103 protein-coding genes (2 of these 103 cut by a window edge) are annotated in these 114,061 nt (G+C 73.3%); 44 read left to right on the top strand and 59 right to left on the bottom strand.

What is annotated here, in order from left to right; translation table 11 throughout:
- Together NOCA_RS24135 and NOCA_RS24140 are read left to right on the top strand one after the other, a co-directional pair.
- Window positions 1-591, top strand: the 3' end of a protein-coding gene (locus NOCA_RS24135) for an MFS transporter (protein ID WP_011757904.1). Its footprint begins 606 nt before the window's first position; 591 of the gene's 1,197 nt are visible here — the last part of the coding sequence; the start codon falls outside the window, past its left edge; its stop codon occupies window positions 589-591.
- A 1-nt stretch (window position 592) separates the two neighbouring features.
- The gene (locus tag NOCA_RS24140) at window positions 593-1,621 is read left to right on the top strand and encodes a LacI family DNA-binding transcriptional regulator (RefSeq protein WP_011757905.1); all 1,029 of its coding nucleotides are present in this window, start codon (window positions 593-595) and stop codon (window positions 1,619-1,621) included.
- 121 nt (window positions 1,622-1,742) lie between these two features.
- Here NOCA_RS24140 and NOCA_RS24145 read toward each other — a convergent pair whose 3' ends face one another.
- Window positions 1,743-2,972, bottom strand: coding sequence for a fatty acid desaturase family protein (locus NOCA_RS24145; protein ID WP_011757906.1), 1,230 nt, complete (start codon window positions 2,970-2,972; stop codon window positions 1,743-1,745).
- 21 nt (window positions 2,973-2,993) lie between these two features.
- Window positions 2,994-4,112: a ferredoxin reductase gene (locus tag NOCA_RS24150; protein WP_041546910.1), complete on the bottom strand. Its 1,119-nt coding sequence runs from the start codon at window positions 4,110-4,112 to the stop codon at window positions 2,994-2,996.
- A 105-nt stretch (window positions 4,113-4,217) separates the two neighbouring features.
- Between NOCA_RS24150 and NOCA_RS24155 the strand changes: the two genes are divergently transcribed.
- Entirely contained in the window at window positions 4,218-5,387 is a 1,170-nt protein-coding gene (locus NOCA_RS24155) for a PucR family transcriptional regulator (RefSeq protein ID WP_011757908.1), read from the top strand.
- A gap of 69 nt (window positions 5,388-5,456) precedes the next feature.
- Here the strand turns inward: NOCA_RS24155 and NOCA_RS24160 are convergent, their stop codons facing one another.
- The 7 genes from NOCA_RS24160 to NOCA_RS24190 form a co-directional block, all read right to left on the bottom strand.
- A complete protein-coding gene (locus NOCA_RS24160; RefSeq protein ID WP_011757909.1) occupies window positions 5,457-6,242 on the bottom strand; it encodes a glucosamine-6-phosphate deaminase in 786 nt (261 codons plus the stop codon).
- Window positions 6,242-7,195 carry an N-acetylglucosamine-6-phosphate deacetylase gene (locus NOCA_RS24165; RefSeq protein WP_140404134.1) on the bottom strand — a complete coding sequence of 318 codons (954 nt, stop codon included), beginning with the start codon at window positions 7,193-7,195 and terminating at the stop codon, window positions 6,242-6,244. Before NOCA_RS24165 ends, NOCA_RS24160 begins: the two co-directional genes overlap by 1 nt.
- A complete protein-coding gene (locus NOCA_RS24170; protein ID WP_011757911.1) occupies window positions 7,195-8,112 on the bottom strand; it encodes an ROK family protein in 918 nt (305 codons plus the stop codon). Before NOCA_RS24170 ends, NOCA_RS24165 begins: the two co-directional genes overlap by 1 nt.
- The gene (locus tag NOCA_RS24175; protein ID WP_011757912.1) at window positions 8,109-9,515 is read right to left on the bottom strand and encodes a glycoside hydrolase family 3 N-terminal domain-containing protein; all 1,407 of its coding nucleotides are present in this window, start codon (window positions 9,513-9,515) and stop codon (window positions 8,109-8,111) included. The genes NOCA_RS24170 and NOCA_RS24175 overlap by 4 nt, the downstream gene beginning before the upstream one ends.
- Window positions 9,512-9,706: a hypothetical protein gene (locus NOCA_RS24180; protein WP_041546912.1), complete on the bottom strand. Its 195-nt coding sequence runs from the start codon at window positions 9,704-9,706 to the stop codon at window positions 9,512-9,514. Before NOCA_RS24180 ends, NOCA_RS24175 begins: the two co-directional genes overlap by 4 nt.
- Window positions 9,707-9,900: 194 nt before the next feature.
- Window positions 9,901-11,025, bottom strand: a complete 1,125-nt coding sequence (locus NOCA_RS24185) for an ROK family transcriptional regulator (protein WP_011757914.1) — start codon at window positions 11,023-11,025, stop codon at window positions 9,901-9,903.
- A 183-nt stretch (window positions 11,026-11,208) separates the two neighbouring features.
- Window positions 11,209-12,165 (bottom strand): cation diffusion facilitator family transporter, encoded by a 957-nt coding sequence (locus NOCA_RS24190; RefSeq protein WP_041546914.1) that lies wholly within the window; start codon window positions 12,163-12,165, stop codon window positions 11,209-11,211.
- A 36-nt stretch (window positions 12,166-12,201) separates the two neighbouring features.
- Here NOCA_RS24190 and NOCA_RS24195 point away from each other — a divergent pair, with 36 nt between their 5' ends.
- Entirely contained in the window at window positions 12,202-13,101 is a 900-nt protein-coding gene (locus NOCA_RS24195; protein ID WP_011757916.1) for an SGNH/GDSL hydrolase family protein, read from the top strand.
- Here NOCA_RS24195 and NOCA_RS24200 read toward each other — a convergent pair.
- The 3 genes from NOCA_RS24200 to paaN all read right to left on the bottom strand — a co-directional run bounded on the left by NOCA_RS24200 (window position 13,084) and on the right by paaN (window position 17,937).
- Window positions 13,084-14,610: an amidohydrolase gene (locus NOCA_RS24200; protein WP_011757917.1), complete on the bottom strand. Its 1,527-nt coding sequence runs from the start codon at window positions 14,608-14,610 to the stop codon at window positions 13,084-13,086. The genes NOCA_RS24195 and NOCA_RS24200 overlap by 18 nt on opposite strands.
- Before the next feature lie 99 nt (window positions 14,611-14,709).
- Window positions 14,710-16,173: a DHA2 family efflux MFS transporter permease subunit gene (locus tag NOCA_RS24205; protein ID WP_011757918.1), complete on the bottom strand. Its 1,464-nt coding sequence runs from the start codon at window positions 16,171-16,173 to the stop codon at window positions 14,710-14,712.
- Window positions 16,174-16,263: 90 nt separating this feature from the next.
- Entirely contained in the window at window positions 16,264-17,937 is a 1,674-nt protein-coding gene (gene paaN, locus NOCA_RS24210; RefSeq protein WP_011757919.1) for a phenylacetic acid degradation protein PaaN, read from the bottom strand.
- 137 nt (window positions 17,938-18,074) lie between these two features.
- Here paaN and NOCA_RS24215 point away from each other — a divergent pair, with 137 nt between their 5' ends.
- Both NOCA_RS24215 and NOCA_RS24220 read left to right on the top strand, forming a co-directional pair.
- Window positions 18,075-18,719, top strand: a complete 645-nt coding sequence (locus NOCA_RS24215; protein ID WP_011757920.1) for a hypothetical protein — start codon at window positions 18,075-18,077, stop codon at window positions 18,717-18,719.
- Window positions 18,720-18,761: 42 nt separating this feature from the next.
- Window positions 18,762-19,334: a TerD family protein gene (locus NOCA_RS24220; RefSeq protein ID WP_011757921.1), complete on the top strand. Its 573-nt coding sequence runs from the start codon at window positions 18,762-18,764 to the stop codon at window positions 19,332-19,334.
- A 124-nt stretch (window positions 19,335-19,458) separates the two neighbouring features.
- On the opposite strand, the gene NOCA_RS24225 is transcribed toward NOCA_RS24220, so the two are convergent.
- Window positions 19,459-20,931 (bottom strand): serine/threonine-protein kinase, encoded by a 1,473-nt coding sequence (locus NOCA_RS24225; RefSeq protein ID WP_041546918.1) that lies wholly within the window; start codon window positions 20,929-20,931, stop codon window positions 19,459-19,461.
- Window positions 20,932-21,048: 117 nt separating this feature from the next.
- On the opposite strand from NOCA_RS24225, the gene NOCA_RS24230 reads away from it, so the two are divergent.
- From NOCA_RS24230 to NOCA_RS24265, 8 genes are all read left to right on the top strand, one after another.
- A complete protein-coding gene (locus tag NOCA_RS24230; protein WP_041546920.1) occupies window positions 21,049-21,957 on the top strand; it encodes an ABC transporter ATP-binding protein in 909 nt (302 codons plus the stop codon).
- Window positions 21,954-22,772 carry an ABC transporter permease gene (locus tag NOCA_RS24235; RefSeq protein ID WP_011757924.1) on the top strand — a complete coding sequence of 273 codons (819 nt, stop codon included), beginning with the start codon at window positions 21,954-21,956 and terminating at the stop codon, window positions 22,770-22,772. Before NOCA_RS24230 ends, NOCA_RS24235 begins: the two co-directional genes overlap by 4 nt.
- A 61-nt stretch (window positions 22,773-22,833) precedes the next feature.
- On the top strand, window positions 22,834-23,400 hold the full coding sequence (locus NOCA_RS24240; protein WP_011757925.1) for an RNA polymerase sigma factor: 567 nt from the start codon (window positions 22,834-22,836) through the stop codon (window positions 23,398-23,400).
- Window positions 23,401-23,492: 92 nt separating this feature from the next.
- Window positions 23,493-24,989 carry a M1 family metallopeptidase gene (locus NOCA_RS24245; RefSeq protein WP_140404133.1) on the top strand — a complete coding sequence of 499 codons (1,497 nt, stop codon included), beginning with the start codon at window positions 23,493-23,495 and terminating at the stop codon, window positions 24,987-24,989.
- 59 nt (window positions 24,990-25,048) lie between these two features.
- The gene (locus NOCA_RS24250; protein ID WP_011757927.1) at window positions 25,049-26,041 is read left to right on the top strand and encodes an NAD-dependent epimerase/dehydratase family protein; all 993 of its coding nucleotides are present in this window, start codon (window positions 25,049-25,051) and stop codon (window positions 26,039-26,041) included.
- A gap of 90 nt (window positions 26,042-26,131) precedes the next feature.
- Entirely contained in the window at window positions 26,132-27,625 is a 1,494-nt protein-coding gene (locus tag NOCA_RS24255) for a carboxyl transferase domain-containing protein (protein WP_011757928.1), read from the top strand.
- Between the two features lie 127 nt (window positions 27,626-27,752).
- Entirely contained in the window at window positions 27,753-28,571 is an 819-nt protein-coding gene (locus NOCA_RS24260) for an SDR family oxidoreductase (protein WP_041546922.1), read from the top strand.
- 21 nt (window positions 28,572-28,592) lie between these two features.
- Window positions 28,593-29,480 carry a patatin-like phospholipase family protein gene (locus NOCA_RS24265; RefSeq protein WP_041546925.1) on the top strand — a complete coding sequence of 296 codons (888 nt, stop codon included), beginning with the start codon at window positions 28,593-28,595 and terminating at the stop codon, window positions 29,478-29,480.
- A gap of 21 nt (window positions 29,481-29,501) precedes the next feature.
- On the opposite strand, the gene NOCA_RS24270 is transcribed toward NOCA_RS24265, so the two are convergent.
- Window positions 29,502-30,473: a DUF2804 domain-containing protein gene (locus NOCA_RS24270; RefSeq protein ID WP_011757931.1), complete on the bottom strand. Its 972-nt coding sequence runs from the start codon at window positions 30,471-30,473 to the stop codon at window positions 29,502-29,504.
- Window positions 30,474-30,506: 33 nt separating this feature from the next.
- On the opposite strand from NOCA_RS24270, the gene NOCA_RS24275 reads away from it, so the two are divergent.
- Entirely contained in the window at window positions 30,507-31,775 is a 1,269-nt protein-coding gene (locus NOCA_RS24275) for an ArgE/DapE family deacylase (protein WP_041546927.1), read from the top strand.
- 55 nt (window positions 31,776-31,830) lie between these two features.
- On the opposite strand, the gene NOCA_RS24280 is transcribed toward NOCA_RS24275, so the two are convergent.
- From NOCA_RS24280 to NOCA_RS24295, 4 genes are all read right to left on the bottom strand, one after another.
- Window positions 31,831-33,255, bottom strand: a complete 1,425-nt coding sequence (locus NOCA_RS24280; RefSeq protein ID WP_011757933.1) for a dihydrolipoamide acetyltransferase family protein — start codon at window positions 33,253-33,255, stop codon at window positions 31,831-31,833.
- A gap of 11 nt (window positions 33,256-33,266) precedes the next feature.
- A complete protein-coding gene (locus NOCA_RS24285) occupies window positions 33,267-34,247 on the bottom strand; it encodes an alpha-ketoacid dehydrogenase subunit beta (RefSeq protein WP_011757934.1) in 981 nt (326 codons plus the stop codon).
- Window position 34,248: 1 nt separating this feature from the next.
- Entirely contained in the window at window positions 34,249-35,445 is a 1,197-nt protein-coding gene (pdhA, locus tag NOCA_RS24290) for a pyruvate dehydrogenase (acetyl-transferring) E1 component subunit alpha (RefSeq protein WP_011757935.1), read from the bottom strand.
- 181 nt (window positions 35,446-35,626) lie between these two features.
- Window positions 35,627-36,541 (bottom strand): cation diffusion facilitator family transporter, encoded by a 915-nt coding sequence (locus NOCA_RS24295; RefSeq protein WP_049774480.1) that lies wholly within the window; start codon window positions 36,539-36,541, stop codon window positions 35,627-35,629.
- 97 nt (window positions 36,542-36,638) lie between these two features.
- Between NOCA_RS24295 and NOCA_RS24300 the strand changes: the two genes are divergently transcribed.
- Complete coding sequence (locus tag NOCA_RS24300; protein ID WP_011757937.1) at window positions 36,639-37,664, top strand: glycoside hydrolase family 43 protein; 1,026 nt, start codon at window positions 36,639-36,641, stop codon at window positions 37,662-37,664.
- A gap of 112 nt (window positions 37,665-37,776) precedes the next feature.
- Here the strand turns inward: NOCA_RS24300 and NOCA_RS24305 are convergent, their stop codons facing one another.
- The 4 genes from NOCA_RS24305 to NOCA_RS24320 are packed head-to-tail and all read right to left on the bottom strand — an operon-like array spanning window position 37,777 to window position 41,649.
- The gene (locus tag NOCA_RS24305; protein WP_011757938.1) at window positions 37,777-38,751 is read right to left on the bottom strand and encodes a glutathione S-transferase family protein; all 975 of its coding nucleotides are present in this window, start codon (window positions 38,749-38,751) and stop codon (window positions 37,777-37,779) included.
- 50 nt (window positions 38,752-38,801) lie between these two features.
- The gene (locus tag NOCA_RS24310) at window positions 38,802-39,968 is read right to left on the bottom strand and encodes a glycoside hydrolase family 3 N-terminal domain-containing protein (RefSeq protein WP_011757939.1); all 1,167 of its coding nucleotides are present in this window, start codon (window positions 39,966-39,968) and stop codon (window positions 38,802-38,804) included.
- Window positions 39,969-39,987: 19 nt separating this feature from the next.
- Entirely contained in the window at window positions 39,988-41,058 is a 1,071-nt protein-coding gene (hisC, locus tag NOCA_RS24315) for a histidinol-phosphate transaminase (protein ID WP_011757940.1), read from the bottom strand.
- Between the two features lie 9 nt (window positions 41,059-41,067).
- A complete protein-coding gene (locus NOCA_RS24320; protein ID WP_041546931.1) occupies window positions 41,068-41,649 on the bottom strand; it encodes a VanZ family protein in 582 nt (193 codons plus the stop codon).
- 163 nt (window positions 41,650-41,812) lie between these two features.
- On the opposite strand from NOCA_RS24320, the gene NOCA_RS24325 reads away from it, so the two are divergent.
- From NOCA_RS24325 to rocD, 8 genes are all read left to right on the top strand, one after another.
- Window positions 41,813-42,220 (top strand): phage holin family protein, encoded by a 408-nt coding sequence (locus tag NOCA_RS24325; protein WP_011757942.1) that lies wholly within the window; start codon window positions 41,813-41,815, stop codon window positions 42,218-42,220.
- A 3-nt stretch (window positions 42,221-42,223) separates the two neighbouring features.
- A complete protein-coding gene (locus NOCA_RS24330; RefSeq protein WP_011757943.1) occupies window positions 42,224-42,814 on the top strand; it encodes a low molecular weight protein-tyrosine-phosphatase in 591 nt (196 codons plus the stop codon).
- Window positions 42,811-43,689, top strand: coding sequence for a fructosamine kinase family protein (locus NOCA_RS24335; RefSeq protein WP_011757944.1), 879 nt, complete (start codon window positions 42,811-42,813; stop codon window positions 43,687-43,689). The genes NOCA_RS24330 and NOCA_RS24335 overlap by 4 nt, the downstream gene beginning before the upstream one ends.
- 76 nt (window positions 43,690-43,765) lie before the next feature.
- Window positions 43,766-44,470, top strand: a complete 705-nt coding sequence (locus tag NOCA_RS24340) for a response regulator transcription factor (protein ID WP_011757945.1) — start codon at window positions 43,766-43,768, stop codon at window positions 44,468-44,470.
- On the top strand, window positions 44,467-45,882 hold the full coding sequence (locus NOCA_RS24345) for a sensor histidine kinase (RefSeq protein WP_011757946.1): 1,416 nt from the start codon (window positions 44,467-44,469) through the stop codon (window positions 45,880-45,882). The genes NOCA_RS24340 and NOCA_RS24345 overlap by 4 nt, the downstream gene beginning before the upstream one ends.
- Entirely contained in the window at window positions 45,879-46,442 is a 564-nt protein-coding gene (locus NOCA_RS24350) for a DUF3558 domain-containing protein (protein WP_140404132.1), read from the top strand. Before NOCA_RS24345 ends, NOCA_RS24350 begins: the two co-directional genes overlap by 4 nt.
- An 18-nt stretch (window positions 46,443-46,460) precedes the next feature.
- Window positions 46,461-47,315: an acyl-CoA thioesterase domain-containing protein gene (locus NOCA_RS24355; protein ID WP_011757948.1), complete on the top strand. Its 855-nt coding sequence runs from the start codon at window positions 46,461-46,463 to the stop codon at window positions 47,313-47,315.
- Window positions 47,316-47,337: 22 nt separating this feature from the next.
- On the top strand, window positions 47,338-48,579 hold the full coding sequence (rocD, locus tag NOCA_RS24360) for an ornithine--oxo-acid transaminase (RefSeq protein WP_011757949.1): 1,242 nt from the start codon (window positions 47,338-47,340) through the stop codon (window positions 48,577-48,579).
- A gap of 63 nt (window positions 48,580-48,642) precedes the next feature.
- On the opposite strand, the gene NOCA_RS24365 is transcribed toward rocD, so the two are convergent.
- From NOCA_RS24365 to NOCA_RS24405, 9 genes are all read right to left on the bottom strand, one after another.
- Window positions 48,643-50,496: a sialidase family protein gene (locus NOCA_RS24365; protein WP_011757950.1), complete on the bottom strand. Its 1,854-nt coding sequence runs from the start codon at window positions 50,494-50,496 to the stop codon at window positions 48,643-48,645.
- 477 nt (window positions 50,497-50,973) lie between these two features.
- Window positions 50,974-52,203, bottom strand: coding sequence for an IS110 family transposase (locus NOCA_RS24370; protein ID WP_011755180.1), 1,230 nt, complete (start codon window positions 52,201-52,203; stop codon window positions 50,974-50,976).
- A gap of 134 nt (window positions 52,204-52,337) precedes the next feature.
- A complete protein-coding gene (gene zwf / locus NOCA_RS24375; protein ID WP_011757951.1) occupies window positions 52,338-53,786 on the bottom strand; it encodes a glucose-6-phosphate dehydrogenase in 1,449 nt (482 codons plus the stop codon).
- A 31-nt stretch (window positions 53,787-53,817) separates the two neighbouring features.
- On the bottom strand, window positions 53,818-55,131 hold the full coding sequence (locus NOCA_RS24380) for an anthranilate synthase component I family protein (protein ID WP_011757952.1): 1,314 nt from the start codon (window positions 55,129-55,131) through the stop codon (window positions 53,818-53,820).
- Window positions 55,128-55,691 carry an anthranilate synthase component II gene (locus tag NOCA_RS24385; RefSeq protein ID WP_011757953.1) on the bottom strand — a complete coding sequence of 188 codons (564 nt, stop codon included), beginning with the start codon at window positions 55,689-55,691 and terminating at the stop codon, window positions 55,128-55,130. The genes NOCA_RS24380 and NOCA_RS24385 overlap by 4 nt, the downstream gene beginning before the upstream one ends.
- 99 nt (window positions 55,692-55,790) lie before the next feature.
- The gene (locus tag NOCA_RS24390; protein ID WP_011757954.1) at window positions 55,791-57,791 is read right to left on the bottom strand and encodes a phenazine-specific anthranilate synthase component I; all 2,001 of its coding nucleotides are present in this window, start codon (window positions 57,789-57,791) and stop codon (window positions 55,791-55,793) included.
- 223 nt (window positions 57,792-58,014) lie between these two features.
- Window positions 58,015-58,467, bottom strand: a complete 453-nt coding sequence (locus NOCA_RS24395; protein ID WP_011757955.1) for a hypothetical protein — start codon at window positions 58,465-58,467, stop codon at window positions 58,015-58,017.
- A 121-nt stretch (window positions 58,468-58,588) separates the two neighbouring features.
- Window positions 58,589-60,769: a HelD family protein gene (locus tag NOCA_RS24400; protein WP_011757956.1), complete on the bottom strand. Its 2,181-nt coding sequence runs from the start codon at window positions 60,767-60,769 to the stop codon at window positions 58,589-58,591.
- A 238-nt stretch (window positions 60,770-61,007) separates the two neighbouring features.
- Entirely contained in the window at window positions 61,008-61,766 is a 759-nt protein-coding gene (locus NOCA_RS24405; RefSeq protein ID WP_140404215.1) for an enoyl-CoA hydratase-related protein, read from the bottom strand.
- Between the two features lie 62 nt (window positions 61,767-61,828).
- Here NOCA_RS24405 and NOCA_RS24410 point away from each other — a divergent pair, with 62 nt between their 5' ends.
- The 7 genes from NOCA_RS24410 to NOCA_RS24440 all read left to right on the top strand — a co-directional run bounded on the left by NOCA_RS24410 (window position 61,829) and on the right by NOCA_RS24440 (window position 69,605).
- Window positions 61,829-63,355, top strand: coding sequence for a molybdopterin-dependent oxidoreductase (locus NOCA_RS24410; protein ID WP_011757958.1), 1,527 nt, complete (start codon window positions 61,829-61,831; stop codon window positions 63,353-63,355).
- Window positions 63,356-63,537: 182 nt separating this feature from the next.
- On the top strand, window positions 63,538-64,191 hold the full coding sequence (locus NOCA_RS24415; RefSeq protein WP_011757959.1) for a fasciclin domain-containing protein: 654 nt from the start codon (window positions 63,538-63,540) through the stop codon (window positions 64,189-64,191).
- A gap of 39 nt (window positions 64,192-64,230) precedes the next feature.
- Window positions 64,231-64,833 (top strand): sigma-70 family RNA polymerase sigma factor, encoded by a 603-nt coding sequence (locus NOCA_RS24420; protein WP_011757960.1) that lies wholly within the window; start codon window positions 64,231-64,233, stop codon window positions 64,831-64,833.
- Window positions 64,830-65,582, top strand: a complete 753-nt coding sequence (locus NOCA_RS24425; RefSeq protein ID WP_011757961.1) for an anti-sigma factor — start codon at window positions 64,830-64,832, stop codon at window positions 65,580-65,582. Before NOCA_RS24420 ends, NOCA_RS24425 begins: the two co-directional genes overlap by 4 nt.
- The gene (locus NOCA_RS24430) at window positions 65,579-67,582 is read left to right on the top strand and encodes an FAD-dependent oxidoreductase (RefSeq protein WP_011757962.1); all 2,004 of its coding nucleotides are present in this window, start codon (window positions 65,579-65,581) and stop codon (window positions 67,580-67,582) included. The genes NOCA_RS24425 and NOCA_RS24430 overlap by 4 nt, the downstream gene beginning before the upstream one ends.
- Window positions 67,579-68,826, top strand: coding sequence for an SAM-dependent methyltransferase (locus tag NOCA_RS24435; RefSeq protein WP_011757963.1), 1,248 nt, complete (start codon window positions 67,579-67,581; stop codon window positions 68,824-68,826). Before NOCA_RS24430 ends, NOCA_RS24435 begins: the two co-directional genes overlap by 4 nt.
- Window positions 68,823-69,605 (top strand): DUF1295 domain-containing protein, encoded by a 783-nt coding sequence (locus tag NOCA_RS24440; RefSeq protein WP_011757964.1) that lies wholly within the window; start codon window positions 68,823-68,825, stop codon window positions 69,603-69,605. Before NOCA_RS24435 ends, NOCA_RS24440 begins: the two co-directional genes overlap by 4 nt.
- 3 nt (window positions 69,606-69,608) lie before the next feature.
- Here NOCA_RS24440 and NOCA_RS24445 read toward each other — a convergent pair whose 3' ends face one another.
- The gene (locus NOCA_RS24445) at window positions 69,609-69,989 is read right to left on the bottom strand and encodes a PLD nuclease N-terminal domain-containing protein (RefSeq protein ID WP_041548301.1); all 381 of its coding nucleotides are present in this window, start codon (window positions 69,987-69,989) and stop codon (window positions 69,609-69,611) included.
- A 74-nt stretch (window positions 69,990-70,063) separates the two neighbouring features.
- Between NOCA_RS24445 and NOCA_RS24450 the strand changes: the two genes are divergently transcribed.
- From NOCA_RS24450 to NOCA_RS24460, 3 genes are all read left to right on the top strand, one after another.
- Window positions 70,064-70,630: a protein-L-isoaspartate O-methyltransferase family protein gene (locus NOCA_RS24450; protein ID WP_011757966.1), complete on the top strand. Its 567-nt coding sequence runs from the start codon at window positions 70,064-70,066 to the stop codon at window positions 70,628-70,630.
- Between the two features lie 43 nt (window positions 70,631-70,673).
- On the top strand, window positions 70,674-71,441 hold the full coding sequence (locus NOCA_RS24455; RefSeq protein WP_158305698.1) for a tyrosine-protein phosphatase: 768 nt from the start codon (window positions 70,674-70,676) through the stop codon (window positions 71,439-71,441).
- A 146-nt stretch (window positions 71,442-71,587) separates the two neighbouring features.
- Window positions 71,588-71,998: a DUF3054 domain-containing protein gene (locus NOCA_RS24460; RefSeq protein WP_011757968.1), complete on the top strand. Its 411-nt coding sequence runs from the start codon at window positions 71,588-71,590 to the stop codon at window positions 71,996-71,998.
- Here the strand turns inward: NOCA_RS24460 and NOCA_RS24465 are convergent.
- The gene (locus NOCA_RS24465) at window positions 71,955-73,022 is read right to left on the bottom strand and encodes an NADH:flavin oxidoreductase (protein ID WP_011757969.1); all 1,068 of its coding nucleotides are present in this window, start codon (window positions 73,020-73,022) and stop codon (window positions 71,955-71,957) included. The genes NOCA_RS24460 and NOCA_RS24465 overlap by 44 nt on opposite strands.
- Before the next feature lie 176 nt (window positions 73,023-73,198).
- Window positions 73,199-73,759 carry a GNAT family N-acetyltransferase gene (locus NOCA_RS24470; RefSeq protein ID WP_041548307.1) on the bottom strand — a complete coding sequence of 187 codons (561 nt, stop codon included), beginning with the start codon at window positions 73,757-73,759 and terminating at the stop codon, window positions 73,199-73,201.
- 95 nt (window positions 73,760-73,854) lie between these two features.
- Between NOCA_RS24470 and NOCA_RS24475 the strand changes: the two genes are divergently transcribed.
- Window positions 73,855-75,471, top strand: a complete 1,617-nt coding sequence (locus tag NOCA_RS24475) for a hypothetical protein (RefSeq protein WP_011757971.1) — start codon at window positions 73,855-73,857, stop codon at window positions 75,469-75,471.
- Between the two features lie 11 nt (window positions 75,472-75,482).
- Here NOCA_RS24475 and NOCA_RS24480 read toward each other — a convergent pair whose 3' ends face one another.
- The 11 genes from NOCA_RS24480 to NOCA_RS24530 form a co-directional block, all read right to left on the bottom strand.
- Window positions 75,483-76,211: a class I SAM-dependent DNA methyltransferase gene (locus NOCA_RS24480; RefSeq protein ID WP_041546936.1), complete on the bottom strand. Its 729-nt coding sequence runs from the start codon at window positions 76,209-76,211 to the stop codon at window positions 75,483-75,485.
- Window positions 76,212-76,263: 52 nt separating this feature from the next.
- A complete protein-coding gene (locus tag NOCA_RS24485) occupies window positions 76,264-77,313 on the bottom strand; it encodes a YihY/virulence factor BrkB family protein (protein ID WP_011757973.1) in 1,050 nt (349 codons plus the stop codon).
- Between the two features lie 4 nt (window positions 77,314-77,317).
- Entirely contained in the window at window positions 77,318-78,559 is a 1,242-nt protein-coding gene (dinB, locus tag NOCA_RS24490) for a DNA polymerase IV (RefSeq protein ID WP_238383394.1), read from the bottom strand.
- A gap of 139 nt (window positions 78,560-78,698) precedes the next feature.
- Entirely contained in the window at window positions 78,699-79,859 is a 1,161-nt protein-coding gene (locus tag NOCA_RS24495) for an acyl-CoA dehydrogenase family protein (RefSeq protein WP_011757975.1), read from the bottom strand.
- Complete coding sequence (locus NOCA_RS24500; RefSeq protein ID WP_011757976.1) at window positions 79,856-81,757, bottom strand: ATP-binding protein; 1,902 nt, start codon at window positions 81,755-81,757, stop codon at window positions 79,856-79,858. Before NOCA_RS24500 ends, NOCA_RS24495 begins: the two co-directional genes overlap by 4 nt.
- Before the next feature lie 172 nt (window positions 81,758-81,929).
- The gene (locus NOCA_RS24505; protein ID WP_049774627.1) at window positions 81,930-83,513 is read right to left on the bottom strand and encodes an acyl-CoA carboxylase subunit beta; all 1,584 of its coding nucleotides are present in this window, start codon (window positions 83,511-83,513) and stop codon (window positions 81,930-81,932) included.
- A 17-nt stretch (window positions 83,514-83,530) separates the two neighbouring features.
- Window positions 83,531-83,983 (bottom strand): SRPBCC family protein, encoded by a 453-nt coding sequence (locus NOCA_RS24510; RefSeq protein WP_041546938.1) that lies wholly within the window; start codon window positions 83,981-83,983, stop codon window positions 83,531-83,533.
- Window positions 83,984-84,012: 29 nt separating this feature from the next.
- Window positions 84,013-85,173 carry an acyl-CoA dehydrogenase family protein gene (locus NOCA_RS24515; RefSeq protein ID WP_011757979.1) on the bottom strand — a complete coding sequence of 387 codons (1,161 nt, stop codon included), beginning with the start codon at window positions 85,171-85,173 and terminating at the stop codon, window positions 84,013-84,015.
- Window positions 85,170-86,924 carry an acyclic terpene utilization AtuA family protein gene (locus tag NOCA_RS24520; protein ID WP_011757980.1) on the bottom strand — a complete coding sequence of 585 codons (1,755 nt, stop codon included), beginning with the start codon at window positions 86,922-86,924 and terminating at the stop codon, window positions 85,170-85,172. The genes NOCA_RS24515 and NOCA_RS24520 overlap by 4 nt, the downstream gene beginning before the upstream one ends.
- Complete coding sequence (locus NOCA_RS24525) at window positions 86,917-87,717, bottom strand: TIGR03084 family metal-binding protein (RefSeq protein ID WP_011757981.1); 801 nt, start codon at window positions 87,715-87,717, stop codon at window positions 86,917-86,919. Before NOCA_RS24525 ends, NOCA_RS24520 begins: the two co-directional genes overlap by 8 nt.
- Window positions 87,714-88,337 carry a TetR/AcrR family transcriptional regulator gene (locus NOCA_RS24530; protein ID WP_238383395.1) on the bottom strand — a complete coding sequence of 208 codons (624 nt, stop codon included), beginning with the start codon at window positions 88,335-88,337 and terminating at the stop codon, window positions 87,714-87,716. Before NOCA_RS24530 ends, NOCA_RS24525 begins: the two co-directional genes overlap by 4 nt.
- Window positions 88,338-88,490: 153 nt before the next feature.
- Between NOCA_RS24530 and NOCA_RS28535 the strand changes: the two genes are divergently transcribed.
- Both NOCA_RS28535 and NOCA_RS24540 read left to right on the top strand, forming a co-directional pair.
- Window positions 88,491-89,309: an RDD family protein gene (locus tag NOCA_RS28535; RefSeq protein WP_011757983.1), complete on the top strand. Its 819-nt coding sequence runs from the start codon at window positions 88,491-88,493 to the stop codon at window positions 89,307-89,309.
- Between the two features lie 6 nt (window positions 89,310-89,315).
- On the top strand, window positions 89,316-90,581 hold the full coding sequence (locus NOCA_RS24540) for an alpha/beta fold hydrolase (protein WP_011757984.1): 1,266 nt from the start codon (window positions 89,316-89,318) through the stop codon (window positions 90,579-90,581).
- 242 nt (window positions 90,582-90,823) lie between these two features.
- Here NOCA_RS24540 and NOCA_RS24545 read toward each other — a convergent pair whose 3' ends face one another.
- The 4 genes from NOCA_RS24545 to NOCA_RS24560 all read right to left on the bottom strand — a co-directional run bounded on the left by NOCA_RS24545 (window position 90,824) and on the right by NOCA_RS24560 (window position 97,026).
- Entirely contained in the window at window positions 90,824-91,495 is a 672-nt protein-coding gene (locus NOCA_RS24545) for a histidine phosphatase family protein (RefSeq protein ID WP_011757985.1), read from the bottom strand.
- Between the two features lie 83 nt (window positions 91,496-91,578).
- A complete protein-coding gene (locus tag NOCA_RS24550; protein WP_011757986.1) occupies window positions 91,579-93,258 on the bottom strand; it encodes a formate--tetrahydrofolate ligase in 1,680 nt (559 codons plus the stop codon).
- A gap of 247 nt (window positions 93,259-93,505) precedes the next feature.
- Complete coding sequence (locus NOCA_RS24555) at window positions 93,506-95,716, bottom strand: 3-hydroxyacyl-CoA dehydrogenase NAD-binding domain-containing protein (RefSeq protein WP_011757987.1); 2,211 nt, start codon at window positions 95,714-95,716, stop codon at window positions 93,506-93,508.
- A gap of 98 nt (window positions 95,717-95,814) precedes the next feature.
- Window positions 95,815-97,026 carry an acetyl-CoA C-acetyltransferase gene (locus NOCA_RS24560; RefSeq protein ID WP_011757988.1) on the bottom strand — a complete coding sequence of 404 codons (1,212 nt, stop codon included), beginning with the start codon at window positions 97,024-97,026 and terminating at the stop codon, window positions 95,815-95,817.
- Window positions 97,027-97,080: 54 nt separating this feature from the next.
- Here NOCA_RS24560 and NOCA_RS24565 point away from each other — a divergent pair, with 54 nt between their 5' ends.
- Together NOCA_RS24565 and NOCA_RS24570 are read left to right on the top strand one after the other, a co-directional pair.
- Window positions 97,081-97,839 carry a MerR family transcriptional regulator gene (locus tag NOCA_RS24565; protein WP_041546940.1) on the top strand — a complete coding sequence of 253 codons (759 nt, stop codon included), beginning with the start codon at window positions 97,081-97,083 and terminating at the stop codon, window positions 97,837-97,839.
- 28 nt (window positions 97,840-97,867) lie between these two features.
- Window positions 97,868-98,764 (top strand): NAD(P)H-binding protein, encoded by an 897-nt coding sequence (locus NOCA_RS24570; protein WP_011757989.1) that lies wholly within the window; start codon window positions 97,868-97,870, stop codon window positions 98,762-98,764.
- Window positions 98,765-98,909: 145 nt separating this feature from the next.
- Here NOCA_RS24570 and NOCA_RS24575 read toward each other — a convergent pair whose 3' ends face one another.
- The 6 genes from NOCA_RS24575 to NOCA_RS24600 form a co-directional block, all read right to left on the bottom strand.
- Window positions 98,910-99,623: a CPBP family glutamic-type intramembrane protease gene (locus NOCA_RS24575; protein WP_041546942.1), complete on the bottom strand. Its 714-nt coding sequence runs from the start codon at window positions 99,621-99,623 to the stop codon at window positions 98,910-98,912.
- Window positions 99,624-99,684: 61 nt separating this feature from the next.
- On the bottom strand, window positions 99,685-101,208 hold the full coding sequence (locus NOCA_RS24580) for a DEAD/DEAH box helicase (protein WP_011757991.1): 1,524 nt from the start codon (window positions 101,206-101,208) through the stop codon (window positions 99,685-99,687).
- Between the two features lie 183 nt (window positions 101,209-101,391).
- A complete protein-coding gene (locus NOCA_RS24585; protein ID WP_011757992.1) occupies window positions 101,392-101,586 on the bottom strand; it encodes a CsbD family protein in 195 nt (64 codons plus the stop codon).
- A 57-nt stretch (window positions 101,587-101,643) separates the two neighbouring features.
- Window positions 101,644-103,083, bottom strand: a complete 1,440-nt coding sequence (locus NOCA_RS24590; protein WP_011757993.1) for a flavin-containing monooxygenase — start codon at window positions 103,081-103,083, stop codon at window positions 101,644-101,646.
- 38 nt (window positions 103,084-103,121) lie between these two features.
- Window positions 103,122-103,853 carry a glutamine amidotransferase gene (locus NOCA_RS24595; protein WP_011757994.1) on the bottom strand — a complete coding sequence of 244 codons (732 nt, stop codon included), beginning with the start codon at window positions 103,851-103,853 and terminating at the stop codon, window positions 103,122-103,124.
- An 8-nt stretch (window positions 103,854-103,861) separates the two neighbouring features.
- Window positions 103,862-105,019 carry a CaiB/BaiF CoA transferase family protein gene (locus tag NOCA_RS24600; protein WP_011757995.1) on the bottom strand — a complete coding sequence of 386 codons (1,158 nt, stop codon included), beginning with the start codon at window positions 105,017-105,019 and terminating at the stop codon, window positions 103,862-103,864.
- Between the two features lie 103 nt (window positions 105,020-105,122).
- Here NOCA_RS24600 and NOCA_RS24605 point away from each other — a divergent pair, with 103 nt between their 5' ends.
- Window positions 105,123-106,112, top strand: coding sequence for a hypothetical protein (locus tag NOCA_RS24605; RefSeq protein ID WP_197687656.1), 990 nt, complete (start codon window positions 105,123-105,125; stop codon window positions 106,110-106,112).
- 98 nt (window positions 106,113-106,210) lie between these two features.
- Here the strand turns inward: NOCA_RS24605 and NOCA_RS24610 are convergent, their stop codons facing one another.
- From NOCA_RS24610 to NOCA_RS24620, 3 genes are read right to left on the bottom strand one after another with little or no spacing between them, the layout of a single operon-like run.
- Window positions 106,211-106,948 carry an amino acid ABC transporter ATP-binding protein gene (locus NOCA_RS24610; RefSeq protein ID WP_011757996.1) on the bottom strand — a complete coding sequence of 246 codons (738 nt, stop codon included), beginning with the start codon at window positions 106,946-106,948 and terminating at the stop codon, window positions 106,211-106,213.
- Window positions 106,945-107,796: an amino acid ABC transporter permease gene (locus NOCA_RS24615; RefSeq protein ID WP_041546944.1), complete on the bottom strand. Its 852-nt coding sequence runs from the start codon at window positions 107,794-107,796 to the stop codon at window positions 106,945-106,947. The genes NOCA_RS24610 and NOCA_RS24615 overlap by 4 nt, the downstream gene beginning before the upstream one ends.
- Entirely contained in the window at window positions 107,793-108,686 is an 894-nt protein-coding gene (locus NOCA_RS24620; RefSeq protein WP_011757998.1) for an ABC transporter substrate-binding protein, read from the bottom strand. Before NOCA_RS24620 ends, NOCA_RS24615 begins: the two co-directional genes overlap by 4 nt.
- Before the next feature lie 124 nt (window positions 108,687-108,810).
- On the opposite strand from NOCA_RS24620, the gene NOCA_RS24625 reads away from it, so the two are divergent.
- From NOCA_RS24625 to NOCA_RS24640, 4 genes are all read left to right on the top strand, one after another.
- The gene (locus tag NOCA_RS24625; protein ID WP_011757999.1) at window positions 108,811-109,356 is read left to right on the top strand and encodes a PadR family transcriptional regulator; all 546 of its coding nucleotides are present in this window, start codon (window positions 108,811-108,813) and stop codon (window positions 109,354-109,356) included.
- On the top strand, window positions 109,353-111,359 hold the full coding sequence (locus tag NOCA_RS24630) for an NADPH-dependent 2,4-dienoyl-CoA reductase (RefSeq protein ID WP_011758000.1): 2,007 nt from the start codon (window positions 109,353-109,355) through the stop codon (window positions 111,357-111,359). Before NOCA_RS24625 ends, NOCA_RS24630 begins: the two co-directional genes overlap by 4 nt.
- Before the next feature lie 23 nt (window positions 111,360-111,382).
- Window positions 111,383-112,531 (top strand): MalY/PatB family protein, encoded by a 1,149-nt coding sequence (locus NOCA_RS24635; protein WP_041546946.1) that lies wholly within the window; start codon window positions 111,383-111,385, stop codon window positions 112,529-112,531.
- A gap of 92 nt (window positions 112,532-112,623) precedes the next feature.
- The gene (locus tag NOCA_RS24640; protein WP_011758002.1) at window positions 112,624-113,946 is read left to right on the top strand and encodes a UDP-glucose dehydrogenase family protein; all 1,323 of its coding nucleotides are present in this window, start codon (window positions 112,624-112,626) and stop codon (window positions 113,944-113,946) included.
- Between the two features lie 110 nt (window positions 113,947-114,056).
- Here NOCA_RS24640 and NOCA_RS26185 read toward each other — a convergent pair whose 3' ends face one another.
- Window positions 114,057-114,061 carry the 3' portion of a hypothetical protein gene (locus tag NOCA_RS26185; RefSeq protein WP_011758003.1) on the bottom strand. 1,285 nt of this gene lie beyond the right edge of the window, so only the last 5 of its 1,290 coding nucleotides appear in the window; its start codon lies off the right edge, out of view; the stop codon is at window positions 114,057-114,059.

The raw sequence follows: 114,061 nt of genomic DNA on the forward strand, positions 1-114,061 counted from the left end.
GACGGGCTGCGCGCGATCAGCGGCGCGCCGATCGCGCTGCTGATGCTGGTGTTCGCGTTCACCGAGGGCGCGGTGCTGCTGGGCGCCCTCACGCTGCTGCCGCCCGCGGTCGAGAACGCCGGCGCCACCGCGGCGCTCGCCGGTGCGGTGACCGCGATCTACGGGGTCTCGGTGTTCGCCAGCTCGCAGCTGGTCGGGCGGCTCGCCGCGACCTGGCACCCGTCGCGGCTGATCGCGATGGGCGCAACCGCCGCCGCCGCCGGCTGCGGGCTGCTCGCGGTCTCCCAGGAGCCGGCCGTCGCAGTGGTGGTCGCCCTGCTCGTCGGCCTGGCCTGGACCTCGATGCACTCCTCGCTGCAGACGTGGGCGACCGAGGTGCTGCCGGGCGCGCGGGCGACCGTGGTCTCGTTCTTCGCCGGGTCGCTGTTCGTCGGGAGCGCGCTGGCCGCGGTGCTGGTCGCCGGCCTCGCGGACGCCGGCCGCTACACGGCGATCTACGCCGTGTACGCCGCGCTCGCGGTGCCGCTCGGCCTCGCGGCCGGTCTGGCGCGGCGGCGCTGGGTGCGCCCGGCCGCGGAGCGGGGAACCTAGGATGCGGGGTGTGACTCCCACGCTCCGCGACGTCGCCGACGCCGCGGGTGTGCATCCCGCGACCGCCTCCCGCGCGCTGAACCCCGCCACCCGCGGGCTGGTCAACGCCGACACCGCGCGTCGGGTGATCAAGGTCGCCGAGTCCTTGGGCTACCGGCCGAACCCGATCGCGCGGGGGCTGAAGACCGCGAAGTCCGGCACCGTCGGCCTGGTCATCCCCGACCTCACCAACCCGCTGTTCCCCCCGATCGTGCGCGGCATCGAGGACGTGCTCGAGCCGGCCGGGTACAGCGGCCTGATCGTCAACACCGACAACGACCCGAGCCGCGAGCGGGCCCAGTTCGAGTCGCTGCGCTCGCGCCAGGTCGAGGGCTTCATCGTGGCCACGGCGCTGCTGGACCACCCGCTGCTCGACCAGCTGCGCCGCGAGGGCGTGCTGATGGTGATGGTCAACCGCCGGCCCGACGGCCTGGACGTCCCCTCGATCACCCCCGACGACGCTGCCGGCGTGGAGCTCGCCGTACGCCACCTGGCGGAGCTGGGGCACCGCCGGGTCGCGCACCTGGCCGGCCCGTCGAACACCTCGACCGGCGTGGTGCGGGCGCGGTCGTTCCGCAACACGGTGCGCGACCTCGGCCTCGACGAGGACCCGGCGCTGACCGTGACCTGCCCGTACTGGAGCGAGACCGCCGGCGCCGAGGCGCTGCGCTCGCTGCTCGACTCCGGCGCGGAGTTCACCGCCGTCGTCGCCGGCAACGACCTGATCGCGCTGGGCTGCTACGACGTGTTCGCCGAGCGCTCGATCGAGTGCCCGCGCGACGTCAGCGTGGTCGGCTTCAACGACATGCCGTTCCTGGACAAGCTGCGCCCGCCGCTGACGACGGTCGCCGTGCCCCACCAGCAGATCGGCGCCGAGGCCGCACGGATGCTGCTGGACGCGATCCGGGACCCGTCCCGCCCGGCCCGGTCGGTGCTGCTGCCGCTCTCGCTCGTGGTGCGCGGCTCGACCGCGCCGCCGTACTCCGGCTGATCGGGGCGGGCGCACGCCGGGGTTGGTTTCCCCGGTTCACCGGGGAAACCGGAACTGTTGGGCCGAAACTTCAGCCCAGAAGTTCCAACATCCCCGGTGAACCGGGGAAACCGCTCGGGCCTCAGCCGGCGGCCCCGGCCTTCCGGGCCTGCTGGGTGAGCCGGGCCTGGGCGGCGCGGCGGACCTTCGGGCCGCCGGTGGCCATCTTGTAGAGCAGCGCCAGCTGCTGCGGCGCGTTCTTGACGTTGGTCGTCGCCAGCCAGCCGTTGGGCAGCGAGAGCCGGACCACCTTGTGCCAGGCGGAGTACACCTGCTTGGGCAGCGGCGCCGCGTGGTAGTTGAGGTCGTACTTCTCGAACAGAGCCTGCACCCGCGGGGCGATCTCGGCGTACCGGTTCGAGGGCAGGTCCGGGAACAGGTGGTGCTCGATCTGGTGGGACAGGTTGCCGGACATGATGTGCACCGCCTTCGACCCCGAGATGTTCGCCGAGCCGAGCATCTGGCGCAGGTACCACTCGCCGCGGGTCTCGCCGTCGATCGAGCGCTTCTCGAAGGTCTCGACGCCCTCGGGGAAGTGGCCGCACATGATCACCGAGTGGCTCCACAGGTTGCGCACCACGTTGGCGGTGAAGTTCGCGGCCAGGGTCGCCAGGAACGAGCCGGTCGGGATCGAGAGCGCCGGGTGCACCAGGTAGTCCTTGGTGGCCTGGCGGCGAACCTTGGTGAGCACCGCCTTCAGGCGGCGCTGGAACCCCGGGTCCTTGGTCTGCTTCCTCTTCACCGTGGCCCCGAGCTCGAGGTCGTACGCGGCGATGCCGTACTCGAAGAAGCAGGCGTTGATGAAGTTCCACAACGGCTGGACCAGGAAGAACGGGTGCCAGGGCTGGTCCTCGTCGACGCGCATGATGCCGTAGCCGAGGTCGTTGTCCTTGCCGATCACGTTCGTGTAGGTGTGGTGCAGCTCGTTGTGGGAGTGCTGCCACTGCGCGGCCGGGGTGGCCATGTCCCACTCCCAGGTCGTGGAGTGGATCTTCGGGTCCCGCATCCAGTCCCACTGGCCGTGCAGGATGTTGTGGCCGATCTCCATGTTCTCGAGGATCTTGGCGACGCTGAGGCCCGCCGTACCGACGATCCAGGCCGGCGGGAAGGACGAGAACAGCAGGACGGCGCGGCTGCCCAGCTCGAGGCGGCGCTGCACGTCGATGACACGGTGGATGTAGCGGGCGTCGCGCTCGCCGCGGCTGTCGAGGACGTCTTGGCGGATGGCGTCGAGCTCGATGCCGATCTGCTCGACATCCTCGGGGGTCAGGTGGGCGACGGGGCTGACGGGCTTCTTCTGGATCGCGGTCACGTGGGTCTCCTCGGATCGTGGTCAGGCGTGGTCGAGGTGGCACTCGCCGGCGACGGCGTTGATGCAGGTCTGGATGATCACGCCGTCCCCGGGGGCGGCGGTGGTGAGCTGGCCGTTGCGCAGGTCGCGGACCGCGCCCTCGCGCAGCGGCAGGACGCAGCCGAAGCAGACGCCCATCCGGCAGCCGCTCGGCATCAGCACGCCGGCGGACTCGGCGGCGTCCAGGATCGGCGTCGCCCCGTCGGCCGCGACGGCGACGCCGGAGGTAAAGGTCAGGGTGCCGCCTTCTCCGGTGGCGACCATCGGCGCGCGGAACCGCTCGACGTTGAGCTCGAGGCCGCGCGCGTCGTAGTGCTCCTGCAGCGCGTCGAGCAGGCCCGCGGGCCCGCAGGCGTACGCCGTCCGCTCGGCCAGGTCGGGGACGATCCGGTCCAAGCCGGCTTCGGGGTCGCCGACCTGGAGCAGCCCGTGGGTGTCGGTGTGCAGCTCGACCAGGCGCAGCCAGCCGGCCGCGCCGTACCGGCGCAGCTCCTCGCCGAAGATCACCTCCGAGCGCGACAGCGCCGAGTGCAGCAGCACGATGTCGGTGGTGGGCCGCACCGCGCGGGAGAACAGGTTGCGCAGCATCCCGATCACCGGCGTGATGCCGGAGCCGGCGGTGACCAGCAGCAGCTTGTCGGGGATCGGTTGGGTCAGCACGAACTCGCCCTCGGCCTGGCCGATCTGGATCATCTGGCCGGGGCGGATCCGGTGCACCAGGTGGTTGGAGACGACGCCTCCGGGGATCGCCTTGACCGTGATGCTGATGCACCGGTCGGCCCGGGGCCCGTGGGTCAGCGAGTAGGTGCGCCACAGGCGCACGCCGTCGACGTCGACGCCCACGCGGAGGTACTGCCCCGGCACGTGTCCGGTCCAGTCGCGCCCCGGCTTGATCACCACCGTGGCGGAGGCCGCGGTCTCGGGCCGGACCTCGACGATCCGGCCGCGCAGGTCGGTGCCGCGCCGCAGCGGGTGGAAGTGGTCGAGGACGTCGTCGAGGTCGCGCGGGGTCACGGCCGCCTGGGCGACCTGGCGCAGCGTGCTGCGCAGGGACCATCCCGACCCGGACCGGGACGCAGCCGAGGGGATGGCGACGCTCATGCCTTCGAGTGTGCTGGCTCTCGGGCGTAAGATCATGACTCCGGGACGTGAAGATCTGCGTCCGATTTGTTATCTGTGCACAATTTCGTTCACCTTGGAGGCGCCATGGTCCGTCGCCCGGTTCGCCACACCGCCGACCACGGGCTGCGTCTCGACTCCGGTGCGGTCACCGAGATGCGCACCGAGCTCCCCCGGGTCGCCGAGCACGTGGTGGCCGCGATCATCGACGAGGTGCCCAGCTACACCGACGCATTCAGCGGGCCGATGGGCGAGACGATCCGCAACGCCGTCCAGCTCGCGCTCGGCGGCTTCCTCTCGCTGGCCAGCGGCAGCCGCGGCGCCGACCGGTCCACCCCGGCCGCACCCGCGGTCGAGGGTGCCTACCAGCTCGGCCGCGGCGAGGCGCGCAGCGGCCGGACGACCGACGCGCTGCTGGCGGCGTACCGGATCGGTGCGCGGGTCTCGTGGCGGGAGATGTCCACAGTGGCGGTGCGCAACGGCGTCGCGGGCGAGACGCTGGTGGCGTTCGCCGAGCTGGTCTTCGCCTACATCGACGAGCTGTCCGCTGCCAGCGTGGCCGGCCACACCGACGAGCTGGACACCAGCGGACGGGTGCGGCAGCGGCTGCTCGAGCGGGTGGCCCACCACCTGCTGACCGGGTCGCCGGTCGACCAGGTCGCCGCCGCGGCGGAGCGCGCCGGCTGGGACCCGCCGCGGACGCTGACCGCGGTGATCGTGCCGGAGGCGCAGGTGCGTCCGGTGCTGGCGGCGCTCTCCCCGGCGACGCTGCAGGTCACCGACCCGCCGGGGCTCGACGACGGTGCGCTGCTGCTGGTCCCCGACGCGCACGAGCACCGCCGCCGGGCGCTGCTCCGGGTGCTCGCCGACCGCGGCGCGCTCGCGGGTCCGGCACGGCCGTGGCTGGAAGCGCGCGCGTCGTACGACCGCGCGTTGCGCGCCCGCGCCGCCGGGGTGGAGCTCGACACCGAGGCACACCTGGTCGGGCTGGTGCTCGAGGCCGACGCGACGGCCCGCGCGGACCTGCGCGCGCAGGCGCTGGCGCCACTCGCCGGCCTGCGCCCGGCCACCGCCGAGAAGCTCACCGACACGCTGCGCTCGTGGCTGCTGCACCAGGGCCGGCGCGAGCAGGTGGCCGCCGAGCTGTTCGTGCACCCGCAGACCGTGCGCTACCGGATGGGCCAGCTGCGCGAGCTGTACGGCGAGCGCCTCGACGACCCGGACACGGTGCTCGCCCTGGTGGTGGCGCTGGGGTGACGGCTCCGGGTCGTGTGCCTGAGAACGCGCCATAGCGCGTCGTGGGACACACGACCCGTCAGCGGCGACTCACGGACGCTGCCAGTCCGGCTTGTCGTCGAAGACCTCGCGGTAGTACGCGGTACGGGTCAGCTGCGCCGCGGCGGCCTCGTCGAGCAGGACCGTGACGTGTGGGTGCAGCTGGAGCACGGACGCGGGGCAGGATGCGGAGACCGGGCCCTCGACGGCCGCGGCGATCGCGGCCGCCTTGCCGGCCCCGGTGGCGACCAGCAGCAGGCGGCCGGCCCGCAGGATCGTCCCGAGACCCTGGGTGAGCACGTGCCGGGGCACCTGGTCGACGGAGTCGAAGAACCGGGCGTTGTCGGCGCGGGTCTCCCCGGTGAGCGTCTTGAGCCGGGTCAGCGACCCGAGCGAGGAGCCGGGCTCGTTGAACGCGAGGTGGCCGTCGGCGCCGATGCCGAGCACCTGCAGGTCCACCCCGCCGGCCGCGCGGATCGCGTCCTCGTAGCGCTCGCCTGCCGTGGACAGCAGGTCCGGGGTCGGGTCCGGGCTCGCGACCCGGTCCCGGTCGATGTCGAGCGCGTCGGTGAGCTCGCGGAAGATCGTCTCCCGGTAGGACTGCGGATGGCCGGGCGGCAGCCCGACGTACTCGTCGAGCAGGAAGGCCCGGACGCCGGCGTATGACGGACCGCTGCCGGCGCGCCGCCGGCGGATCAGCTCCTGGTACGCCGGCAGCGGGCTCGAACCGGTGGCCAGACCGAGCACGGACTCGGGGTGCGCGCGGACCAGGGCCTCGATCGCGTCCGCGGCGAGCCCGGCGACCTCGGGCTCGGTGGCGAGCGGGACGATCTCCATCAGTGCACCTCCAGGCGCAGGTCGTCGGTGAGCCGGATCCGCTCCTCGCGGGGCGGCAGGCCGAGCAGCCGCAGCGGCGTCGAGGTGGCCGTGGCCACGGCCTCCTCGAGGGTGCAACCGGTCTGCGCGAGGAGGATACGCAAGCAGTCCAGGAGCGAGGCGGCGGAGCCGGCCAGGGTGCCGTCGGCCAGCCGCACGGTGCCGTCGGCGACGACGACGTCCTGGTCGCCCAGGCGCGCGGGGCCGTCCGGGAGGCCGAGGCCGGCGGTGGTGTCGGAGACCGACAGGAACCGGTCTGGCCCGAGGGCGCGCCAGGCGGCCCGCACGAACAGCGGGTCGAGGTGGTGGCCGTCCACGATCAGGCCGGCGACGGGTCCGGTGCCAGGATCGCTCCCGAACGCCGCGCCGACCGGCCCGGGCTCGCGGGCCTGCAGCGGCGGCATCGCGTTGCCGAGGTGGGTGAGGCAGCGGGCGCCGGCTTCCAGAGCGGCGGCGACCTCGGCGGCCGATGCGGCGGTGTGACCGACCGACACCACGACACCTCGAGCCGCGAGCCGCTCGATCACCTCGAGCGCGCCCGGGAGCTCCGGAGCGATCGTGGCGATCACGACACCGGACTCGCGCGACCAGCCGTCGACCAGGTCCAGCGAGGGCGGCCGCAGCCAGCGCTCCGGATGGGCGCCCTTGCGGGTCGGGGCGATCATCGGGCCCTCGAAGTGCAGCCCGAGCGGTTCGGCGCCCGACCACCCCGGGGGTGGCCCGGCGGCGAGGGTGGCGAGCGCCTGCCCGCGCGCGGCCGGGTCGGAGGTGATCACGGTCGGGACGAACGCGACGACGCCGTACGCCGGCAGGGCGGCCGCCACCTCCCACAGCCGGTGCGGCTCCGTGGTGAGGTCGATGCCGGCGGCGCCGTTGACCTGGGCGTCGACGAGGCCGGGGACGACGATGCTCATCACGACCGCCCGAGCAGGGCGGCCCCGACCGCGGCCACGGGGTAGTGCGCGGGCACGACCCGGAGCCGGCCGGCCAGGTCGAGGGAGGCCAGGAACGGCGAGGTCCGGGCCTGCTCGCGCAGGGCGTCGGCCACGGCCGCGCGCAGCGGCTCGCCGAGCTGGGCGACGCCGCCGCCGAGCACGACGGTGCGCGGGTCGACGGCCAGGCCGAGCACCCGGACGGCGCTGGCGACACCCGCGGCGAACCGGTCCCGCGCCGCGATGGCGTCGGGGTCACTGGCGTGCGCCGCGGCGAACAGCGCCTGGGCCGGGGGGACGTCCTCCGAGGGCCAGGCCGCGGCCAGCGCCGACCCCGAGGCGATGGTCTCCAGGCAGCCGCGCTGGCCGCACTGGCACAGCGCTCCGGCCGGATCCACGGGCACGTGCCCGATCTCGCCCGCCGCGCCGTGGTCGCCGCGCCGCAGCCGGCCCGCGAGCACGAGTCCGGCGGCCAGGCCGGTGCCGATGCTGAGGTAGACGAGGTCGTCCTCGCCGCTCATCGCGACCGCGCCGAGGCTGGCGACGTTGACGTCGTTCTCGACCACGACAGGTGTCCCGAGCCGGTCACCGAGCAGGTCGCCGAGTGGCAGCCAGTCCCCGTTCACGCCGAGGTTGACCGCGTGCTTGACCGCGCCGCGCTCGACGTCGACCAGGCCGGGCATGCCGACCCCGACGGTGCCCGCGAGCCGCTCGCCGGTCGCGGCGCGGAGCGCCTCAACCACCCGGGCGGCCGTCCGTACGACGCCCTCGGCACCCGGCTCGGTCGCCTCCCGCACGGTCGCGCGGATGCCGCCGTCCTCGTCGACGACCAGACCGAGGGTCTTGGTCGCGCCGATGTCCAGGCCCACGCTCAACCCGTTGCTCGGCCCGGTGCTCACCGGTCCCACCCCGCCTTCCTCAACAGCTCGGTGACCGCGACGGCTCCCGGACGGGAGTAGCCGCGCGTGCAGATCCGGGGCGTCCCCCCGGCGTACGGACCCGGCCAGCCCCACTCGACCACGACCGCGGCCCCCTCGACCAGCACCTCGGGCCGCCGGTGCGCGTCGCGCACCTGGAGCACGACCGGCCGGTCGCCGGTGACGGGCTCGCCCGGTTGGAGGAAGCGGTCCGGCGGCAGGCCCCACGGGACCTCACCGATCGCGATGTTCGCGGGGGTCGCGACGCTGACGACCTCGGCGCCGCGCAGGTCTGGCAGCTCGCCCTCGACCGTCACGGCACGGCGGGCGCCGGCGAGCTGGCGGGCGGCGTCGACGGGAGCGGCGCTGCCGGCCCCGCGCGGCAGCCGCGCGATCCGGTCCACCGCCTCGACCAGGCGCTCCTCGGCCAGTCGCCCGGAGCGGACCGCTGCGACGATCGCCGCCTGGACCTGCCGGACCAGCGCGATGTCCTTGTCGGCACCGAGGCACAGCAGGTCGGCGCCGGCGGCGAGCGACAGCACTGCGGCCTCGGGGATCCCGCGACCGGCCGAGGCGCCGGCCATGTCGAGGGCGTCGGTGACCAGGACGCCGCCGTACCCGAGGTGGTCGCGCAGCAGCCCGAGCACCGGACGGCTCAGCGTCGCGGGCAGGGCCGGGTCGACGGCGGGGACCAGGATGTGCGAGGTCATCACCGACGCGACGCCGGCCTCGACGGCCGCAGCGAACGGCGCCAGCTCGCGGCCGAGCAGCGTCGGCAGGTCGACGTCGACCATGGGCAGCGCGAGGTGGCTGTCCTGGGCGGTGTCGCCGTGGCCCGGGAAGTGCTTGGCGCAGGCCGCGACGCCCGCCCCCTGGAGCCCGGCCACCCACGCGGCGGTGTGCGCGGCGGCCGCCGCGGCGTCGGTGCCGAAGCTGCGGGTGCCGATCACCGGGTTGTCCGGGTCGGAGTTCACGTCGGCGACCGGCCCGAGGTCGAGGTCGATGCCGGCCGCGGCCAGCTCGGTGCCGATCGCCGCGCCGGTCTCCCGGGTCAGCGCGAGGTCGCCGGCCGCGCCGAGGGCGGCCGGCCCCAGCACGGGGCTCCTATCGAGCGCGTGCAGCCGGGTGACGTCGCCGCCCTCCTCGTCGACCGCGACGACGGCGTACGGCGCGGCCGCGTGGATCGCGCTGGTGAGCTCGGCGACCGCGGCGGGCCCGTCGGCGGTGTTGCTGCCGAACAGGCAGACCCCGCCGAGCCCCTCGGCGAACAGGCCGGCCACGTCCCGGGCCAGCGTCGTGCCGGGGAAGGCGGGCAGCAGCACCCGGAGCGCGAGCTGCTCGAGGCTCTGCCCGTTCTCGGGCCGGCTCCTGGTCAGGTCGCTCACCCCTTCACCGCCCCCGAGGTGAGGCCGGCGACCATCCGGCCCTGGACGACGAGGAAGAAGATCACGACCGGGATCGCGATCAGCGTGGAGCCGGCCATGATGCCGCCCCAGTCGGTGCCGCGGTTGAGGTCGGTGAAGATGCTCAGCCACAGCGGCAGCGTCTTCTTGTCGCCCTGCGACATCACGACCACGGCGAGGGTGAACTCGTCAGCGCGGTCAGGGCCAAGGTGGCCAAGGCTGCGCGGGCCAGTTTCTTCTTGATGCGCACCGCAGTGTTCCTCTCTTGCGATCTACCCGTTGTGGTGACTGGCCCAGGTGCGGCGCAGAGCCGGGTCCTGGATGTCGACGGGCCCCGGTGGCCCGCCGTACGAGATCGAGGACGTCTTCACGACACGCCCAGCTGTCCCGAGAGGACGAGGACCGCGGCGCCGATCAACACCACGTCCGCGCCGAGCGTGGAGGTGCGGACCGTCAGGCCCGCGGAGCTGACCGGCATGGTCCGCTCGCGCACGACCCGGTCGGCCGCCGCACGCAGCGGGCCGTCCAGCAGCTCGGTCGGGCCGCTCAGCACCAGCTCGTGGATGTTGAGGGTGCCGACGACCGGCGCCAGGGTGACGCCGAGCCGCTCACCCACCTCGGTGAGCACGGCGTCCCGGTCCGCACCGGGCTCGGCGAGCCGGCGCCGCAGGCGGGGCGCGGCCAGGATCGTCTCCAGGCAGCCGCGGCGTCCGCAGGCGCACACGTCGCCGTCGGGGTCGACGGTGACGTGGCCGATCTCGCCGGCGGCGCCGAGGTGGCCGTGGAGGAGCGAACCCCCGAGCACCAGCCCGGCGCCGACGCCGATGCCGACCCGGAGCACCATCAGGCCGCCGTCGCCGGTCTGGCCGAAGGTGTGCTCCCCGAGGACCGCGGTGTTGGCATCGTTGGCCACGAAGACCGGTACGCCGAGCGCGGCGGCCAGGGTGGTGGACAGCGGGGTGTCGGTCCACGCGAAGTTGGGGGCGTCGATGACGGTGCCGGCGGCGTCGACCACGCCGGGGCTGCCCACGCCGACGCCGAGCACCGGCCGGTCGGTCATCGCGATCAGCTCGGCCGCGAGGCGGTGCACGAGCCGGACCGCCGCTTCGCCCTGCGCGTCGCCGATCTCGATCTCGTGACGGGCCTGAACCTGGCCGAGGAGGTTCACCACGGCGCCGGTCATCCGGTCGTCGGCCGAGAGGTCCAGCCCGATGATGTGACTCGCGTCCGGCGCCAGCCCGACCAGCGTTGGCGGCTTGCCGACCCGCGCCTCGGCCGGCGCACCGAGCTCCTCGACCAGGCCCTCGCCCACCAGCTCGCCCACCAGGTCGGAAACCGTGACCCGGGTCAGGCGGGTGGTCCGGGCCAGGTCCGCGCGGCTGGCCGGCCCCTCGCGGAACAGCTGCTGGAGCAGCAACGAGCGGTGGTGCCTCCGGGCGTCCTCCTGGAGGAGCTTGCCGCGGGGCCGGAGCGGTCGTCCGACCGGGGACATCGTGGTCACATTTGTTAGTCCAGCGCACTTACATATTCGTGGTCAAGATCCCCGCTGAAGTCGTCTGGTCCGCGTCGGCCCGGCGGTTTCCCCGGTTCACCGGGGATGTTGGAACTTCTGGCCCGAAGTTTCGGCCCAACAGTTCCGGTTTCCCCGGTTCACCGGGGAAACCGGCCCCGGGACCTAGGGCATGAGGGCGGGCTCGTCGGGTGGGGCGAGGGTGAGGACCGCGTCCTCGATCAGCGGGTTGCGCTCGATCTCGGCCTCCACGTCTCGCAGGCGTACGGCGAGGTGCCCCTCCCGGTCGTCGCCGGTCAGGTCGACGGCGGCGACCACGAACAGCCGCTGCGGGCCGACGTACTCCACGTGCAGGTAGGTGATCCGGTCGATCTGCGGGTGCTCGAGGAGCTGCGCGATCACCCGCGAGCGGAGCTCGGGGGTGAGCCCCTCCCCCAGGAGGTAGTCCATGTTGCGGCGCATGAGGAAGACGGCCACGAAGCCCAGCAGGATGCCGACCGCGATCGAGCCGAGGGCGTCGAAGACCGCCTCACCGGTGACCTGGTGCAGCGCGATGCCCGCGCCGGCGAGCAGGATTCCGGCCAGCGCGGCGGAGTCCTCGAAGAACACCGCCCGCAGCGTCGGGTTGGAGGTGCGGGAGACGAACCGGAGCGGGTGCAGCCCGAAGCGGCGGGCCGCGCCGTGCACCTGCCGCGTGGCCTGCGCGAAGGACACCCCCTCGAGCACGAACGCGACGCCGAGCACGATGTAGTTCACCGCGTAGCTGGGCGCCGCCTCCTCGCCGGTGAGCTCGGTGATGCCGTGCCAGAGCGAGACGACGGCGCCGGCCGAGAACAGGCCGAACGCCGCGACCAGCGACCAGATGTACGTCGAGCGCCCGTAGCCGCGCGGATGCTCCTCGTCCCGCGGCCGGCTGCCCTTCCGCTCAGCCACCAGCAGGAACACCTCGTTGCCGGTGTCGGCCCAGGAGTGCGCCGCCTCGGCGACCATCGACGCCGAGCCCGTCACCGCGGCCGCGACCGACTTCGCGATCGCCAGCAGGCCGTTCGCGACGAGCGCCACGAGCACGGTCAGCAGGGACTCGCCGCCGCTGCTCTCCGACGGGAGGGTGGGGGTCGCCATCCCCGGGCGGTACCCGATCGACGTACGGTCGAGTCCATGCTCCGCCCGATCGTCCCCGCGCTCGCCGTTGCCCTCGCCGCGGCGCTGGGCCTGTCCGGGTGCGCGGGCTCGGACGAGCCGGTCGCGGCGCCGGCCCGGTCGACGGGGTCGCCGACCGCGGCGCCGACGGCGTACGACCAGTACGTCGCCCTCGGCGACTCCTACACGGCGGCCCCCCTCGTCCCACCCACCGACGGCAGCTCGATCTGCCTGCGGTCGGGCGTGAACTACCCGGCGCTGGTCGCGCAGGCGATGCCCGGCACGGAGCTCACCGACGTCAGCTGCAGCGGCGCCCGCACCGCCAACGTGACCAGCCCCCAGACCGGGCAGCGCGGCGGGCGGGTCCCGCCCCAGCTGACCGCGGTGCGCCCCGGCACCGACCTCGTCACGATCAGCCTCGGCGGCAACGACGACCACCTCTTCGGCGGCACCCTCGGGCAGTGCGTCCAGCTGGCGCCCACCGACCCGGCCGGGGCACCGTGCCGGGCCGCGGTCGACGCGTCGTCGCTCACCCGGACCTTCGAGCACATCCGCGCCAACCTGTCCGGCGTCGTCGACGCGGTCCGCGGCCGGTCACCGCACGCGCGCATCCTCCTCGTCGGCTACCCGCAGATCGTGCCCGCGTCCGGCACCTGCGACCTGCTGCCGCTGGCCGACGGGGACTACGCCTTCGCCCGGTCGGTGACCGAGGACCTCAACCGCACCGTGCAGGCCGCCGCCGACGACACCGGCGTGGAGTACGTCGACCTGTGGGGGCCGAGCGCGGGTCACGACATCTGCGCCGACGACCCGTGGGTCAACGGCCGGGTGACCTCCGCCGAGACCGCGCTCGCCTACCACCCGCTGGCCGCCGGGCAGCGCGCGGCCGCCGAGGCCGTGCTAGCCGAGCTCCGCTGATCGGTGCACCGGCACCCCGGCCACGACGGTGAGCGCGGAGCCGAGCGACCGCAGCGCCGTCCCGAGCCCGGCGGTGTCCCCGGCATCGAGGTCGGGCAGCAGCGGGTCGCGGTCGAGCAGCACCAGGTCGCCGGGCGAGCCCACGCCCACGGTCGGCTGGCCGTCGACCGACGCCGCCAGCGCCTCCCGGACGGTCAGGGCCTGCTCGGCGCGCCACGGGTCCCGGTCGTCGGCGCTGCGGTGCACCGCCGCGGCCATCGCCAGCCAGGGGTCGAGCGGGGAGACCGGCGCGTCGGAGCCGAAGGCGAGCCGCACACCGTCCTCGAGCATCCACCGGAACGCGAAGCAGCGCTCGGCCCGTTCACCCCAGATCCGCTCGGTCAGGTCGCGGTCGTCGAGCAGGTGTGCCGGCTGCACGCTGGCCCGCAGGCCGAGCCGGGCCAGGGTGCGCAGGTCCTCGCGGCGCGCCATCTGGACGTGCTCGATGGACCCGCGGGCACCGGTCTCGGCGTACGACGCCAGCGCCTCCGCCACGGCCGCGTCGCCGATCGCGTGCGTGGCGACCTCGAGGCCGCCGGCGTGCGCGCGGGCGAGCAGGCCGCGCAGCTCGGCGCCGTCCAGGTTGGGCTGGCCGGCGGGGTACTCCAGCCGGTGGGCATCGCCGTACGGCTCGCAGCACCAGGCGGTCCGGGTGTTCAGCGACCCGTCGCTGATGATCTTCAGCGGCCCCATCGTCGCGCGGTCGTCGCAGCCGGGCAGCGGGTCGCCGGTGCGCAGCCCGGCGGCGATCACCTCGTCGAGGGTGTCGGCGTAGGTCGCCCACCGGATCCGCAGCCGGTCGCACCCCAGTGCCCAGCGCTCGGCCCACTCCTCGCGGCTGGCGCCGAACTCGAAGTCGACCACGCCGACCACGCCCTGCGCCGCCGCCGCGTCGAGGGTGCGGCGGTAGGCCTCGGGGGAGGTCCCGTCGCTGCCGACCAGGGTCACCAGCCGCGGGTAGGCCGCGAACCACTCGGTCTCGCGGACCACCGAGTCGCGCACCGGTATCGCGAGGTGCATCAGCGCGGTGGTGTTGAGCCAGGCGTGGTGGGCGTCGCCGCTGATCAGCACCACCGGGGTGTCTCCGGAGACCGCGTCCAGCTCCGACACGGTGACCTCGCGGTGCCAGCCGGCGGAGCGGTGCCCCCAGCCGATGACCGGCAGGCCCGGGTACGCCGCGATCCACTCCGCGACCGCCCGGGTCGCGTCCTCGGGCGAGCGGGCGCGGGCCAGGTCGAGGCGCTGCGAGGTGAGCGTCCACTGACCCAGGTGCACGTGCTGGTCCCACAGCCCGGGGATCAGCCAGCGCCCGGCCGCGTCGACGTCCTCGGCCCCTGCGGGCCGCTCCGCACCCGGCCCGACCGCCGTGACCACGCCGTCCACGACGGCCACGTCCACCGGCTGGTCGGGGACCTCGGCGCCCGGGCCGATCGGCACCAGCCGGGCGTTGCGGATCAGGATGCTGCTCACCCGCGGAACGGTAGGCCATCGTCGGGCCGACGCCGCGAGCGGTAGTCCCTGACGTTTGCGCGGTGTGGGAGCGCTCCCAGACCCCGTGATCGTCAGGGACTATCCGAGGCTCGCGTCGAGGGTGGGCTCGTCGGCGATCGCGACCGCGTCGAGCTCCGCGCCGCCCATCGGCTTGGGGCGGAGGAGCAGGCCGCCGATGACGGCCGCCGCGAGGGCGGCGAGCGCGCCGGTGGCGAAGGCGAACTGGAAGCCGCCGTTGAGGGCCTCGAGGCGGTCGGCTCCGTCGGCGGCGAGCGACTCGGTGCGCCAGGTGGAGAGGCTGACCAGCACCGCCAGGCCGAGCGCGCCGCCCATCATGAACGAGGTGTTGACGACGCCGGAGGCGAGGCCGGACTCGTGCGGCTCGACGTCGCCCATCGCGGCGAGCAGCACCGGGTTGAACGCGATGCCCGCGCCGGCGCCGAGCAGCAGCATCGAGGGCAGTACGTCGGTCCCGAAGCTGCCGTCCACCGGGGCCCGCGAGAACAGCGCCAGGCTGGCGGCGGCGAGCGCGAGCCCGGCCATCAGCGGCCGGCGGATGCCGAAGCGCATGACCAGCCGGTCGGAGACCCGCAGCGAGCAGAACGCCATCACCACGCTGGTCGGGACGAACGCGAGGCCGACCTCGAGGGCGTCGTACCCCAGCACCTGCTGAAGGTAGAGCGCGGCCAGGAAGAACCACGCGAACATCGCGGCCGCCCACAGCATCCCCACCACCTGCGACACGGAGACGTTGCGCAGCGCGAACAGGCGCAGCGGGACCAGCGGGCTGGCGGCGCGCGCCTCGCGGAGCACGAACGCCGCGAGCAGCACCGCGCTGGCGCCGAGCAGACCGAGCGTGCGCCCGGAGGTCCACCCCGCCTCGTTGCCGCCGACGATCCCGTACACGCTCAGCATCAGCGCGGCGGTCACCAGCACCGCCCCGGGGACATCGAGTCGCCCCGCGCCCGGCACGACCTCGTCGGCGGGCAGCACCCGGCGCGCGGCCAGCCAGACCCCGACGCCGATGGGCACGTTCACCAGGAAGATCCAGTGCCACGAGAACAGCCCGGTCAGGACGCCGCCGAGCAGCACCCCGACGGCGCCGCCCCCGGACATCACGAAGCCGAAGAAGCCCATCGCCCGGGCCCGCTCGGCCGGGTCGGAGAACAGCCCCATGATCAGCGAGAGCGCGACCGCGGAGACCGCGGCGCCGCCCAGGCCCTGCACGGCGCGGCCCACGACGAGCAGCCCGGAGGACGGCGCGAGGCCGCACGCGACCGACGCGACGGTGAAGGACACCACGCCGCCGAGGAAGACCCGCTTGTTGCCCAGCAGGTCGCCCAGGCGCCCGGAGAGCAGCAGGAAGCCGCCGAAGGTCAGCAGGTACGCATTGACCACCCAGGCCAGCGCCGACCGGGTGAACCCCAGGTCGGCCTGGATCGACGGCAGCGCGACGTTCACGATGCTGGAGTCCAGCACGATCATCAGGTCGCCCAGGCACAGCACGTACAGCGCGAGCCAGCGGCTCTTCAGGTCGGTCATCTCGGTCTCCTCGGTGGAAGGGGGTCACCCTCTCCACGAACGGGGCACTACGAGATCGACAGACCGGGCGGGAACGTTGTTCTCATCGCATCAGACGTGGCGGCGGGACTGCACGACGCGGAACCGCGAGGCGACGTAGGCGCCGTCGGTGTACGCCGCGTTCGCGGCGGGGTTGGCGCCGGTGCCGTGGAAGTCGGAGTACGCCGCGGACTGGTTGACGAACACCCCGCCCAGGAGGTTCTCCGACAGGGCGACCCCCGCCTCGAGGGCGGCCTCGCGCACCTGCTCGACGACCTCGGGAGAGGTGGAGTACACCGCGGCGGTCATCGCGCCGTGGGCCAGCACGGTGTGCCGGAACAGGTCGATCGACTGGTCGGTGCCCTCGGTCTCGATCAGGTAGGCGACCGGCCCGAAGCACTCGGACTCGTACACGTCGGAGTCCTCCGCGGTGAGCCCGACGAGCATGGGGGTGCGGACGGTCGCGTCGGCGTACGCCGGGTGCGCGACCTCGCGGGACGGCACGAGGACGTGGCCGCGGCCGGCCTTCTCCAGGCGGGCCAGCACCCCGTCGTTGACGATGCCGCCGAGCAGCTCGACCGCGCGCGCGTCGTCCCCGAGCAGCCCCTGGAGGGCCGCGCCGATCCCGGCGCCCACCTCGGCGGGCGAGCGCACGCCGTCCTCGGTCGCGATCCCGGCGGCCGGCACGTAGACGTTCTGCGGGGCGGTGCACATCTGGCCGGAGTAGAGCGCGAACGAGAACGCAAGGTTCTGGCACATCGCCGCGAAGTCGGAGGTCGAGTCGACGACCACCGTGTTGACGCCGGCCTTCTCGGTGAAGACGACGGCCTGGCCCGCGTTGGCCTCGAGCCAGTCGCCGAAGGCGTTCCCGCCGGTGAAGTCGATCAGCCGCACCTCGGGGCGGACCGCGAGCGTCGCGGCCAGGCGGTCCTCGGGCTCCTCGGCGGCGAGGAGGACGAGGTCGGGGTCGAAGCCGGCCTCGGCCAGCACCTCGCGGCACACCTGGACGCTGATCGCGAGCGGCAGCACGGCCGCCGGGTGTGGCTTGACCACGACCGGGTTGCCGGTGACCAGCGACGCGAACAGCCCCGGCCAGGAGTTCCAGGTGGGGAAGGTGTTGCAGCCGATCACCAGCGCGACCCCGCGGGGCACCACGGTGAACGTCTTCTCCATCCGCAGCGGCCCACCGCGGCCGGGCTTCTCCCAGATGGCGGTGGCCGGGGTGCGGGTCATCTCGGTCCACGCATAGGCGATCGCCTCCAGGGCGCGGTCGAGCGCGTGCGCCCCGCCGGCCTGGAACGCCATCACGAACGCCTGCCCGCTGGTGTGCTGCACCGCGTTGGCGAGCTCGAAGATGCGCGCGTGCAGCCGGGCCAGGATCTCCAGGCACACCCCGGTCCGTCCGTCCGGGCCCGCGTCGCGCCACCCCTTCATGCCGGCCCGCGCCGCCGAGAGCAGCGCGTCGACGTCGACCGCTCGCGGGTAGGAGACGCCGAGGTCCACGCCGTACGGCGAGCGCTCGGTCGCGACGCTGCCCTGGGCACCCGGGGTCGGGAGCGGGAACGGCGAGCCGAGCCAGGCCTCGAACGCGGCCTTGCCCTCGGCGGCCGCGGTCTCGCCGTACACGCGCGGCGACGGCGACTCGTCGAACGCCGAGTAGTACTCCCGGCTCGCGCAGGCGGCGACGGCGGCGTCCAGCCGGGCCCGGTGCCGGTCGAAGAGGGCTCCCGCGGTCGTCTCGGTCATGCGGCGCTCCTGGATCTCTGGGGTGGCGGTGGCCGCCGGTGGGTGGCGGCGGCCGGGCCGGGCGTGATCTGTGACACGCCGCGGCCACTGTCGCACAGATCTGTCACAACTCCGAGGGGCGGCTACCCTCGTGCGCCATGAGGGTGCGGTGGGCCGGGCTGGTGCTCGCCCTCATCCTGGCGGGCGCCGCCGCGGGGTACGGGCTGGGGTCGCTGGACCACCACGAGCCGGCCGCGATCGACCACCCCGAGCCGGTCCCGGCGCGGTCGCCGTCGATCCCGGTCGACCCGACCCCGACGTTCGCGCCGGACGTCGACTACCCGGCGCTGGCGACCGACCTGCGCTACCGGACCCGACGGATCGGGGACCCGCCGTTCTTCCAGTGGGAGTACGACGCTCCCCGCGGCTGGGTGCGCACGACGACCGACCAGCCCGATGAGTTCCGCTGGCGCCCCGCGGACGAGCCGCCCGTCGGCGGGTACAGCCTGCGGGTCAAGATCGTCACCCAGCGGCTCACCCCGGAGCAGATGGTCGAGCAGAAGATCGCGGCGGTCGAGTCGATCTACGACGACGTCGAGATCGTCGACCAGGACGAGGACGAGGTCTACTTCACCTACCGCGACGGCCTCGACCACCAGCGGCACAACCTGTTCTGGTGGTTCCCGGCCCCCGGCCAGACGGCTGCCAGCTTCGAGATGAGCGTCGCCGGGCGGGGCGTCGACCTGCCCGGGCTCGAGGCGCTCGAGACCCGGGTCGCCGCCAGCGTGCGCAAGGTGCCCTGACGCCACCCGCCGCCCGCGGGCCCGGCGAGTAGGTTCGGAACCGTGATCGAACTCCACCCGGGCGACGAGCTCGACCTGGCCGCGGCCGACGGCACTCCCCTCACCGAGCTCCGGATGGGCGTGGGCTGGGACAAGGAGCGCACCGCCGGCTTCATCGGCACCGGCGCCCCCGACATCGACCTGGACGCCTCCGCCGTGCAGTTCGCCGGTGGCCAGCTCTTCGACCTCGCGTTCTACAACAACCTCGCCACCCGCGACGGCTCCGTCGTGCACCTCGGGGACAACAAGACCGGCAGCGGGGCGGGCGACGACGAGACCATCGCCGTCGACCTCGCCAAGGTGTACGGCGCGGTGGACACGGTCGTGTTCCTGGTCAGCAGCTACCAGGGCCACACGCTGGAGTGGATCAACAACGCCTACTGCCGCCTGGTCGCCGGGGACCCCGATGGCACCGAGCTGGCCCGGCTCACGCTGACCGCCGGCGTACCCGAGACCGGCGTGGCGCTCGCCAAGCTCTACCGCTCCGGCGACGGCTGGCGGCTGCGCGCGATCGGCCAGGGCATCAGGCTCACCGTCCCCACCCAGGGCCTGGACGTGCTGCGCCCGTTCCTCTAGGCGGCCGTCCGCCCGGTCGGTTTCCCCGGGTACCCGGGGAAGTTGGAACTTCTGGCCCGAAGTTTCGGGTCAACAGTTCCGGTTTCCCCGGTTCACCGGGGAAACCGACCCCGGCCCGGACCGCCTAGTACCCGTGGGCCTCGACGTCGTCGAGGACGGCGGTGGCGGTGGCCCGGTCGGCGCTGCGGACCTGCACCCACAGCAACCGGTTCGAGGCGAGCTGGACGACCCGCTCGACGGTGACCCCTCCGGGGCAGCGCGTGTAGACGACGGTGCGGGTGGGGTTGTCGTCGATGGTGTCGTCGACCGGGTCGTCGGCGGTGCCACACTCCGGGTGCTGCGGCACCTGCTCGGGCAGCTCGTCGCCGGGCAGGATGCCGAGGAAGACCCCCTGGGCGGTGCTCCCGGCATCGGTCCAGTCGGCGGAGCTGCCCACCGAGAGCGCAGGGAACTCCCCGCCGCCGCCAGGGGCCTGCCACATCCGGGTGGACCGGGCCCGGTCCCAGTCGCTCGGCACGATGACCGAGAGCGTGCCGGTGCGGTCGGTGAGGCTGACCTCGGCGTCGCCGTGCTGCTCGACCGCGTAGCCGACCCCCGCCCCCGCCGCGAGCGCCACCAGGCCCACGATCGCGGCGAGCACCCGGCGGCCGGTCCGCCGCGGCGGCACCGGGTCGGCCAGCGGGCGCGACGGCGGCAGCGGGCTCGGGCGCGCACCGGGCCGGGTCAGGTCGGGGTCGAGCGGCAGCCACGGCCCGCTGGGGTCGGCGTCCGCGTCGGCGCCGAGGGCGGCCGCGAGCGCCTCGACGTACGCCGCCACGTCCGGCCACCGGTCCTCGCGATCGGCCGCGAGGCCGCGGCGCACGACCGCCTCGACCGCGTCCGGGAACGGCCGCTCCGGGGTCGACAGCGCCGGCGGCGCGCAGGGCGCCGCGGCGGCCGCCAGCGAGGCGTGGGAGTACGGCGCCCGGCCGCAGAGCATCAGGTAGGTCAGCGCGGCCAGGGAGTACTGGTCGGCGCGCGCGTCCAGCGGCTCCCCCTGCGCCTGCTCGGGCGCGACGAACGACGGCGTGCCCGCGATCATCGTCAGCCGCGAGGACATGTCCAGCGCCTTGCCGAGCCCGAGGTCGGCCACCATCGCGCGGACCTCGCTGCGGCCGCCCTCCTCGACGGTCCGGAACAGCACGTTCGCGGGCTTGACGTCGCGGTGCAGCACACCGCGCACGTGCAGCGCCTGGAGCCCGGCCCCGACCTGGCGGACCACCTCCAGCGCCTGCCCCGGGGTCAGCCCGAGCACCTCGAGCCGGTCGGCCAGGGTGCCCTGGTCGGCGTACGACATCACCAGGTAGGGCCGCCCGTCCTCGAGCTCGCCCGCGTCGTAGACGCTGACGACGTACGGCGACTCCACCTTGCGCAGGAACCGGCCCTCCTCGAGGAAGCGCTGCCGGACCGCCTGGTCCTCGGTCCAGTTGTCGGCGAGCACCTTGATCGCGACCGGGGAGTCGAGCTGCTCGTCGTAGGCCAACCAGACGGTCGCGAAGCCACCCGATCCGATCCGCCGGCGCACGGCGTACCGGCCGAGACGGGAGGGCATGGGCATCCCCGCATCATGTCAAAGCCCGGGGTCGGACCCTGAGACCTTTTCGGGGTCGGCTCAGGGGCGCGGGGTGCCGCTTCCCCGATGTCGGGCCCGGCCCGCGGCCAGCAGGCTGGAGCCATGATCACAGTCGAGTCCCTGACCAAGACGTACGGCGGCTTCACCGCCGTGGACGACGTCACCTTCACGGCGCGCTCCGGGCGCGTCACCGGCTTCCTCGGCCCGAACGGCGCCGGCAAGTCCACCACCATGCGGATCATGGTCGGGCTGACCCCCGCCACGTCCGGCACGGCGCAGGTCAGCGGCCGCCGGTTCGCCGACCTGCCGAACCCGGGCCTCGAGGTCGGCGTCCTCCTCGACGCCTCCGCGCAGCACGCCGGCCGGACCGGCCGGGAGATCCTCACCATCGCCCAGCGCACCATGGGGCTGCCGGCCCGCCGGGTCGACGAGCTGCTCGACCTGGTCAGCCTGACCCCGGACGAGGCCGGCCGCCGGGTGCGCAACTACTCCCTCGGCATGCGCCAGCGGCTCGGCATCGCCACCGCCCTGCTCGGCGACCCCGAGGTGCTGATCCTCGACGAGCCCGCCAACGGTCTCGACCCGGCCGGCATCCGGTGGATGCGCGACCTGCTGCGCGGCTACGCCGACCAGGGCGGCACCGTGCTGCTCTCCTCGCACCTGCTCCACGAGATCGAGGTGATCGCCGACGACCTGGTCGTGATCGGCCAGGGCCGGATCGTGGCCCAGGGCACCAAGGCCGAGCTGCTCGCAGCAGCCGGCACGCTGGTGCGCACCCCCGACCTGCCGACGCTCGCCCGGGCGCTCGTGTCCGCCGACGTCGAGTTCACCCGGACCGCCGACGCGCTGCGCGTCGAGGCCGACCCCGACCTCGTCGGCCGGCTCGCGCTGGCCGCCGGCGTCCCCCTGACCGAGCTGCGCGCCGGCGACGGCGCCGGGCTGGAGGAGATGTTCCTCGAGCTCACCGCAGACACCCAGCGCGACGAGATCTCCGAAGGAGCAGCAGCATGACCACCCTGACCCTCGAGCACGAGCACGAGCACGCTCCCGTGCGCGTCGAGCGCGCGGTCCCGGCCCCGATCCCGATGTCGCGGCTGATCGCGGTGGAGGCACGCAAGTCCTTCGACACCCGGTCCGGGTTCTGGATGCTGGCCAGCGTCGGCATCCTCGCCACGCTCGCGACCGCCGCCACGATCCTGTTCGCGCCGGACAGCGAGATCACCTACATGACCTTCGGCACCGCGATCGGCGTGCCGATGGCCATCATCCTGCCGATGATCGCGGTCCTCTCCGTCACCAGCGAGTGGAGCCAGCGCACCGGCCTCACGTCGTTCACGCTCGTCCCCCACCGCGGCCGGGTGGTCAACGCGAAGCTCACCGTCGCGGTGACCGTCGGTGTCGTCTCGATGCTGCTCGCCCTGGGCATCGGGGCGCTCGGCAACCTGCTGGGCGCCGCCGTCGTCGGCATCGACCCGGTCTGGGACGTCCCGGCCGCCGACCTCGTCGGCCTGCTCCTCTTCCAGATCGTCAACATGCTGATCGGCTTCATGCTCGGCGTGCTGTTCCGCAACTCGGCGGGCGCGATCGTCGGCTACTTCGTGTACTCCTTCGTGCTCGGCACGATCACCCAGGTGCTCTCGGCCAGCCAGGACTGGTTCGAGCGGATCCAGCCGTGGATCGACTTCAACTACACGCAAGGGTCGCTGACCGAGATGTCCGGCATGACCGCGGAGAACTGGGCACAGTTCGGCGTCACCGGCCTGGTCTGGCTGGTCCTGCCGCTCGCGATCGGGCTCCGGGCGGTCCTCCGGTCCGAGGTGAAGTAACGCGATCGATCACCCTTCCCCGTCCTGACTATCGTGCAGGCGACGGGGAAGGGTGATCTGCGTGACGAGCGAGGCACTGACGCCGGACGAGATCGACGAGCTCGCCCGGCGCGCCCAGGCGGGCGAGCGGGACGCGCTCGAGGCGCTGCTGGCCGCGGTCCGGCCGCGCGCCCTCAACGTGTGCCGGGGCGTGCTCCCGCACCTGCCCGACGCCGAGGACGCCTGCCAGGAGGCGCTGATCAACATCGCCGGCAAGATCGGCTCGTGGGGCGGGCGCGGCCGGTTCACCACCTGGATGCACGTGGTCGCAGTCAACTCCGCGCGCTCGACGTACCGCCGCCTGAAGAACCAGGCCACCGCCGCCGACCCGCTCGACCACGGCCCGCTGGACCGGCCGGACCCGCGGACCACCAGCGTCATCGCCGGCACCCGCCTCGACCTGCTCGAGGCGATGGAGATTCTCGAGAAGGACCACCCCCAGTTCGTCGAGCCGCTGCTGCTGCGCGACGTCTACGGCCTGTCCTACGAGGAGATCGCCCAGCAGGTCGGCGCCCCCCTGGGCACCGTCAAGGCGCAGATCCACCACGGCCGCCGGCTGGCGCGGCCCCTGCTGCGGAGCAGCGAATGAGCACTGCTGCGGGGCAGCGTATGAGGGGAGCTGCGAAGCAGCGAATGAGGAGAGCTGCGGGGCAGCGTATGAGGGGAGCTGCGAAGCAGCGAATGAGGAGAGCTGCGGAGCAGCGAAGGAGGAGGACGGCCACCCTGCTCGCGTCGGGGCTGCTGGCCGCGGCGCTCGTGGCCGGCTGCACGTCGGAGGACGACCAGCCGCCCACCCCCTCGGCGCAGGCCTCGCCCGCGCCGACCTCGTCGACCTCCTCCGATCCCGCCGAGGGCGGGCGCGACGCGGCCCAGGGCTACAGCACCCCCGTCGAGGACCGGGTCTACCCCGACGTCGGGGACCCCGGGGTCGACGCACTGCACTACGACCTGCGCCTGACGTGGGACCCGGACCGCCGCACCCTGGACGGGACGGAGACCGTCGAGCTGCGGGCCACGACGGACGCCGACCACCTCCAGCTCGACCTCGCCGGGCCGCTCGAGGTCACCGGGCTCATGCTCGACGGCGCGGACGCGGCGTACCGGCACCGCGGCAAGGACCTGGTCGTCGACGCGCCGGTCACCCGGGACAGCCGGCACACGCTGGTGATCGAGTACACCGGCCGGCCGGGGCCGGTGCCGGCGCCGGTGCAGCGCAAGGACTTCAGCGAGACCGGCTGGACGGTCACCGACGACGGCGGGGCGTGGACCATGCAGGAGCCGTACGGCGCCTACTCGTGGTACGCCGTCAACGACCAGCCGTCGGACAAGGCCCTCTACGACTTCACGCTGCGCGTGCCGGCCCCGTTCGTCGGCGTCGCGAACGGCGAGCTGCTCTCCCGCGAGCGGGCCCGCGGCGACACGGTGACCCGGTGGCGGCTGGACGCCCCGGCCTCGTCGTACCTCGTCACGGTCGCGTTCGGCGACCTCACCGAGACGACCGACGAGTCGCAGTCGGGGGTCCCGATCAGCTACTGGACGCCGGCGGACCGGCCCGACCTCCTGCAGCGGGTCCGGCGGGCCCCGGAGGCGCTCGCCTGGCTCGAGGACCGGCTCGGGCCCTACCCGTTCGACACCCTCGGGATCCTGGTCGTCGACTCGAAGAGCGGCATGGAGACGCAGACCATGATCACGCTCGGCGACACCACCTACGCCACGTCGCCGGAGGTCCTGGTCCACGAGATCGCCCACCAGTGGTACGGCGACCTGGTCACGCCGGTCGACTGGCGCGACGTGTGGATGAGCGAGGGCATGGCGACCTATCTCCAGGGCGCGTGGATGGCCGAGGACCAGGGCGTCACGGTCACCGACGTGATCGACTACTGGGCCACGTTCGAGGACGACGAGCGGGCCAAGGCCGGGCCGCCCGCCGACTACGACCCGGCGTTCTTCGGCTCCTCGAACGTCTACTACGGCCCGGCGCTGATGTGGGACGAGCTGCGCCAGCGGCTCGGCGACGAGGAGTTCTGGGCGCTGGTGCGCGCGTGGCCGGGCGAGCACGCGGACGGCAACGCCGACTACGCCGACATCACGTCCTGGTGGTCCGCGCAGTCCGGCGTGGACCTGTCCGGGTTCTTCGACGACTGGCTGCTCGGCGCGACCACCCCGGACCGCGGCTGACCTCTGCCCTGGGCAGAACCGCCTTGCCGCAGACGCCGGGGGCCGCCACGGTGGCGTCCGTGAAGCTCCTCGTGCTGGGTGGGTCGGTGTTCCTCTCCCGGGCGGTCGCCGCCGAGGCGGTCGCCCGCGGCCACGACGTGACGTGCGCCAACCGGGGCACGTCGGGGCGGGTGCCCGACGGCGCGGCGCTCGCCGTGTGGGACCGCAGCGAGCCGGTGCCGGCCGGGCTCGCGGGGACGGCGTACGACGTGGCGGTGGACGTGGCGCGGCGCCCGTCGTGGGTCCGGGCGGCCGTGGCCGCCTGGCCGGACGCCCACCACGTGTTCGTGTCCACGGTGAGCGTGTACGCCGACGAGTCGACGCCGGGCGGGCGGCCCGGCACGCTGCCGCTGCGCGAGCCGATCCACGAGGACGTCGACCCGGGCGCGGACCCGGACGCCTACGGGCCGATGAAGGTCGCCTGCGAGGAGGCCGTGCGGGCCGGCGCCCGCTCGTGGCTGGTCGTGCGGCCGGGCCTGATCGTCGGTCCGGGCGACCCGACCGGACGGTTCGGCTACTGGCCGGAGCGGCTGGGTGACGCCGGGCCCGGCGAGGAGGTGCTCGCGCCCGGAGCGGCCGGCGACCGGACCCAGGTGATCGACGTGCGCGACCTCGCGCGGTGGATCGTCGCGGCGGCGCAGGCGCGGACCACCGGCGACTACGACGGGGTCGGCGAGGTGCTGGCGATGGGAGACGTGCTGGGGCGCGTGGCGGCGGGGTGCGGGGCCGACGTGCGGCTGACCTGGGTGCCGCAGGAGGTCCTCACCGAGCAAGGCGTGCAGCCGTGGGCGGGGCCGGACGCCTTGCCGCTGTGGCTGCCGCGGCCCGAGTACGACGGGATGTGCGCCCACGACCCGGCCCCGTCGTACGCCGCCGGGCTGGTGCTGCGCCCGCTCGAGGACACCGCTCGGGACACGCTCGCCTGGCTGCGGTCGGCGCCGGACGCGGCCCGCACCGGGATCAGCCGCGCCCGGGAGGCCGAGGTGCTCGCCGCCTGGCACGCGCGCGGGTGATCGGCGAGCCGCAGCTCCTGCCAAGCCGGGACGCCAGGAACGGCAAGAGATGACGTCCGCGCGCGCGCAGCCGCGCACTAGCCTCGGAGGATGACGACCGCGCCGCGCCCCGCTCGCCTCTCGGCCGCCGAGCTGATCGACCTGGTCCTCGACGAGGGGTCCTGGGTGTCCTGGGACACCCCGCCGGACCGCACCGGCGTCTCCCCGGAGTACGCCGCCGCCCTGGACGCGGCGTTCGACAAGAGCGGCGCCGACGAGTCGGTCCTGACCGGCGAGGGCCGGATGCGCGGGCGCCGGGTGGCCGTGCTGATGGGCGAGTTCGCCTTCCTCGCCGGCTCGATCGGGCGCGCGGCGGCGGACCGGCTGGTCGGCTCGATCGAGCGCGCGACCCGGGAGGGACTGCCGCTGCTCGCGGGCCCGGTCAGCGGCGGGACCCGGATGCAGGAAGGCACCCCGGCGTTCGTGCAGATGGTGCGGATCACCGAGGCGGTCGCGGCGCACAAGGCGGCCGGCCTGCCCTACCTCGTCTACCTGCGCCACCCCACGACCGGTGGCGTGATGGCCTCCTGGGGCTCGCTCGGGCACGTGACGGTCGCCGAGCCCGGTGCGCTCGTCGGGTTCCTCGGGCCGCGGGTCTACGAGGCGCTGTACGGCAAGCCGTTCCCGCCCGGCATCCAGACCTCGGAGAACCTGTACGCCCACGGCATCATCGACGCCGTCGTACCGCCCGAGGAGATCGCTGGGATCCTGGACCGGGCGCTGGAGATCCTGCTCGCACCGCGGCACGGCATCCAGCCGGTGCCGGCGCCGGTGCCGCTCACCCCGCTGCCGGAGGTGGAGACCTGGGACGCGGTCACCCGCTCCCGGCGCCCGGACCGGCCGGGCGTGCGGCGGCTGCTCAAGTACGCCGCCAGCGACGTGATCCCGCTCAACGGCACCGGTCAGGGCGAGCAGGACCCGGGGCTGCTGATCGCGCTGGTGCGGTTCGGGCAGGCGCCGTGCGTGTTCCTCGGGCAGGACCGGCGCGGCCAGACCGCCGAGCACCCGATGGGGCCCGAGGCGCTCCGCGAGGCGCAGCGCGGGATGCGGCTGGCCTCGGACCTGGGCCTGCCGCTGCTCACGGTCATCGACACCCGGGGGGCGGCGCTCTCCGCGGAGGCCGAGAACGGCGGCATGGCCGGCGAGATCGCGCGCTGCCTCAACGAGCTGATCACGGTCACCGCGCCGACGCTGTGCCTGATGCTCGGCGAGGGCAACGGCGGCGGCGCGCTGGCGTTCCTGCCGGCCGACCGGGTGATCGCCGCGCAGCACGCCTGGCTCTCGCCGCTCCCGCCGGAGGGCGCCAGCGCGATCGTCCACCGCGACCTCGACCACGCCCCCGAGATGGCGCGCAGCCAGCAGGTCCGCGCCCTCGACCTGCGCCGGCTCGGCATCGTCGACCGGATCGTCGCCGAGCTCCCCGACGCCGCCGACGAGCCCGAGGCGTTCTGCCGCCGGGTCGGCGCCGTCCTCGAGCACGAGCTGGCCGCCCTCCTCGACGCCGGCCCGGGCACCCCCGCGGAGCGGGCCCGTCGCTACGCCTGACCCGCCCCACCCAGCTGTAACGCCCGTTTACCCTTTCTTCCCCCTGTGCTGCAACACCCCGGGAACAAGAGGTAAACGGGCGTTACAGCGAACGCGGCGGTCGGTAGAACGCGTTACAGTCCGGGTCGTGAGGACGTACGCCGTGAGCGGGGCCGCATCGGGGATCGGGGCGGCCACGGCCGGGATGCTGCGCGAGCAGGGGCACCGGGTGATCGGGGTGGACCGGGTCGCGGCGGACGGCGTGGACGTGACCGCGGACGTGTCGACCCCGGCCGGGCGGGCCGAGGCGGTCGCCGGGGTGCGGGCGCTGACCGACCGGGTGCACGGGCTGGTGCCGGCCGCGGGGATCGCCGGGCGCACCGGCGTCGACTCGCAGCTCGTGGTGTCGGTGAACTTCTTCGGCGCGATCGCACTGGTGACCGGGCTGCACACCGAGCTCACCGCCGGCGCGCGGGACGGCGGGGCGGGCGTGGTGCTGCTGGCCTCGAACTCGATCACCGGCATGCCCGGCTGGAACGCGCCGGTCGCCCAGGCCTGCCTGCGCGACGACGAGCCGACCGCCCGCGAGGAGGCCGGCCGGGTCGACTCGGTGCTGGTCTACCCCGCCACCAAGGCGGCGCTGGCCTGGTGGGCCCGCCGCGAGGGCGTCAAGCCGGAGTGGGCCGGCGCGGGGATCCGGCTCAACTCCGTGGCCCCCGGAGCCACCGAGACCCCGATGGTCGACCAGATGCGGTCCGACCCGCTGCTCGGGTCGGCGGTCGACGCCTACCCCACCGCGATCGGCCGGACCGGTCGGCCCGAGGAGGTGGCCGCGGCGATCTGCTTCCTGCTCTCCGAGGGAGCCGCCAACATCGTCGGCGCGGTGCTGTTCGTCGACGGCGGCACCGATGCGATGCTGCACCCCGTCTCCCCGTCCGGCTGGGAGGTCGGCCCGATCGAGCCGTAGCAGGGCCGTACCCTCGGAGTCATGCGTGTGGCCCTCGCCCTCGGCTCCGGCGGGGCCCGTGGCTACGCCCACATCGGCGCGATCGAGGAGATCCGCGCCCGCGGGCACGAGATCGTCGCGATCGCCGGCTCGTCCATGGGGGCCCTGGTCGGTGGCCTGGCCGCCGCCGACCGGCTCGAGCCGTACGCCGAGTGGGCGCGGTCGCTGACCCAGCGCGACCTGCTCCGGCTCCTCGACCCGAAGTGGTCGGCGCCCGGCGCCATCGCCGCCGGCCGGTTCTTCGCCGAGGTCGAGCGGCTGCTCGGAGAGCAGCAGATCGAGGCCCTGCCGATCCCGTTCACCGCGGTGGCGACCGACCTGCACGCCCGCCGCGAGGTGTGGTTCCAACGCGGTCCGCTGGTGTCCGCGATCCGCGCCTCGACCGCGATCCCGGGGGTGATCACGCCGGTGGAGATGAACGGTCGCCTGCTGGCCGACGGTGGGCTGATGAACCCGGTCCCGATCGAGCCCACCGCGGTCTCGGTGGCCGAGCTGACGATCGCGATCTCGCTCCAGGGCGCCCGGACCGCGCACGAGCGGGCCACCCCGGCGCGCGAGCCCGCGGCACCGACCTGGCGCGAGGAGCTCGTCGAGCGGGTACGCCGTACCGTCGGCCGGAGCGCGGAGCCGGAGCCGGAGCCGGAGCCGCCCACGCTGCTGGAGCAGGTCCGGCTCTCCGACGTCGTCGGACTGTCGATGGATGCGATGCAGGGCCTGATCACCCGCTACCGGATGGCCGGACTCCCCCCGGACGTGCTGGTCACGGTGCCGGTCGGCGCGGCCCGGTCGCTGGAGTTCCACCGCGCGGCGGAGATGATCGAGCTCGGCCGGACCCTCACCGCCGAGGCGCTGGACGCGGCCGGGCGCTGAGCACCCCGGACCGACCTCGGGTCACCAGCGGTTGCGCGCCTCCTCGGCCCACCCGACCAGCCCGTCGAGCGACACCCGCTCACCCCCGTCGGTGCTCGCCCATCCCGACCAGTGGCCGAAGCACTGGTGGGTCTGGTTGGCGACGACTCCGAGGTTGGTCCGGTCGACCCGCTCGTGGAACGGCTCGAGCGTCGCGTCGACCCGCGGCCCGTGGATCCGCCAGGGCCGCCGCCAGTCCGAGCGGTCGTACTCCCAGGTCAGCTGCTCGCCGATCTTGTGCGCGCGGCCGTCGACGAACAGTGCGTTCTCGGTCGACCCGGTGCCGTCGGTCCACTGGCCACCGAGCGTGATGCCGACCCGCTCCGAGGAGCCGGCCGCCCAGTTCCAGGTGATCGCGTAGGGCCACTTGCCGCGGCCGTGGTCGAGGACCGCCCACCCCGCGTGCACGTCGTACGGCGTCCCTTCGAGCACGACCCGGCCGGTGACGGGCCGGGCGACGTCCTTGACGGTGTACTGGAAGCGGCGCGCGCTCCACGGCACCACCACGCCGACGCACTCGCCGCCGGCCCCGACGACCAGGTCGACCTCGATCCCCGGCGCGCTCGCCCGCACCACGGTCCCCGAGGCACCGCCCGGGGCGTCGGCCAGCTCGATCCGCAGCCGCCCGGCCTCGACCAGGGTGCGGCCGCCGACGCCCGGGGGCAGGGACACGCCGCGGGCCAGCGGCGGCACCTCGTCGCGCGACCAGGTCCGCCCGGTCGCGCGGTCGAGCACCCACACCGAGCAGACCCCGGCGTAGTCGAGCGAGGAGGCGACCACCCCGAGGCAGAGCCGCGGCGTGACGATCCCCCAGTACTCCCAGCGCTTCGCGCGGCCCCAGCCACGCAGGTTCGCCCGGTGCAGGGGCCGGCGCGACCAGCCGACCGCGTCCGGGTTCAGTCGCCCGCCGGGCAGGCAGAGGTCGACCGGGGCCGTGATCTCGCGTTCTGCCACAGGGGAGGTCTACCAGTGATTACCGTTCCGCCCATGCCCTATCGCGATCTCAACGACCGTGAGCTGCGCGCGCTCGCCTTCGTCGACGAGCGCGAGCTGGTCCGCGACCTCGTGGAGCTCGTCTCGGTCCCCAGCATCAGCGGCAGCGACGCCGAGTGCGACATCCAGCACCGGCTCGCCAAGCAGCTGGGCGGGCTCGGCCTCGACGTCGACCTGTGGCAGCTCGACCTGGACCGGCTCACCGCCGACCCGGCCTTCCCTGGCTGGGAGGCGCCGCGCACCGAGAGCTGGGGACTGGTGGCCGCCAGCGGCCCCGGCGAGCCCGAGCTCGTCCTCCAGGGCCACGTCGACGTGGTGCCGCCGGGCGACCTCGGCGCGTGGGGCGCGGACCCGTTCGGCGGGACCGTCACCGGCCGTCGGGTGCACGGCCGCGGCACCTGCGACATGAAGGCCGGCGTGGTCGCCAACGTCGCCGCCGTCCGCGCGGTGCGCGCCGCCGGGATCGAGCTGACCAAGCCGTACGCCGTGCAGCTGGTGGTCGGCGAGGAGGACGGCGGGCTCGGCGCCTTCGCCACCCTCGAGCGTGGCCACCGGGGCCGGGCCTGCATCATCACCGAGCCCACCAGCGGCACGATCACCACCGCGAACGCCGGCGCCCTGACCTTCGAGCTCCGGGTCCCGGGGGCCGCCACCCACGCGAGCACGTCGTATGCCGGCGTCAGCGCCCTGGAGAAGTTCTGGCCGCTGCACGCGGCGCTCGGCGAGCTCGAGGCGCGCCGCAACCGCGACGCCCACCCGCTGATGGCGGAGTACCCGCTCGCCTACCCGCTCTCGATCGGCAAGGTCGCCTGCGGCGACTGGGCCAGCACCGTCCCGGACCTGCTGGTCGCCGAGGGCCGGCTGGGCGTGGCGCTGGGCGAGGACCCCGACGACGCGCGGGCCGAGCTCGAGGAGGCGATCGCCGAGGCCGCGTGCGCGGACCTGTGGCTGCGCGACCACGCGCCCACGATCGCGTGGACCGGAGGCCAGTTCGCCAGCGGCCAGTACGCCGAGGGGAGCGGTGCGCTGCTCGACCTGGTCGCCACCGCGCACGCCGACGTCACCCGGGGGCCGCGGCCACGCGAGCGCGGGGCGCCGTACGGCAGCGACCTGCGGCTGTACGCTGCCGCCGGCGTCCCCACGCTCCACTACGGTCCCGGCGACGTCCGGCTCGCCCACGGCCCGCACGAGGCGGTGGACGTGGACGAGCTGGTCGCCGTCACCGAGAGCCTGGTGCTCGCCCTGGTGCGCGCCTGCGCCTAGCCCGGACGGGTCGTGTGCCTGAGCACGCGCCATGGCGCGTGCTCAGGCACACGACTCAATACAGCAGCGCGGTGGCGGGATCGGCCATGATCTCGGCGACGTCGGCGAGGAACCGCGAGCCCTTCTCCCCATCGATGTGGCGGTGGTCGAAGGCCAGCGCCAGCGTGCAGATCTGGCGCGGCACGATGGTGTCCTGGCCGTCGGTCTCGACCACCCAGGGCTGCTTGCGCACCGCGCCGAACGCCAGGATCGCGGACTCGCCGGGGTTGATGATCGGCGTGCCGGAGTCGACGCCGAAGACGCCGACGTTCGTGATCGTGAAGGTGCCGCCGCTCATCTCCGCGGGCTGGGTCTTGCCCTCCCGGGCGGTCGCGGTCACCGCGTTGATCGCCTGGGCGAGCTCGAGGAGGGTCATCGACTCGGCGTCCTTGACGTTCGGCACGACCAGCCCGCGCGGGGTGGCCGCGGCGATGCCGAGGTTCACGTACCGCTTGTAGACGACCTCGTGCGCCGCGTCGTCCCACCACGAGTTGATCTCCGGTGTGCGCCGCATCGCCAGCATCACCGCGCGGGCAAGCACCAGCAGCGGTGAGACCCGGACCTCGCGGAACTCCCGGCGCGTCTTCAGCCGCTCGACGAGCTCCATCGTCGCGGTGACGTCGACGGTGACCCACTCGGTCACGTGCGGCAGCGTGAACGCCGACTGGACCATCGCCTGGCCCATCATCTTGCGCACGCCCTTGATCGGCTCGCGCCACTCCCGCTCAGCGGGTCTCGACTCGCCGCCTCGTTCGCCGGCGGCTACCCGACCGCCGAGAACGGCATCGCCGCCGGCCGCGGCCTCGACGTCCTCGCGCGACACGGTCCCGTTCGGCCCGCTCGGGGTGAGCGTGGTGAGGTCGACGCCGAGGTCCTTGGCGAGCTTGCGCACCGGCGGCTTGGCCAGGGTGCGCACCGCCGCCGGAGCGTCCAGCGGGGCCGCGGCGGTGGCCGGCACCGGCTCCTCGTCGGCCTCCACCATCGGCGCGCCGCCGGTCTCGAACGCGGCCTGCGCCTGCATGTGCGCGGCCATCGCCCCGGAGGTGACCTTGCGGGCCCGGCGGACCGGGCCCCGGTCGGCCTTGTTGCGCCCGACCAGGCTCTCGCCCTCGCCGCCACCGGACGCGGCGGGGTTGGACAGGTCGATCTCCACCGGCGCCGCGGCGCGCGCCTCGGGAGCGGCACCGGCCGCCGGCTCGGCGGCCACGTCGTCGCCGATCGCGATGATCGGCGTACCGACCGGGACCAGCTCGCCCTCGGCGACCAGGATCGCGCTCACCTCACCGGCGTACGGCGAGGGCAGCTCGACGATCGACTTCGCGGTCTCGATCTCGACGACGACCTGGTTGATCTCGACGACGTCGCCGACGGCGACGTGCCACTTGACGATCTCGGCCTCGGTCAGGCCCTCGCCCGGGTCGGGCAGCTTGTACTCAGGCACGCAGGCCTCCTTCAGAACTCGAGCGAGCGGTCGACGGCGTCCAGGACCCGGTCCAGGTCGGGGAGGTAGTCCTCCTCGATCCGGGACGCCGGGTACGGCGTGTCGAAGGCTCCGACCCGCAGCACCGGTGCCTCCAGGGAGTAGAAGCACTGCTCGGTGATCCGGGCCGCGAGCTCCGCCCCGAGGCCGAGGTTGACGTGCGCCTCGTGGGTCACGACCACGCGGCCGGTGCGGCGTACGGACTCGTAGACCGGCGTCATGTCCAGCGGCGAGAGCGTGCGCAGGTCGATCACCTCGAGCGAGCGGCCCTCGGTGGCGGCGGCCTCGGCTGCGGCCATCGCGGTCTTCACCGTCGGGCCGTAGGCGAGCACCGTGATGTCGGTGCCGCGCCGCACCACCCGGGAGCTGAACAGCGGGTCGGGGGTGGCGGTCTCCTCGAGGTCGGCCTTGTCGGCGTGGTACTGCCGCTTGGGCTCGAGGAAGATCACCGGGTCGTCGCAGGCGATCGCCTGCTGGATCATCCAGTAGCCGTCGACGGGGTTGGAACAGGCGACCACCTTGAGCCCCGGCGTGTGCGCGAATTGCGCCTCCGGGCTCTCGCTGTGGTGCTCGACCGCGCCGATGCCGCCGCCGAACGGGATCCGGATCACCATCGGCATCCGGGACTTGCCCTGGCTGCGGAAGGTCATCTTCGCGACCTGGCAGACGATCTGGTCGTACGCCGGGTAGACGAACCCGTCGAACTGGATCTCGACGACGGGCCGGTAGCCGCGCAGCGCCAGCCCGACGGCGGTGCCGACGATGCCGGACTCGGCCAGCGGGCTGTCGATCACCCGGTCCTCGCCGAAGTCCTTCTGCAGTCCGTCGGTGATCCGGAAGACGCCGCCGAGCTTGCCGACGTCCTCGCCCATGAGCAGGACCTTGGGGTCGTCCTCCATCGCCTTGCGCAGCCCCATGTTGAGGCCCTTGGCCAACGTGATCTTCTGCGTCATGTCAGTGCGCCCCCTCGAAGTCCGCGCCATCGAAGCTGGCAAGGTAGGCGGCGAACGCCTCCCGCTGCTGCTCGAGCTCCTCGGTGAGCTCTGTGTAGACGTGGTCGAAGATGCTCAGCGGCGAGGGGTCGGGCAGCGCCCGGCAGCCCTCGCGCAGTCGGACGCCGAGGTCGGCGGCCTCCTCCTGGACGCCGGCGAAGAACGCGTCGTCGGCGATGCCGTTGCGGCGCAGGTAGGCCTCGACGCGGGCGATCGGGTCCTTGAGCTTCCAGCGCTCCAGGTCGTCGGAGAGCCGGTAGCGGGTCGGGTCGTCGGTCGTGGTGTGCGCGCCCATCCGGTAGGTGTACGCCTCCACGAACGTCGGGCCCTGGCCGTCGCGGGCCCGGTCGAGCGCCGCCTGGGTGACGGCGTACGTCGCGAGCACGTCGTTGCCGTCGACGCGCACGCCGGGGAAGCCGAAGCCGAGCGCCCGCTGGTAGAGCGGGATCCGACTCTGCCGCTCGAACGGCTCGGAGATCGCCCACTGGTTGTTCTGGCAGAAGAACACCACCGGCGCGTTGTAGGAGGCGGCGAAGACGAACGACTCGTTGACGTCGCCCTGCGAGGACGCGCCGTCGCCGAAGTGCGCGATCACCGCGGCGTCGCGGTCGGGGTCGCCGGTGCCGACGACGCCGTCGCGCTGCATGCCCATGGCGTAGCCGGTGGCGTGCAGGGTCTGGGCGCCGATCACGATCGTGTAAAGGCCGAAGTTCTTGTCCTTCGGGTCCCACGAGCCCTGGTCGACGCCGCGGAACAGGCCGAGCAGATCCAGCGGGTCGATGCCGCGGCACCAGGCGACGCCGTGCTCGCGGTAGGTCGGGAACACGAAGTCCTGCGGGCGCAGCGCGCGGCCGGCGCCGATCTGCGCGGCCTCCTGGCCGAGCAGCTGGGCCCAGATGCCGAGCTCGCCGTGCCGCTGCAGCGCGGTCGCCTCGGTGTCGATGCGCCGGGTCAGCACCATGTCGCGGTAGAAGCCGAGGATGGTGTCGTCGCCGAGATCGAAGGAGAAGTCGGGGTGCTCGACCCGCTCTCCCTCGGGGGTGAGCAGCTGGACCAGCTCGGGTCCGCCGTCCTGCTGGGCGGGCCCGAAGACCTCGGCGAGGTCGGGGCCGAAGCCAGCCGTGTGTGCGGGGTTGCCTCCCGCTGCCTGCTGGGTCACGTGCGCTCCTTCGAGTCGTCGGCGGTACGGGGTCTCCGCGTGCCGATGTCAGCCGGTCCGGACGCGGGGCGCGGGGGTGGTGCGCCCTGTGACCCGGAACACAATCGTGCACGTTCAACCTACCGGTGCCATCGTCGGCGCCGCCAATCAACCGGGGTAATCGTCGGGCGCCCGCCCGTCGTCAGTGGACCTCGCCGAGGTCCTCGTGCTCGCGATGGGTGACCGGCTCGACCTGGAAGGTCGAGTGCCGCACGTCGAAGTGCTCGGCCGTGCACTCGGAGAGCCGGTCCAGGACGCCGCCGACGCCGAGCTCGGCGAGCGCCTCCTCGGTGACGGTCACGTGGGCCGACAGGCTGGGCATCCCGCTGGTGATGGTCCAGGCGTGCAGGTCGTGGACGTCGAGCACGCCGGGCATCGCGAGCAGGTGGCGGCGTACGTCGTCCAGGTCGAGGCCGCGCGGCGCGACCTCGAGCAGGATGGCGGCCGACTCGCGGAGCAGCACCAGCGAGCGCGGCAGGATCAGCGCCGCGATGACCAGGGACGCGATCGGGTCCGCCCGGTCAAGACCCCACACCCAGATCACCGCGCCGGCGAGCACCGCGAGGACCGAGCCGACCAGGTCGGCGAACACCTCGTTGGCCGCGCCGCGCAGGTTGAGCGACCCGGTCTCGGAGCGGTTGAGGATCACCAGCGACACCGCGTTCGCGACCAGGCCGACCGCCGCGAACGCGACCATCGGCCCGGCGTCCACCGACACCGGGTCGGCGAGCCGGGAGATGCCGGCCCAGGCGAGGTAGCCGCAGACCACCAGGAGCGCGAGCGCGTTCACCAGCGCGGCCAGGATCTCGGCGCGGTGCAGGCCGAACGTGGACCGCGGCCCACCGCCCCGGGACGCGACGTACGACGCCCCCAGCGCGAGCACCACGGCCGCGGCGTCGGTGGCCATGTGCCCGGCGTCCGCGAGCAGCGCGAGCGAGCCGGTGAGCAGCGCGCCCACCACCTCGACCGCCATCACGACGACGGTGACCGCGAGCACCACGCGCAGCCGGCCGCGGTCCTCCGCACGCCCGGCCGCGTGGTCGTCGTCGTGCCCCATGGCCGCATTGTGCCAACTCCGCAGATTCTCGTGCGCGGCGCCGATGCCCAGGTGATCCTGTCGCGGCACGGCAGGCACGAGACGTTTGGTGGGACGCATGGGGTGGGGAAGACGGGCGGCTGCGGCCGCCCTGACGATGGTGCTGGCCGCGCTGCTGACGACGGCGCTGACGGTCGAGCTGATGCCGGACGCGTCGGCGGTGCGGCTCCGGCCGCCGGCGCAGCGGGTGACGCCGGTGCTGCACCGGGAGGGGTTCGCGGACCCATCGGTGGTCTCGATCGCGGGCGGCTACCTGGCGATCTCGACCGGGTTCCGGGCGCCGCGGGCGGTGTCCAGCTCGCCGCGCGGTCCGTGGCACCCGGTGAGCCGGGCGCTGCCGAAGAAGCTGCCGCACTGGGTGCGCTCACCGCAGATCTGGGCCTCCGAGCTGGTTCGCTCGCGCACCGGCTGGCTGCTCTACTACTCGGCCGTCGCGCACGGCAAGACCCGCCGCTGCATCGGGGTCGCGACCGCGCGGCACCCCCTCGATGCGTTCCGACCGGTCGGCCGCCGGCCCCTGGTGTGCCCCCAGCGCGGGGCCATCGACCCGTCCGGGTTCGTGCGCAGCAACGGCGGTCGCTACCTGCTGTTCAAGACCCAGGGCAACCCGACGTCGATCCGGCTGCTCCGACTCACCCGCGACGGCCGACACCGCGGCCACCGCGCCCACTCGCGGGTGCTGCTGCGCAGCCAGCACACCATCGAGAACCCGGTCCTGGTCCGGCGCAAGCGGCACCTGGTGCTGTTCACCTCCGAGGGCTACTTCGGCAGCTGCGGCTACGAGACCACCTGGCGTCGCTCGAAGAACCTGTTCCGCTGGGGCCGGTCCGAGCCGCACCCGCTGCTGCGGCGTACCAACACCCGGATCTGCGGGCCCGGCGGTGCCGACGTCCTCACCGCCGGCCGCAAGAACCCGGTCCTGTACTTCCACGGCTGGACCTGCGGCAAGGGCCGCCGGCCGTGCCCACCGCGGTTCGTCCTCGGTCGGGCCGAGCGGCCCTATGCCCGTCGGGTCATGTACGCCGCACACCTGCGCTGGAAGCACGGCACCCCGCGCGTCCACGGCTTCATCCGGAGGCACTGAGGGCAGGTCGGTTTCCCCGGTGAACCGGGGAAACCGGAACTTCCCGGCCGAAACTTCGGTCCAACAGTTCCAACTTCCCCGGTGAACCGGGGAAACCGCCGCCGGCGCTACCTCAGAGCCGGTCGCGGCCGTGGGGGGTCAGCCAGACCGACGGATCCGGGCCCTTCGGCACGACCTTCGACGGATTGATGTCCTCGTGCACCACGTAGTAGTGCGCCTTGATCTGGTCGAAGTCGGTGTTCTCGCCGAACGCGGGGGTCTGGTAGAGGTCGCGGGCGTAGGCCCACAGGACCGGCATCTCGGCGAGCTTGTTGCGGTTGCACTTGAAGTGCCCGTGATAGACGGCGTCGAAGCGGGCCAGCGTGGTGAACAGGCGTACGTCGGCCTCGGTGAGCCGGTCGCCCATCAGGTAGCGCCGGTCCGCGAGTCGCTCCTCGAGCCAGTCCAGCGCCGTCCACAGCCGATCGTAGGCCGCATCGTAGGCCTCCTGGGTGCCGGCGAACCCGCACCGGTACACGCCGTTGTTGACCTCGGTGAAGATCCGCTGCATCACCTGGTCCATCTCCTCGCGGAGGTCGTCGGGCCACAGGTCGGGTGCGTCCGGGCGGTGGTGGTCGCGCCACTCGAAGAACAGGTCGTGGGTGATCCAGGGGAAGTCGTTGGTGACGACCGCACCCGTCGGCACGTCCACGACGGCGGGCACGGTGATGCCGCGCGGGTAGTCGGGGTAGCGCGCGAAGTAGGCCTCCTGGAGCCGCTCGATGCCGAGCACCGGGTCGCGGCCGCCGGGGTCGAGATCGAAGGTCCAGCTGCGCTCGTCGTGGGTCGGCCCGCACAGACCCATCGAGATCACGTCCTCGAGCCCCAGCAGCTGGCGCACGATGATCGACCGGGTCGCCCACGGGCAGGCCTTGGCCGCCACCAGCCGGTAGCGCCCCGGCTCGACCGGCCACAGCCCGCCCTGCACGGGGCCGTGCTCGGGCCGGCGCCCGTCCTTGGTGATCCGGTCGGGGATGTAGGTCATGTCCCGGTCGAAGTCGCCGGACGTGAGGTACCTGCCCCTGCCGGTGCGCGAGTCGTCGCCCATCCCTCCACCTTAGGTGAGCCTTCAACTACGGGTGGACGCGCGCGGCCCGCTCACAGCAGGTGCCGGTCCTGCTTGGCGCGCAGCACCCGCAGCACCGCCGCGTCGACCTTGGCGCGGAACCGCTCGCTGGTCCGGGCGCGCTCGAGGACCGCGCGGTACATCTCCCCCACCGGGTCGGCATCGACGCTGAGCACGATGTCGCCACCCGCGCCGATGAACCGCAGTGCCCGGCCGGCCGGGCTGAAGCCCGCGACCTGCCGGGCCCGGGCCAGGTCGTCGGAGATGACCACGCCGCGGAACCCGAGGTCGCCGCGCAGCATGGTGCCGACCACGAACGGTGAGAACGCCGCGGGGTTCCGCGGGTCGAGGTGCTCGTAGTACGCCGTCGACATCATCACGATCGGGACGCCCGCGTCGATCGCCGCCCCGAACGGCCGCAGGTAGGCGTCGTGCCGGGTCGTGACCCGGTCGGTGACGCCGGCGTGGGTGTCGGGGTTCGCGTGGACCCGGCCCAGGCCGGGGAAGTGCTTCGCCGTCGGTACGACGCCGCCGTCGGCCATGCCGTTGAGGAACGCCACCCCGTGCCGGGCGACGACCTTGGTCGTGAAGCCGAACTCGCGGTCGTAGCGGCCGATCGGCGGGTTGTGCCGAGCCGCCCGCCGGCTGGGAACGGTGTCCATCACCGGCGCCAGGTCGAGGTTCACGCCGGCCCGGCGCAGCTGCCCGGCCCACAACTTCGCGGCGCCACGCAGCCGGCGCGGCTGCCAGGTGCCCTGCTCCAGGGCCGAGGGGATGTCGGAGAAGCCGGGCCCCTGCAACACCCGGACCTGGCCGCCCTCCTGGTCGGTCGCGACGAAGAGCCGGACGCCGGCGGTCGACCTCCCGTCGACCTCGCCGCGCATCGCCCGGGACACCCGGGCCGGCGCGCGGACCCCGTCATAGCTGCGGCCGGTCAGCATCACGTTGCCGACGTGGAAGCGATGGATCTGGGCGCGGGTACGGCGGTCGACCCGGTCCGCGGGGGTGCCGACCATGAACAGCTGCCCGACCCGCTGGGCCAGGCTCATCTCCCGATACACCGACGCCGCCGTCCGGGTCTCCTGGTGCCGGCCGCTCACCGCAGGCGCGTGCGCGGACCCGCTGGCGGGCGCCAGCAGCCCGGCCCCCAGGGCAGCGGCCGCGACCGCGACCAGGACGGGACGAGGCGACGACGACATGCGTCGGCACGCTACCGCGTCAGCGGCTGAAGGCTGCGGCCACCTGAAGCAGCCGGCCGTTGGCCTCGGTCTCCCCGATCGAGACCCGGGCGCCCTCCCCGGCGAACGGCCGGACCACGATCCCGGCCTCGTCCGCGGCCGCGGCGAAGTCGGCGGTCCGCTCGCCGAGCTCGAACCACACGAAGTTGCCCTGGGCGGCCGGGACGTCCCACCCCGCCTCGGCCAGGCCCGCGACGACGCGGGCCCGCTCGACGACCAGCGCCTCGACCCGCTCGAGCAGCTCGGCCTGGCGCTCGAGCGACGCGATGGCCGCGGCCTGGGCGACGGTCGAGACCCCGAACGGCAGCGACACGGCGCGCAGCGCGGCCGCGATCGGGGCAGGCGCGACGGCGTACCCGACCCGGAAGCCCGCCAGCCCGTAGGCCTTGGAGAAGGTGCGGGTGAGCACGACGTTCTCCCGGGCGCGGTACGTCGCGAGACCGTCGACCGGATCGGCCATCCGCACGAACTCCAGGTAGGCCTCGTCCACGACGACGAGCACGTGCGGCGGCACCTTCTCGAGGAAGTCGTCCAGCTCGGCCTGGGTGACCGCCGGGCCGGTCGGGTTGTTGGGGGTGCAGACCAGCACCACCTTGGTGCGGTCGGTGACGGCGGCCGCCATCGCGTCCAGGTCGTGCCGGCCGTCGGCGAGCACCGGGACCTTGACTGCGGTCGCGGCCGCGGCCGTCACCGCGATCGGGTACGCCTCGAACGAGCGCCAGGCGAACACGACCTCGTCGCCGGGCTCGCAGAACGCCTGCACCAGCTGGTAGATCAGCCCGACCGACCCGGTGGCCACCGAGAGGTGGTCGGACGGCACCGCGAACTTCTCCGACAGGGCGGCGTAGAGCGCGGCGCTGCCCATGTCGGGGTACCGGTTCATGGCGGCGACGCCCGCCTGGACGGCCTCGATGACGCCGGGCAGCGGCGGGTAGGGGTTCTCGTTCGAGGAGAGCTTGTACGACGTCATCCCGGGTCGGACCGTCGGCGGCTTCCCGGCGACGTACGGCGGGATCGCAGCGACCGTGCGCCGGGGCTGGGGGCTGGTCATGGGCTCACCCTAGTGACGCACTTCTCGGGCCGCGGGTCGATGGGGACGCCGCCGCCAGGGCCGCAGCAGCACCGCCAGCACGATCCCGATCCCGACCCCGACCACCGCGCCGGTGACGTTGTCGACCACGTCGGTCACGTCGCAGGCCCGGTCCAGCCGGGCCAGCGCGAGCTGGGTGCCCTCGATCGCCGCCGAGTAGCTGGCCAGCAGGGCCAGTCCGGCCGGCACCAGCACCCAGGCGGCCCGCCACCGGGCGGCCGCGAAGACGAGCAGGGCACCGGGCGGCACGAAGACGACGGTGTTGAGCAGCCGCTGCCCCCCGGAGAAGATCCAGAACCCGTCCGGCGCCGGCCCGCCGACGTCCCACGAGCAGCCGGTCAGCCGGCCCTCCACAGGCACGATCCCGGGCGCGCCGTTCGCCGGGATCAGCGTGATCGAGGCGATCACCGCCAGGGACCAGACCAGTCCGCCGAGCGACCCGGCGGTGACCCACCCGAGCCTGCGCCCCAGCGCTACTACCAGCAGCAGGCACGCCGCCGCGGACACCACCACCAGGAGCAGCATCACCCCCACACCGCCGACCGGGAACACGCCCCTGACCGTAGCCGCCCGGCTGCGGCGGCGACCGGGGTTGGTTTCCCCGGTTCACCGGGGAAACCGGAACCGTTGGGCCGAAACTTCGGGCCAGAAGTTCCAACATCCCCGGTGAACCGGGGAAACCGCCGACGCGGGTCCGCCCCCCTAGGATCCAGGCGTGGGTCTCTTCAAGCTGCTCGGCTGGTTGTTGACGAATGCGGTGGCGCTGGCGGTGGCGTGCCAGCTCTTCGACGGGATCGGCTTCCGCGGCGGCGCCGACAGCGGGTGGGACGAGGTGGCGGACAAGATCTGGCCGCTGCTGTTCGTCGCGCTGATCCTGGGCGTCGTGAACTCGTTCGTGAGCCCGGTGCTGAAGTTCCTCTCGATCCCGTTCATCATCATCACGCTGGGCCTGTTCCTGCTGGTGATCAACGCGCTCATGCTGCTGTTCACCGAGTGGCTCGCCGGGCTGTTCGACATCGACTTCTACGTCGACGGCTTCTGGACCGCAGTGGGCGGCGCGATCGTGATCACGATCGTCACCTGGATCGTCGGGCTCCTGCTCGGCGACGCCGAGGAGGCCTGAGCCGTGGCCGGGCGCGAGCTGCCGCCGGCCCGGACCCCCGGTCGGTACCACGTCGCCGTGGTGTGCCTGGGCAACATCTGCCGCTCGCCGATGGCGCAGGTCGTGCTCACCGAGCGGGTCGCCGACGCCGGCCTCGCCGACCGGGTCACGGTCAGCAGCGCCGGCACCGGCGACTGGCACGTCGGCGACCCGATGGACCGCCGCGCCGCCGCGACGCTGACCCGGTCGGGGTACGACGCCACCCGGCACCGGGCCCGCCAGTGGACCGGCCGCGACCCCGTCGACCTGGTGCTCGCCATGGACGCGCAGAACCACGCCGACATCACCGACCTCGAGGACCCGGCCGAGGACCTGGCGGAGGACCTGGCGGAGGATCCGGCGGAGGACCCGGCCCCGGCCGAGAGGGCGGGCCGGGTGCGGCTGTTCCGCGAGTTCGACCCGGTCGAACCGGGCAGCGACGTGCCCGACCCGTACTACGGTGGGGACTCCGGATTCGAGGAGGTGCTCGCGATGGTGGAGCGCACGGCCGAGGCGCTGGTGCAGACCCTGGAGCGCGAGCGACCCTGGAGCGGCGGGGGTGAGCGGGTCTCGTGACCCGACAGCCGCTGGTCGCGCGCCGGGCCGAGGAGCTCCTCGGATCCTCGGTGGTGGCCACGGCGCCGATCGCGGGCGGCGACATCTCCACGGCGACCCGGCTGCGGCTCAGCGACGGCACGACGGCGCTGATGAAGACGCTCCCGCACGCCCCGGACGAGTTCTTCGCCGAGGAGGCCGCGGGGCTGCGCTGGCTCGCCGAGGCGACGCCCGCCGGCGGCGCGCAGGTCCCCGAGGTCCTCGGCGTCGACCACGAGTGCGTGATCGTGCGCTGGGTCGAGCCGGGCAAGAACTCGGTCGACGCGGCCACCGCGTTCGGCCGCGCACTCGCCGCCACCCACGCGGCCGGGGCGCCGTCGTACGGCCGGGACCGCGACGGCTTCATCGGCCGACTGCCGATGCCGAACCGGCCGACCGACACCTGGGCCGAGTTCTACGCCGCGCGCCGGGTGCTGCCCTACCTCAAGCTCGCCCGCGACCGCGGCGCCGCGACCGCGGAGCAGGCCGCGGCGATCGAGGCGGTGCTCCCCCGGCTGGCCGACCTGGTGCCCGAGGAGCCGCCGGCCCGGCTGCACGGCGACCTGTGGAACGGCAACGTGCTGTGGGGCTTGGACGGGCAGGCGTGGCTGATCGACCCGGCGTCGTACGGCGGGCACCGCGAGGTCGACCTCGCGATGCTGGCGCTGTTCGGGCTGCCGCACCTGCCGCGGGTGCTCGACGCGTACGCCGAGGCCACCGCCGGGACCACTCCGCTGGCCGACGGGTGGGCCGACCGGGTGGCGCTGCACCAGGTGTTCCCGCTGCTCGTGCACGCCTGCCACTTCGGCGGCGGCTACGCCGGCCGGGCCGCCGAGGCCGCCGCCCGCTTCGTCTGACCGGACCGCCCCGGACCCGCCCCGGACCCGCCCCGGTTCTCAGTCGCGGCTCAGGCTCGGCTGGCAGAGTAGGAGCGTGACCACGCCCACTGCTCCCCGGCCGCGTGTGCTCGTCGTCGACGACGACAAGGCCGTGCGCGAGTCACTGCGGCGGTCGCTGGAGTTCAACGGCTACGAGGTCGTGCTCGCGGCCGACGGCGCCGAGGCGCTGGCCGGCATCTCCGCCGCCGCCCCGGACGTGGTCGTGATGGACGTGATGATGCCCCGCCTCGACGGGCTGGAGACCACCCGGGCGCTGCGCACCGCCGGCAACGACCTGCCGATCCTGGTGCTCACCGCCCGCGACGCGGTGGGCGACCGGGTCGAGGGCCTCGACGCCGGCGCGGACGACTACCTCACCAAGCCCTTCGCCCTCCAGGAGCTGCTGGCCCGGCTGCGGGCCCTGCTCCGGCGGGTGGTCCCGCACGAGGACGCCACCGACGAGATGCTCTCCTTCTCGGACCTGTCGATGGACGTCGGCACCCGTGAGGTCCGCCGCGGCGAGCGGGTGATCGAGCTGACCCGCACCGAGTTCGCGCTGCTGGAGATGTTCCTGCGCCGGCCGCGCCGGGTGCTGGAGCGCTCCTTCATCCTCGAGGAGGTGTGGGGCTACGACTTCCCGACGACCGCGAACTCCCTCGAGGTGTACGTCGGCTACCTGCGCCGCAAGACCGAGGCGGAGGGCGAGGCGCGGCTGATCCACACCGTCCGCGGCGTGGGCTACGTGCTGAAGGAATCGTGACCGTCTTCCCGCCGGTCCCTCCGGACGGGCGGTGGCACTACCGCCGCTCGCTCGCCAGTCGGGTCACGCTGCTCACCACCATCGCGGTCGGCGTCACGGTCGCGTTCGTCGCCGCCGGCGCCTACCTCACGGTCCGGATGCAGATGCAGACGACCCTCGACGACTCCCTCGTCGAGCGGGCCACCACCGCCTCGCTCGACCTGTGCCAGAACGACCTGCACATCCCCGACGAGTACCTCGGCGCCGCGGACGTCTGGGTCGCCTGCCTGCAGGGCGGCATCGGGGTCGCGACCTCGGTCGACAAGAGCTCGCCGATCAGCCTGCTGGGCTCGCCGGAGGCGGCCGTGGTCGGTGGGGAGCGCCAGCAGTCGCTGCGCACCGTGGTCAGCAAGGACGGCGACACCCACTGGCGGGTGATCGCGCTGCGCCGCGACGGCGGCCAAACGATGATCCTGGCCCAGTCGCTGGAGTCGCAGCAGAACGTGCTCAACCGGCTCGGCATCGTGATGTTCCTCTTCGGCCTCGCCGGCGTGATCGCCGCCGGCATGGCCGGCTGGGCGGTGGCCCGCAACGGGCTCCGGCCGGTGCGGCGGCTCACCTCGTCGGTGGAGCAGATCGCCCGCACCGAGGACCTGCGCCCGCTGCCGATCGAGGGCGACGACGAGATCGCCCGGCTCGCCACCGCGTTCAACCAGATGCTGGCGGCGCTGGCGGCCTCCCGCGACCGGCAGCGCCAGCTGGTCGCCGACGCCGGCCACGAGCTGCGCACCCCGCTCACCTCGCTGCGCACCAACCTCGACCTGCTGGGCCAGGCCGACCGGGGTGGCGTCGACCTCCCGTCGGAGGCGCGCGCCGAGCTGCTCGACGACGTGGCCGCCCAGATCGAGGAGATGACCACGCTGATCGGCGACCTGATGGAGCTCGCCCGGGACGAGCCGCTCACCCACGTGGTCGAGCCGGTCGACGTACCCGAGCTGGTCGACCGGGCCATCGCGCGGGTCCGCCGCCGCGCGGCCGGCGTGACCTTCGACGTGGTCGCCGAGCCCTGGTTCGTCGTCGGCGAGAGCGCCGGGCTCGAGCGCGCCGTCACGAACCTGCTCGACAACGCGGCGAAGTGGAGCCCGGCCGGCGGGACCGTGCGGGTCCGGCTGGCGGGCGGCGTGCTCACCGTCGACGACGACGGGCCGGGGATCTCCGAGGAGGACCTGCCGCACGTCTTCGACCGGTTCTACCGCTCGCAGGAGTCGCGGTCGATGCCCGGCTCCGGGCTGGGGCTCTCCATCGTGCGCCAGGTCGCCGAACGGCACTCCGGCACCGTGTGGGCGGGGGCCGCGCCGACCGGCGGTGCCCGGCTCACGCTGTGGCTGCCCGGCTCCCGCGCGCCCGTCCCGGACTGGACGCCCGCGTCGTGAGGCGCGCGCTGCCGGCCGCCGTGCTCCTGGCGGCGGGGCTGCTCACCGCCGCCTGCTCGTCCGGTTCCGCGGGCTCCGAGGCCGACCCCGGGTCGGCGGCGTCGGACGCCTCGGCGGCGCTGTCCGAGGCGACCGACGTGGGCTGGAGCCCCTGCGACGGGCTGGACGCCGCGCAGGTGAGCCGGTTCGCCGCCGAGCCGATGGCCGAGCAGACCGGGACCACCGACCAGCCGCGGTGCGCGTTCACGCCGGTGGCCGAGGGTGGCCCGGCGTTCGACGTGAACTACCTCTTCTTCGACGGCGGCCTCGACGAGGCGTGGCGGACGATGGGCCCGATCCGCGGCCGGGTGAGCCGGATCGCCGTGCCCGGCGCCGACGCCGCGCGCCTGGTCGTGCACGCGCGCCGCCCCGCGGTGCTCGTCACCGGCTTCGTGCAGAGCGGCGGCCTGGTGCAGAGCGTGAACGCCGTCCAGCTCCGCCCGTACGACGAGCAGCAGGTCGTCGCCGCGACCCGGCGGCTGCTCGCGGCCCTGGTGCGCGCGGCCCCCGAACGCCCCTGATCCGAGCGGCACTGGACAATGGCGCCCGTGACGCTCTCGTTCTTCACCCGGCGCGACGACCGGGCGACCGAGCTGGTGCCCCGGCAGCTGGCGTGCAGCATGTGGAGCAAGGACCAGATGCACGGCGTCGCGCTCAGCGGCGCCCTGGCCTGGGCCGCGGAGCGGCGGCTGGCGGAGGCCGGCCGCACCGACCTGCGCCCGGCACGCTGGGCGGTCGACCTGTTCCGGCCGGCCCGGATGGTGCCGTGCACGCTGAGCGCGGAGATCGAGCGGGAGGGCCGCCGGATCTGCCTGGTCGACGTGATCCTGTCCCAGGACGGGGAGCGGGTCGCCCGCGGCACCGCCACGTTCCTCCGGCCCTCGGAGAGCACCGACGGCGAGGTGTGGGAGCCGGCCGAGCGGCCGCAGCCCCCGGCACCGGAGGTGGTCCCGCCCTCGACGGTCCCGCGGGCGCCCTACGTGCGCTCCTCGGCCGACTGGTCCCAGGACTTCCTCGCCCACCAGAACGCCGCCCGGAAGGCCACCTGGAGCACGGCGGTCCCGGTGGTCGCCGGTGAACCGGTCACCGGCTTCCAGGCCGCGGCCGCCACCGCCGACGGCGCCAGCATGGTGACCAACTGGGGCACCCGCGGCATCGAGTACATCAACACCGACATCACGCTGACCCTCGCGCGTGAGCCGGAGGGCGTCGAGATCGGGCTGCTGGCCACCGACCGGGTCGAGCACGACGGCATCGCGGTCGGGACGGCGGCCGTGTTCGACCGGCGCGGGCCCCTGGGCAGCGTGCTGGTCGCGGCGCTCGCGAACGCCCGCCGTACCGTCGACCTCGGGTCGGTCACCTACACCGACGACGGCCGGCGCAGCAATCGTTGAACCGCGGTGAGACGATGCACCTATGACGGGCACCGAGACCACCGAGGCGAGCATCCTGCCGCTCAGCGACACCCAGGCTCACGTCGAGCTGACCGAGTCCTACGCGGCGCACAACTACCACCCGCTGCGGGTGGTGCTGTCCTCCGGTGAGGGCGCCTGGGTCACCGACGTCGAGGGCCGTCGCTACCTCGACTGCCTGGCCGGCTACAGCGCGCTGAACTTCGGGCACTCCCACCCCCGCCTGGTCGCCCGGGCCACCGAGCAGCTGACCCGGCTGACGCTGACCTCGCGGGCCTTCTACAACGACCAGCTCGGCCCGTTCGCGCGCGACCTCGCCGCGCTGACCGGCAAGGAGCTGATCCTGCCGATGAACTCCGGTGCCGAGGCCGTGGAGACCGCGATCAAGGTGGCCCGCAAGTGGGCCTACCTGGTCAAGGGGGTGCCGGAGTCGCAGGCGACGATCGTCGCGATGGAGGGCAACTTCCACGGCCGCACGACCACGATCGTCTCGTTCTCGAACGACGCGGCGGCCACGGCCCACTACGCGCCGTACACGCCCGGCTTCCGGCTGGTGCCGTACGGCGACCTCGAGGCGCTCGCGGCCGCGGTCGACGAGACGACCGCCGCGGTGCTGCTCGAGCCGGTGCAGGGCGAGGCCGGCGTGATCGTGCCGCCCGAGGGCTACCTCCAGGGCGTGCGGGCGCTGTGCAACTCCAGCGGCGTGCTGATGCTGGCCGACGAGATCCAGTCCGGCCTGGCGCGCACCGGCCGGACCTTCGCCTGCGACCACGAGGACGTGGTCCCCGACGTCTACATCCTCGGCAAGGCGCTGGGCGGCGGCCTCTACCCGGTCTCGGCGATCGCCGCGGACGGCGACGTGCTCTCCGTGATCACCCCGGGCACCCACGGCTCGACCTTCGGCGGCAACCCGCTGGCGGCCGCGATCGGCCGCGAGGTGATCGCGATGCTGGACACCGGCGAGTTCCAGGAGCGCGCCGCGACCCTCGGCGCGCGGCTGGCGGCCGGCCTCGGCGGGCTGGTCGGCCAGGGCATCGACACGGTCCGCACCCGCGGGCTGTGGGCGGGGGTCGACATCAGCCCCGACCTGGCCACCGGGCGGCACGTGTGCGAGCAGCTGCTCGACCTCGGCATCCTCGCCAAGGAGGCGCACGGCCAGACGGTGCGGCTCGCGCCGCCGCTGGTCGCCTCCGAGGACGACGTCGACCTGCTGGTCGGCGCGTTCGCGCAGATCTGCTCGGACTGAGGCTGAGCGCCGCGCCGTGGGGGCGGACCGGTCGGCCCGACCCCCACGCGCGTCCGTGGCTGCTCAGTGGCTGAACGCCGCGCCGAAGACGTCCTGGTCGAGGCCTCCCGCGTTCGGGCAAGTGTCGGCGCCGAAGCTGCCGTCCGTGCTCGCGGTCCGGCACTGCAGGACGTCGAACCCCTCCCCACCGTCGTAGCGCGGGTCGTCACCGCCGACCACCTGCCGGGTGTCGGTCCAGGTGCCGAAGGCGAAGTTCCCGACGCTCGACACGTAGTTGTAGTCGCCGTGGAACGGGACCCGGCGGTCACCGAACATCTCGTAGTTCGGCAGCTGCGAGCCCGACGACAACCGGACCAGCGACCAGGTCGTGCCGCCGTCGGCCGAGGACGCGCCGTACGTGTCGAGCCCGATCGTCGGCAGGTGGAAGCCGGCGTCGTCGGTCGCCGACGCGTTGCCCGGCGGGTTCTGGACGCTGTAGCCGGGGTCGTTGCGGCTGTCGTGCCAGAGCGCGAACAGGTATCCGCCGTCGGCGCTGATGTCCGGGAACAGCTGGTGACCGACCGGGGTCGGTGCGAGCAGCCGCGGCGTCGCCCAGCCGCCGTCGCCGACCTTCATGGTCAGGTAGACCGCACCCTGTCCGACCATCAGCGTGCCGTTGCGCACCGGTGCGGTGTTGTACGTCGACGTCGACGGGACCTCGGTCGAGGGGATCGTGGCGTCGTACACCATGTAGACGGTGTTGGAGGCGTCCGCGGGGTCGGCGGTGATCCTCGGCTGGCTGTCGTGCCGGAAGAACACGAAGCCGCTCCGGCACGCGAAGGGGCCGGAGCCGCAGTCGCGGGAGTCTCCGGCCGAGCCGGGCTCCACGTCGGACTCCGGACCGTCGGCGTGCTCGAACGCGTCCTCGTGCGCCTGCTGGGCCGCCTCGGGGTGGCCCGCCGAGTCGGCGGCGTCGAAGCCGTCGAACTCCGCCGCCACAGCGGGCTTGGTGAAGCTGCGGCCGCCGTCGGTCGAGCGGACCCACAGCATCGCGTCGTGGCCGGTGGCGCGACTGCCCACCGTGCCGTTCCATGCGACGTAGACCGTGCCGTCCCGGGTCACCGCGATGTCGGCGAACTGGTTGCCGAGCGAGCCCTCGGAGATCCGGGTCGGGTTGCTGAAGGTCCGCCCGTGGTCGGTGGACCGGGCGAACATGATCTCGTTGTTGCCGCCCCCCTGGAACACGCTCCAGGCGACGTAGACGTTGCCGGCGAACGCGCTCGACAGTCCCCGGTCGACCTCGATCGAGGTCTTGTCGTTGAACTTCCCGGACAGCGCCGGGGTGCCCTTGCCGACGATCACCGTGCGCACGTAGTGCGCGGCGTGCTGGTCGTAGGTCGCGACCCAGACGCTGCCGTTCTGGGGCGCAACGCGGTTGAACGCGTTGCCCATGTAGAACAGGCGGCCGTCGCGGTCCCACGCCTGTACCGGGTCACCGGCGTTGGTGATGCCGCGCTGGTGCAGCGGGCTCGCGAGGCCCTCCGCCGAGCTGTCGGTGGGGTAGCCGGGCAGCAGCGAGTCCGTCCAGGTGCCGCCCCCGTCGGTGGACCGGTAGAAGCCGGCCCAGGTGCCACCGGCGAGCTCGACGGTGCAGTAGTCGTTCGACCCGGAGGTGACGATGCTCGGGTTGCCGGGGTCGACCGCGGCGGTCGGCTCGTTCTGCTGCCGGCGGTTGGTGCCGCAGGTGGTGATGGCGTCTCCGGTCGACGGCGCCGCGCCGTTGGCCTTCACGTAGGGGCTGTCGACGCTGACCGGGCCGTCGGGCCCGGCGGCGGCCTCGGCGACCGAGGCGAGGGCGAGCGGAAGGACGGCGGCCGAGACGGCTGCGAGCACTGCGATGCCTCGGTGGAGGCGGCTGGGGTGACGGTGGATGGCCATGACTCTCCCGAAAAGAAGCGATGGCGCGGCATCGTGATCGGTGCCGTGGGTCCGACCGGGATCCGCGCTGGTGGGGCGGAGCCGGCGTGAGCCATCTCGCAACGTACGCCGCGGGGCGCCCGTCGTCACCCTCCGAGCTCCGGTGGTTGCGGCGGGCGGCGGCTAGCTGGCTGTAGGTCGCGTCAAGTCTCAAGGTGGGCAGGGTCCAGCGGCTCCGGGCCGCGGAGTTGATGTTGGTGCTGTTTGGTCGGTCGTGCTGGCTGTTGGGGTGCCGGGCGCCCACGCTGACGTATGCGACCTCGCCTGTGGACGGGTCGTCTGGCTTCGTTCGGGCTGCCGCAAGGGCGAAGGACCCGGGCGCCAAGCTAGCAGCGGCATAACGTCTTGCGGCGTCTGCCATAGCGAATGCGGCGTCTGGTCCGGGTCCTTCGTGCCCACGAGCCTGACACGACCGGCCGGAGTTGTGAAGTGCTGGCCTCAGCCCTCCCGGATCCACCTGCTGGGATCGTAAGTGCTCTGGTCGCGGACCAGAGCGAACGCGATCCGGTTCGCGCGGTTGGCCATCGCGCAGGCGATGACCAGACCCTTCTTGCCACGGTCACGAAGCTGCGCACCGTAGACCTTGGCGGCGGGCTCACTGAGCCACAACCCCACTCCCAGGTCGATCAGCGCGCGACGCAGCTCGACACTGCCCTCGCGGCTGATGACACTGTCGCGACGTCTTCCGGCGGACTCGTACTGGATCGGGTTGAGTCCGGCGGTGCGGTAGATCTGCCGGTGGTTGTCGAATCGGGCCGGGTCCCCCAGGGCGCCGCCGTAGTTTCCGGCCCGGACCGCGCCCCATCCTGGGACCGTCAGCAGCGGCGCGAACGGGCTACGGGGCAGCAGTCGAGCCAGCTGCTCGGTGGCCTGGTCGACTTGCGCGTCCAGGTCGTCGAGCAGCGCGAGGTCAGCGGCAAGGACGGCGCGGGCGACAGCTGCATCGGTGGTGGGCAACGCATCGCGAGCGGCTTGGACCAGCCTGTCAGCCACGGGCCGGCGGATCTGCAGGCCCCGGGTCGCTCCGAAGCGGATGAACCGGCTGCTGCCCAACGCGGCCAGCCGTGCCGGATCGGGGAACTCTGTGGCGACAAGCCGGCCGACCTTGGTGGCCAGCACATTCGGCAGCGCCAGGGTCAGCCCGGGGAAGGTCCGGTCCAGATGTCCGAGCAGCTGGTTCTTCGTCGCTGTCCGCAACGCCACCCGGCCGACCCGATGCGCCGACCACGCCGTCAACTCCCCGAACACCAGCGAGCGGTCCCGGACCGGCTGACCGCGACCGGCCAGCAGCAGCTCGGTCATCGCCTGAAGATCGATCACGTCGGTCTTGATGGTGCGTTTGCCCAGCACCCGACGCTGCTCGGTGACATGACCCGGATTGAGCTCGAGCACCTCCCAGGTCCCCGGCCACGCCCCTGTCATCAGCAACGGCCGGTGGTAATGCCCGGCCGCCTCGATACCGACCTTGACCACCGCATCGATCGGGAGCAACCGGGCGATGTCGGCCACGACCTGTGCCAGCGACGGCCCGGTCATCGGGCAGCCGGTCCGCGGCTTGAGGAGCAATGTCCGGGTGGCATCGGTGACCGAGAACGCGAACTCAGTCTTGCCAACATCGACCGCGACGACGACCGTCGACAACGTGACCGGAACAGCCTGAACAACCATTGGACCCACCTCCGGGGGCGCCGGAAGGCCACGGCGCGCCAACGCCCGACCCTCAGATGAAGAGAACCTGTCGGTCCCTTCCAAGCACCTCCGGAGGTGTCCGTGAAGGACTACCCCGACCTATATCAGCGAAGCTAGGCGTCGTACGGGTCCTTGGACTCGCGCCAGGACCGCTCGAACGGCAGTCGCCAGGCGTGCGGGGCGATCAGCTGGTGGATCGCGTTGGGCCCCCAGCTGCCGGGCGCGTAGGTGCGCACCGGGGGCGGGTTCTCCAGCAGCGGCATCGACTTCTCCCACAGGGTCTCGATGCCGTCGGCGGTCGTGAACAGCGTGTGGTCGCCGCGGATCGCGTCGTGGATCAGCCGCTCGTAGGCCTCCAGCACCCCGCCCGACGACATCGTCTCGTGGGTGGCGAACTGCATGGAGAGCTTCTCCAGCTTCATGCCTGGACCGGGACGCTTGCCGTAGAAGGACAGCGACATCCGCGACTGGTCGGCCAGGTCGAAGGTGAGGTGGTCGGGGCCCTGGGTGCCGGCGTTGGACCCGGCCGGGAACATCGCCAGCGGCGGCTCCTTGAACGCGATCGAGATGATCCGCGCCCCCTCGGCCAGCTTCTTCCCGGTGCGCAGGAAGAACGGCACCCCGGCCCAGCGCCAGTTGTCGATCTCGACCTTGAGGGCCACGAACGTCTCGGTGTCGGAGTCGTCGGCGACCTCGGGGTGGTCGCGGTAGCCGGCGTACTGGCCGCGCACCACGTTCCGCGGCTCGATCGGGCGCATCGAACGGAACACCTTGAGCTTCTCGTCGCTGATCGGGTCCGGCGCGAGCGACGTCGGCGGCTCCATCGCCATGAACGCGAGCACCTGCATCAGGTGGGTGACGACCATGTCGCGGTAGGCGCCGGTGGTCTCGTAGAACCTGGTGCGGCCCTCGAGGCCGAGGGTCTCGGGTACGTCGATCTGCACGTGGTCGATGAAGTTGCGGTTCCAGATCGGCTCGAACAGGCCGTTCGCGAAGCGGAAGGCGAGGATGTTCTGGGCCGCCTCCTTGCCGAGGAAGTGGTCGATGCGGAAGATCTGGCTCTCGTCGAAGACCTCGTGCAGCCGGGCGTTGAGCCGCTCGGCCGAGGCCAGGTCGGTGCCGAACGGCTTCTCCATGACGATCCGCGAGTGCGCGGCCAGGCCCGCCTCGTCGAGCTGGCGGACCACGTCGAGCGCGGCCTTCGGCGGCACGCTGAGGTAGTGCAGGCAGTCGACGTCGCGGCCCGGTGCGCCCAGGTCGGCCCGGCAGCCGCGGACCGCCTCGGCGAGGGCGGCCGGGCCGGCGGACTGGGGGACGTAGCGCAGCATCCGGCTGAACCGGGCCCAGTCCGCCTCGTCGAACCGGCTCTGCCCGAACTCCTCGCAGGCGGTCCGGGCGATCTTCACGAACGTCTCGGTGTCGACGTCCTCCAGCGACGTGCCGACGATGCGGGCGTCCTGGATCAGGCCGGCCTGCCACAGGCGGAGCAGCCCCGGCAACAGCTTGCGCCGGGAGAGGTCGCCGGTGGCTCCGAAGAGCACGATGACGTGCGGGTTCTCCATCCGTCGAGGGTAGCCAGGCGGGTGGAACGGCTCAGCCGAGCGCAGCCAGCAGCCGGTCGGCCTTCCAGCGGGACTCGGCGTACTCCTCGGCGACCTCGGAGCGGACCGTGATCCCGCCGCCGGTGCCGAGCAGGTAGGCGCCGTCGCCGGTGCTGGCGAGGCTGCGGATGACCACGCCGAGGTCGGCGCGGCCGTCGGCGCAGACCCAGCCGAAGGCGCCGGCGTACGGGCCGCGCTCGGTGGCCTCGACCTGCTCGATCACCTGCATGGTGCGCAGCTTCGGCGCGCCGGTCATCGAGCCGGCCGGGAACAGCGCGCGCAGCGCCTGCACCGTGCTGACGTCGTCGCGCAGCTCGCCGCGGACGGTGCTGACCAGCTGGTGCACGGTCGCGTAGGACTCGACGTCCATCAGCGCCGGCACGCTCACGGTCCCCGGGCGGCACACCATCGAGAGGTCGTTGCGGAGCAGGTCGACGATCATCAGGTTCTCGGCGCGGAACTTCGAGTCGGTCGCGAGCCGGTGCCGGCTGGCCTCGTCCTCGGCGGGGGTCGCGCCGCGCAGCGTGGTGCCCTTGATCGGCTTGGTCTCGATGCTCCGGTCGGCGGTCACCAGCGCGTAGCGCTCCGGGCTGGAGCTGAGCAGCCAGGCCCGGGCGTCCGGCACGTCGCGGACATCGTGCTGGAGGAACCCGGCGTACGGCGCCGGGTTGAGCTCGCGCAGCCTCAGGTACGCCGTCACCGGGTCCACCCCGCTGCGATGCGCCAGCCGGTAGGTCAGGTTGACCTCGTAGCTGTTCCCCGCCCGCAGCTGCTCCTGCACCTCCTCGAACGCGGTGGCGTAGGCGGGCGGGGCCGGGTCGGTTTCCCCGGTGAACCGGGGAAACCGGAACTGTTGGGCCGGAACTTCCCCCAGGAAGTTCCGGGATTGCCCGCCCAGTCCGTGGTCGAAGAACCGGACGCCCGCCGGCCGCATCCACACGGCGTCGGGCAGGCCGGGACCGGTCGAGGCGGGCAGGTCCGGGCGGCAGGCGTAGCCGAGGTAGCCCACCCAGTGGTCATCGGGCGCGCCGGCGGCCAGCTCGGCCTCGAGTACGACGAACACGTCGTCGCCGACCACCTCGCAGCTGCCGCCGACGTGCCGGCGCACCTCCCGGCGGGCCGCGGAGTAGGTCAGCGACACGTCGTCCTCGCCCAGCCAGCCGACCATCGACCGACGACCCGACCACTCCCGGGCACCGCCACCGTCGAGCCAGAAGCAGCGCGGGTACGCCGCCGCCACGCCGCGGAAGAACGCCACCGGGTCGCGTGCGGGATCGAGGGCGGGGTCGAGGGCGGGGTCGCTCACGACAGCCCCAGGAAGTTCGCCACCAGCGCCGCACCGTGCGCGGAGAGGATCGACTCCGGGTGGAACTGCACGCCCTCCAGGGGCAACGTCCGGTGCCGCACGCCCATCACCACGTCGCCGGCCCACGCGGTCACCTCGAGCACCTCGGGCACCGCCAGCGCCGCGAGCGAATGGTAGCGGACCACCGGGAACGACGGCGGCAGCCCGGCGAACACCCCGCGGCCGTCGTGGGTCACCCGCGCCACCTCGCCGTGCGCCGGCTCGACCCGCCCGACGGTCCCGCCGTACGTCGTCACCAGGCCCTGCATGCCCAGGCACACGCCGAGCACCGGCCGGGCCGCGCGCCGCAGCACCTCACCACCCACCGCGAAGTCGGCCGGCACGGCCGGGTGGCCCGGTCCCGGCGAGAGCACCACGTGGCTGAACGCGAGCACCTCCTCGGCGGACACCTCGTCGTGCTGGACGACCGCGGGCAGCCCACCGGTCACGGACGCGACCAGGTGCACGAGGTTCCACGTGTAGGAGTCGTGGTGGTCGACCACGACGACGTCCGGGACCACGCGCGCAACCTACTCCAGGGACGGGACGGGCCCGATGAAGCTGGGGGGCAGTCTTCACCGGGCCCATGAGCGGGTTCCCGCCGTGCTACGCCGCCAAGCCTACTCGTCGGCGGGATCCGACGCCTCAACATCGAGCAGAAGCTCCGACACGATTTCGTGCAGGAGGTCGTAGCCGTGCTCGGTGAGGATGGATTCAGCGTGGAACTGGATGCCGCGGTAGTGCGGACCGCGCAGGAGATGGATGTCACCGGTCTGGACATCCGCCTCCACCTCGACCCCCTCCGGGGCTCCCGAACCGGGGTCGAGCCGGCCGACGAAGGTGTTGTAGAAGCCCACCCGCTCGGTCCGCCCGCGGATCGGCACCGGTGACTGGGTGCCCTGAAAGACGATGTCCTTGTAGGTCAGCGGGAGGCCGAGGTGGTGGCACAGCGCCTGGTGGCCCAGGCACACCGCGAGGAACGGCCGGCCGGCGGTCATCAGCTCGGCGACCGCGGCCCGCAGGCTCGCCATCTTCGGGTCGGCGCCGTCGCGCGGGTCGCCCGGGCCCGGGCCGACGATCACCAGGTCGTACCCGTCCAGGCAGCCCGGCGCGTAGTCGGCGTGGCGCACCACCTCGCTGGTCATCCCCAGCACGCCGAGCACGTGGCGCAGCATGTTCACGAAGTCGTCCTCGCCGTCGAGGATGACGACGCTCTTCCCGGCCAGCCGCGGGTCCGGCGGGGAGCCGCCCTGGTCGGTGAGCCAGAACCGGCTGAGCCGCCGGTTGCGCGCGTTCAGCGCCAGCAGCACGTCCTCGTCGCTGACCAGCTCGGCGAGGTTGACGTCGGGCCGCGGCGCGGGCGGGACCAGCCCGAAGGCGCTGAGGATGCCACCGGCCTTCGCGTGCGTCTCGGCGACCTCGTACGCCGGGTCCGAGTCGCGCACCAGGGTCGCCCCCGCGGTGACCGTGAGCCGGCCGTCCAGCCCGACGTCCGCCGTGCGGATCACGATCGGGCTGTCCACGACCGGTCCACCGACCTCGTCGCGGCCCAGGATCGCCAGCGCGGCGCCGTAGTAGCCGCGGCCCTCGGTCTCGTACCGCTTGATCAGCCGGCAGGCGTTCTCCACGGGCGAGCCGGTGACGGTCGCGGCGTACATGGTGTCGCGCAGCACCTCGCGCGGGTCACGGCTGGTGCGGCCGGCGAGGAGGTACTCGGTGTGCACGAGGTGGCTCATCGGCTTGAGGAAGGGGCCGAGCACCTGGCCCCCCTCGTTGCAGATGTCGCACATCATCTTCAGCTCCTCGTCGACGACCATGAAGAGCTCGTAGATCTCCTTCTCGTCGCGCAGGAACTCCAGCAGCCTTCCCTGCACGGGGCCGTCGCCCTCCCGCGGGATCCGGAACGTGCCGCTGATCGGATTCATCCGCACGTCGGCCAACCCGAACGGTCCGCTCGGTCGCTCGCTCGTCCCCTGCTCGGCTCCGTCGCGGACCGGGTGGATGGAGACGTGCCGCTCGGGGCTGGCGCCGATCAGGTAGCGGTCACCGGTGAAGAAGACGTAGGTCCAGTAGGCGCCGCGCTCGCGCTCCAGCAGCCGCCGGAAGACGGTGAGCGCCGTGTCGGCGCCCCAGTCCGCGACGGTCGCGCGGTAGTGCCGGCCGACGACCAGGTTGGCGCCCTCGCCCTGCCCGATCTCGTCGTGGATGATCGCCGCGACCAGCTCGGCGTACTCCTCGTCGTCGGTCTCGAAGCCCCCGCGGTCGGCGAACTCCACGCCGGTGTCGTCGATGGCGTCGACGACCTCGGCGACCGAGAACTCCAGCTCGGTCTCGACCTCGACCACCACCAGCGGGGTTCCGTCGTCGTGCGCCTCGAAGCCGCGCTCGCGGACCTGGCGGAACGGCACCGCCAGCAGCCGGTCGGCGATGTGCCCCTCCTGCGGCACGCCCTCCTCGAGGGGTACGTCGAGGATCGACTCGACCACGCGGCGCCGGCCGCCGACCAGGCCCACGGTGTCGCGGTCGCCGGCCCGCGTCGAGCGCCGGATGATCGCCCACGCCTCGTGTCCCTGGAGGGCCGCGATGGCTTCCCGGACATCAGGCGCAGGCCGATCGGTCATGGCGCGACTCTAGTTCTCGCCGAGGCGGCGCCAGTTTCCCGTCTCACCGCGCTGCGCCAGCGGCCGCCTCGAGTCGTCGGCCCTCGAGGAGCCTGACCAGGCTGGTCTGCTGTAACGCCGTGTTACCCCCACTTCCGACCGTGCTGCAGCGGGGTCGGCAGGCGGGGTAAACGGGCGTTACAGCACCGGGCGGGGGCGATCTCAGTTGTCGGGGAGTCGCCCACTACCGGAGGCGCGTGGTGTACGCGAGCGCGTGAGCGGGGCAGTTCTCCGACTCCATGACCGTGGTCACCACGCCCTTCTCCCGGCCCCTGCTCAAGAACTTGCCGGTCACCGTCGCCCGGGCGATGACCGAGTCGTCGTCGGCCCGGTAGACGATGTGCGCGGTGAACTTCTCGTCCCGGATCGGCGCGGCCTTCGACGACTGGATCGGCGGGTCGCCACCGGAGCCGCACTCCGCCGACAGCGCCCAGGGCCCCACGCGCATGCCCGTGACCGACCTGCCGTGGCGCGTCACGGTGAACGACACCTTGTCCTGCCCCTCGGGCGCGTCGGCGATGCGGCCCTTGTAGACGCCGTCGGCGACCGGTGCGGCCGCGACCGCCGGGAGGAGCGGGATCATCACGGCTGCGGCGACCGCGGCCGTGGCACTGACGAGACGAGGACGTCGGATCATCTCTGGACCCCCTTCGCGACCGGGCGCTCGGGGCGCCACCGCGCTGATCAGACCGTCGGCCTCAGTCCACGCCGCGCCGTGCGAGTGGGCCAGAGGCGAAGGTCACGCGGCCGGCGGGAGATCAGGACAGCGTGGTCAGCAGCTGGGTGGCGCGGGTGAGGACGACGTACAGCGTGGCCCGGCCAGTGGCCGACTCGTCCTCGATCTCCTGCGGTCGTACGACGACGATGCCGTCGAACTCCAGGCCCTTGGTGTCCAGGCCGGTGAGCACGACGATCCGGTCGTCGCCGGACGGGGCGACCGAGGAGTCCACGGCCGCCCGGGAGCCGGGCGCGTCGTCGGCGACCTCGGGCCAGGACGCCAACCAGGCGTTGACCTCCGAGCGACGTGCCACCGGGACCACGATGCCCACGGTGCCCTCGACCGCGGCCGCCATCTGCACCACGGCCTCACGGGTCGCGGACTCCAGGTCGGCGATGCCGGCCAGGACGGTCGGCTCGACGCCGGTCGACCGCACCGCGGTCGGCAGGTCGGCGTCCAGGCCGACCCGCTCGGCGTACGCCGCCGCGTGGGCGTAGATCTCCGAGGAGTTGCGGTAGTTGGTCGAGAGGTGGAACTCGTGGACCTCCTTGCCCTCGAGCGCGCCCGCCCGCGCGGCGGCCGACTCGGCCGGCACCGGCCAGGAGGACTGGGCGGGGTCGCCGACGATCGTCCACGATGCCGCCCGGCCGCGCCGGCCGACCATCCGCCACTGCATGGGGGTGAGGTCCTGGGCCTCGTCGACCAGCACGTGCGCGAACGGGTCGTCGTCGATGCGGTGGGTGGGCGGGGCCCAGGCCCGGCCGGACGGGGCGTACTCGCGGTCGGCCGCGGTGAACAGCTCCTGCATGTCGACCCCGCCCTCGAGCAGCCCCGTGTCGTCGAGCTCGTGCTCGTCGTCGGTGCGGGCGGGGACATCGCCGAGGGCGTAGCGCAGCTCGTCGAGCAGCGGGACGTCCTCGACCGAGAGGCCGACCGCCTCGCCCCACGACTTGGCCAGCAGCCGCTGCTCCTCCGGGGTCACCACCCCGTCGCCGACGCGGGAGAGCAGCTCGGGGTCGCGCAGCCAACCGAACACCTCGAGGGCGTCGAGCGGCGGCCACCAGGCGGCGGCGAAGTCGACGAACGACTGGTTCGACAGCATCTCGTCGTCGAAGGACTCGCGGCCGCGGTCCCGCCCGCGCTCGCCGCGGACCTGGCGCCACATCGCGTCGAGCAGGGCGTGGGCCACGCGGGGCAGCTGTCGGTTGCGCCGGCCCTGGGACATCAGCTGGCGGCGCAGCCGGCCCAGCTCGCCGCGGTCGAGCACGATGGTGTCGTCGCGCCAGAAGATCCGGAACTCCCGGGGGCTGCCCGGCGCCTGCTGGCGCGCCGTACGACGCATCAGCTCGGCCATCCGCGCCGAGCCCTTGACGTCGGCGACCGTCGGCTCGTCGTGGCGGGTGGCGCGCACGCCGTCGACGACCTCGCCCAGCGAGCGCAGCGCCACCGCGGTCTCGCCGAGGCTCGGGAGCACCCGCTCGATGTAGCGCATGAAGACCCCGCTGGGGCCGACGATCAGGACGCCGCCGCCCTCGTAGCGCCGACGGTCGTTGTAGAGCAGGTACGCCGCCCGGTGCAGCGCGACGACGGTCTTGCCGGTGCCGGGGCCGCCGGAGATCGAGACGACCCCCTTGCCGGGCGCCCGGATCGCCCGGTCCTGCTCGGCCTGGATGGTCGCGACGATCGAGTGCATCGAGCGGTCCCGCGCACGGGAGAGCTGCGCCATCAACGCGCCCTCACCGACGATCGGCAGGCTGGTCTCGGCCGCGGCGTCCAGCAGCTCGTCCTCCACGCCGACGACCTGCGGGCCGGCGCAGCGCAGCACCCGGCGGCGTACGACGTCGTGCGGCTCGGCCGCGGTCGCCTGGTAGAACACCGCGGCCGCGGGGGCCCGCCAGTCGATGAGCAGGGAGTCGCGGTTGGCGTCGCGCAGGCCGATTCGCCCGACGTACCGCGGCTCCGGGTCGACCTCGGCGGTCATGTCCAGGCGCCCGAACACCAGGCCCTCGTGCGCGGCGTCGAGCTGCGCGATCCGGCGGGCGGCCTGGAACACCATCGCGTCCCGCTCGACCAGCCCGCCCTCGTGGCCCAGCCGGCCGCGACTGTGACCCTCCTTGGCCAGTGCCTGCGCCTGCCGGGCCGACTCGGCCAGCTGGACGTACACCCGGTCGACGAACGCCTGCTCAGCAGCGATCTCCCGCTCGACCAGCTCTTCGGACAACTCGTGCTTCCCCTCACCCGGAAAACGTCCCCACTGCCGTACCCACCCGATGAGCCCGGTGATTCCGGCAAGTCGACAAGCCTACCCGTTGCTCTCCACCGCGGGGCCGGGTTCGCCCGATGGCCGCCGTCTCGACCTGGGTTCGGCCCCGGACTTCTCAGGCGAAACCGGAACTTCTCGGGCGAAGTTTCGGCCCAACAGTTCCGGTTTCCCCGGTTCACCGGGGAAACCGCCCGCCCTATTTGCCCCGGGAGAGGAACGCGGTCATCGCCTCGCGGGCCTCGTCGGAGGCGAACAGACGGGTGGAGAGCTCGGCCATCTCCGTGCCGTGGGCGTCGATCCGGGCGACCAGGTCGCGGTTGAGGATCCGCTTGGACTCGCGCAGGCCCTGGGCGGCGCCGGTGGCCAGGGAGGCGCAGACCCGGGCCACCTCGTCGTCGAGCGACTCGGCGGGCACCGCGGTGGTGACCAGGCCGTACGCCGCGGCCTGGGCGCCGGTGAACACCTCACCGCCGAGGGTGGTGAGCGCCGCCGCGCGCGGGGTCATCCGGTGATGGACGGTCAGCGAGATGATCGCGGCCGCGAGCCCGAGCTTGACCTCGGTGAGCGCGAAGGTCGCGTCCTCGGCCGCGATGGCGATGTCCGAGGCCGCCACGATGCCGATGCCGCCGGCCCGGACCGCGCCGTACACCCGGGTCACCACGGGCTTGTCGAGGGTGACGATGAGCCGCTGCAGGTCGACGATCCGGCGGGTGCCCTCCTCCATGCCGCCGCTCGAGGCTTCGGACAGGTCGGCGCCGGAACAGAACACCCGGCCCTCCGCGCCGATCAGCACCACCTTCACGGCGTCGTCGGCCGCGGCGCGCTCCAGGCCCGCGAACAGCTCGGTCACGAGCTGGCGCGACAGCGCGTTGCGGTTGTGCGGGGAGTCCAGGGTGAGGGTCGCGACTCCCTCGGAGACGGCGTAGTGCACGAGTTCGGCGTCGGAGGCGGGCATGCCGGACATCCTGCCCCACACCGTGGGGCCATCCGGAGCGCGCTCCACTCCGAACACCCCTCATGTGGAACCGACTCGCCCACGCCGGTCTCGGAGTCCTGGCCACCCTGGTCGGCGTGGCCGCCGGCCACCTGGTGGCCGGCCTGACCGAGCCCGCCGCCTCCCCGGTGCTCGTGGTCGGGTCGACGGTGATCGACCTGACGCCGACGCCGGTGAAGGAGTGGGCGATCGCGCAGTTCGGCACCCACGACAAGACCGTCCTCGTGGGCTCGGTGCTCCTCGGGGTGCTCGTGTTGGCGGCGGTGGCCGGGCTCCTGGCCCGCCGACGGTTCGGGTACGGCGCCGCCCTGTTGCTGGTGCTCGTGGCGGTCCCGGCGGGCGCGGCGCTGACCCGCCCGGGCGCGGCCACCAGCGACGTGCTCCCCAGCCTCGCCGCCGCCGTGGCCGGGGTGGGTGCGCTGGCCGGGCTGACCCGCGCACGGACCGCCGCCGCGGCGACCGCCGCCCCGGGCCCGGCCGTCGCCGCGCCCAGCCGCCGCGGGGTCCTGGTCGCCGCCGGCGCCCTCGGGGTCGCCGCGGCGGCGATGGGGGGCGCGGGCCGCTGGATCGCGGCGTACCGCACCCGCACGACGCGGGTCGACCTGCCGGCCGCGACCGACCCGGCGCCGCGACTCCCCGCGGGGCTGGAGCAGCGGGTCCCGGGGATCAGCGCGTTCCGGACCCCGACCGCCGAGTTCTACCGGGTCGACACCCGGCTCACGCTGCCCATCGTCGACGTCGACGGTTGGACGCTGACCATCGACGGCGACGTCGAGCACGAGGTCACCCTCACCTTCGACGACCTGCTCACGATGCCGCTGGTCGAGCGCGACATCACCCTGACCTGCGTGTCCAACGAGGTCGGCGGCAGCTACCTCGGCTCGGCCCGCTGGCTCGGCGTCCGGCTCACCGACCTCCTCGACCGCGCCGGCATCGACGGCACCCGCGCGGACCAGATCCTCAGCACCGACGTCGACGGGATGACGATCAGCACGCCGCTGGCCGTCGCCACCGACGGGCGCGACGCGCTCATCGCGGTCGGCATGAACGGCCGCTCACTCACCCGCGAGCACGGGTTCCCGGCCCGGATGGTGGTGCCCGGCCTGTACGGCTTCGTCAGCGCCTGCAAGTGGATCACCCGGATGACCCTGACGACGTACGCCGAGCAGCAGGCGTACTGGACCAGGCGGGACTGGGCGACCGATGCCCCGGTCCGGATCTCCAGCCGCATCGACACCCCGCGCCCGCTCGCCACCGTCGCCGCCGGCCGCACCGTGGTCGGCGGCGTGGCCTGGGCCCAGCACCAGGGCGGGATCGACCGGGTCGAGGTGCGCGTCGACGGCGGCCCCTGGCAGCAGGCCCGGCTCGGCCCGTCGGCCGGCCAGGACTACTGGCGGCAGTGGTACCTGCCGTGGACCGCCGAGCCCGGCCGGCACTCGCTGGCGGTGCGGGCGGTCGACGGGGACGGCGAGGTGCAGACCGGCGCCCGCGCCACCCCGTTCCCCCAGGGCGCCACCGGCATCCAGCAGATCGTTGTCACCGTCGCCTGACGTCGGCGGGTCGCGGGTCGGGTCGTGTGCCTGAGGACGCGCCATGGCGCGTCCTCAGGCACACGACCCATCCAGCACAGCCCGACCCATCCAGCGCAGCCGGGGGCAATCCGGTCCCGGCGCGGCTCCGAAGACCTCACATCACGACCCCGACAGCAGTCCCCGAAGCGAAAGGCCCCACCATGACGCACCGCTCCCTCCGCCGCTCCAGCGGGATCGCCGCCCTCGCCCTCGTCGCGACCTTCGGCCTGGCCGCCTGCGGCGGCGACTCGGACTCCGAGGCGGCGGCCGACAACCCGGCCTCCAGCGCCCCCGCCTCCGAGACGGCCCCCTCCGAGACGGCGTCCGATGCGATGGACGCGGGCGCCGCGACCTTCGGCGCCGGCTGCTCCGCGATCCCCGACTCCGGTGCCGGCTCGTTCAACGGCATGGCGACCGAGCCGGTCGCCACCGCGGCGAGCGCGAACCCGCTGCTGAAGACCCTGGTGGCGGCGGTCGGCAAGGCCGGCCTGGTCGACACCTTGAACTCCGCGGACGGGATCACCGTGTTCGCGCCGACCGACGACGCCTTCGCCAAGATCCCGCAGAAGGACCTGAACGCGGTGCTCGCGAACCAGGACACGCTCACCAAGATCCTGACCTACCACGTCGTGGCGGGACAGCTCTCCCCCGACGACCTGGCCGGCACCCACGAGACCCTGGAGGGCGAGAACGTCACCGTGACGGGCTCGGGCGAGGACTTCACCGTCGGCGCGGACGACGCCAAGGTGCTGTGCGGCAACATCCCGACGGCCAACGCCACGGTCTACGTCATCGACTCCGTCCTGATGCCCTGACCAGGTTTCCCGGAACCTCGAGGAAGCAAGGATCCATCCGTGGACCACATCCGCTCCGTCGGCGCCGGCGCCCCGTCCCCCGAGGACGGGGCGCCCGGCGCCGACCTGGTCGAGCTGCTGCGGCGCTCGGCACGCGGCGACGAGCAGGCGTTCGCTCGCCTGTACGACGCCACCGGCTCGCGCGTGCACGGACTCGCGCTGCGGGTCGTGCGCGACCCGGCCCAGGCCGAGGAAGTGACCCAGGAGGCGTTCCTGGAGATCTGGCGCACCGCCACCCGGTTCGACCCCGACCGCGGCAGCCCGCTCGCCTGGCTGCTGACGATCACCCACCGCAAGGCGGTGGACCGGGTCCGGTCGGCGCAGGCGGCGACCCGCCGCGACACGACGTACCACGAGCAGAACCAGCCGGTCGAGCACGACGAGACCGCCGAGGCCGCGCACGCGTCCCTCGAAGCCCACCGGGTCCGCGGCGCGCTCGCGGCCCTCACCGAGGTGCAGCGCGAGGCCGTCGGCCTCGCCTACTTCGGCGGTTACACGCACACGGAGGTGGCGACCATGCTCGACCTACCGGTCGGCACCGCCAAGACCCGCATCCGAGACGGCTTGATCCGGTTGCGCGACGCGATGGGAGTCGGGTCATGAGCCACGAGTACCCCGGCTACGACGTCCACGCGCTGTCCGGCGCCTACGCCGTCGATGCCCTCGACGACGTCGAACGGGCCTCGTTCGAGCGGCACCTCGCCGAGTGCGCCGAGTGCCGCTCCGAGGTCGCGAGCCTCCGCGAGGCCGCGAGCAGGCTCGCCGAGACCACCGCCGCCGAGCCCCCCGCCGGGCTGCGCGACCGGGTGCTCGCCGGCATCGCCACGACCCGGCCGCTCCCGCCCGCGGTGTCGGCGCCCGCGGCCCACCGGTCCACCCCGTCCGCCCGCCGCCCCCGGCGCCGGCTCGAGATGCTGGTCGCCGCGGCCGCCGCGGTCGTCGCGGTCGGTGCCGGCGCGGTGATCTGGCAGCAGCCGTGGGAGGAGACCAGCCAGGCACCGAGCGTGACCGACGCGGTGCTCCGGGCCGCGGACGCGCGCAGCACCTCGCTGGACTTCAAGGGCGGCGCCCACGCCACGCTGGTGCACTCCGACAGCGTCGGCCGGGCGGTGCTGGTGACCGAGAAGATGCCCGCGCCTCCGGCCGGCAAGGTCTACCAGCTCTGGCTCGACCAGCCCGGTCGCGGGATGGTCTCGGCCGGCGTGATGCCGGTCGCCGCCGACCAGACGGTGCTGCTGCAGGGCGACGCCGCGACCGCGACCGCCGCCGGGATCACCGTCGAGCCGGAGGGCGGCTCGGCCGAGCCGACGTCGGCGCCGATCGCGCTGTTCGACTTCGGCGAGAAGGCATGAGAGGGCGCCACGTCGCCGTCGTCGGTTCGGGTGTCGCCGGGCTGACGGCGGCGTACGTCGCCTCCCACAGCGCCCGGGTCACCCTCTTCGAGGCCGACGACCGGCTCGGCGGGCACGCCGACACCCACCTGGTCGACGACCCGGTCGCCGGCCCGTTGGCGGTCGACACCGGGTTCATCGTGCACAACGAGCGGACCTACCCGACGCTGCTGCGGCTGTTCGGGGAGCTCGGGGTGGCGACCCAGGACTCCGAGATGTCGATGTCGGTGCGTGACGACGCGACCGGGCTCGAGTACGCCGGCGCGCTGGGCCCGCGCGGGCTCTTCCCTGGCGGCCGCAACCTGGCGAGCCCGGCGTACCTGCGGATGCTCACCGAGGTGCCGCGGTTCCATCGGCTCGCCCGGGAGCTGCGCGACGACCTCACGCTGGGCGCCTTCCTCGAGCGGCACGGGTTCTCGGCGTACTTCCGCCGGCACTTCATGGAGCCCCTGGTCGCGGCCGTCTGGTCCTGCGACCCGGCGGTGGCGACGGAGTACCCGGCCCGCTACCTGTTCGCGTTCCTGCGCCACCACGGCATGCTCGCCGTCACGGGCTCCCCGCAGTGGCGCACGGTCACCGGCGGCTCGCGCGAGTACGTGCGCCGGGTGGCGGGCGCGCTGGACGAGATCCGGACGGACACCAAGGTCGCCTCGGTCCAGGAGACACCGCAGGGCGTCGAGGTCACCGACGGCAACGGCGCGATGACGAGGTACGACGCGGTCGTGATCGCGACCCACCCGGACCAGGCGCTGGCGATGCTCGCCGACCCGACGCCGGCCCGGCGCGAGGTGCTCGGCGCGCTCGGCTACTCCCACAACGTGGCGCTGCTGCACACCGACACCACGCTGCTCCCCCGGGCCGACCGGGCCCGGGCGTCGTGGAACTTCCGCCGGCCCCTCGACGAGCGCGGTCGCGTGACGATCACCTACGACCTGACCCGGCTGCAGCGGCTGCCCACGCCGACCCGCTACCTGGTCACCCTGGGCGGGGAGGACCTCGTCGACCCGGGCACCGTGATCGCCCGGATGGAGTACGAGCACCCGCTGTACACGCCCGCCTCGGTCGCCGCCCAGCAGCGGTTGCCCGAGCTCGACAGCGACCGGGTCGCCTTCGCCGGGGCCTACCACGGCTGGGGGTTCCACGAGGACGGTGCGCGCTCGGGGCGGGCCGCGGCCGAGCGGCTCGGGTTCCGCTGGGGCGGTTTCGAGGCCCAGGCGCCGGGAGCGCCGGCGACGAGCCTCGAGACCACCGTCACCGGCGTCTACGACACCACGATCACCCACGTGCGGCGCACGCCGTTCCGGCGCAGCTTCACCCACCGCTCCCACACCTGGCTGGTCGACCTGGCCGCGCTGCCCGACCACGGCCGGCTCTCCTGGCTGCGCGGCCGGTTCGAGGCCCGGGACCACCTCGGCGATCCCGAGCAGTCGATCCGGGAGAACCTGGCGGCATTCCTCGCCCGCCACGGCGTCGAGCTGGGCGGCGGACGGGTGCTGCTGGCCGCACACCCGCGCGCCTTCGGCCACTGCTTCAACCCGATCAGCGTCTACTGGGTCACCCCCGAGCACGGGGCCGCGTGCGTGGTCGTCGAGGTGCACAACACCTACGGCGACCGGCACGCCTACCTCGTCCACCCCGACGATCAGGGCCGCGCGACCACGGCCAAGGAGCTCTATGTCTCGCCGTTCCACGGCACCGACGGCTGCTACGACCTGCGCGTGCCCGTGCCCGGTGAGCAGCTCCAGGTCAGCGTGTCGCTGCGCACCGACGACGGGGCCCGCTTCAGCGCCTCGCTCACGGGCACCCGCTCGAACCACGGCCCCTGGCGGGCCGCGCCCGCGGCGTTGAGGGGCGCCGCGCTGATCCGCATCCACGGCATCGCGCTGTGGCTGCGCCGGCTGCCGGTCCGGCCGCGACCGGCCCACCACCATGAGACAGAGCACCAGGAGGGAGTCCAGTGACCATCACGCCCACCCGATCCGCCTCCGGCCGCTGGCCGGGGCTCGCCGACGTGCCGTCCGGCTCTCGCACCGCGATCTCGGCGCGGGTCGCCGAGCGGCTGTTCGTCCGCGCGGTCGAGCCGCTCGACGTCACCGTCCACGTGGGCGGGGAGACCCTCGGCCGCGGCGGCCCCGCGATGACCGTGCACCGGCCCGCCGAGCTCTACGCGCGCCTGGGCCGCGACGGGCTGATCGGCTTCGGCGAGGCCCACCTCACCGGAGCCTGGACCGCCGAGGACCTGACCGGGTTCCTCACCGTGCTGGCCGCGCACGTCGCCGACCTGGTGCCGCGACCCCTGCAACGGGTCCGGTCGCTGGTGCAGCGCCGTACGCCGCGGCCGCACCGCAACACCGCCCGCCAGGCCCGCGCCAACGTCGCCCACCACTACGACCTGTCCAACGAGCTGTTCGCGCTGTTCCTCGACGAGTCGCTGAGCTACTCCGCCGCGCTGTTCGCCGACCACGACGAGCAGCTGCACCCCGCGCAGCTGCGCAAGATCGACCGGCTCCTCGACCGGGCCGGCGTCGGCGCCGGCACCCGGGTGCTGGAGATCGGCACGGGTTGGGGCGAGCTCGCGATCCGCGCCGCCCGCCGCGGCGCGACGGTGCACTCGGTCACGCTCTCCGCCGAGCAGCTGGCCCTGGCCGGTGAGCGGGTCGCGGCGGCCGGTCTCGAGGACCGGGTGCGCATCGAGCTGTGCGACTACCGCGAGGTGCAGGGCGAGTACGACGCCGTACTGTCGGTCGAGATGATCGAGGCGGTCGGCCACGAGTACTGGCCGACGTACTTCCGCACCGTCGACCGGCTGCTCGCCTCCGGCGGACGGGCCGCCATCCAGGCGATCGTGATGCCGCACGAGCGGATGCTCGCGACCCGCGGCTCCTACACCTGGATCAACAAGTACATCTTCCCCGGCGGCTTCCTGCCCTCCGCCGAGGCGATCGACCAGGTCACCCGCCGGCACACCACGCTCCGGGTGACCGACCGGCTGGCCTTCGGCGCCGACTACGCCGAGACGCTGCGGCGGTGGGACGAGGCGTTCCTCGCGGCGCGGGACCGGGTGCTCGCGCTGGGGTTCGACGAGACGTTCGTGCGGCTGTGGCACTTCTACCTGTGCTACTCCCGTGCCGGCTTCGCCTCCGGCTACCTGGACGTCCAGCAGCTGACCCTCGAGCGGCCCGCGTCGGGCACGATGGCGCGATGACCGATCTGCTGCTGGTCGCCGGCCTGTCGCTGGCGGTCGCCGTGCTGGTGATGACGGTGACGGCGCTGGCCGCGGCCCGCGCCGGCCGGGTGTCGGTGGTCGACGTGGCCTGGGGGATCGCACTCGTGGCCGTCGCGCTGGTCTGCGCCGTGCTCGCCGGCACCTGGCAGTCCTGGCTGCTCCTCGTCCTGGTCGCCGTGTGGGGTGGGCGACTCTCCGCCCACATCTTCACCACATCCCGCGGCCACGGGGAGGACCCGCGCTACGAGGCGCTGCTGGGCGGCACCCTCGACCGGGTCGGCATGGGGCGCGCGGTCCGCAAGGTGTTCCTCGTGCAGGGGGCGGCCGTGTGGCTGGTGTCGCTGCCGCTCCAGGCCGCGGCGCTCGCCGGGGTCGACTGGACCGGGGCGATCTGGGTCGGGGTCGCCGTCTGGCTGGTGGGCGTGCTCTTCGAGGCGGTCGGGGACGCCCAGCTCGGGGCGTACCGGCGTGACCCCGACCGCGGCCCGGTGCTCGATCGCGGGCTGTGGTCGTGGACGCGGCACCCGAACTACTTCGGCGACGCCTGCGTGTGGTGGGGGATCTGGCTCGCCGGCGGGGTCGCCTCGGGCTGGGTCGCCGGCCTGGCCAGCGTCCTCTCGCCGGTCGCGATGACGATCTGGTTGGTGTGGATCACCGGGGCGCGCCTGCTGGAGAGGACGATGATGCAGCGGCCCGGTTACCCCGAGTACGCCGCGCGCACCTCGATGTTCGTGCCGCTGCCGCCGAAGCGCTCCTGACCGCTACTGCTGATCGTCGGCCTCGCGCTCGCGCTTGCGCTGGGCCTCGTAGGCCCGGCGCTGCGCCTCGGCGCGCTCGCGGACCTGGCGGAGGAACTCCGCGTCCTTCTCGGGGTCGACGGCGGCGGATCGGCCGCGGCGGTCGTACTCCGGGAAGTCCGGCGCCTCTCGCTCGTACGCCGAGCGGCGGTCCATCCCGGTCTCGGGACGGCCGGCGACCAGCCAGGCGATCGACCCGGCGAGCGGGAAGAACAGGACCAGCAGCACCCACGCCACCTTGGGCAGGTTGCGGATCCGGTCGGAGGGGCTGCCGATCGCGTCCACCAGGCAGAAGACCCACAGGGCGAACGTCGCGACACCGAGAAGCAGCTCGAGCTTGATCACGTCGTGAGTCTGCTGCCCGACGGCGCCCGCCGTCACCTGTTTCCCCGGACCGGTGTGGTGGTTGACTGGGCGACATGGCGCCCGACCGGGTCGACGAGGCGTTCGCGGCGGTGCCGCGCGAGTGGTTCCTGCCCGTGAGCGAGCGCGACCGGGCGTCGTACGACGGGCCGATCGAGATCGGCCACGGGCAGACCAACTCCCAGCCGCGCACGGTCGCCGCGATGCTGCGGCTACTGGAGGTCCGGCCCGGCGACCGGGTCCTCGACGTCGGCTCGGGCTCGGGCTGGACCACCGGGCTGCTGGCCGAGCTGACCGGATCCGCCGGCCGGGTGCTGGGCCTGGAGCTGGAGCCCGAGCTGGTGGCGTTCGGACGGGCCAACCTGACCCACGGCGGCTGGGACTGGGCGCGGATCGACCAGGCGACGCCCGGCGTGTACGGCGCACCGGCGGGCGCGCCGTACGACCGGATCCTGGTGTCGGCCGAGGCGCGCGAGCTGCCGACCTCCCTGGTCGAGCAGCTGGCCCGGCCCGGCCGGCTGGTGGTTCCGGTGAACGGCGAGATGCTGCTGGTCGTCGTGGACGCCGGCGCGGAGCCGACCGTCACCAAGCACGGCTGGTACCGGTTCGTGCCACTGCGCTGACCGGGCTCACCCGATGACCGCCCGGCCCTCCTATCCTGCGGAGGTGACCGACGCTCCGACCGAGCTGCTGCGGCTGGCCTCCGCCGACAACTTCCGCGACGTCGCGGGGACCGGCCTCGGCCTGCCGACGCGCGACGGTGGCCGCGTGCGGCGCGGGGTCTTCTACCGCTCCAACGAGCTCCAGCTGACCCATGAGGACGCCAGGTCCCTTGCTGGGCTGGGGATCCGGGCCATCCACGACCTGCGGAGCTCCCCCGAGATCGAGGCCCACCCCGACGTCGACGTCCCGGGCGCCACGTGGCGGCACGCCGAGGTCACCGGCGTCCCGATGGAGACGGTCGCGACCCTGCACGACGTCGAGGCGGCGCACCGGGTGATGCACGAGGTGTACGTCGCGTTCGTCCGCTCGGCCGCCGCCCGGGCGTCGTACGCCGGGCTGCTCACCGAGCTCGCGACCGGCGCCGTGCCGCAGCTGTTCCACTGCACGGCCGGCAAGGACCGCACCGGCTGGGCGGCGGCGCTGCTGCTCGAGATCGCGGGCGTGGACCGGGACGCGATCCTCGCGGACTACCTGGTCACCAACGAGGTCTCCTCGGCGACCCGGGAGAAGTACCTCGCACTGGTGGCCGAGCACCTCGGCCCCGAGCTGGTCGCGGTCTACGAGCCGACGATGGTGGTCGAGGAGTCCTACCTGCGGGCCGGCTACGCCGCCGCCGAGGAGGACTACGGCTCGGTCGACGGCTATCTGCGCTCCGGGCTCGGGCTGGGTGCGGACGTGCTGGACGGGCTGCGCGGCCGGCTGCGGGCGTGAGCACCGTTCCGGGCGCCGGTGAGTCCGTCGGGCCACCCCGGGCCGCGGCCAGCGGTGGCCCAGCAACCATTCCCACACCCCAACCGGTTGCCTGCACACCGCCGACCCGCCACACCCGCCCCGGGCCCGACTGACATCCTGGGCCCGTGACGAAGCTCCGGCCCGGAACCCGCCGGCTCTGGCCGCTGCTCGCCGACCTCGTGTGCGTCCTCGCGCTCGCTCTCGGCGGGAAGAGCACCCACGAGGCGGGCGAGTCCGACTGGGTGGTGCTCGTCATCGCGTGGCCCTTCGCCGTGGCCGCGGTGCTTGCCCAGGCCTGGCTGCTGTCCCGAGGTCGGCCAACGGCACGGATCTGGCCCGAGGGCGTGACCGTCCTCGCGGCGACCTACGCGATCGGGATGCTCCTTCGGGCGATCTCGGGTCGCGGTCTGGCGCCCGGCTTCCTCGTGGTGGCGGCCCTGTTCCTGGCCGCGACGATGCTGGGCTGGCGGGCGGTGGCGCACCTGGCCGGCATCACGCGACGACGTTCTCCCAGCCGGCGGCCAGGTAGTCGATGAAGGCCGGCCCGATCGCCTCGGCGCGGAGCTCCTCGCGGCTCAGCGGGCCGCGGCGCGCGGCGAACTCGGGGTCGGCGAGCACCCGCGCCGCGAAGTCGTGGTGGAAGATCGCGCCGAAGCCGACGGTCACGATGTCCGCGCCCTGCTCCAGGCACCACCGCGCGTCGGCGCCCGACAGCACCCGGCCGGCCACCCCGAGCCGGGTCGCGCCGCGGGGCAGGTCGGTGAAGTGCTCGATGAGCAGCCCGGGAGCACCGCCTCGGGGATGCATGAAGACGTCCCACAACGACATGTCGAGGTAGTCCAGCACACCGGAGGCCAGCATCCGGCGCGCCGTCTCGCGGCCCTCCTCGAGGGTGATGCCGTTGCCCTCGGGGGTCAGCCGCAGGCCGAGCTGGAAGTCCGGCCCGGTGGCCGCCCGGATGCCCTCGACCACCTCGAGGACCACGCGGATCCGGTGGTCGAGGGAGCCGCCGTACCCGTCGGTGCGCTGGTTGCGGCCGTCGAGGAACTGCCCGAGCAGGTAGCCGTGCGCCCCGTGCACCTCGGCCCCGTCGAAGCCGGCCCGCTCGGCCCGGAGGGCCGCCGCCACGAAGTCGGCCACCAGCTGCTCGATCTCGCCGGTGGTCATCGCGACGGCGTGCTTGGCCGGGTCGTCCCACGGGCACTGGTTCGGCCGCCCGCTGAGCGCCGGGTCGGCGCGGCGACCGCCGTGGTGGAGCTGCACGGACGAGCGAGCCCCCGTCGCGCGCAGCCGTCCCGCGAGCTCCGTGAGCCCCGGCAGGTGCGCGTCGGTGGCGACGCCGAGCTGGCCGGCCCACGCGTGTCCGGCAGGGGCGACGTACGCCGCGGCCGTCATCACGAGCCCGAACCCGCCCTCACCCCGGGCCTCCAGCCAGCGGGTCTCGTCCTCGGACAGGGTGCCGTCCGGGTGGCTCTGGGTGTTGGTGAGCGGCGCCAGCGCGAGGCGGTTGCGCCACTCCGGGCCGTGGTCGAACGAGAGCGAGTCGGAGAGGGCGGGCACGCAGCCATCCTCCCTGCCACGCCAGGCGGCGCTCGACGTGGGTCGACCCTCCGGCGGTCCGGCGCCCGAACCTCCAGGTTCCCTCAAGGCCGCCGGGCTGCGCTCCCGGAAACCTCCCGGCCCGGGTAGCGTTCTCCTCGACCCCGCTGGTGACCCGAGACGCCAGCGGGGTCCTTTCATGCCCCGGTGGCGCCGGTCCACTCCCGCCGGAGCAGGCCGTAGACCCACGAGTCCGACACCTCGCCGTTCACGACGCAGTCCTCCCGCAGCGTGCCCTCCCGTCGGAAGCCGAGCTTCTCCAGGACCCGGGCGGAGGCCGCGTTGCGGGTGTCGGCCTCGGCCTGGACCCGGTTGAGGTCGAGGGTGTCGAAGGCCCACCGCAGCAGGGCGGCGGCGGCCTCGGTGGCGTAGCCGTGGCCCCAGGCCGCCTCCCGGAGGCAGTAGCCGAGCGCGGCGGTGCGGTGGTCCGGGTTCCACCGGGTCAGGCCGCACCAGCCGAGGAAGACCCCGTCGGAGCGCCGCTCGATCGCGGGTCGCGCCCCGCTGCCCTCCTCCGCCAGCTGCCGGCAGGTCGCGATGAAGCGCTCGGCCCGGCCCCGCTCGGTCCACGGCGGCGAGTCCCAGTAGCGCAGCACCCGGGCGTCGCTGTGCAGGGCGTAGAGGGCGTCCGCGTCGCCGTCGTCGAACGGCCGCAGGAGCACGCGATCGGTGTGCAGGGTGGGCGTGGGCAGGGACATGCCCGCCATGGTGCCGTGCCCGACTCCGCGGAGTGTGACGAGATCGATGGGCCGCGGCCCTCAACTCTCCGAGCGGCCCGCCGATAGGTCTAGACATGCTGAGCTTCTCTCGGGGCCGGTCCGGCGAGCCGGCGCAGCGGCGCGCCCTCGTGGCCCTCACGAGTCTCTTCCTCCTCGTCGCGAGCCTCGCCCTCGTCACGCTGCCCTCCGGCCAGCCGGCGTACGGCGCCTCCGCGTCGCTGGCCGTGTCGCCCGCGACGTACGTCGGCGGGCAGCGGCTGACCTGGACGGGCAACGTCGGCGCCCCCGGGGTGCGCTCGCTGGCCCTGCAGTTCCACATGGGCCGGCCCGGCGACACGTGGACGACGGTGGCCGGGTTCGGCGCGAAGACCCGGGCCGACGGCAGCTTCTCGTTCGCCTACCCGGCGCCGGGCATGTTCAACATCCGCTACCGGGTGAAGGCGGGGTCGCACGTCTCGCCGTCGAAGCTGTTCCTCGCCAAGACCCAGGACCTGACCCTGCGGGTCACCGGCCAGCGGGAGAACAACTCCGGCACGCCCGCGCTCGTCCCCGCGGACGAGCCGTTCGGCATCACGGTCGACACGACCCCCGACAACATCTTCCGCAGCCCCTCCTCCCAGGGACTCCCGGTGTTCCCCGGCCGGACGCTGACGCTGCAGCGCCGCATCGACGGCGACACCTGGCGGGCCGTCGCCACGACCAAGGTCGGCGACGACGGCCTCGGCCGGTTCACCGGGCTCACCCGGCCGTCCGGCGTCTCCGTGTTCCGCGTGCGCGAGGAGGACTACCGCCAGGACGGCAACGAGATCGGCTGGACCCAGTCGTTCCCGCTCTTCGTGTATGTCGGGACCGACGCCTGGGCGCAGTACGACCGGCAGCAGCTCGCGGCCCGCGCCACGCCCTCCCTGCCACCGGGGGACAGCGCGAGCTTCGGCAGTGGGGCCCCGACGCCGACCGCGAGCGAGCGGTACGGCTGGTACCCGCTGTACTGGGACTTCGCGTGGGAGCACGGCCAGTCGCTCACCGGCGGCCCCGCGCGCGGCACCCGGCCCCGCGGGCACTGGGTCGACTACGTCGACGGCGCCGGCCGGGTCAGCAAGCAGAACGGCCAGCTCGCCCTGGACAGCAAGCGCTTCTACGGAGCCGGCCCGGGCGACTTCGGCAGCACCCGCGCCACGCTGACCGGCAACGCCGTGGCCCAGGGCCGCTGGGAGGCGCGGATGCGGATCCGCGGCGCCTACGAGACCGGCGGGCGTGCGTACGGCGTCCGCGCCGAGCTGGTCCCCGAGCAGACCTCCGGGCGCGCCTGCAACAGCCGCACCATCGAGATCGCGAGCATCTCGCCGTTCTCCCGCAAGGTGCGGTTCGGCGCCCGCTCCGCGAAGTACCGCTGGAGCGGCGCCGCCACGGCCTCGGCGACGCCGCTGCACTCGGCGTACGCCGTCGCGGTCGAGGTGGCGAAGGGCCACATCACCTGGTTCCTCGACGGCAAGCCGGTCGGGTCGGTCACCGACCGGGCGGCGTTCCCGGGCGTCCCGATGACGCTGCGGCTGACGCTGACCGGCCAGGGCCGCGAGGAGATGAACCAGGTGAGCCTGGTCTCGGACTGGCAACGCGGCTTCCCGCTCGCCTCCGGTCGCCAGACGATCAGCCGGGACAAGCTGAAGCGGCAGCCCGCGAACGGCTGCTGACGACCGGGCCCTCAGGGCTTGCGCCAGACGGAGACATGGCTCTCGCTGTCGCCGGTGAACGGCGAGCGGCGCCAGTCGGCGAACCGAGCCTCGAAGGCCAGGCCGGCCAGCTGGGCCATCAGGTCGCACTCGGCGGGCCAGATGTAGCGGAAGTTGCTCGCGCCGTAGGTGACGGTGCCGTCATCGTGCCGCGTGTAGTGGTGGGAGGTGCCCTGCTGGGTCGTCAGGTCGAACGTGTCGACGCCGAGATGGTGCTCGCCGATGTGGAACGGGACGCCCTGCTGGCCGGGCGGGAACCGCCTCAGGCTCGGGACTCCCAGCTCGATCACGAAGCGGCCACCCGGCGCCAGGTGCGCGGCAGCGTTGCAGAAGCAGGCCACCTGCTCGTCCTGCGTGCGCAGGTTGCCGATGCTGTTCCACACGACGTAGACCAGCGAGTACTCGCCCGGCACGCGGGTCGTCGCCATGTCGCCCAGGACCACCGGCACCCCCCGTCGCTTGGCCCGGAGCTGGTCGACCATCGGCTGCGAGAGCTCGATGCCGCTCACCGGGACACCGCGCTCGATCAGTGGCAGCGCGACGCGGCCGGTGCCGATGGCGAGCTCGAGCGCCGGACCGCCTCCGGCCAGGTCGGCCAGGAAGTCGACGGCCGGGTCGAGGACCTCGGGCGTGAACATGAACGCCGACGACGCGTCGTACCGTTCGGCCGTCTCGGCGTCCCAGAGATCGCTGCTGGTCATGGCCGGCAACCTGCCTCGGCCACGCGCGGCACGCAACCGACTTTCGCCCGGCCTACGCCTCGGGCCCGTCCGGCCGATCCGGCCTGTCCGTCTCCTCATGGCCCTCGTCCTCGATGACCGGCATCGCGACGGTGGGCCCGTCGAAGGTGACCTCGACGTTCTGGAATCCCTTGTGGCGTTGGGCCTTGACGTAGTCGGCGTAGGCCCGCTTGTCCGCCTCGGTCAGGTCCACCTTGTCGGTGAACGGCGTGAGCAGCGCGCGCGGCCAGAGGCGGTGGGAGAGCACGACGTTGACCTCGATGCCGATCACCCCCATGACGGCGGCGATGAACAGGATCCCGATCAGGCCGAGGACCAGGCCGAAGGTCTGGTTCATCTGGCTCGTGCCGGTGAGCACGTTGGTCACGTAGAGCGTGCCGAAGTACTGCAGCGTCTGCCAGAGCACCGCGACCGTGAACGCCCCGGGCAGCGCCGCGCGGAAGTCGTGGCTGCGCGCGACGCCGAACTGGAACAGCACGGCCAGGACGGTGGTGATCACGAGCACGCTGGCGATCACGATCGGCCAGCGATAGCTGGCGATGGTCCCGCCGAGCACCTCGGTGCTGCTGGCGAGGGCCGAGAGGATCGAGAGCACCAGCAGCGCGACGCCGGCGGTGAGCAGCAGGCCGAGGCTCTTCAGCCGCAACAGCAGCGGGTTGGGCCGGCGGTTGCGCGGCACCGACCAGGCGATGTTGAGCGCGTTCTGGAGGGCCTGGCCCAGGCCGAGCGAGCCGTACAGCGCGACCAGCGCACCGATCACCACGCCAGCGGTCGAGCCCTGCAGACCCTCGGGCTGGCCGAGCTGGTCGCCGATGATCGGGAACTGGCTGAGCGCGGAGTCGAGCAGGTCGGACTCCAGGCCGGGGTTGCCCTGGAGGATGAAGCCGAGGATCGACGTACCGAGCAGGAGCAGCGGGAAGATCGCGATGAACGCGTAGTAGGTGATGATCGCGGCCAGGTAGTTGCCCTGGTCGTCGGAGTACTTGTAGATCACGGCGAGGGGTACGGCGATCGGCGGGAAGCGGCGCTGCCCGCGGTCGACGGCGTCCAGTGCCCTGCCCACCCGCTCACGGTACCGGCGTCGGCGGCCCGGGGTCGGGGAGCGTGGGCATCTCGAGGCCGGTGCGCCGACCGACCAGGACCGCCCGGGTCACCGACGCCGAGCCGAACCGGTCGCGGACCCGGTCGAGCGCGGCGTCGAGGCCGTGCTCGTGCACGGTGTCGGGGAACAGCGGCAGCTCGAGCTGCTGGGACCGGCCGTCGACCAGCCCGGAGATCGTGACACCGAGGAGGGTGCAGCCGCGCTCCTCGATGAGCGGCCAGCTGGCGGCGAGCAGTCGCCGCCCGGTCTCCAGCCAGGTCGCGGTGGTCGCGGTCGAGTGTGCCAGCGTCGCGGAGCGGGTCGCTCGGCTGAAGTCGTCGAACCGGAGCCGGAGCGTGAACGTCTGGCCGATCCGTTCCCCCGCCCGCAGCCGGCGGGCCACCCGGTCGACCAGACCGGCCAGCAGCGCCTCCAGGTCGCCGCGGCTCTTCGGTCTCCCGGGCCGGCCGATCGCGCACTGCGAGCCGATCGAGCGGCGCCGCCGGCCCACCTCGACCGGGCGCGGGTCGAGCAGGTTCGCCAGCGCCCACAGGTGCCGGCCGGCGGCCCGGCCGACGGTCGCGGTCAGCTCGACCTCCTCGCGGGCCGCGAGCTCGCCGATGCTGCGGATGCCTTCCGCGTGCAGCTTGGCCGCCGTGACCGCACCGACCCCCCAGAGCCGCTCGACCGGCAGCGGGTGGAGGAACGCCTGCTCGCCGTCGGGCGACACCGCGAGCAGCCCGTCGGGCTTGGACACCGCGCTCGCGACCTTCGCGAGGTACTTGGTGCGCGCGATCCCGACCGAGATCGGCAGCCCGACCTCGTCCTTCACCCGGGCCCGCAGGCCGCGGCCGATCTGCTCGGGCGGGCCGACCAGCCGGCGCAGCCCCCCGACGTCGAGGAACGCCTCGTCGATCGAGATCCCCTCGACCAGCGGCGTGGTGTCCTCGAAGATCGCGAAGACCTGCTTGCTGGCCTCGACGTACGCCGAGAACCGCGGTGGCACCACCAGCGCATCCGGACAGCGCCGCGCGGCCTCGCGCCCACCCATCGCCGAGCGCACCCCGAACGCCTTGGCCTCGTAGCTCGCGGCCAGGACCACCCCGCCGCCGACGATCACCGGCCGGCCGCGCAGCCGTGGATCGTCGCGCTGCTCGACCGAGGCGAAGAACGAGTCCAGGTCGGCGTGCAGGATGCTCGCCTCGGCCCTGCTCGCGATCCGTCCCACCAGGCCAGTATCGAACACATGTTCGGCGCTGTCGAGCGGCCACAGTGCGCCGACAACTGTAACGCCGTGTTACCCCACCTACCCACCCTGCTGCAACACGGTGGGAGGAAGGGGTAACCGGGCGTTACAGCAACCGGGATCAATAGGACTTGGGCAGTCCCAGGGAGTGCATCGCGACGAAGTTGAGGATCATCTCCCGGCTGACCGGCGCGATCCGGCCCGCGCGGCTGGCGACCAGGAGCCCGGCCACGCCGTACTCCTGGGTGATGCCGTTGCCGCCGTGGGTCTGCACGGCCCGGTCGACGGCGTGACAGGCGGCCTCGGCGGCGGCGTACTTCGCCATGTTCGCGGCCTCGCCGGCGCCCATGTCGTCGCCCGCGTCGTAGAGCGCGGCGGCCTTCTGGGTCATCAGCCGGGCCATCTCGATCTCGATGTGCGACTCCGCGAGCGGGTGCGCGATCGCCTGGTGCGACCCGATCGGCCCCTGGAACACCGTGCGCTCCTTCGCGTACGTCGTCGCCTTGTCCAGGGCGTGCCGGGCCAGGCCGGTCGAGAACGAGGCGGCCATGATCCGCTCCGGGTTGAGCCCGGCGAACAGCTGCACCAGGCCGCCGTCCTCGTCCCCGACCAGCGCGTCGGCGGGCAGCCGGACGTCGTCGAGGAACACCGCGAACTGCAGCTCGGGGCTGACGATCTCCATCGCGATCGCCTTGGCCTCGAGGCCCTCGGCGTCGGTCGGCACCACGAACAGGCAGGGCTTGAGCTTGCCGGTGCGCGCGTCCTCGGTGCGCGCGACGACCAGCATGTTGTCGGCCTCGTCGACGCCCGAGATGTAGATCTTGCGGCCGCTGAGCACCCAGCCGTCGCCGTCCCGCCGCGCGGTCGTGGTGATGTTGTGGGTGTTGGTGCCGGCGTCCGGCTCGGTGATCGCGAACGCCATCGTGCCGGTGCCGTCGCAGATGCCGGGCAGCCAGCGCTGCTTCTGCTCCGGGGTGCCGTAGCGGCTGATGATCGTGCCGCAGATCGCCGGGCTCACGACCATCAGCAGCAACGGGCAGCCCTGGGCGGCCAGCTCCTCGCAGACGGCCGCGATGTCGCCGATGCCGCCGCCACCGCCGCCGTACTCCTCGGGGATGTTGATGCCGAGGTAGCCGTTGGCGCCGATCTCCAGCCACAGCTCGGTGGTCTTCTCGCCGCTGCGCGCCTTCCGGGTGAACCACTCGCGACCGTACTTGGCGGCCAGCTTGGCCACGGCCTTGCGGAGCTCCTGGCGCTCCTGGGACTCGCTGAAGTTGCTCACTGCTGCTCCTCTTCCACGGTCTGCTCCACCACGGCCAGAACCTCCCCGGCGGCGACCTGCGCACCGGGCTTGACGTCGATCTCCGTGACCGTGCCGGCGTACGGCGCGCTCACGGTGTGCTGCATCTTCATCGCCTCGAGGACCAGCACCGACTGGCCCGCCCCGACCTGCTGGCCCGCCTCGACCGCGACGCTGACGACCGTGCCCGGCATCGGCGCCAGCAGGCTGCCGCTGGCGACCTGCTCGGCCGGGTCCACGAACCGCGGCACCCGGGTCAGCCGGACGTGGCCGCGTGGGCTGTCGACGTCGACATCGGCTCCGTTGACAGCGACCACGTACGTCGTGCGCACGCCGTCGGCCTCCAAGGTGACGCCGGTCGGGCTCGCGGCGACCACCGTGTGGCCGTCGAGCCGGTAGCCGTCACGCCCGCCCCACCACTCCACGACGACGTCACCCTCGAACTCGGTGCGCTGCGGCTGGGAGACGACGTTGCGCCAGGCGACCGGGATGCCGCGCTGGACGGTGCGGTCCGCCACCGCCTGCTCGGCCAGCGCGATCGCCGCCGCGACCGCGGCCGGGGTCGTGCTGTCCACCGTGCGCTCCGGCGCACTCTCGGACACACGACCCAGGAAGTCGGTGCTCACGTCCCCGCGGAGGAACGCCGGGTCGCGCAGCACCCGGACGAGCTGGTCCCGGTTGGTGACCACACCGTGGATCCGCGCGCGGCTCAGCACGCTCGCGAGCCTGCGGGCGGCGGCCTGCCGGGTCGGCGCGTGCGCGATCACCTTGGCCAGCATCGCGTCGTAGTGCGTCGACACCTCGCTGCCGGACTCGAAGCCGGCGTCGACCCGGATGCCCTCCTCCTGGGGGATCTCGAAGGTGGTCAGCCGGCCACTCTGCGGCTGGTAGTCGGCCGCCGGATCCTCGGCGTACAGACGCACCTCGATCGCGTGGCTGCGCGGTGGGTCCGGCCAGCCCATGAACCAGCTCGCCTCGGCGTCGCGGATCTGCAACGCCACCAGGTCGACGTCGTGCACCAGCTCGGTGACCGGGTGCTCGACCTGGAGCCGGGTGTTCATCTCCAGGAACCAGAACCGCTCGGTGGCCGGGTCGTAGAGGAACTCGACGGTGCCGGCGCTGCGGTACTCGATCGCCTCGGCGGCGTGACGAGCGGCGTCGTGCAGGGCGGCACGCACCTCGTCGCTGAGGCCGGGTGCCGGGGCCTCCTCGACGACCTTCTGGTGGCGGCGCTGCAGGGAGCAGTCGCGGTCGCCGAACACGCTGGTGCCGAGGACCTGGACCTCGACGTGCCGCCCGTGCTCGACGTACGGCTCGACGAAGACGGTGCCGTCGCCGAACGCCGACGCCGCCTCGGCCCGGGCCTTCTCGATCTCGCCGGGCAGGTCGGCGAGGGTGCGCACGACGCGCATCCCCCGGCCGCCCCCGCCCGCCGAGGCCTTGACCAGCAGCGGGAGGTCGGCCTCGGCCGGCTCGGCCGGCGCCTCCAGCACCGGCACTCCGGCCGCCTTCATGATCTCCTTGGCGCGGATCTTCGAGCCCATCGCCTCGATCGACTCCGGGGCCGGGCCGATCCAGGTCAGGCCGGCGTCGATCACGGCGCGTGCGAACTCCGCGTTCTCGGAGAGGAAGCCGTAGCCCGGGTGGATCGCGTCGGCGCCGGAGCGGCGCGCGGCGTCGAGCACCAGGTCGATGCGCAGGTACGTCTCGGCCGGCGCGTTACCGGGCAGGCGGACGGCGTGGTCCGCCTCCCGCACGTAGGGCAGGTCGGCGTCCGCGTCCGAGTGGATCGCGACCGTCTCGATGCCGAGCCCGCGACAGGTGCGGAACACCCGTGAGGCGATCTCGGCACGGTTGGCGACCAGCAGTCTGGTGATCACGACGACACCTCCTCGAATGCGAGCTTGCGAGCGTTCGACCGTCGAACCGGGCGACGAAGGAGCCCCTGGTCCGACGGAACAGACAAGGGCCGCGGCGAAGCCGCTCGATGCATTTCGGCGGCGAAGCCGCCAAGCCTTTCGGCGGCGTAGCCGCCTACGGCGAAGCCGTATGTCATGGCCGGAACACCCCGAATCGGTCGGTGCCGACGTACGGCTGGTTCTCGATGACGGACAGGCAGATGCCCAGGATCGTGCGGGTGTCGCGCGGGTCGATCACGCCGTCGTCGTAGAGCATCCCGGAGAGGAAGTGCGGCAGCGACTGCTCCTCGATCTGCGCCTCGACGAGCTCCTTGATCCCCTTGAAGCCCTCGGCGTCGAAGACCTCGCCCTTCGCCTCGGCCGACTGCTGCGCCACGATCTCGAGCACGCCGGCGAGCTGCTGGGGCCCCATCACGGCGGACTTCGCCGAGGGCCAGGTGAACAGGAACCGCGGGTCGTAGGCGCGGCCGTTCATGCCGTAGTTGCCGGCGCCGTAGGACGCGCCCATGATCACGCTCAGGTGCGGGACCGTGGAGTTGCTGATCGCGTTGATCATCATCGCGCCGTGCTTGATGATGCCGCCCTGCTCGTACTCCTTGCCGACCATGTAGCCGGTGGTGTTGTGCAGGAACAGCAGCGGGGTGTCGCTCTGGTTGGCGAGCTGCACGAACTGGGTGGCCTTCTGCGCCTCCTCGGAGAACAGCACGCCCTGGGCGTTGGCGAGGATGCCGACCGGCCGGCCGTGGATCCGCGCCCAGCCGGTGACCAGCGAGCTGCCGTAGAGCGGCTTGAACTCGTCGAACACGGCACCGTTCGTGGCGGACACCCCGTCGCAGATGCGCCGGATCACCTCGCGCGGGTCGAACGGCTCCTTGAGGTCGCCGGGGATCAGGTCGAGCAGCCCTTCCGGATCCTCCTCCGGCTCGGCGTACGACGGCCCGGTGATCGAGCTTGTCGAGATCCCCGCAGGGTGGGCAGGGCCTCGCTTGCGCCAGTTCAGTCGGGCGACGATCCGCCGGCCGATCCGGATCGCGTCCCGCTCGTCCTCGGCGAGGTAGTCGGCCAACCCGGAGATCCGGGCGTGCATCTCCGCTCCACCGAGCGACTCGTCGTCGGACTCCTCGCCGGTCGCCATCTTCACCAGCGGCGGTCCGCCGAGGAACACCTTCGCCTGCTCCTTGACCATGACCGTGTAGTCCGACATGCCCGGCACGTAGGCGCCGCCCGCGGTCGAGTTGCCGAAGACCAGCGCGACCGTGGGCTGCTTGCGCGCGCTGGCCCGGGTGATGTCGCGGAACAGCTTGCCGCCCGGGATGAAGATCTCTTTCTGGGTCGGCAGGTCCGCGCCGCCGGACTCGACCAGCGAGACGGTGGGCAGCCCGTTCTCCTCGGCGATCTGCGAGGCCCGGAAGATCTTCTTCACCGTCCAGGGGTTGCTCGCGCCACCCTTCACGGTCGGGTCGTTGGCGGTGATCATGCACTCGACGCCCTCGATCACCCCGATGCCGGTGACCACGGATGCGCCGACGGGGAAGTCCGACCCCCAGCCGGCGAGCGGGCTGAGCTCCAGGAACGCCGAGCCCTCGTCGACGAGTAGCTCGATCCGCTCGCGGGGCAGCAGCTTGCCGCGGGCGTGGTGCCGCGCGACGTACTTCTCGCCGCCGCCGGCGACCGCCTTGCCGTGCTCGGTGTCGAGGTCGGCGAGCTTGTCCAGCATCGCCTCACGGTTGGCGCTCACGACTCGATCACCGCCTTCATCCGCTCCAGGGTGGTGCGCATGCCGCGCTCGTTGGTCCGGCCGCGGAGCCGGCCGAGCAGCAGCCAGTACGCCCGCAGGTAGGGCTTCGGCTCCAGCCGGAAGTACTCGGTGACCCGGGTGCCGGTGCCGTCCGGCTCGAGCCGGTAGCCCCAGTTGTTGACCGTCACCTGGTCGGTGCCGACGGCGAACTCGAAGAGCTGGTTCGGCACGCAGGCGGTCACCTGGCACGGGGACCAGTACGTCGGCCCCACACCGTTGCGCCGCACGTGGCCCTTGAACGAGGCACCCACCTCGGGGCCGGTCGAGCCGCGGGTCCAGCGCGCCTCGAAGGTCTCCGGGGAGAACTCGCCGATCCGGGTGACGTCGCTGACCAGCGCCCACACCTTCTCGGGTGGCGCCTCCATCCGGACGGTCACCTCACCCGTCATCGGGCCTGACAACGGCCCCGGCAGCCCCGTCATCGGGCGTACCCCAGCAGCTTGGCGGCGAGATCGGTGAGCACCTCGGTCGCACCTCCTCCGATCGGCAGGATCCGGGCGTCGCGGTAGTGCCGCTCCACCTCGGTCCCGTGCATGTATCCCGTCCCGCCGTGCAGCTGGACGGCCTGGTCACAGACGTACGTCGCGGCGTCGCAGGCGGTCTGCTTGGCCAGGCAGACCTCGGCGATCACGGACTCACCGGCGGCATGCCGGCGGGCCACCTCCCGGGCGTAGGCCCGGGCCACCTCGACCTGCCGCCTCATCTCGACGAGCTTGTGGCGCACCACCTGGTTGGCGATCAGCGGCCTGCCGAAGGTCTCCCGGTCGCGGCAGTACGCCGCGGTCAGCTCGAGCGACCGGGCGGCGATGCCGTAGGCGTGCACGGCGAGCGCGAGCCGCTCGACCACGAACTGCTCCGCGATGTAGTAGAAGCCGGCGTTCTCCTCGCCGACCAGGTTCGCGACCGGCACCTCGACGTCGACGAACGAGAGCTCGGCGGTGTCGGAGCAATGCCAGCCCATCTTGGTCAGCGCCCGGTCCACCGTGAAGCCGGGCGCGCCCTTCTCGATCACCAGCAACGACAGGCCGGCATGGCCGTCGGGGCCGGTGCGGACCGCGGTGGTGACGAAGTCGCCGCGCACGCCGCTGGTGATGAACGTCTTGGCGCCGTTGACGACGTAGACGTCGCCCTCCCGGCGGGCCGTGGTCCGGATGCCGGCGACGTCCGAGCCGCCCCCGGGCTCGGTGACGCCGAGCGCGCCGATCTTCTCCCCGGCCAGGGTCGGCCGGACGAACCGGTCGACCAGGTCGGGCGAGCCGTGCGCCGCGATGTGCGGCAGCGCGATGCCGCCGGTGAACAGGCCGGCCATCAGCCCGCTCGACGCGCCGGCCTCGAACATCCCCTCCTGGAGCTCGACGCTGTCCAGGACGTCGCCGCCCCCACCGCCGACCTCCTCGGGGAAGGAGATGCCGAGCAGGCCCTGCTTCGCGGCCGCCCGGTGCAGCTCGCGCGGGATCTCGCCGGCGTCCTCCCACTCCTGGAGGTACGGCGCCACCTCGCGCCGGACGAACTCGGCGCCGAGCTCACGGATCCCGCTCGACGGACCTCGCTCGTTCCTCGCGATCCCCTGCTCGGTCACAGCAACCCCTCCTGCACGTGCACCATCCGGGAGCGCACCCACTCGCCGAGCCCCTTCGCCTGCGGGTCGAACCGGGTCGACGCCGCGACCCCGTCGCCGAGCAGCCCGCGGATCAGCACGTTGACGCCGCCGAGGTTGGGCAGCACGAAGACCTCGACCTCCAGGTCGGCGGCCTCGGGCACGAGCTCGCGGACCTTGCGGGGGGTGATCAGCTTCGCGAGCCAGGTGACCCGGGCGTCGTACTTCCCCGATCCGTCGTTGACCACCCAGAGTCCCAGGTTCGCGTCGCCGCCCTTGTCCCCGGACCGCGCGTGCACGAACGTGCCGAGCGGCACCCGCCGGGTCAGCGAGTCCGTCGGGGCGGTGTACGGGGACGGGCGCCGGCCGGTGTCGTGGTCCGGCTCGCCGAACGCGGTCGGGTCCGCGACCGCCTCCCGGCGGCCGTCCGCGTGCACGACCGTGTGGGTGACGGCGCTGCGGTCGACGTACGCCGCGCGGTAGACGCCGTACGGCGTGGGCTGCGCGGGCGGAGCGGTCATCGTGAAGCCGGGGTACGACGCGAGCGCCAGCTCCACCGCGGCACTGGTGAACGCGCGGCCGACCGGGTCGGGTCGCTCGTCCTTGACCGTGCAGCGCAGCAGGCAGGACGCGCCCTCCTCGGTGTCCGCGTCGGCCGGCGGCAGCGCGGTGCGGGTCCAGCTGACCCCCTGCGCCGTCAGCGCCGGGGTGAGCTGCTCGCGCACCCAGTCGGCCTTCGCGTCGATGTCGAGCCCGGTGAGCACGAGCTCGACGGTGTTGCGGAAGCCTCCGAGCTCGTTGACGCAGACCTTGAGCCGCTCCGGCGGCGCCTCGCCGCGCACGCCGCTGACCTCCACCCGGTCGTGGCCGACCTCGCGGAGCCGGACGGTGTCGAGGCGGGTGGTGACGTCGGGGTTGAGGTAGCGGGTGCTCTGGATCTCGTACATGAGCTGGGCGGTGACCGTGTCGACGGTGACCGCGCCACCGGTGCCGGCCTGCTTGGTGACCACGCAGGAGCCGTCGGCCGCGATCTCCGCCAGCGGGAAGCCGAGCGGCCGCCCGTCGTGCGGGAGGGCGCGGAAGCCGGAGAAGTTGCCGCCGGTGGCCTGGGTGCCGCACTCGAGCACGTGCCCGGCCACGACCGCGCCGGCGAGCTCGTCGTACGACGTCGGCGTCCAGCCGTGGTGCGCGACCGCGGGCCCGACCACGAGGCTGGCGTCGGTGACCCGGCCGGTGACGACCACGTCGGCGCCGGCGGTGAGCGCGGCGGCGATGCCGAACCCACCGAGGTAGGCGTTGGCGGTGAGCGCGCCCGCGAACCCGAGCTCGGCGGCGCGCGACCGCAGGTCGTCGCCCTCGACGTGCGCGACGGCCGGGTCGAGGCCGAGGCCGCGGGCGACCTCGCGGATCCGGTCGGCGAGTCCGGCGGGGTTGAGCCCGCCGGCGTTGCTGACGATCCGGACCCCGCGCTCGAGCGCGAGGCCGAGGCAGTCCTCGAGCTGGCGCAGGTGGGTCCGCGCGTAGCCGAGCGCCGGGTCCTTCATGGTGTCCTTGCCGAGGATCAGCATGGTCAGCTCGGCCAGGTAGTCGCCGGTGAGCACGTCCAGGACGGACCCGTCGTCCTGGCGGCCCTCGAGCATCTCCCGCATCGCGGAGAGCCGGTCGCCGTAGAAGCCGGAGCAGTTGCCGATCCGCAGTGCCCTCTCGAGGCCCTGCGTGGGTGCCTCAGCCACGGGAGGGCCTCCCCTCACCGGCGGGACCGGCAAAGGCCTGCGCGATCGTCAGCCACTTCTCGGCATCGGCGCCGGTCGCGACCAGGTCGGTGTCGTCGCGGTGCACGCGCTGGGTGACCAGCAGGCAGAAGTCCCAGGCCGAGCCGCGAACGAGCTGCTCGGCGTCCTCCGGGCCCCAGGCCCACGTCTCGCCGGACGGCGCGGTCAGCTCGATGCGGAACTCCTCGGCCGGTGCCTCGAGCCCGTGCACGGAGAACGCGAAGCCGCGGGTGCGTACGCCGAGGTGCGCGACGTGCCGGATCCGGTCGGTGCGCTCCGGGGCGACCTCGAGGGCGGCGTACACGTCGAGGGCGTGCGCCCAGGTCTCCATGAACCGGGCGGTCGCCATCGAGGCCGGCGACATGGGCGGTCCGAACCACGGCATCTTCTGGCCCTCGGGGAAGTCCCGCAGCGCTCGCGGGAGCGCCTCGCGCGCCGCGCCCCACCGGGCGAGCAGTGCCTCGGGCCGCAGCCGCGCGACCTCGATCGCCTGGGCGTCGACGAAGCCGGTGGGGTCCTCGAGGGCCTGGAGCACCAGCGCGTCCCACGCCTGCTGGCCGTCGGGCGTGCGGGCGCCGGCGGCGACCACGGCGACCTCGTCGGTCCACAGCAGGTGGGCGACCTGGGTGGCGACCGTCCACCCCGGGGCGGGGGTCGGGGCCTGCCAGCCGTCCTCGTCCAGGCCGGCGACGGCGTTCCACAGCCGGTCGCCCTCGGCCCTGAGGTCGTCGAGGAGGTCGTCGAGCAGACTCATGCGGTCTCCTTCAGGTGCTGGTCGAGCACCTCGGCCCAGCGGTCGAGGATGCGCCCGCGGCGGCGGGCGTCGTCGGTGATCGTGTTCGCGAGGCCCAGGCCGCGGACCAGGTCGAGGGTGGCCTGCACGAGCTCGCGGGTGCCGGTGCGGGACTCGTCGGCGCCGAGCAGCTCGACGGTCATCCGGTGCGTCTCCCGGCCCACCCGCAGCTCCAGCGGGCCGACGGCGGCGAGCAGCGCCGGATCGGTGCGGGCCGCGACCCACAGCTCCAGGGCGGCGGTGAAGACCGGCGCGGTGAAGTGGTCGGCGAGCATCTGCAGCACCGCGCGGGTCCGCCGCCGGCCGGCCGGCAGTCCCACCGCGGCGGCCGCGAGCTCCGCGCCGCGCTTCTCGGTGAGGTGCTCGACCGCCGCCACGACCAGGTCGTTCTTGGTCGGGAAGTGGTGCAGCTGCGCCCCGCGGCTGACCCCGGCCCGCTCGGAGACCAGCGTCGTCGACGTGCCGGCGAAGCCGCGCTCGACCAGGCACTCGACCGTGGCCTCCAGCAGCCGGGCCCGCATCAGCCGGGTGCGCTCCTCCTGGGGCACCCGCGGCACCGCCCCACCCGTCGCCGTCGTCACCGCCACAGCATGGCCGCGCGCACAACAAACAGTCAAGCCTGTCTTTTTATTCGGGATAGTCCCTGACGTTTACGCGGTCGACACGCCGGGCGGAACCGCGCAATCGTCAGGGACTATCGTCCGTCGGCGGCGAGAGGTCACTACCCTGAGGCCATGTCCGATTCCGGTACTCCGCCGCAGGACCCGAACGCCAACCCCTACGGCGCGCCCCAGCCGGACGGCGAGCCCGCCGGCCAGCCGGCGCCGCCCCCGTACGGCCAGCCCGCCCCGTCTCCGTACGGCCAGCCGGCGTCGCCTTCGTACGGCCAGCCCGCCCCGCCTCCGTACGGTCAGCCGGCGCCGCCCCCGTACGGCCAGCCCGCCCCGCCCCCGTACGGTCAGCCCGCCCAACCGCCGTACGACCAGACCTATGGCCAGACCCCGTACGGACAGCCCTACGGCCAGCCCTACGCCCAGGCGGGGTACGGCGCGCCGGCACCGGTCTACGACTACGCGCACTGGGGCAAGCGGGCCGGCGGCTACCTGCTCGACAGCCTGTTCACGATGCTGGTCGCGATCCCGGCGTACGGGCTGCTGTTCGGCGGCATCGCGGTCGGCACCCAGGACATGGAGACCTACACCGACGCCGCCGGGGTCAGCCACACCACCGGCGAGTGGGACAACGCGGGGACGCCGCTGGTGATCCTCGGCGCGGTGCTGTTCCTGCTGCCGCTGGCCTTCTTCATCTGGAACACCTGCCTGCGGCAGGGCCGCACCGGCTACAGCCTCGGCAAGGGCATCGTCGGCATCCGCCTGGTCGGTGAGTCCGACGGCCAGCCGATCGGCGGCGGCATGTCGTTCGTGCGCTACCTGCTGCACATGCTCGACAGCCTCGCCTGCTACCTCGGCTGGCTGTGGCCGCTGTGGGACGCCAAGCGGCAGACCTTCGCCGACAAGATCCTCCGCACGGTCGTGGTCAACCAGCCCAAGTAGCCGCACATGCCGACCCGCGTCCGCGACCTGCTCCTCACCGACCACGTCGTCGAGGTGCCGCTGGACCACGCCCGCCCGGACGGCCGCACCATCGACGTGTTCGCCCGCGAGGTGGTCGCGGCCGAGCGGGCCGCGGACGACCTGCCGTGGCTGCTGTTCCTCCAGGGTGGTCCGGGCGGCAAGTCGCCGCGGCCGGGCAGCGGCGCCGGCGACGCGTGGGTGTGGCACGCGGCGCGGACCCACCGGGTGCTGCTGCTCGACCAGCGCGGCACCGGCCGCAGCACGCCGATCACCGCCCGGACCGTCCAGGGGATGGGCGACGCCGAGCTCGCGGCGTACCTGCGGCACTTCCGGGCGGACGCGATCGTCGACGACGCCGAGGTGCTGCGCGCCCGGGTCGCGGGCGGGGCGGCGTGGCAGACGCTGGGCCAGAGCTACGGCGGCTTCGTCACGATGACCTACCTCTCCCGGGCGCCCCAGGGCCTGCGCGCCTGCTACGTGACCGGCGGGCTGCCGGGCCTCACGGCGTCCGCCGACGACGTCTACGCCCGGACGTTCCCGCGGATCGCCCGCAAGAACGCCGAGTTCCGTCACCGCCACCCCGGCGACGCCGAGCGGCTGCGCGCGATCGCCGACCACCTCGAGGAGTACGACGTCCGGCTGCCCGACGGCGACCGGCTGACCGCGCGGCGGCTGCGCACCCTCGGCATGGCGTTCGGGATGAGCGACGGCTACGACCGCATCCACTGGTTGCTGGAAGAGGCCTGGCACGGCAGTGAGCTCGCGGACGGGTTCCGGCACGCCGCGCTGGGCCTGACCGGGTGGGTGGACACCCCGTTGGGTGTGCTGCAGGAGTACGCGTACGGCCAGCCGGGCATGGCACCGACGGCCTGGGCCGCGCAGCGCGCGATCGAGCGACTCCCGGAGTTCGCCGCCGACGCCGACCCGCTGCTGCTCACCGGGGAGACGATGTTCCCCTGGATGTTCGAGGAGATCGCCGCGCTGCGCCCGTTCCGCGGCGCCGCCGAGCTGCTGGCGGCGTACGACGCCTGGCCGGCGCTCTACGACCTCGACCGGCTCGCGGCCAACCAGGTGCCGGTCGCTGCGGTCGTCTACTTCGACGACATGTACGTCGACGCCGAGCTCTCCCTCGACACCGCCGCGCGGGTCGGGAACGTGCGGACCTGGGTCACCAACGAGTGGGAGCACGACGGGTTGCGCGCGGACGCCGGCCGGATCCTGCCGCGGCTGATCGAGCTGGCCCAGCGCTAGGCCCAGCGCCAGGCCCAGAGTTTGGCCCAGAGTTAGGCCCAGAGTTTGGCCCCTCTGGCCGCGTCGGCACGGGAGGCGCACACCATGCTGGTGGGCGCCCTGGTACTCGTCACCGCGCGGTCTCGTTCGAGCCCATCGTCTGGTTCATGATCAGCGGTGACCCCGCCCTGTTCCTCCTGGGCGGAGCCGGCGTCGTGCTCACGAGGCGGGCCGCCACCGAGCGGAGGGCCACCTGAGCACCCTCAGCGGTAGGTGAGCGTCTCCCCCTCGAGGTGGGGATGCTCGTTGAAGGTCAGCAGCCGCGCGCCGGTCGACCCGACCACGACGCGGGACATCGAGGAGTTCACGACCACGGTGTTGAAGCGGCTCCACAGCCGCGCGTAGGTCGCCGGGTCCTCGCCGTCCGGGTCGACCAGCGCCGCGCACGCCGCCGCGATCGGACCGCCCGAGCTCACCACGACGACCGTCCCTCCGGGGCCGGCGCCCGCGCCCGCCCGGTCGAGCGCGGCCCGCACCCGCTGGACGAAGCCGGGCCAGGACTCGGGGTACTCCGCGTCGTACCGGCCGCCCGTCCAGCGCTGGGTCGCGAGCTCGAAGACCCGCTGGAACTCCCGCCGGTCGAGCTCGCCGTCGGGATGGTCGGGGTACGCCGCCACCACGCCGAGGTGGTCGAACTCGTCCCAGCCGAGGTCCACCTCGACCTCCGGCGCCCAGCCGGCGGCGGTGGCCACGGCCGCGGCGGTCTCGCGGTGCCGCCGCATCCCGCCGCTGAGCACCGCGGTCGGGACCACCTTGCGCTCGGCGAGCCAGGCGCCCAGCAACCGGCCCTGCTCCCAGCCGGTCTCGGACAGCACGTCGTAGTCGTCGGCCCCGAACGACGCCTGCCCGTGACGGACCAGCAGCACCACACCCATGGGCGCCAACCTAGAGGTCGACCCGCCATCGGTTCCGGGCGGCCCAGCGGCTGGGATCCACTAGCTAGTGTCCTGTCAGGACACTAGGACAGCCCGATGATCGTGCCGTCGTCGGCGAGGTCGATCCGGGTCGCGGCCGGGCGCGTGGGCAGGCCGGGCATGGTCATCATGTCGCCGCAGATCACCACCACGAAGCCCGCGCCCGCCGACAGCCGGACCTCGCGGACCCGGAGCTCGTGACCGGTGGGCGCCCCGAGGAGGCCCGGGTCGGTCGAGAACGAGTACTGCGTCTTCGCCACGCAGACCGGCAGCGTGCCGTACCCGTCGCGCTCGATGCGCGCCAGCCGCTTGCGCGCCTTGCCGTCCCAGGTGACCTGGCCGGCGCCGTACACCCGGGTCGCGACCGCCTCGACCTTCTCGGTCAGGGACAGCTCGTCGGGGTAGGTGAAGGAGAACTCGTCGCGCGCCGGCTCCTCGAGCGCCTGCAGGACGCCCTTGGCGAGGTCCTGCGCCCCGATGCCGCCGTCGGTGAAGTGGGTGGCCTGATAGGCGGGGACGCCGTACGACGCGGCGAGCTCGACGACCCTGACCACCTCGAGGTCGGTGTCCGTGGGGAACCGGTTGACCGCGACCACGCACGGGACGCCGTTCAGGTGCCGCAGGTTGTCCAGGTGGCGACGCAGGTTGTCCATCCCGGCCTCGACCGCGCCCAGGTCTTCGCGGTCCAGGTCGGCCAGGGCCACGCCGCCGTGGTACTTCAGGGCCCGCACCGTCGCGACGACGACCGCGACGTCGGGGCGCATCCCGGACATCCGGCACTTGATGTCGATGAACTTCTCCGCGCCGAGGTCGGCCCCGAACCCCGCCTCGGTGACGACGTAGTCGGCCAGCCGCAGGCCGGCCCGCGTCGCCATCACCGAGCTGCAGCCGTGTGCGATGTTGGCGAACGGCCCGCCGTGGACCAGCGCCGGTGCGCCCTCGAGGGTCTGCACGAGGTTCGGCGCGATCGCGTCGCGCAGCAGCACCGCCATCGCGCCGTCGGCGCCGAGGTCGCGGGCGGTGACCGGCGCGCCGGCACGGGAGTAGCCGATCACGATGTCGCCGATGCGGCGCTTCAGGTCGGCCCAGGACTCGGTGAGGCAGAAGATCGCCATCAGCTCCGAGGCGACCACGATGTCGAAGCCGTCCTGGCGGGGGAACCCGTTGGGCGGGCCGCCCAGCCCGACGACCACCTCGCGCAGCGCGCGGTCGTTGGTGTCGAGCACCCGCTTCCAGGTCACGCTTCGCACGTCGATGTCGAGCTCGTTGCCGTGGTGCACGTGGTTGTCGATCAGCGCGGCGAGCAGGTTGTTGGCCGCGGCGATCGCGGCGAAGTCCCCGGTGAAGTGCAGGTTGATGTCGGTCATCGGCACCACCTGGCTGTAGCCGCCGCCGGCGGCCCCGCCCTTGAGACCGAAGACCGGACCCATCGACGGCTCGCGCAGGCACGCGATGGCCCGCTTGCCGAGCCCGTGCAGCGCGTCGGTGAGCCCCACCGACGTGGTCGTCTTCCCCTCGCCCGGCGGGGTCGGCGAGAGCGCCGTCACCAGGATCAGCCGGCCGAGCGGGCGGTCGGCGAGCGAGTTCAGGTAGGTGATGCCGACCTTCGCCTTGTAGTGGCCGTACGGCACCAGGTGCTCGGCCCCGATGCCGAGCGACTCGGTCGCTACCTCGGTGATCGGCCGCAGCGTGGCGGCCCCGGCGATCTCGATGTCGGACAGCACCGTCGAGCACTCCTTCGTGCGCCGGTCCGGGCCTCCCCGGGCCTCTGCGGGAACGCTAACCCGATCGCCCTCGCGAGGTAGGTGAATCGGCACGGATCCGGGCGCTGTGGCGAGCGTCTCACCCCCGTGGCCGGCCGAGGCCGGAGCACCGGCGGACGCCGTCCCTGACGAACGGGCACGCGACACGCCGCGGGCGCGTGCGCCAAGTCAGGGACGACGTCGGCGACGAGGACTCCCGTGGCTCCCGTCAGGCCGGGAAGGACCCGTTCGACGCGGCCAGGTCGCGCAGGTACGCCGTGGGGCGGAACCGCTCGCCGTACTTCTCGGCCAGCTCGTCGGCGCGGGCGACGAACGCGCCCAGCCCGATCTGGCCGGCAGCCCCAGAATCAGACGGGGCCTCGTAGCCCTGCATGAACTGCGCGGCACCGCCGGTCATCGCCGGGAAGCCGATGCCCATGATCGAGCCGATGTTGGCCGCGGCCGAACTTGCGAGCACGCCCTCCTCGAAGCACTTCGCGGTCTCGAGCGCCTCGATGAACAGCATCCGGTCCTTCATGTCCTGCAGCGGGATCGGCTGCTCGCTGCGCGGGAACGCCTCCGCGAGGCCCGCCCAGACGCCCTGCCGCCGGCCGGCCTCGTCGTACTCGTAGAACCCGGCCCCCTTGAGCCGGGACGGACGGCCGAGCTCGATCATCTTCGCGACGACCTGCTCACCGGCGGAGGACTCCCAGGTGCGGCCCTCACGCTCGGCCGCGTCGGCGTTCGCCTTCTGGATCTTGGCCATCAGCTCCATGTTGAGCTCGTCGGTCAGCTGCAGCGGGCCGACCGGGTAGCCGGCCTGCGTGCCCGCGCGCTCGATCGACACCGGGTGCAGACCCTCCGCGACCATGGCGAGGCCCTCCATCACCTGCGTGCCGATCACCCGGGAGGTGTAGAAGCCGCGGCTGTCGTTGACGACGATCGGGGTCTTCCGGATCTGCTGGACCACGTCGTACGCCTTGGCCAGCGCGACGTCCGAGGTCTTCGCGCCCCTGATGATCTCGACCAGCGGCATCTTGTCGACGGGGCTGAAGAAGTGCAGGCCGATGAAGTCGGCGGGCCGGTCCACGCCCGACGCGAGCTCGGTGATCGGGAGCGTCGAGGTGTTCGAGCACAGCAGCGCGTCCTGGTCGACGTACGGCGCGATCTCGGCGAAGACCTGCTGCTTGAGCGACGGGTCCTCGAAGACGGCCTCGATCACGAGGTCGCAGCCGGCCAGGTCCGCGGCGTCCGCGGTGGCGGTGATCCGGCCGAGCAGCTCGGCCTTCTTCTCCTCGGTGCTGCGGCCCTTGGCGATCGCCTTGTCGAGCAGCTTCTCCGAGTAGGCCTTGCCCTTCTCGGCACTCTCGACGGCGACGTCCTTGAGCACGACCTCCATGCCGGAGCGGGCACAGGAGTAGGCGATGCCGGCGCCCATCATGCCCGCGCCGAGGACGCCGACCTTGACCGCGCGGTACGGCGGGATCCCCTGCGGGCGCAGCGATCCGGAGTTGATCGCCTGCAGGTCGAAGAAGAACGCCTGGATCATGTTCTTCGAGCCCTGGTTGACGATCAGGTTCGTCAGGTACCGCGACTCGATCCGGGACGCGGTGTCGAAGTCGACCAGCGCGCCCTCGACCGCGGCCGACAGGATCGCCCGCGGCGCCGGGTAGACCGCGCCCTTGGTCTGCTTGCGCAGCAGCGCCGGGAAGGCCGGCAGGAATCCGGCCAGCGCCGGGGACGTCGGCGAGCCGCCGGGCATCTTGTAGCCGGGCTTGTCCCAGGGGTTCTGGCTCTCCTCGGGGTTGGCCTTGATCCAGGCCTTCGCCGCCGGGACCAGCTCCTCGCGGGTGGCGACCAGCTCGTCGACCAGGCCCTTCTCCTTGGCGGCCGACGGCTTGAACTGGGTGCCGGTCAGCAGCACGTCCATCAGCCCTGACTGCAGGCCGAGCAGCCGCACGATGCGGGTGACCCCGCCACCGCCGGGCAGCAGGCCCAGGGTCGACTCGGGCAGGCCGAGCTTGACGCTGTCGTCGTCGACGACGATCCGGTGGTTGGTGGCCAGGCAGATCTCGAACCCGCCGCCGAGCGCGGCGCCGTTGATCGCCGCGACGACCGGACGGGGGAACTGCTCGAGCCGGCGCAGGCCGGCCTTGACGGCCTCGCCCATCGCGAACACCGAGTCCGCGTCGGCCTTGGTCGCCCGGACCATGTTCTTGAGGTTGCCGCCGGCGAAGAAGGTCTTCTTCGCGCTGGCGACCACGACGCCCGTCACGGTCTCGACCTCGTCGTACAGCCGCTGGACCGCGGCCGCCATCGACTCGAGGTAGAGCTCGTTCATGGTGTTCGCGCTCGACGTGGGGTCGTCGAGGGTGAGGGTGACGATGCCGTCCGCGTCCTTCTCGTAGCGAACGGCGCTCTGGGTCTGGGTCTCGGTCATGCGTGTTCCTGTCTGGGGAGCGCGGTGGTTGAGGTGCGTTGCGCGCTAGCGCCGAGCCTCGAAACCACCGAAGCGGAAGGGTAGGGCGGAGCCGGGCGTCACACGATCTCGACGATGGTCGCGATGCCCATGCCCCCACCCACGCAGAGCGTGGCGAGGCCGCGGCGCAGGTCGCGGCGCTGGAGCTCGTCGACGAGGGTGCCGAGGATCATCGCGCCGGTGGCACCGAGCGGGTGGCCCATGGCGATCGCGCCGCCGTTGACGTTGGTGATGTCGTGGCTGATGCCCAGGTCGCGCATGAAGCGCATCGCGACGGCGGCGAAGGCCTCGTTGATCTCGAACAGGTCGATGTCCCCGACCTCGAGCCCGGCCCGGGCCAGTGCCTTGCGGGCGGCCGGCGCGGGACCGGTGAGCATGATCGTCGGGTCGGCGCCGGACACCGCGGCCGAGACGATCCGGGCCCGCGGGGTGAGGCCGAGCGCGGTCCCGATCTCCTCGGTGCCGATCGCGACCAGCGAGGCGCCGTCGACGATGCCCGAGGAGTTGCCGGCGTGGTGGACGTGGTCGATCCGCTCGACCCAGTGGTACTTCTCCAGTGCCACGTCGTCGAAGCCCGCCTGCGCACCGATGTCGGCGAAGCTCGGCTTGAGGCCGGCCAGGCCCTCGGCGGTCGTGTCGGGCCGGATCGTCTCGTCGTGGTCGAGCACGACCAGGCCGTTCTGGTCGCGGACCGGGATGACCGCTCCGCTGAAGTAGCCGTTGGCCCAGGCCTTGGCGGCCCGGTGGTGCGACTCGGCGGCGTATGCGTCCACGTCGTCTCGGGTCCAGCCCTCGAGCGTGGCGATCAGGTCGGCACCGATGCCCTGGGGCACGAAGCCGGTCTGCAGCGCGGTGGCCGGGTCGGAGGCCCAGGCGCCGCCGTCGGAGCCCATCGGCACCCGGCTCATCGACTCCACGCCGCCGGCGAGGATCAGGTCCTCGAAGCCGCCGCGGACCCGGGAGGCCGCCTGGTTGACCGCCTCCAGGCCGGAGGCGCAGAAGCGGTTGAGCTGCACGCCGGCGACCGTCTCGGGGTAGCCGGCCTTGAGCGCGGCGGTCTTCGCGATGTCCCCGCCCTGCTCGCCGATCGGGGTCACGACGCCGAGGACCACGTCGTCGACGCGCTCGGGGTCGAGGGAGGGGTTGCGCTCCTTGATCTCGTCGAGGAGCCCGACGATCAGGTCGACGGGCTTCACCTCGTGGAGGGAGCCGACCTTCTTGCCCTTGCCGCGGGGCGTGCGGATGTGGTCGTACACGAATGCCTCAGCCATGGACCGATTGTGACACTATTACTGTCACCGTCAAGGAAGAGTGTGAGGAGGGTCATGGACGAGAACGTCGCGCCGGTCGAATCGGTCCGTGAGCTGCTGACCCTTGAGGAGCTGACCAACCGGGTCGGCATGAGCGTGCGCAACATCCGCTTCTACACCACCAAGGGCCTGGTCCCGCCGCCGATCCGGCGGGGCCGGTCGGGCTACTACAGCTCCGACCATGTGGCCCGACTGGAGCTGGTGCGGGAGCTGCAGTCCCACGGCTTCACGCTGTCCGCGATCGAGAAGTACCTCGCCGGGATCCCTGCGGACGCCTCGCCGGAGGACATCGCGCTGCACCGCACGATGCTCGCCCCCTGGCAGGCGGACGTGCCGGTGGAGATGTCGCGCGCAGAACTCGAGCGACGCACCGGCCGCGCGCTCAGCGAGGAGGACCTGGCCACCCTCTCGGCGCTCGGGATCGCGTTCCGCACCAAGCGTGGCCGCTACGAGGTCGCGGTCTCGCACCTCTCGGTCGGTCTCGGGCTGCTCGACCTCGGCTTCCCGATGGAGGCCGCGATCGCGGCCGGGGAGGTGTACGCCGACCACGGCCGGCAGATCGCCAAGGAGCTCAACGAGCTGTTCCGCACCATGGTGTGGCCGGTCTACAAGGAGTCCGGGGCGCCGCCGCAGAAGCTGCGCGAGGTCGTCGAGCGGCTCAAGCCGCTGTCCATCGCCAGCCTGGTCTCGGCGTACGAGGCCGCGATGGACGAGACCCGCCGCGAGGAGATCGCCGCGCGCAGCCGGCGTACCCCGCGCGGGACGAAGGATTGAACCGGACGCGAACCGGCCACTGTGGGGCATGACCGAGCCCTGCACCGTCCTCGTCACCGGCGCCACGGGCTTCGTCGGCAGCCGGTTGGTGCCTGAGCTGGAGGGCGCCGGCCACCGGGTCCGCGCGATGACCCGGCGGCCCGAGGCGTACGACGGCCCGGGCGAGCCGGTGGCCGGCGACGTGAGCGACCCCGGCACGCTCGCGGCGCCACTCGAGGGCGTCGACGTCGCGGTCTACCTGGTGCACTCGCTGGACGACGACGACTTCGAGCGCAAGGACGCCGAGGCGGCCCGGGCCTTCGGACTGGCGGCCGCGGCGAGCGGCACCCGGCAGATCGTCTACCTCGGCGGGCTGGGCAAGGACGACGACCGGCTGTCCCCCCACCTGCGCTCGCGGCGCGAGGTCGAGCGGCTGCTCGGCGACGCCGGCGTGCCGGTCACGGTGCTGCGGGCCGCGATCGTGGTCGGAGCCGGCGGCATCTCGTGGGAGATGACCCGCCAGCTGGTGAAGAACCTCCCGGCGATGGTGGTGCCGCGCTGGGCCGCGACCCGGACCCAGCCGATCGCGCTGGACGACGTCGTGCGCTACCTGGCGGGCGTGGTCGGCGTCGAGGCGGCGTTCGGCCGGGCCTTCGAGATCGGCGGGGCCGACCAGCTCAGCTACGTCGAGATGCTCCAGCAGGCGGCCGAGGTGATCTCCGGCAGCCGGGTCCCGATCCTCACCGTGCCGGTGCTGACGCCGAAGCTGTCGTCGTACTGGATCTCGTTCGTCACCAACGTCGACGCCACCACCGGCCGCAACCTGATCGACTCGATGGGCACCGAGGTGATCGTCACCGACCACGCCATCCGCGACCTGGTCCCCGGCGAGCCGCTCACCTACCGCGAGGCGGTGCGCCGCGCCGTCGCGTCCTCGGCCGGGTAGCCGCCGCGGGGGTTCGAGCGTCGGCGTACCCGGTCGACGCCGCCGGCACTGTTCGGCCAAAGCTGGAACTTCTCGGCCGAAGTTGCGGCCCAACAGTTCCGGTTTCCCCGGTTCACCGGGGAAACCGGCCGCCGCCTCGGGCACCTCAGAAGAGCAGCGGCAGGGCGAACAGCATGGTGAGCGACCAGGTGCAGTGGGTGAGGATCGGGGCGAGGATGCCGCCGGAGGCGCGGCGCTCCAGCCCGACCAGCGCGCCGAGCAGGAGCGCGGCGAAGGCCAGCATCACGTTGCCGGTCGCGAGCGTCGCCACGGCGTACGCGATCGTGGTGAGCACCACCGGGTGCCGCGGGATCGCGGCGTACGCCGCGCCCCGGAAGAACAGCTCCTCCGCGATGCCGTTGGCCGCGGTGATCAGCACCAGCAGCGGCCACGCGCCTTGGTCGGCATGGTCGACGACCGAGCGCACCTGGTCATCGAGGAATGGCACCTGCCGTACGACGAGCGCCCCGACCACGAACACCCCGGCCAGCGCGATCCCGAGCGCGATCGGCGTGAGCACGGGCCGCCGCCCGACGGCGTCGGAGTCGGCGGCGGCGCCGGTCGCGATGCGGCCCAGGTGGAGCGGGCCGGAGGCGAATGCGCCCACGGCCCACACCGACGCCAGAGCGAGCGTCGCGGGGTAGAACCACGCGCTGCCGGGCTCGATGCGCAGCGACAGCCCGAGCACGACGCCGCCGAGCACCACGAAGCCCGCGGTGACGAGCTGTCGGTGGCGCAGCGCGGCGCGCGTCGCCCGGTGGTCGCGCGGGACCATCTCCCACAGCGCGCGCCGCAGCCAGGTGATCACGGGTCTGCTCACCCCCTCAGGAGTGGCTGTCCCCCGATCGGGAGCCGGCCACACCCCTGCACCGGTGTGCCGGTCAACGCCGCCCGGAGCTGAACGACGCCGCGCTGTGCTTCGACGCGCCACCCGCGGCCGGGCGACCGGCGCCGGAGCGCCGGCGCGAGCGGTTGCCGCCGCCCGAGGACCCGGCGGAGCCGGACTTCGCCGACCCACCGGAGGAGGCACCGGACCCGCTGGACTTGGCCGAGCCGCCTGAGCCGCCTGAGCCGCCCGAGCCGCCCGAGCCGCCGGAGCGCCGTCCGCGCGACCGGTTGCGGCCGCCTCCGGATCGACCCGGACGCCCTGCGCCCTCGGGGCGAGGTGCGCGAGCGCCGCCCGACCCCGCCGGGGTCTCGACGACCAGGCCACCAGGCACCAGCACCCGCTCGCCCGGGGCGAGCTCGACCAGCAGCGGGTGGCTCGCGCCGTTGATCCTCGTGGTGGTGGGCTTGATGCCCGCCGCGCGGGTCAGGTCGCGCACGTCGCGCACCTGGTCGTCGGTCATCAACGTGATGACGGTGCCGCGGGCACCGGCCCGGGCGGTGCGCCCGGAGCGGTGCAGGTAGGCCTTGTGCTCGACCGGCGGGTCGGCGTGCACCACCAGAGCGACGTCGTCGACGTGGATGCCGCGGGCCGCGATGTCGGTCGCCACCAGGGTGCTCGCGCGCCCGGTGTGGAAGGCGTCCATGTTGCGGGTCCGCGCGCCCTGGCTGAGGTTGCCGTGCAGCTCGACGGCGGGCACGCCCGACTTGTTGAGCTGGCGGGCCAGCGCCTTGGCGCCGTACTTGGTGCGGGTGAAGACGACCGTGCGCCCCGGGGCGCTGGTGAGGTCGACCAGGACCGGCACCCGGTGCTCGCGGGCGACGTGCAGCACGTGATGGTCCATGGTCGCGACCGGCGACTGGGCCGAGTCGGCCTGGTGGGTGACCGGGTTGCGCAGGAATCGCTTGACCAGGACGTCGATCGCCTTGTCCAGGGTCGCGGAGAACAGCAGCCGCTGGCCGTCGCGGGGCGTGCGGTCCATGATCCGGCGGACGCCGGGCAGGAAGCCCAGGTCGGCCATGTGGTCGGCCTCGTCGAGCACGGTGATCTCGACCTGCGAGAGGTCGCAGTGCCCCTGGCCGATCAGGTCCTCGAGCCGGCCGGGGCAGGCGAGGACGATGTCGGCGCCGCGGCGCAGGCCCTGGACCTGCGGGTTCTGGCCGACGCCGCCGAAGACGGTCTGCGTGGTGAGCCCGGCGGTGCGCGCGAGGGGCTTGAGCGCCTCCTCGATCTGGTTCACGAGCTCGCGGGTCGGGGCGAGCACCAGCGCCCGCGGCTTGCGGGCCTGGGCCGGGCGCCCGGAGGCGGTCAGGCGCGCGACGAGCGGGAGGAGGAAGGCGTAGGTCTTGCCGGAGCCGGTGCGGCCCCGGCCGAGGACGTCGCGGCCCGCGAGCGAGTCGGGGAGCGTGGCGGCCTGGATGGGAGTGGGCTGGACGATGCCGCGGTCCGCGAGGACGGCGGCGAGGCTCGCGGGGACGCCGAGGTCGGCGAAGCCCGCAGCGGAGACTGCAGAGGACAAGGGAGAACTACTCACTGTTGGCGTGTCTCGCCAGGTGGATCCCGAGAAGGAGAGGCGCGGCGCGAAGAAGGCCCGCGCATAGCCCGAGGCAAGACGGAACGGGCTGCGGACCCGAGTCTAGGGCACGCAGCCCGTCCGACCCGCATCGACGGAGGCGGGTACGACGCGCGGGACTGACCGGCGCTACTTGGTGAGGCCGTCCTTGACGTCCTTGGCGGCGTCCTTGACGTGCTCGCCCGCGTTCTTGACCTTGCCCTCGGCCTGGTCGGCCTTGCCCTCGGCCTCCAGGTCACGGTCGCCCGTGGCCCGGCCGGTCGACTCCTTGACCTGGCCGCCGGCCTCTTCGAGCTTGTGCTTGGCCTTGTCACCGATTCCCATGGCTGCCTCCTCGTGGCTCCTTCGTCGTGACAAGGGGAGCGGTGACCGTTCCGGGCCTCAGCGAAACGTGAGGACCCCGTCGTCGATGCGGTCGTGGTTGATCGAGCGCACGTCGCGCAGGTAGTTCTGCCGCAGCTTCCACGGCTCGCGGTCACCCTGCTTGGGGAGCTCGTCCAGCGCCCGGAGGATGTAGCCCGAGCTGAAGTCGATCAGCCGCTGCTCGCCGACCGACGGGTCGCGCGGCGCCACGGCGCGACGTACGCCGTGCTCGTCGAGGTAGGTCAGCAGCCGGCACACGAAGTCGGCCACCAGGTCGGCCTTCAGCGTCCAGGAGGCGTTGGTGTAGCCGATCGTGAAGACGAAGTTGGGCACGTCGCTGAGCATCAGCGCCTTGTAGGTCATCGTGTCCTGCATCTTCACCGGCACCCCGTCGACGACCAGCTCGACGCCGCCCATCGCCTTGAGGGTCAGGCCGGTGGCGGTCACCACGACGTCGGCCTCGAGCTCCTCCCCGGAGCGCAGCCGGATCCCCGTCTCGGTGAAGGTGTCGATGTGGTCGGTGACCACGGACGCGCGGCCGGCGCGCATCGCCTTGAAGAGGTCGCCGTCCGGGACGAAGCACAGCCGCTGGTCCCACGGGTCGTACGCCGGCTTGAAGTGCACGTCGACGTCGACCCCGGCGGGCAGCTGCTTGGCGGTCATCTTGCGGAGCAGGCTCTTCACGAGCTCGGGACGCCGCTGGGCGAGCTGGTACGTCGTGACCGCGAGCAGGATCGCCTTCCACCGCACGATCGGGTAGCTGACGCGGGTGGGCAGCCGGCGCAGCCGGGTCGCGAGCGGGTCGCGGCCGGGCAGCGAGAGGATGTAGGTCGGGGACCGTTGGAGCATCGTGACGTGACCGGCGCCGGCCTCGGCCAGCGCCGGGACGAGGGTCACCGCGGTCGCCCCGGACCCGATCACGACGACCTTCTTGCCCGCGTAGTCGAGGTCGTCCGGCCAGTGCTGGGGGTGCACGACAGGGCCGTGGAACCGCTCCTGGCCGGGCAGCTCCGGGGCGAAGCCCCGGTCGTAGTCGTAGTAGCCGCCGCAGGCCCAGAGCAGGTTGGTCGTGAAGGTGCGCACCTCGCCGTCGTGGTCGACCTCGACCGTCCAGAGGTCGGTCCCGGAGTCCCAGCTCGCGCTGACGACCCGGTGCCGGTAGCGGATCAGCTCGTCGACGGCGTACTCCCGGGCGACGGTGCGCAGGTACTCCAGGATCGAGGCGCCGTCGGCGAGCGCGGTGTCACCGGGCCACGGCCGCCACTTGAAGCCGAAGGTGAACATGTCGGAGTCCGAGCGGATGCCGGGGTAGCGGAACAGGTCCCAGGTACCGCCACTGGCCTCGCGCGCCTCGAGCACGGCGACACTGCGGCCGGGGTGCTCGGTGCGCAGCCGGCAGGCGGCGCCGATCCCGGACAGTCCGGCGCCGATGATGAGGACGTCCACGTGCTCGGTCATGGGCAGACCCTACTGAATCCGTGTCAATGAGTCTTGCGTCAACGAGCGTAGAGCGCGACGAACCGGGCGAGCAGCCGCGGGGGGTGCTCCACGGTGCTGCCGCGGGCCATCGCGAGCAGGCCGTCGAGCTCGTCGGGCTCGAAGTAGCCGTGGTGGCGGTAGGTCTCGATGCGCAGGGCGAGGCCGTCGCCGTCGAGCTCGGGGTGGAACTGGGTGGCGTAGACGTTGCTGCCCATCCGAAACGCCTGCACCGGGCAGGTGTCCGAGGAGGCCAGCAGCACCGCACCGACCGGGAGCCTGGCCACCGCCTCCTTGTGGCCGAGGAACGCGTCGAACGCCGGGGGCATCGCGCCCAGCAGCGGGTCGAGCATGCCGGCCTCGGTCAGGGTGATCCGCCGGCTGGAGATCGGCTCGCCGTAGGTGCGGTCGACCAGGCCGCCGCGCAGCCCGCCGAGCACGCCGACGCCGTAGCAGGCGCCCAGGAACGGGAAGTCGGCGTCGAGCACCTGCTCCGCCAGGCGCCGCAGGTCGGCCTCGGCACGCCGCTGCACCGGCGACTTGGTCTGGTCGGGGTCGCTGGAGTTGAACGGCCCGCCGCCCAGCACGATGCCGGACAGGCCGTCGAGGTCGACCGGTCCGAGCTCGTCGCGCTCGACGCGGATCCGGCGTACGTCGCGCTCCTCGAGCCCGGCGCAGCGCAGGACGGCGGCGTACTCGCTGTCCGCGGCCTCGTCCTCCGCGCGCGTGCCCAGGAAGAGGAACGGCTTCATGCGCCCCATCATCCCTGGACGGCGGCCCCGCTCTCGAGCAGCGCTTCCACGCCGGTCACGCCCCAGGCGGCGAGCGCCTCGCGGGTGCTCTGCCCGGCGTCCTCGGCGGTGCGGCCGAGGGTGGCCGCGGTGCGCGAGAAGCGCGGCGCGGGCGCGGGCTGGAGGTAGCCGTCGCGCTCGACGAGGACGCCGCGCGCCCTCATGTGCGGGTGCTCGGCGGCCTCGGTGAGCGGGATGATCCCGGCGACGCAGGCGTCGGTGCCCTCGAACAGCTCGACCCACTCGGCCTGGGTGCGGGTGCGGAACGTGTCGGCGATCAGCGTCCGCAGCGCCTCGGCCCGGTCCGCGTCGTAGCGGTCGGGGGCGCGGTCCGCGATCCCGAGCAGCCGGACGAACTCGTCGTAGAACTGCGGCTCGAGGGCGCCCACGGACATGTGCTTGCCGTCCGCGGTCTCGTAGATGTCGTAGTAGGGGACGCCGCCGTCGAGCAGGTTGGCGGCCCGCTCCTCCTTGAACGTGCCGGCCGCGAGGAACGCGGCCGCCATCGTGTTCAGGTGGGCGGTGCCGTCGACGATCGCGGCGTCGACCACCTGGCCCTGGCCGGAGGCGCGGGCCTCGAGGAGCGCGGCGAGGACGCCGATGACGAGGTACGTCGAGCCGCCGCCGAAGTCGCCCAGCAGGTTTCCCGGGAAGTGCGGGCGGGCCTTGTCCTGGCCCAGGCCGTGCAGCGCGCCGGTGATCGAGATGTAGTTCAGGTCGTGGCCGGCGACCTGGGCGAACGGACCGTCCTGCCCCCACCCGGTCATCCGGCCGTAGACCAGCCGCGGGTTGCGCTCGTGGCACACCTCGGGTCCGAAGCCGAGGCGCTCGGCCACGCCGGGGCGCATCCCCTCGACGAGGACGTCGGCGCCGGCCACGAGCTCCAGGACCGTCCGGATCGCGTCGGGGTGCTTGAGGTCGAGCGCCACGCTCGGGCGGCCGCGGTTGAGGAACATGTGCGGGCCGCCACCGGCGAGCAGCTGCCCTCCGGGCCGCTCGACGCGGATCACGTCCGCGCCGAGGTCGGCCAGCGTCATGCAGGCGTGCGGCCCCGGCCCGATGCCCGCGATCTCGACGACCTTCACACCCCGGAGGGGTCCGGTGCCCTGGCCCAGCTCGATGCTCATGTGGGCGATTGTGACAGAAGTGCTGTCAGGGTCGTCGCGCTCTCGTCCACAGCCACGCCCGGCGCCGGTGGTGCTCAGCCATCCTGGCGACCACCATGCGGGCATGGTGCCGACCCCCGATCCGGGCCCGCCCCGCGGGCTGGATGCCGCCGCGCTCGCGCGGCTGCTCGGCGACCAGTCGGGCGTGGTCTCGCGCGCGCAGGTGGTGGCTTGCGGCGGCGCACCCCACGACCTTGGCCGCCTGGTCCGTCGCCGCGAGCTCGTGCGGGTGCTCCCCGGCGTCTTCGTCGACCACACCGGCCGGCCGACCTGGCTGCAGCGCGCCTGGGCCGGCTGCCTGTACTACGAGCCTGCGGCGCTGGCCGGACCCTCGGCGCTGCGGGCGGTCTCGGGCCCCGGCTGGCGGCACCACGACGATTCGGGGCCGGTCGACCTGGCGCTCGACGTCTCCCGCCGGTGCGTCGACGCTCCGGGATACCGGGTCCGTCGCGTCACCGGCCTGGCGGCCAAGGTCCAGTGGAACATGTCGCCGCCGCGGATCCGGGTGGAGGAGGCGGCGCTCGACGAGGCACTCCGGCAGCCGAGCCGCTTCGCGATGATCGGCGTGCTCGCCGACATCTGCCAGTCCCGCCGTACCACGGCGCACCGGGTGCTGGAGGCCGCCGGAGAGCGGGGTCGACTGACCGACCGCTCCTTGCTGTGCGGCGTCCTCGCCGACATCGCGGACGGCACCTGCTCCACGCTCGAGCACGCCTATCTCGACCTGGTCGAGCGAGCGCACGGACTGCCCGTCGGGCGGCGTCAGCAGCCCGGGTCCTCCGAGCGGTCCGGGGTGCTCCGCGACGTCGACTACGACCCACTGCTCTTCCTGGTCGAGCTCGACGGCCGGCTCTTCCACGACACCTCCGGCCAGCGGGACCGCGATCTCGACCGCGACCTCGACGCCGCCGTCGACGGCCGCCGGACCGTGCGCCTGGGGTGGGGCCAGGTCATCGACCGCCCGTGCCGCACCGCCGCCCGGGTGGCGGCCCTGCTCGCCCGGGCCGGCTGGACGGGTACGCCCACCCGATGTGGGCCCGATTGCCGGCTCTAGCCCGGGGTCGCTCGGGTAGGTGGAGTCTGTGACGCGCCTGGTGCGTCACAGACTCCACCTTGTCGGCGTCGGGTCCCGGAGTTCGGGTTCGGCTCAGCTCAGCCCGGCAGCACCCGCCGCAGGAAGTGCCGGGTCCGCTCCTCGCGGGGGTTGCTGAAGATCTCGGCGGGCGGGCCCTGCTCGAGGATCCGGCCCTGGTCGAGGAAGCAGACCCGGGTGGCGACGTCGCGGGCGAAGGCCATCTCGTGGGTGGCGAGCACCATCGTCATCCCGCGCTCGGCCTCGGCGCGGACGATCTCGAGGACCTCGCCGACCAGCTCGGGGTCGAGGGCCGCGGTGATCTCGTCGAGCAGCAGCAGGGTCGGGTGCGTGCACAGCGCGCGGACCAGGGCGGCGCGCTGCTGCTGGCCACCGGAGAGCTTGTCGGGGTGCTTCGCGGCCTGGTCGGCCAACCCGAAGCGCTCGAGCAGCTCGCGGGCACGCGCCTCGGCGTCGGCGCGCCGTACGCCGTGCACCTGGCGCGGCGCGAGCGTGCAGTTGTCCAGCACGGTCAGGTGGGGGAACAGGTTGTAGGCCTGGAAGACCATGCCGATCCGCTTGCGGACCGCCCGCGCGTCGACGCGCGGGTCGGAGATCTCCGCACCCTCGAACCGGATCACCCCGTCGTCGATGTCCTCGAGCAGGTTCAGGCAGCGCAGCAGCGTGGACTTGCCGGACCCCGACGAGCCGATCAGGCAGATCACGTCGTGCGGCGCCACCGCCAAGGAGACGTCGTCGAGCACGACCTTGTCGCCGTAGGACTTGCGCAGTCCGGTGATCTCGAGCAGCGCGCTCATCGCGACCCCCGCTCCCGCTCCATCATCCGCCGGCCCATCCAGTCGGTGAATCGCGCGATCGGGATGGTCAGCGCCACGAAGAACGCCGCGGTGACGAGGTACGGGGTGTAGTTGAAGTTGAAGTTGCCGTAGTCCTGGGCGGCGAACAGCGATTCGAAGACGCCGACCGCACCGACCAGTGCCGTGTCCTTCTGCAGCGACACGAAGTCGTTGATCAACGGGGGTACGACGCGGCGCACCCCCTGGGGCAGCACCACGAACCGCATCGCCTGCGCCCGGCTGAGCCCCAGCGCCTCGGCGCTCGCCACCTGGGAGGGGTGCACCGAGTCGATGCCGGCGCGGATCACCTCGGCGACGTAGGCGCCGTACGACAGCACCAGCGCGGCCGTCCCCAGCACCGCGAGGTCGTTCGGCACCCCCTGCAGCCCCAGGGCGGGGATGCCGAACGCGAACAGGAACACCACGAGGATCGTGGGCACGCCGCGGAAGAAGTCGGTGTAGACGACCGCCAGCAGCCGGATCGGCGTCAGCAGGGGGGAGACGGTGCTGCGCACGATCGCCACCGCGCCGCCGAGCAGCAGGATCAGCGGCTCCGCGGCCAGGAACATCTTCACGTTGAGCCAGAAGCCCTTCGCGATGTCCGGGAACGACTCCTTGGCGTCCGGCCACGAGAGGAAGGTCTCCCGGACCCGGGGCCAGCCCGGCGACGAGGTCAAGCCCACGACGAGGAGGCCGAGCACGACGACGGTGGCGGCGGTCGCGAGCAGCACCCCGCGGCGCCGGATCGAGCGCCGGACCCGGGCCCGCTCCCGCTCCCGCTCGCTCGGGGTCCGGTCGACCGCGCTCACTCCAGCACGGGCACGTCGACCGTGTCGGACAGCCACTGCTGCTCGATGCCGGCGAGGGTGCCGTCGCTCTTCAGCGCCGCGAGTGCCTCGTCGACGCAGGTGACCAGCGGGTTGCCCTTCTCGAAGAGCATCCCGAACTGCTCCTGCTCACCGCTGAACTGGAACTGTCCGGCGAGCGTGCTGCCGGGGATCTCCACGGCGGTGATGTAGAACGCGGTCGGCAGGTCGGCGACGATCGCGTCGACCTGACCGTTGAGCAGAGCCTGCTTGGCGGCGTTGGTGTTCTGGAAGACCAGCGGGTCGCTGTCGGGCTGGATCTGGTCGCGGATCGCGGTCAGGCTGGTAGTGCCGGTCTGCGCGCCGAGCTTGAGCCCGGCGAGGTCGGCCAGCGAGGTCGGCGTCGCGCCGTCCTTCTTCAGCGTGATCACGGCCTGGGCGGCCGAGTAGTAGCCGTCGGAGAAGTCGACGACCTCGGCCCGCTGGGGCGTGATCGAGATCTGGTTGATGTCGAAGTCGAACTTCTTCGGGCCCGGGGCGTAGGAGTTGTTGAACGGCACCTTGACCCACATCACCTCGTCGGCGCTGAAACCGAGCTGCTCGGCGACGGCGTACGCCACGGCCGACTCGAAGCCCTTGCCGTTCGTCGGGTCGTTGTCGACGAACCAGGGCTCGTACGCCGGGGAGTCGGTGCCGATCGTGAGCATCGGGTGCTCGCTGACCAGCGGGAGGCTCTCCTTCGCGCACTGGTCGGCGGGGGCGCTGGAGCCCGCGGTGTCCGAGGCGGCCGGGTCGGAGGCCGTCGTGGGCCCGCCGTCCGACTCGGGGGCGCACGCGGCCGCGGCGAGCAGCAGGGGCAGGGCGGCGATCGTCAGGGAACCACGCAGGCGCATGGGTGCAGCGTAGGACCAGGCTCCGGGGTGCTGGCGACCTTCGGGCATTTGGTGGACGACGTCGTGACGCGGGCCACGTCGCACCTTCTTGCAACTCGTTGCATAGGTCGGCCAGGATCTGCGCATGGCCCTCGAGCACGCCCTCCTCGTCGCGCTGCGCGAGCAGCCGGCGTCCGGCCTGGACCTCGCGAAGCGCTTCGACCGCTCGATCGGGTTCTTCTGGCACGCCACGCACCAGCAGATCTACCGGGTGCTGGCCCGGATGGACGCCGACGGCTGGGTCCGGGTCACCACGGTCGAGCAGACCGGGCGGCCGGACAAGAAGGTGTACGACGTCACGCCGGCCGGCGCCGAGGTGCTCGGCTCCTGGCTGGCCGCGCCGTCGGAGGCCGAGCCGCTGCGCAGCGAGCTCGCGGTCAAGCTGCGCGGCGCGTCGTTCGGGGACCGCGACGCCGTGCTGGAGGTGGTGCGCGGCAACCTGGCCGACCACCGGCTCCGCCTGGACCACTACCGCGGCCTGATGGCGCGCGACTATCCCCGACCCGACGAGCTCCGCGACCCGCTCGAGCTCGACCAGTACCTCGTGCTGCGCGGCGGCATCCTCCTGGAGGAGATGTGGATCGCATGGCTGACCGAGTACCTCGACCGACACGACAAGGCACGCCGATGACCTACCCCCACCTGCTCGAGCCGATCACGCTCGGGCCGCTCACGCTGCGCAACCGGGTCGTGATGGGCTCGATGCACACCGGGCTCGAGGACCGCCCGCGCGACCTGACCGCGCTGGCGGCGTACCTCGCCGAGCGCGCCCGCGGCGGCGTCGGCCTGATCGTCACCGGCGGCTACGCGCCGAACCGCCGCGGCTGGCTCAAGCCGTTCGCGGCCGAGATGACGACCCGCCTCCAGGCGATGCGGCACCGCGAGATCACCGGCGCGGTGCACGACGAGGGCGGCGCGATCGCGCTGCAGGTGTTGCACGCGGGCCGCTACGGCTACCACCCGTTCAGCGTCTCGGCGTCGGGCCGCAAGTCCCCGATCACCCCGTTCCGACCGCGCGCGCTGTCCACGAAGGGCGTCGACCGCACCGCTACCGACTTCGCCCACTCGGTCGCGCTCGCGCGCAAGGCGGGCTACGACGCGGTCGAGATCATGGGCTCCGAGGGCTACCTGATCAACCAGTTCCTCGCCGCCCGCACCAACGACCGCACCGACGCGTGGGGCGGCACGGCGGCCAGGCGGATGCGCTTCCCGCTCGAGGTCGTACGCCGCTCCCGCGAGCTGGTCGGCGACGACTTCCCGATCGTCTACCGCATCTCGCTGCTCGACCTGGTCGAGGGCGGCCAGGCCTGGGACGAGGTCGTCGAGCTCGCCCACGGCCTGGAGCAGGCCGGCATCACCGTGCTCAACACCGGGATCGGCTGGCACGAGGCGCGGGTGCCGACGATCATCACCCAGGTCCCGCGCGGGGCCTGGCGATCCGCGACCGCCCGGCTCAAGGCCGAGGTGTCGGTGCCGGTGTGCGCGTCGAACCGGATCAACACCCCCGAGCTCGCCGAGGAGATCCTCGCCGCCGGCGAGGCCGACCTCGTCTCGATGGCCCGGCCGCTGCTGGCCGACCCGGATTTCGTCGCCAAGGCCGCGGCCGGCCGCGCCGACGAGATCAACACCTGCATCGCCTGCAACCAGGCCTGCCTGGACCACGTGTTCGCCAACCGCAAGGCCTCCTGCCTGGTCAACCCGCGCGCCTGCCGGGAGACGACCCTGGTGCTCACCCCGACGCGCACCCGACGGACGGTCGCCGTCGTCGGCGCCGGCCCGGCCGGGCTCGCCGCGGCGGTGTCCGCGGCCGAGCGGGGGCTCGCGGTCACCCTCTTCGAGCGGTCGGCCGAGATCGGCGGGCAGTTCCGGCTCGCGATGCGGGTGCCCGGCAAGGAGGAGTTCGCGGAGACGCTGCGCTACTACGCGCGCCGCCTGGAGGTGCTCGGCGCCGACGTCCGGCTCGGCACGACGGCGAGCGCGGCCGACCTGGCGGCGTACGACGAGGTGGTGGTCGCCACCGGCGTCGCGCCACGGGTGCCCGAGCTCGAGGGGGTCGACCACCCGAAGGTCGTCTCGTACGCCGACGTCCTCAGCGCAGCGGTCGTGCCGGGCCGGCGGGTCGCGGTGATCGGCGCGGGCGGGATCGGCGTCGACGTCAGCCACTTCCTCACCCACGACCCCGCCGACACCGACGAGGACTGGCGGGCGCACTGGGGCGTCGGCGACCCGGCCCTGCACCCCGGGGGCCTGACCGAGCGCAAGCCCCGGGCGCCGGTCCGCGAGGTGACGCTGCTGCAGCGCAAGACCACGCCGATCGGCATCGGGCTGGGCAAGACGTCCGGCTGGGCACACCGCGCGGTGCTGAGGCAGTCGGGGGTCGTCCAGGTCAGCGGCACGACGTACGGCCGCGTCGACGACGCCGGGCTGCACATCACCGTCGACGGCGAGCAGCGGGTGCTCGACGTGGACCACGTGGTGCTGTGTGCCGGACAGGAGTCCGTGCGCGGGCTGTACGACGAGCTGGTCGACCGCCGGCCCGGCGGGCTGCACCTCATCGGTGGCGCCGACGTCGCCGCGGAGCTCGACGCGAAGCGCGCCATCGAGCAGGGCACCCGGGTCGCCGCGGCGCTGTAGGGACCGGCGGGTTGAATGACTGCGTGACCAGGCAGTTGATCCGCGACCTCACCGACGACCAGGCCCGCTCCGCGTTCCCGCTCAAGTGGGGTGCGGTCGAACCCGGAGTGGTGCCGGGCTGGGTCGCGGAGATGGACTACCGGCCCGCGCCGCCGATCGAGGAGGCCCTGGTCGCGACGGTCCGGCAGGGCGCGCTCGGGTACGCCGCGTTCGGGGACGGCGGCCTCGGCGAGGCGTTCGCGGGGTTCGCGAAGCGGCACTGGGACTGGTCGGTCCCGGCCGAGTCCGTGCTGCCGACCGGCGGCGTCATGGGCGGGATCCGGCTGGCGCTCGAGGCGCTCTGCCCGCCCGGCCCGGTCGTGGTGCCGCTGCCCTGCTACCCGCCGTTCCGCGACGCCGTCGCGATCACCGGCCGCGAGCTGGTCACGGTCACGGTCGACCCCGACGCCGACGAGGCGGTGCTCGACCTGGCCGCCGTGGAGGCGGCGTTCGCGGCCGGCACCCGGACCTTCCTGCTCTGCAACCCGCACAACCCGCTGGGCCGGGCCTGGTCGCGCGAGGAGCTGACCGAGCTGGCGGAGCTGGCCCGGCGGTACGACGTGCGCGTGGTCTCCGACGAGATCCACGCCCCGCTGGTGCTGGCCGGCGCGACGTTCACGCCGTACCTCACCGTCGACGAGCGCGCGGTGGTCGTGACCAGCGCGTCGAAGAGCTTCAACGTCCCCGGGGTGCACGGCGCTCAGCTGGTGCTGCTCGACGCGGCCGACCGGGCGGTGTTCGCCGGGCTGCCGGTGCCGGCGCAGAACAGCTGGTCGTCGCTGGGCATCGTCGCCGGCGTGGCCGCCTGGCGCGACGGGGACGAGTGGCACGCGGCGCTCCTCGAGCGGCTGACGGCGCAGCGCGCGCTGCTCGGCGACCTGCTCGCGACCCGGCTCCCCCGGGCCCGGATGCGGCCGCTGGAGGCGACGTACCTCGCCTGGCTCGACCTGCGGGCGTACGGCGTCGACGACCCGGCCGCCGCCGGGCTCGCGCACGGGGTGCGGCTGGCGCCGGGCAGCGACTACCAGCCGGGGCTGGACGGGCACGTGCGGCTCAACCTCGCGACGAACGCGGACCGGCTGGAGCTGATGGTCCACCGCCTGGCCACCGCCCTGACCTCGCGGAACTCCTAGGGCATGACACTCAGCCCATGGCCTGCTACGCGCCGCCCAGCACGCACTCTCGCGGCGGCCGACGACTGAGCGCCACGTCCTAGACTCGCGCCGTGCCTGGACAACGCGTCACCGTCATCGGATGCGGCTACCTGGGGGCCACCCACGCCGCCTGCATGGCCGAGCTCGGCTACGAGGTGCTCGGCGTCGAGATCGACGCCGCCAAGCGGGAGTCGCTCGCGGCCGGCAAGGTGCCGTTCTACGAGCCCGAGCTCGAGGAGCTGCTCGCCAAGCACGTGACGTCGGGGCGGCTGCGGTTCACCGACTCCTACGAGGAGGCCGGGGCGTTCGGCGCGATCCACTTCGTCTGCGTGGGCACCCCGCAGCGCCACGACGCGCTCGGCGCGGACGTGCGGTACGTCGACGCCGCGGTCGAGTCGCTCGCGCCGTACCTGGTCGAGAGCGCGCTGGTCGTCGGCAAGTCGACCGTCCCGGTCGGGACCGCGGAGCGCCTGGCGGCCCGGCTCGCGGCGCTCGCCCCGGCGGGGGCCGAGGCGCGGCTGGCGTGGAACCCGGAGTTCCTCCGCGAGGGCTTCGCCGTCAAGGACACCCTCGAGCCCGACCGGCTGGTGTTCGGGGTGGCCTCGGAGCGCGACGAGCAGGAGCTGCGATCCTTCTACAGCTCGGTGATCGAGGCCGGCACGCCGGTGGTGGTCACGGACTTCGCGACCGCCGAGCTGGTCAAGGTCTCGGCCAACGCGTTCCTGGCCACGAAGATCTCCTTCATCAACGCGGTCGCGGAGGTCTGCGAGGCGGCCGGCGGCGACGTCGTCGACCTCGCCGACGCGATCGGCCACGACGCCCGGATCGGGCGGAAGTTCCTCAACGCCGGCGTCGGCTTCGGCGGGGGCTGCCTGCCCAAGGACATCCGGGCGTTCCTGCACCGGGCCGGCGAGCTCGGGGTCGAGGACACGATGTCGTTCCTGCGCCAGGTCGACGACATCAACCTGCGCCAGCGCACCCGGGTCGTGCAGATCGCGACCACGATGCTCGGCGGCAGCGTCGCCCGGGCCCGGATCGCCGTGTGGGGCGCCGCGTTCAAGCCGCACAGCGACGACGTCCGCGACTCGCCGGCCCTCTCGATCGCGGGGCAGCTGCACCTACGCGGCGCCCAGGTCTCGGTCTACGACCCGAAGGCCAACGACACCGCCCGGGCCACCTTCCCGACCCTGGACTACGCCGAGTCGGCGCTGGCCGCCGCCCGCGACGCCGACCTCCTGCTGCACCTCACGGAGTGGCCGGAGTTCCGCTCGGTCGACCCGGCCGAGCTCGGCGCCGTCGTACGCCGCAAGCAGCTGGTCGACGGCCGCAACGTGCTCGACCTCGCCGCCTGGCGGGCCGCCGGCTGGACCGCCCGGGGCCTCGGGCGGCGGTAAGGGGGCCCGGGTCGGTTTCCCCGGTGAACCGGGGAAACCGGAACTGTTGGGCCGAAACTTCGGGGCAGAAGTTCCAACTTCCCCGGTGAACCGGGGAAACCGCCCGCCCCCTACA

The organism is Nocardioides sp. JS614 (genome assembly GCF_000015265.1).
Lineage (GTDB): Bacteria > Actinomycetota > Actinomycetes > Propionibacteriales > Nocardioidaceae > Nocardioides.

What these genes read in the sequence shown, in the direction of transcription:
- NOCA_RS24570 (WP_011757989.1), top strand. Translation starts at nt 97,868, where the DNA reads ATGACCGAGCCCTGCACCGTCCTCGTCACCGGCGCCACGGGCTTCGTC.
- NOCA_RS24285 (WP_011757934.1), bottom strand. Translation starts at nt 34,247, where the DNA reads ATGACGCAGAAGATCACGTTGGCCAAGGGCCTCAACATGGGGCTGCGC.
- NOCA_RS24370 (WP_011755180.1), bottom strand. Translation starts at nt 52,203, where the DNA reads ATGGTTGTTCAGGCTGTTCCGGTCACGTTGTCGACGGTCGTCGTCGCG.
- NOCA_RS24405 (WP_140404215.1), bottom strand. Translation starts at nt 61,766, where the DNA reads ATGCCCGCCTCCGACGCCGAACTCGTGCACTACGCCGTCTCCGAGGGA.
- NOCA_RS24505 (WP_049774627.1), bottom strand. Translation starts at nt 83,513, where the DNA reads ATGCTGGACAAGCTCGCCGACCTCGACACCGAGCACGGCAAGGCGGTC.
- NOCA_RS24555 (WP_011757987.1), bottom strand. Translation starts at nt 95,716, where the DNA reads ATGACCGAGACCCAGACCCAGAGCGCCGTTCGCTACGAGAAGGACGCG.
- NOCA_RS24600 (WP_011757995.1), bottom strand. Translation starts at nt 105,019, where the DNA reads ATGAGCATCGAGCTGGGCCAGGGCACCGGACCCCTCCGGGGTGTGAAG.
- NOCA_RS24545 (WP_011757985.1), bottom strand. Translation starts at nt 91,495, where the DNA reads ATGGGTGTGGTGCTGCTGGTCCGTCACGGGCAGGCGTCGTTCGGGGCC.
- NOCA_RS24265 (WP_041546925.1), top strand. Translation starts at nt 28,593, where the DNA reads ATGCGTGTGGCCCTCGCCCTCGGCTCCGGCGGGGCCCGTGGCTACGCC.
- NOCA_RS24510 (WP_041546938.1), bottom strand. Translation starts at nt 83,983, where the DNA reads ATGACGGGTGAGGTGACCGTCCGGATGGAGGCGCCACCCGAGAAGGTG.
- zwf (WP_011757951.1), bottom strand. Translation starts at nt 53,786, where the DNA reads ATGGAGAACCCGCACGTCATCGTGCTCTTCGGAGCCACCGGCGACCTC.
- hisC (WP_011757940.1), bottom strand. Translation starts at nt 41,058, where the DNA reads ATGACCAGCCCCCAGCCCCGGCGCACGGTCGCTGCGATCCCGCCGTAC.
- NOCA_RS24620 (WP_011757998.1), bottom strand. Translation starts at nt 108,686, where the DNA reads ATGCGCCTGCGTGGTTCCCTGACGATCGCCGCCCTGCCCCTGCTGCTC.
- NOCA_RS24470 (WP_041548307.1), bottom strand. Translation starts at nt 73,759, where the DNA reads ATGTCCCTGCCCACGCCCACCCTGCACACCGATCGCGTGCTCCTGCGG.
- NOCA_RS24475 (WP_011757971.1), top strand. Translation starts at nt 73,855, where the DNA reads ATGCTGAGCTTCTCTCGGGGCCGGTCCGGCGAGCCGGCGCAGCGGCGC.
- NOCA_RS24205 (WP_011757918.1), bottom strand. Translation starts at nt 16,173, where the DNA reads ATGACCGACCTGAAGAGCCGCTGGCTCGCGCTGTACGTGCTGTGCCTG.
- NOCA_RS24160 (WP_011757909.1), bottom strand. Translation starts at nt 6,242, where the DNA reads ATGGAGATCGTCCCGCTCGCCACCGAGCCCGAGGTCGCCGGGCTCGCC.
- NOCA_RS28535 (WP_011757983.1), top strand. Translation starts at nt 88,491, where the DNA reads ATGTCCGATTCCGGTACTCCGCCGCAGGACCCGAACGCCAACCCCTAC.
- NOCA_RS24395 (WP_011757955.1), bottom strand. Translation starts at nt 58,467, where the DNA reads ATGATCCGACGTCCTCGTCTCGTCAGTGCCACGGCCGCGGTCGCCGCA.
- NOCA_RS24310 (WP_011757939.1), bottom strand. Translation starts at nt 39,968, where the DNA reads ATGTCGTCGTCGCCTCGTCCCGTCCTGGTCGCGGTCGCGGCCGCTGCC.
- NOCA_RS24140 (WP_011757905.1), top strand. Translation starts at nt 593, where the DNA reads ATGCGGGGTGTGACTCCCACGCTCCGCGACGTCGCCGACGCCGCGGGT.
- NOCA_RS24365 (WP_011757950.1), bottom strand. Translation starts at nt 50,496, where the DNA reads ATGGCCATCCACCGTCACCCCAGCCGCCTCCACCGAGGCATCGCAGTG.
- NOCA_RS24415 (WP_011757959.1), top strand. Translation starts at nt 63,538, where the DNA reads ATGACGCACCGCTCCCTCCGCCGCTCCAGCGGGATCGCCGCCCTCGCC.
- NOCA_RS24225 (WP_041546918.1), bottom strand. Translation starts at nt 20,931, where the DNA reads ATGCCCATGCCCTCCCGTCTCGGCCGGTACGCCGTGCGCCGGCGGATC.
- NOCA_RS24355 (WP_011757948.1), top strand. Translation starts at nt 46,461, where the DNA reads ATGGCGCCCGTGACGCTCTCGTTCTTCACCCGGCGCGACGACCGGGCG.
- rocD (WP_011757949.1), top strand. Translation starts at nt 47,338, where the DNA reads ATGACGGGCACCGAGACCACCGAGGCGAGCATCCTGCCGCTCAGCGAC.
- NOCA_RS24235 (WP_011757924.1), top strand. Translation starts at nt 21,954, where the DNA reads ATGACCACCCTGACCCTCGAGCACGAGCACGAGCACGCTCCCGTGCGC.
- NOCA_RS24590 (WP_011757993.1), bottom strand. Translation starts at nt 103,083, where the DNA reads ATGACCGAGCACGTGGACGTCCTCATCATCGGCGCCGGACTGTCCGGG.
- NOCA_RS24480 (WP_041546936.1), bottom strand. Translation starts at nt 76,211, where the DNA reads ATGACCAGCAGCGATCTCTGGGACGCCGAGACGGCCGAACGGTACGAC.
- NOCA_RS24275 (WP_041546927.1), top strand. Translation starts at nt 30,507, where the DNA reads ATGCCCTATCGCGATCTCAACGACCGTGAGCTGCGCGCGCTCGCCTTC.
- NOCA_RS24300 (WP_011757937.1), top strand. Translation starts at nt 36,639, where the DNA reads ATGGGGTGGGGAAGACGGGCGGCTGCGGCCGCCCTGACGATGGTGCTG.
- NOCA_RS24585 (WP_011757992.1), bottom strand. Translation starts at nt 101,586, where the DNA reads ATGGGAATCGGTGACAAGGCCAAGCACAAGCTCGAAGAGGCCGGCGGC.
- NOCA_RS24245 (WP_140404133.1), top strand. Translation starts at nt 23,493, where the DNA reads ATGAGGAGAGCTGCGGAGCAGCGAAGGAGGAGGACGGCCACCCTGCTC.
- NOCA_RS24540 (WP_011757984.1), top strand. Translation starts at nt 89,316, where the DNA reads ATGCCGACCCGCGTCCGCGACCTGCTCCTCACCGACCACGTCGTCGAG.
- NOCA_RS24255 (WP_011757928.1), top strand. Translation starts at nt 26,132, where the DNA reads ATGACGACCGCGCCGCGCCCCGCTCGCCTCTCGGCCGCCGAGCTGATC.
- NOCA_RS24440 (WP_011757964.1), top strand. Translation starts at nt 68,823, where the DNA reads ATGACCGATCTGCTGCTGGTCGCCGGCCTGTCGCTGGCGGTCGCCGTG.
- NOCA_RS24560 (WP_011757988.1), bottom strand. Translation starts at nt 97,026, where the DNA reads ATGGCTGAGGCATTCGTGTACGACCACATCCGCACGCCCCGCGGCAAG.
- paaN (WP_011757919.1), bottom strand. Translation starts at nt 17,937, where the DNA reads ATGACCGAGACGACCGCGGGAGCCCTCTTCGACCGGCACCGGGCCCGG.
- NOCA_RS24150 (WP_041546910.1), bottom strand. Translation starts at nt 4,112, where the DNA reads ATGAGCGTCGCCATCCCCTCGGCTGCGTCCCGGTCCGGGTCGGGATGG.
- NOCA_RS24410 (WP_011757958.1), top strand. Translation starts at nt 61,829, where the DNA reads ATGTGGAACCGACTCGCCCACGCCGGTCTCGGAGTCCTGGCCACCCTG.
- NOCA_RS24525 (WP_011757981.1), bottom strand. Translation starts at nt 87,717, where the DNA reads ATGAGTCTGCTCGACGACCTCCTCGACGACCTCAGGGCCGAGGGCGAC.
- NOCA_RS24625 (WP_011757999.1), top strand. Translation starts at nt 108,811, where the DNA reads ATGGCCCTCGAGCACGCCCTCCTCGTCGCGCTGCGCGAGCAGCCGGCG.
- NOCA_RS24425 (WP_011757961.1), top strand. Translation starts at nt 64,830, where the DNA reads ATGAGCCACGAGTACCCCGGCTACGACGTCCACGCGCTGTCCGGCGCC.
- NOCA_RS24430 (WP_011757962.1), top strand. Translation starts at nt 65,579, where the DNA reads ATGAGAGGGCGCCACGTCGCCGTCGTCGGTTCGGGTGTCGCCGGGCTG.
- NOCA_RS24450 (WP_011757966.1), top strand. Translation starts at nt 70,064, where the DNA reads ATGGCGCCCGACCGGGTCGACGAGGCGTTCGCGGCGGTGCCGCGCGAG.
- NOCA_RS24195 (WP_011757916.1), top strand. Translation starts at nt 12,202, where the DNA reads ATGCTCCGCCCGATCGTCCCCGCGCTCGCCGTTGCCCTCGCCGCGGCG.
- NOCA_RS24215 (WP_011757920.1), top strand. Translation starts at nt 18,075, where the DNA reads ATGAGGGTGCGGTGGGCCGGGCTGGTGCTCGCCCTCATCCTGGCGGGC.
- NOCA_RS24230 (WP_041546920.1), top strand. Translation starts at nt 21,049, where the DNA reads ATGATCACAGTCGAGTCCCTGACCAAGACGTACGGCGGCTTCACCGCC.
- NOCA_RS24605 (WP_197687656.1), top strand. Translation starts at nt 105,123, where the DNA reads ATGGTGCCGACCCCCGATCCGGGCCCGCCCCGCGGGCTGGATGCCGCC.
- NOCA_RS24390 (WP_011757954.1), bottom strand. Translation starts at nt 57,791, where the DNA reads ATGACCGATCGGCCTGCGCCTGATGTCCGGGAAGCCATCGCGGCCCTC.
- NOCA_RS24190 (WP_041546914.1), bottom strand. Translation starts at nt 12,165, where the DNA reads ATGGCGACCCCCACCCTCCCGTCGGAGAGCAGCGGCGGCGAGTCCCTG.
- NOCA_RS24595 (WP_011757994.1), bottom strand. Translation starts at nt 103,853, where the DNA reads ATGAAGCCGTTCCTCTTCCTGGGCACGCGCGCGGAGGACGAGGCCGCG.
- NOCA_RS24565 (WP_041546940.1), top strand. Translation starts at nt 97,081, where the DNA reads ATGGACGAGAACGTCGCGCCGGTCGAATCGGTCCGTGAGCTGCTGACC.
- NOCA_RS24610 (WP_011757996.1), bottom strand. Translation starts at nt 106,948, where the DNA reads ATGAGCGCGCTGCTCGAGATCACCGGACTGCGCAAGTCCTACGGCGAC.
- NOCA_RS24295 (WP_049774480.1), bottom strand. Translation starts at nt 36,541, where the DNA reads ATGGGGCACGACGACGACCACGCGGCCGGGCGTGCGGAGGACCGCGGC.
- NOCA_RS24185 (WP_011757914.1), bottom strand. Translation starts at nt 11,025, where the DNA reads ATGTCCCCGGTCGGACGACCGCTCCGGCCCCGCGGCAAGCTCCTCCAG.
- NOCA_RS24165 (WP_140404134.1), bottom strand. Translation starts at nt 7,195, where the DNA reads ATGAGCATCGTCGTCCCCGGCCTCGTCGACGCCCAGGTCAACGGCGCC.
- NOCA_RS24630 (WP_011758000.1), top strand. Translation starts at nt 109,353, where the DNA reads ATGACCTACCCCCACCTGCTCGAGCCGATCACGCTCGGGCCGCTCACG.
- NOCA_RS24155 (WP_011757908.1), top strand. Translation starts at nt 4,218, where the DNA reads ATGGTCCGTCGCCCGGTTCGCCACACCGCCGACCACGGGCTGCGTCTC.
- NOCA_RS24305 (WP_011757938.1), bottom strand. Translation starts at nt 38,751, where the DNA reads ATGGGCGACGACTCGCGCACCGGCAGGGGCAGGTACCTCACGTCCGGC.